100 protein-coding genes, 1 tRNA gene and 1 pseudogene (2 of these 102 running past the window's edge) are annotated in these 115,343 nt (G+C 44.5%); 52 read left to right on the top strand and 50 right to left on the bottom strand.

The features are described from left to right. A protein-coding gene (locus FK220_RS14400; RefSeq protein WP_152575040.1) for a pentapeptide repeat-containing protein crosses the window boundary here: on the top strand, positions 1 to 343 show its 3' portion. 230 nt of this gene lie to the left of the window's left edge; only the last 343 of its 573 coding nucleotides appear in the window; its start codon lies beyond the left edge, outside the window; it ends in the stop codon at positions 341 to 343. 62 nt (positions 344 to 405) lie between these two features. On the opposite strand, the gene FK220_RS14395 is transcribed toward FK220_RS14400, so the two are convergent. The 6 genes from FK220_RS14395 to FK220_RS14370 form a co-directional block, all read right to left on the bottom strand. After that, positions 406 to 2,079, bottom strand: a complete 1,674-nt coding sequence (locus tag FK220_RS14395) for a hypothetical protein (protein WP_152575039.1) — start codon at positions 2,077 to 2,079, stop codon at positions 406 to 408. A gap of 83 nt (positions 2,080 to 2,162) precedes the next feature. Continuing rightward, the gene (locus tag FK220_RS14390) at positions 2,163 to 2,696 is read right to left on the bottom strand and encodes a hypothetical protein (RefSeq protein ID WP_152575038.1); all 534 of its coding nucleotides are present in this window, start codon (positions 2,694 to 2,696) and stop codon (positions 2,163 to 2,165) included. Next, positions 2,693 to 3,943, bottom strand: a complete 1,251-nt coding sequence (locus FK220_RS14385; protein WP_152575037.1) for a DUF6638 family protein — start codon at positions 3,941 to 3,943, stop codon at positions 2,693 to 2,695. The genes FK220_RS14390 and FK220_RS14385 overlap by 4 nt, the downstream gene beginning before the upstream one ends. Before the next feature lie 3 nt (positions 3,944 to 3,946). Next, positions 3,947 to 5,911 carry an AAA family ATPase gene (locus FK220_RS14380; protein ID WP_152575036.1) on the bottom strand — a complete coding sequence of 655 codons (1,965 nt, stop codon included), beginning with the start codon at positions 5,909 to 5,911 and terminating at the stop codon, positions 3,947 to 3,949. Further along, positions 5,901 to 6,965, bottom strand: a complete 1,065-nt coding sequence (locus tag FK220_RS14375) for a hypothetical protein (RefSeq protein ID WP_152575035.1) — start codon at positions 6,963 to 6,965, stop codon at positions 5,901 to 5,903. Before FK220_RS14375 ends, FK220_RS14380 begins: the two co-directional genes overlap by 11 nt. A 184-nt stretch (positions 6,966 to 7,149) precedes the next feature. Further along, complete coding sequence (locus FK220_RS14370; protein WP_152575034.1) at positions 7,150 to 8,493, bottom strand: microtubule-binding protein; 1,344 nt, start codon at positions 8,491 to 8,493, stop codon at positions 7,150 to 7,152. Between the two features lie 343 nt (positions 8,494 to 8,836). On the opposite strand from FK220_RS14370, the gene FK220_RS14365 reads away from it, so the two are divergent. Next, on the top strand, positions 8,837 to 9,682 hold the full coding sequence (locus tag FK220_RS14365; protein ID WP_152575033.1) for an N-acetylmuramoyl-L-alanine amidase-like domain-containing protein: 846 nt from the start codon (positions 8,837 to 8,839) through the stop codon (positions 9,680 to 9,682). 34 nt (positions 9,683 to 9,716) lie between these two features. On the opposite strand, the gene FK220_RS14360 is transcribed toward FK220_RS14365, so the two are convergent. Beyond that, a complete protein-coding gene (locus FK220_RS14360) occupies positions 9,717 to 10,520 on the bottom strand; it encodes a ThuA domain-containing protein (protein ID WP_238719033.1) in 804 nt (267 codons plus the stop codon). Between the two features lie 86 nt (positions 10,521 to 10,606). After that, positions 10,607 to 11,497, bottom strand: coding sequence for an AraC family transcriptional regulator (locus FK220_RS14355; RefSeq protein ID WP_152575032.1), 891 nt, complete (start codon positions 11,495 to 11,497; stop codon positions 10,607 to 10,609). A 204-nt stretch (positions 11,498 to 11,701) separates the two neighbouring features. Here FK220_RS14355 and hemA point away from each other — a divergent pair, with 204 nt between their 5' ends. The 5 genes from hemA (at position 11,702) to FK220_RS14330 (ending at position 19,093) form a co-directional block, all read left to right on the top strand. Then, on the top strand, positions 11,702 to 12,961 hold the full coding sequence (gene hemA / locus FK220_RS14350; RefSeq protein WP_152575031.1) for a glutamyl-tRNA reductase: 1,260 nt from the start codon (positions 11,702 to 11,704) through the stop codon (positions 12,959 to 12,961). Continuing rightward, positions 12,958 to 14,541 (top strand): hydroxymethylbilane synthase, encoded by a 1,584-nt coding sequence (gene hemC, locus FK220_RS14345; RefSeq protein ID WP_152575030.1) that lies wholly within the window; start codon positions 12,958 to 12,960, stop codon positions 14,539 to 14,541. Before hemA ends, hemC begins: the two co-directional genes overlap by 4 nt. A 38-nt stretch (positions 14,542 to 14,579) precedes the next feature. Next, positions 14,580 to 15,614, top strand: a complete 1,035-nt coding sequence (hemE, locus tag FK220_RS14340; RefSeq protein ID WP_152575029.1) for a uroporphyrinogen decarboxylase — start codon at positions 14,580 to 14,582, stop codon at positions 15,612 to 15,614. A gap of 166 nt (positions 15,615 to 15,780) precedes the next feature. Further along, positions 15,781 to 18,507, top strand: coding sequence for a M16 family metallopeptidase (locus tag FK220_RS14335; RefSeq protein WP_166204929.1), 2,727 nt, complete (start codon positions 15,781 to 15,783; stop codon positions 18,505 to 18,507). A 4-nt stretch (positions 18,508 to 18,511) separates the two neighbouring features. Beyond that, on the top strand, positions 18,512 to 19,093 hold the full coding sequence (locus FK220_RS14330) for a RidA family protein (protein WP_152575027.1): 582 nt from the start codon (positions 18,512 to 18,514) through the stop codon (positions 19,091 to 19,093). Between the two features lie 10 nt (positions 19,094 to 19,103). Here FK220_RS14330 and FK220_RS14325 read toward each other — a convergent pair whose 3' ends face one another. Next, on the bottom strand, positions 19,104 to 20,087 hold the full coding sequence (locus FK220_RS14325) for a carbohydrate kinase family protein (protein ID WP_152575026.1): 984 nt from the start codon (positions 20,085 to 20,087) through the stop codon (positions 19,104 to 19,106). Between the two features lie 183 nt (positions 20,088 to 20,270). Between FK220_RS14325 and FK220_RS14320 the strand changes: the two genes are divergently transcribed. From FK220_RS14320 to FK220_RS14300, 5 genes are all read left to right on the top strand, one after another. Further along, a complete protein-coding gene (locus tag FK220_RS14320; protein WP_152575025.1) occupies positions 20,271 to 21,098 on the top strand; it encodes an alpha/beta hydrolase in 828 nt (275 codons plus the stop codon). Continuing rightward, positions 21,095 to 22,066: a sugar phosphate isomerase/epimerase family protein gene (locus FK220_RS14315; protein WP_152575024.1), complete on the top strand. Its 972-nt coding sequence runs from the start codon at positions 21,095 to 21,097 to the stop codon at positions 22,064 to 22,066. Before FK220_RS14320 ends, FK220_RS14315 begins: the two co-directional genes overlap by 4 nt. Before the next feature lie 61 nt (positions 22,067 to 22,127). Then, a tRNA-Arg gene (locus tag FK220_RS14310) sits at positions 22,128 to 22,199 on the top strand. Positions 22,200 to 22,574: 375 nt separating this feature from the next. Further along, positions 22,575 to 24,020, top strand: coding sequence for an amidase (locus tag FK220_RS14305; protein WP_152575023.1), 1,446 nt, complete (start codon positions 22,575 to 22,577; stop codon positions 24,018 to 24,020). 630 nt (positions 24,021 to 24,650) lie between these two features. After that, positions 24,651 to 24,794 carry a hypothetical protein gene (locus FK220_RS14300; RefSeq protein WP_166204927.1) on the top strand — a complete coding sequence of 48 codons (144 nt, stop codon included), beginning with the start codon at positions 24,651 to 24,653 and terminating at the stop codon, positions 24,792 to 24,794. Positions 24,795 to 24,945: 151 nt separating this feature from the next. On the opposite strand, the gene FK220_RS14295 is transcribed toward FK220_RS14300, so the two are convergent. From FK220_RS14295 to FK220_RS14285, 3 genes are read right to left on the bottom strand one after another with little or no spacing between them, the layout of a single operon-like run. Next, entirely contained in the window at positions 24,946 to 27,456 is a 2,511-nt protein-coding gene (locus FK220_RS14295) for a TonB-dependent receptor (protein ID WP_152575022.1), read from the bottom strand. Beyond that, a complete protein-coding gene (locus FK220_RS14290; RefSeq protein WP_152575021.1) occupies positions 27,446 to 28,357 on the bottom strand; it encodes a FecR family protein in 912 nt (303 codons plus the stop codon). The genes FK220_RS14295 and FK220_RS14290 overlap by 11 nt, the downstream gene beginning before the upstream one ends. 48 nt (positions 28,358 to 28,405) lie before the next feature. Next, positions 28,406 to 28,930: an RNA polymerase sigma factor gene (locus tag FK220_RS14285; protein WP_152575020.1), complete on the bottom strand. Its 525-nt coding sequence runs from the start codon at positions 28,928 to 28,930 to the stop codon at positions 28,406 to 28,408. Positions 28,931 to 29,054: 124 nt separating this feature from the next. Here FK220_RS14285 and FK220_RS14280 point away from each other — a divergent pair, with 124 nt between their 5' ends. The 4 genes from FK220_RS14280 (at position 29,055) to FK220_RS14265 (ending at position 32,943) form a co-directional block, all read left to right on the top strand. Further along, positions 29,055 to 30,836: a hypothetical protein gene (locus FK220_RS14280; protein WP_152575019.1), complete on the top strand. Its 1,782-nt coding sequence runs from the start codon at positions 29,055 to 29,057 to the stop codon at positions 30,834 to 30,836. A gap of 28 nt (positions 30,837 to 30,864) precedes the next feature. Further along, a complete protein-coding gene (locus tag FK220_RS14275; RefSeq protein WP_152575018.1) occupies positions 30,865 to 31,755 on the top strand; it encodes a hypothetical protein in 891 nt (296 codons plus the stop codon). Between the two features lie 186 nt (positions 31,756 to 31,941). Then, the gene (locus FK220_RS14270; protein WP_152575017.1) at positions 31,942 to 32,556 is read left to right on the top strand and encodes a Crp/Fnr family transcriptional regulator; all 615 of its coding nucleotides are present in this window, start codon (positions 31,942 to 31,944) and stop codon (positions 32,554 to 32,556) included. Positions 32,557 to 32,721: 165 nt separating this feature from the next. After that, entirely contained in the window at positions 32,722 to 32,943 is a 222-nt protein-coding gene (locus tag FK220_RS14265) for a YgaP family membrane protein (protein WP_152575016.1), read from the top strand. A gap of 305 nt (positions 32,944 to 33,248) precedes the next feature. On the opposite strand, the gene FK220_RS20250 is transcribed toward FK220_RS14265, so the two are convergent. From FK220_RS20250 to FK220_RS14230, 7 genes are all read right to left on the bottom strand, one after another. Beyond that, positions 33,249 to 34,316, bottom strand: a complete 1,068-nt coding sequence (locus tag FK220_RS20250) for an adenylate/guanylate cyclase domain-containing protein (RefSeq protein ID WP_166204925.1) — start codon at positions 34,314 to 34,316, stop codon at positions 33,249 to 33,251. An 86-nt stretch (positions 34,317 to 34,402) separates the two neighbouring features. After that, a complete protein-coding gene (locus FK220_RS14255) occupies positions 34,403 to 35,296 on the bottom strand; it encodes a DUF6268 family outer membrane beta-barrel protein (protein ID WP_152575014.1) in 894 nt (297 codons plus the stop codon). After that, a complete protein-coding gene (locus FK220_RS14250; protein ID WP_152575013.1) occupies positions 35,293 to 35,841 on the bottom strand; it encodes a DUF4136 domain-containing protein in 549 nt (182 codons plus the stop codon). Before FK220_RS14250 ends, FK220_RS14255 begins: the two co-directional genes overlap by 4 nt. A gap of 23 nt (positions 35,842 to 35,864) precedes the next feature. Beyond that, positions 35,865 to 36,857 carry a transporter gene (locus FK220_RS14245; RefSeq protein WP_152575012.1) on the bottom strand — a complete coding sequence of 331 codons (993 nt, stop codon included), beginning with the start codon at positions 36,855 to 36,857 and terminating at the stop codon, positions 35,865 to 35,867. Positions 36,858 to 36,871: 14 nt separating this feature from the next. Continuing rightward, a complete protein-coding gene (locus FK220_RS14240; RefSeq protein ID WP_152575011.1) occupies positions 36,872 to 38,626 on the bottom strand; it encodes an arylsulfatase in 1,755 nt (584 codons plus the stop codon). A gap of 41 nt (positions 38,627 to 38,667) precedes the next feature. Next, on the bottom strand, positions 38,668 to 39,456 hold the full coding sequence (locus FK220_RS14235) for a transporter (protein ID WP_238719032.1): 789 nt from the start codon (positions 39,454 to 39,456) through the stop codon (positions 38,668 to 38,670). Positions 39,457 to 39,602: 146 nt separating this feature from the next. After that, a complete protein-coding gene (locus FK220_RS14230) occupies positions 39,603 to 40,292 on the bottom strand; it encodes an ion channel (RefSeq protein WP_166204924.1) in 690 nt (229 codons plus the stop codon). A 151-nt stretch (positions 40,293 to 40,443) separates the two neighbouring features. On the opposite strand from FK220_RS14230, the gene FK220_RS14225 reads away from it, so the two are divergent. Further along, positions 40,444 to 42,483, top strand: a complete 2,040-nt coding sequence (locus FK220_RS14225; RefSeq protein WP_152575009.1) for an ATP-binding protein — start codon at positions 40,444 to 40,446, stop codon at positions 42,481 to 42,483. A 2-nt stretch (positions 42,484 to 42,485) separates the two neighbouring features. Then, positions 42,486 to 43,523 (top strand): response regulator, encoded by a 1,038-nt coding sequence (locus tag FK220_RS14220; RefSeq protein ID WP_152575008.1) that lies wholly within the window; start codon positions 42,486 to 42,488, stop codon positions 43,521 to 43,523. On the opposite strand, the gene FK220_RS14215 is transcribed toward FK220_RS14220, so the two are convergent. Together FK220_RS14215 and FK220_RS14210 are read right to left on the bottom strand one after the other, a co-directional pair. Beyond that, entirely contained in the window at positions 43,515 to 44,273 is a 759-nt protein-coding gene (locus tag FK220_RS14215) for a LytR/AlgR family response regulator transcription factor (protein WP_152575007.1), read from the bottom strand. The genes FK220_RS14220 and FK220_RS14215 overlap by 9 nt on opposite strands. Positions 44,274 to 44,968: 695 nt before the next feature. After that, positions 44,969 to 45,697 carry a hypothetical protein gene (locus tag FK220_RS14210; protein WP_152575006.1) on the bottom strand — a complete coding sequence of 243 codons (729 nt, stop codon included), beginning with the start codon at positions 45,695 to 45,697 and terminating at the stop codon, positions 44,969 to 44,971. A 456-nt stretch (positions 45,698 to 46,153) separates the two neighbouring features. Between FK220_RS14210 and FK220_RS14205 the strand changes: the two genes are divergently transcribed. The 7 genes from FK220_RS14205 (at position 46,154) to rimK (ending at position 52,316) form a co-directional block, all read left to right on the top strand. Next, complete coding sequence (locus FK220_RS14205) at positions 46,154 to 47,605, top strand: type III PLP-dependent enzyme domain-containing protein (protein ID WP_152575005.1); 1,452 nt, start codon at positions 46,154 to 46,156, stop codon at positions 47,603 to 47,605. A gap of 28 nt (positions 47,606 to 47,633) precedes the next feature. After that, entirely contained in the window at positions 47,634 to 48,575 is a 942-nt protein-coding gene (speB, locus tag FK220_RS14200) for an agmatinase (RefSeq protein WP_152575004.1), read from the top strand. Further along, the gene (locus tag FK220_RS14195; protein ID WP_152575215.1) at positions 48,565 to 49,539 is read left to right on the top strand and encodes a deoxyhypusine synthase family protein; all 975 of its coding nucleotides are present in this window, start codon (positions 48,565 to 48,567) and stop codon (positions 49,537 to 49,539) included. The genes speB and FK220_RS14195 overlap by 11 nt, the downstream gene beginning before the upstream one ends. 2 nt (positions 49,540 to 49,541) lie before the next feature. Continuing rightward, positions 49,542 to 49,865: a hypothetical protein gene (locus tag FK220_RS14190; protein WP_152575003.1), complete on the top strand. Its 324-nt coding sequence runs from the start codon at positions 49,542 to 49,544 to the stop codon at positions 49,863 to 49,865. Between the two features lie 135 nt (positions 49,866 to 50,000). Continuing rightward, complete coding sequence (locus tag FK220_RS14185; RefSeq protein ID WP_152575002.1) at positions 50,001 to 50,411, top strand: hypothetical protein; 411 nt, start codon at positions 50,001 to 50,003, stop codon at positions 50,409 to 50,411. A gap of 40 nt (positions 50,412 to 50,451) precedes the next feature. After that, on the top strand, positions 50,452 to 50,868 hold the full coding sequence (locus FK220_RS14180) for a VOC family protein (RefSeq protein WP_152575001.1): 417 nt from the start codon (positions 50,452 to 50,454) through the stop codon (positions 50,866 to 50,868). Positions 50,869 to 50,990: 122 nt separating this feature from the next. Next, positions 50,991 to 52,316, top strand: coding sequence for a 30S ribosomal protein S6--L-glutamate ligase (gene rimK, locus FK220_RS14175; protein ID WP_394352432.1), 1,326 nt, complete (start codon positions 50,991 to 50,993; stop codon positions 52,314 to 52,316). Here rimK and FK220_RS14170 read toward each other — a convergent pair. Further along, positions 52,308 to 53,246, bottom strand: coding sequence for an NAD-dependent epimerase/dehydratase family protein (locus FK220_RS14170; RefSeq protein WP_152574999.1), 939 nt, complete (start codon positions 53,244 to 53,246; stop codon positions 52,308 to 52,310). The genes rimK and FK220_RS14170 overlap by 9 nt on opposite strands. Before the next feature lie 63 nt (positions 53,247 to 53,309). Between FK220_RS14170 and FK220_RS14165 the strand changes: the two genes are divergently transcribed. Together FK220_RS14165 and FK220_RS14160 are read left to right on the top strand one after the other, a co-directional pair. Next, complete coding sequence (locus tag FK220_RS14165) at positions 53,310 to 53,804, top strand: hypothetical protein (protein ID WP_152574998.1); 495 nt, start codon at positions 53,310 to 53,312, stop codon at positions 53,802 to 53,804. A gap of 76 nt (positions 53,805 to 53,880) precedes the next feature. Then, positions 53,881 to 54,975 (top strand): DUF2652 domain-containing protein, encoded by a 1,095-nt coding sequence (locus FK220_RS14160; RefSeq protein WP_152574997.1) that lies wholly within the window; start codon positions 53,881 to 53,883, stop codon positions 54,973 to 54,975. Positions 54,976 to 55,024: 49 nt separating this feature from the next. On the opposite strand, the gene FK220_RS14155 is transcribed toward FK220_RS14160, so the two are convergent. The 4 genes from FK220_RS14155 to FK220_RS14140 all read right to left on the bottom strand — a co-directional run bounded on the left by FK220_RS14155 (position 55,025) and on the right by FK220_RS14140 (position 59,636). Next, the gene (locus tag FK220_RS14155) at positions 55,025 to 55,729 is read right to left on the bottom strand and encodes a hypothetical protein (RefSeq protein WP_152574996.1); all 705 of its coding nucleotides are present in this window, start codon (positions 55,727 to 55,729) and stop codon (positions 55,025 to 55,027) included. A 338-nt stretch (positions 55,730 to 56,067) separates the two neighbouring features. Further along, a complete protein-coding gene (locus FK220_RS14150) occupies positions 56,068 to 56,439 on the bottom strand; it encodes a hypothetical protein (RefSeq protein ID WP_152574995.1) in 372 nt (123 codons plus the stop codon). A 112-nt stretch (positions 56,440 to 56,551) separates the two neighbouring features. After that, a complete protein-coding gene (locus FK220_RS14145; protein WP_238719031.1) occupies positions 56,552 to 57,358 on the bottom strand; it encodes an SDR family oxidoreductase in 807 nt (268 codons plus the stop codon). Further along, complete coding sequence (locus FK220_RS14140) at positions 57,351 to 59,636, bottom strand: M28 family peptidase (RefSeq protein WP_152574993.1); 2,286 nt, start codon at positions 59,634 to 59,636, stop codon at positions 57,351 to 57,353. Before FK220_RS14140 ends, FK220_RS14145 begins: the two co-directional genes overlap by 8 nt. A gap of 121 nt (positions 59,637 to 59,757) precedes the next feature. Here FK220_RS14140 and FK220_RS14135 point away from each other — a divergent pair, with 121 nt between their 5' ends. Continuing rightward, entirely contained in the window at positions 59,758 to 60,225 is a 468-nt protein-coding gene (locus FK220_RS14135; RefSeq protein WP_152574992.1) for a CBS domain-containing protein, read from the top strand. An 85-nt stretch (positions 60,226 to 60,310) separates the two neighbouring features. On the opposite strand, the gene FK220_RS14130 is transcribed toward FK220_RS14135, so the two are convergent. The 3 genes from FK220_RS14130 to FK220_RS14120 all read right to left on the bottom strand — a co-directional run bounded on the left by FK220_RS14130 (position 60,311) and on the right by FK220_RS14120 (position 64,884). Continuing rightward, on the bottom strand, positions 60,311 to 60,661 hold the full coding sequence (locus FK220_RS14130) for a hypothetical protein (RefSeq protein WP_152574991.1): 351 nt from the start codon (positions 60,659 to 60,661) through the stop codon (positions 60,311 to 60,313). Continuing rightward, the gene (locus tag FK220_RS14125) at positions 60,658 to 61,155 is read right to left on the bottom strand and encodes a DUF6265 family protein (RefSeq protein WP_152574990.1); all 498 of its coding nucleotides are present in this window, start codon (positions 61,153 to 61,155) and stop codon (positions 60,658 to 60,660) included. The genes FK220_RS14130 and FK220_RS14125 overlap by 4 nt, the downstream gene beginning before the upstream one ends. Before the next feature lie 207 nt (positions 61,156 to 61,362). Next, entirely contained in the window at positions 61,363 to 64,884 is a 3,522-nt protein-coding gene (locus tag FK220_RS14120; protein ID WP_152574989.1) for a TraB/GumN family protein, read from the bottom strand. Between the two features lie 361 nt (positions 64,885 to 65,245). Between FK220_RS14120 and hemH the strand changes: the two genes are divergently transcribed. Both hemH and FK220_RS14110 read left to right on the top strand, forming a co-directional pair. Next, positions 65,246 to 66,277: a ferrochelatase gene (gene hemH / locus FK220_RS14115; RefSeq protein ID WP_152574988.1), complete on the top strand. Its 1,032-nt coding sequence runs from the start codon at positions 65,246 to 65,248 to the stop codon at positions 66,275 to 66,277. Positions 66,278 to 66,449: 172 nt separating this feature from the next. Next, the gene (locus FK220_RS14110) at positions 66,450 to 67,838 is read left to right on the top strand and encodes an MATE family efflux transporter (RefSeq protein ID WP_152574987.1); all 1,389 of its coding nucleotides are present in this window, start codon (positions 66,450 to 66,452) and stop codon (positions 67,836 to 67,838) included. A gap of 51 nt (positions 67,839 to 67,889) precedes the next feature. Here the strand turns inward: FK220_RS14110 and FK220_RS14105 are convergent, their stop codons facing one another. The 3 genes from FK220_RS14105 to FK220_RS14095 all read right to left on the bottom strand — a co-directional run bounded on the left by FK220_RS14105 (position 67,890) and on the right by FK220_RS14095 (position 70,735). Beyond that, positions 67,890 to 68,321, bottom strand: a complete 432-nt coding sequence (locus tag FK220_RS14105; RefSeq protein ID WP_152574986.1) for a nuclear transport factor 2 family protein — start codon at positions 68,319 to 68,321, stop codon at positions 67,890 to 67,892. A 23-nt stretch (positions 68,322 to 68,344) separates the two neighbouring features. Beyond that, on the bottom strand, positions 68,345 to 69,568 hold the full coding sequence (locus tag FK220_RS14100; protein ID WP_152574985.1) for a PQQ-dependent sugar dehydrogenase: 1,224 nt from the start codon (positions 69,566 to 69,568) through the stop codon (positions 68,345 to 68,347). A gap of 153 nt (positions 69,569 to 69,721) precedes the next feature. After that, positions 69,722 to 70,735: a helix-turn-helix domain-containing protein gene (locus FK220_RS14095; protein WP_152574984.1), complete on the bottom strand. Its 1,014-nt coding sequence runs from the start codon at positions 70,733 to 70,735 to the stop codon at positions 69,722 to 69,724. Positions 70,736 to 70,765: 30 nt separating this feature from the next. Here FK220_RS14095 and FK220_RS14085 point away from each other — a divergent pair. Continuing rightward, positions 70,766 to 72,636 (top strand): annotated as a pseudogene (locus FK220_RS14085) (serine hydrolase domain-containing protein). Between the two features lie 157 nt (positions 72,637 to 72,793). Here FK220_RS14085 and FK220_RS14080 read toward each other — a convergent pair. Then, a complete protein-coding gene (locus FK220_RS14080; protein WP_152574981.1) occupies positions 72,794 to 73,582 on the bottom strand; it encodes an EcsC family protein in 789 nt (262 codons plus the stop codon). Positions 73,583 to 73,694: 112 nt separating this feature from the next. Further along, positions 73,695 to 74,072, bottom strand: a complete 378-nt coding sequence (locus tag FK220_RS14075; protein ID WP_152574980.1) for a DoxX family protein — start codon at positions 74,070 to 74,072, stop codon at positions 73,695 to 73,697. Positions 74,073 to 74,117: 45 nt separating this feature from the next. On the opposite strand from FK220_RS14075, the gene FK220_RS14070 reads away from it, so the two are divergent. From FK220_RS14070 to FK220_RS14060, 3 genes are all read left to right on the top strand, one after another. Beyond that, positions 74,118 to 74,492: a DoxX family protein gene (locus FK220_RS14070; RefSeq protein ID WP_238719030.1), complete on the top strand. Its 375-nt coding sequence runs from the start codon at positions 74,118 to 74,120 to the stop codon at positions 74,490 to 74,492. Positions 74,493 to 74,561: 69 nt separating this feature from the next. Continuing rightward, a complete protein-coding gene (locus tag FK220_RS14065) occupies positions 74,562 to 74,702 on the top strand; it encodes a hypothetical protein (protein WP_166204920.1) in 141 nt (46 codons plus the stop codon). Continuing rightward, positions 74,695 to 75,060, top strand: coding sequence for a DUF2237 family protein (locus tag FK220_RS14060; protein WP_152574979.1), 366 nt, complete (start codon positions 74,695 to 74,697; stop codon positions 75,058 to 75,060). The genes FK220_RS14065 and FK220_RS14060 overlap by 8 nt, the downstream gene beginning before the upstream one ends. 212 nt (positions 75,061 to 75,272) lie before the next feature. Here FK220_RS14060 and FK220_RS14055 read toward each other — a convergent pair whose 3' ends face one another. The 5 genes from FK220_RS14055 to FK220_RS14035 form a co-directional block, all read right to left on the bottom strand. Beyond that, positions 75,273 to 75,461, bottom strand: a complete 189-nt coding sequence (locus FK220_RS14055) for a hypothetical protein (protein ID WP_152574978.1) — start codon at positions 75,459 to 75,461, stop codon at positions 75,273 to 75,275. 223 nt (positions 75,462 to 75,684) lie between these two features. After that, a complete protein-coding gene (locus FK220_RS14050) occupies positions 75,685 to 75,969 on the bottom strand; it encodes a hypothetical protein (protein ID WP_152574977.1) in 285 nt (94 codons plus the stop codon). Between the two features lie 115 nt (positions 75,970 to 76,084). Then, on the bottom strand, positions 76,085 to 77,782 hold the full coding sequence (ggt, locus tag FK220_RS14045; RefSeq protein WP_152574976.1) for a gamma-glutamyltransferase: 1,698 nt from the start codon (positions 77,780 to 77,782) through the stop codon (positions 76,085 to 76,087). 150 nt (positions 77,783 to 77,932) lie between these two features. Beyond that, the gene (locus FK220_RS14040) at positions 77,933 to 78,355 is read right to left on the bottom strand and encodes a VOC family protein (protein WP_152574975.1); all 423 of its coding nucleotides are present in this window, start codon (positions 78,353 to 78,355) and stop codon (positions 77,933 to 77,935) included. A 56-nt stretch (positions 78,356 to 78,411) separates the two neighbouring features. Then, positions 78,412 to 79,143 carry a CPBP family intramembrane glutamic endopeptidase gene (locus FK220_RS14035; RefSeq protein ID WP_152574974.1) on the bottom strand — a complete coding sequence of 244 codons (732 nt, stop codon included), beginning with the start codon at positions 79,141 to 79,143 and terminating at the stop codon, positions 78,412 to 78,414. A gap of 244 nt (positions 79,144 to 79,387) precedes the next feature. On the opposite strand from FK220_RS14035, the gene FK220_RS14030 reads away from it, so the two are divergent. The 4 genes from FK220_RS14030 (at position 79,388) to FK220_RS14015 (ending at position 88,018) form a co-directional block, all read left to right on the top strand. Continuing rightward, on the top strand, positions 79,388 to 81,037 hold the full coding sequence (locus FK220_RS14030) for a S8 family serine peptidase (RefSeq protein WP_152574973.1): 1,650 nt from the start codon (positions 79,388 to 79,390) through the stop codon (positions 81,035 to 81,037). A 16-nt stretch (positions 81,038 to 81,053) separates the two neighbouring features. Then, positions 81,054 to 84,200 (top strand): WD40/YVTN/BNR-like repeat-containing protein, encoded by a 3,147-nt coding sequence (locus tag FK220_RS14025; protein ID WP_152575213.1) that lies wholly within the window; start codon positions 81,054 to 81,056, stop codon positions 84,198 to 84,200. An 83-nt stretch (positions 84,201 to 84,283) separates the two neighbouring features. After that, positions 84,284 to 87,406 carry a WD40/YVTN/BNR-like repeat-containing protein gene (locus tag FK220_RS14020; protein WP_152574972.1) on the top strand — a complete coding sequence of 1,041 codons (3,123 nt, stop codon included), beginning with the start codon at positions 84,284 to 84,286 and terminating at the stop codon, positions 87,404 to 87,406. Positions 87,407 to 87,475: 69 nt separating this feature from the next. Then, a complete protein-coding gene (locus tag FK220_RS14015; RefSeq protein WP_152574971.1) occupies positions 87,476 to 88,018 on the top strand; it encodes a CopD family protein in 543 nt (180 codons plus the stop codon). Between the two features lie 220 nt (positions 88,019 to 88,238). Here the strand turns inward: FK220_RS14015 and FK220_RS14010 are convergent, their stop codons facing one another. Then, positions 88,239 to 88,973 (bottom strand): tellurite resistance TerB family protein, encoded by a 735-nt coding sequence (locus tag FK220_RS14010; RefSeq protein ID WP_152574970.1) that lies wholly within the window; start codon positions 88,971 to 88,973, stop codon positions 88,239 to 88,241. A 204-nt stretch (positions 88,974 to 89,177) separates the two neighbouring features. Between FK220_RS14010 and FK220_RS14005 the strand changes: the two genes are divergently transcribed. The 5 genes from FK220_RS14005 to FK220_RS13985 all read left to right on the top strand — a co-directional run bounded on the left by FK220_RS14005 (position 89,178) and on the right by FK220_RS13985 (position 94,178). Beyond that, on the top strand, positions 89,178 to 89,588 hold the full coding sequence (locus tag FK220_RS14005; RefSeq protein ID WP_152574969.1) for a BrxA/BrxB family bacilliredoxin: 411 nt from the start codon (positions 89,178 to 89,180) through the stop codon (positions 89,586 to 89,588). Between the two features lie 190 nt (positions 89,589 to 89,778). Next, positions 89,779 to 90,516, top strand: coding sequence for a lysophospholipid acyltransferase family protein (locus FK220_RS14000; protein ID WP_152574968.1), 738 nt, complete (start codon positions 89,779 to 89,781; stop codon positions 90,514 to 90,516). Then, a complete protein-coding gene (locus tag FK220_RS13995) occupies positions 90,513 to 91,172 on the top strand; it encodes an HD domain-containing protein (RefSeq protein WP_152574967.1) in 660 nt (219 codons plus the stop codon). Before FK220_RS14000 ends, FK220_RS13995 begins: the two co-directional genes overlap by 4 nt. Positions 91,173 to 91,321: 149 nt before the next feature. After that, the gene (locus FK220_RS13990; RefSeq protein WP_152574966.1) at positions 91,322 to 92,746 is read left to right on the top strand and encodes a Gfo/Idh/MocA family protein; all 1,425 of its coding nucleotides are present in this window, start codon (positions 91,322 to 91,324) and stop codon (positions 92,744 to 92,746) included. A 4-nt stretch (positions 92,747 to 92,750) separates the two neighbouring features. Next, positions 92,751 to 94,178, top strand: coding sequence for a sulfatase family protein (locus tag FK220_RS13985; protein WP_152574965.1), 1,428 nt, complete (start codon positions 92,751 to 92,753; stop codon positions 94,176 to 94,178). Positions 94,179 to 94,204: 26 nt separating this feature from the next. Here the strand turns inward: FK220_RS13985 and FK220_RS13980 are convergent, their stop codons facing one another. The 6 genes from FK220_RS13980 to FK220_RS13955 all read right to left on the bottom strand — a co-directional run bounded on the left by FK220_RS13980 (position 94,205) and on the right by FK220_RS13955 (position 100,496). After that, a complete protein-coding gene (locus FK220_RS13980; RefSeq protein WP_152574964.1) occupies positions 94,205 to 95,278 on the bottom strand; it encodes a PA0069 family radical SAM protein in 1,074 nt (357 codons plus the stop codon). Between the two features lie 140 nt (positions 95,279 to 95,418). Continuing rightward, positions 95,419 to 96,996, bottom strand: coding sequence for a hypothetical protein (locus tag FK220_RS13975; protein ID WP_238719028.1), 1,578 nt, complete (start codon positions 96,994 to 96,996; stop codon positions 95,419 to 95,421). A gap of 21 nt (positions 96,997 to 97,017) precedes the next feature. After that, positions 97,018 to 97,800, bottom strand: a complete 783-nt coding sequence (locus FK220_RS13970) for an enoyl-CoA hydratase/isomerase family protein (RefSeq protein WP_152574963.1) — start codon at positions 97,798 to 97,800, stop codon at positions 97,018 to 97,020. Positions 97,801 to 97,918: 118 nt separating this feature from the next. Further along, the gene (locus tag FK220_RS13965) at positions 97,919 to 98,140 is read right to left on the bottom strand and encodes an ArsR/SmtB family transcription factor (RefSeq protein ID WP_152574962.1); all 222 of its coding nucleotides are present in this window, start codon (positions 98,138 to 98,140) and stop codon (positions 97,919 to 97,921) included. Further along, positions 98,141 to 99,070, bottom strand: a complete 930-nt coding sequence (locus FK220_RS13960) for a PhzF family phenazine biosynthesis protein (RefSeq protein ID WP_152574961.1) — start codon at positions 99,068 to 99,070, stop codon at positions 98,141 to 98,143. It lies immediately after the preceding gene. Between the two features lies 1 nt (position 99,071). Beyond that, positions 99,072 to 100,496: a sensor histidine kinase gene (locus FK220_RS13955; protein ID WP_152574960.1), complete on the bottom strand. Its 1,425-nt coding sequence runs from the start codon at positions 100,494 to 100,496 to the stop codon at positions 99,072 to 99,074. A gap of 289 nt (positions 100,497 to 100,785) precedes the next feature. Here FK220_RS13955 and FK220_RS13950 point away from each other — a divergent pair, with 289 nt between their 5' ends. The 3 genes from FK220_RS13950 (at position 100,786) to FK220_RS13940 (ending at position 103,545) form a co-directional block, all read left to right on the top strand. Next, positions 100,786 to 101,370, top strand: a complete 585-nt coding sequence (locus FK220_RS13950) for a HupE/UreJ family protein (protein ID WP_152574959.1) — start codon at positions 100,786 to 100,788, stop codon at positions 101,368 to 101,370. Between the two features lie 99 nt (positions 101,371 to 101,469). After that, positions 101,470 to 101,910: a deoxycytidylate deaminase gene (locus FK220_RS13945; protein ID WP_152574958.1), complete on the top strand. Its 441-nt coding sequence runs from the start codon at positions 101,470 to 101,472 to the stop codon at positions 101,908 to 101,910. Positions 101,911 to 101,919: 9 nt separating this feature from the next. Then, entirely contained in the window at positions 101,920 to 103,545 is a 1,626-nt protein-coding gene (locus tag FK220_RS13940; protein WP_152574957.1) for a S41 family peptidase, read from the top strand. Here the strand turns inward: FK220_RS13940 and FK220_RS13935 are convergent. Continuing rightward, on the bottom strand, positions 103,542 to 103,745 hold the full coding sequence (locus FK220_RS13935) for a hypothetical protein (RefSeq protein ID WP_152574956.1): 204 nt from the start codon (positions 103,743 to 103,745) through the stop codon (positions 103,542 to 103,544). The genes FK220_RS13940 and FK220_RS13935 overlap by 4 nt on opposite strands. A 34-nt stretch (positions 103,746 to 103,779) precedes the next feature. Beyond that, on the bottom strand, positions 103,780 to 104,364 hold the full coding sequence (locus FK220_RS13930; RefSeq protein WP_152574955.1) for a MarC family protein: 585 nt from the start codon (positions 104,362 to 104,364) through the stop codon (positions 103,780 to 103,782). A 116-nt stretch (positions 104,365 to 104,480) separates the two neighbouring features. On the opposite strand from FK220_RS13930, the gene FK220_RS13925 reads away from it, so the two are divergent. Then, complete coding sequence (locus FK220_RS13925) at positions 104,481 to 105,053, top strand: DUF3109 family protein (RefSeq protein WP_152574954.1); 573 nt, start codon at positions 104,481 to 104,483, stop codon at positions 105,051 to 105,053. On the opposite strand, the gene FK220_RS13920 is transcribed toward FK220_RS13925, so the two are convergent. Together FK220_RS13920 and FK220_RS13915 are read right to left on the bottom strand one after the other, a co-directional pair. Further along, entirely contained in the window at positions 105,043 to 107,010 is a 1,968-nt protein-coding gene (locus FK220_RS13920; protein ID WP_152574953.1) for a tetratricopeptide repeat-containing sensor histidine kinase, read from the bottom strand. The two genes, FK220_RS13925 and FK220_RS13920, sit on opposite strands and share 11 nt — an antisense overlap. 8 nt (positions 107,011 to 107,018) lie before the next feature. Further along, positions 107,019 to 107,753 carry a LytR/AlgR family response regulator transcription factor gene (locus FK220_RS13915; RefSeq protein ID WP_152574952.1) on the bottom strand — a complete coding sequence of 245 codons (735 nt, stop codon included), beginning with the start codon at positions 107,751 to 107,753 and terminating at the stop codon, positions 107,019 to 107,021. A 335-nt stretch (positions 107,754 to 108,088) separates the two neighbouring features. On the opposite strand from FK220_RS13915, the gene FK220_RS13910 reads away from it, so the two are divergent. The 5 genes from FK220_RS13910 to FK220_RS13890 form a co-directional block, all read left to right on the top strand. Continuing rightward, positions 108,089 to 108,238: a hypothetical protein gene (locus FK220_RS13910; protein ID WP_166204918.1), complete on the top strand. Its 150-nt coding sequence runs from the start codon at positions 108,089 to 108,091 to the stop codon at positions 108,236 to 108,238. A gap of 916 nt (positions 108,239 to 109,154) precedes the next feature. Then, positions 109,155 to 109,634, top strand: a complete 480-nt coding sequence (locus FK220_RS13905) for a T9SS type A sorting domain-containing protein (protein ID WP_152574951.1) — start codon at positions 109,155 to 109,157, stop codon at positions 109,632 to 109,634. Positions 109,635 to 109,656: 22 nt separating this feature from the next. Further along, a complete protein-coding gene (locus tag FK220_RS13900) occupies positions 109,657 to 112,329 on the top strand; it encodes a hypothetical protein (RefSeq protein ID WP_152574950.1) in 2,673 nt (890 codons plus the stop codon). Positions 112,330 to 112,697: 368 nt separating this feature from the next. Next, on the top strand, positions 112,698 to 113,684 hold the full coding sequence (locus FK220_RS13895; RefSeq protein ID WP_152574949.1) for a ribonucleotide-diphosphate reductase subunit beta: 987 nt from the start codon (positions 112,698 to 112,700) through the stop codon (positions 113,682 to 113,684). Positions 113,685 to 113,843: 159 nt separating this feature from the next. Beyond that, positions 113,844 to 115,343, top strand: partial view of a ribonucleoside-diphosphate reductase subunit alpha gene (locus FK220_RS13890; protein WP_152574948.1) — the 5' portion only. Its footprint extends 993 nt past the window's final position; only the first 1,500 of its 2,493 coding nucleotides appear in the window; the start codon lies at positions 113,844 to 113,846; its stop codon lies beyond the right edge, outside the window.

Genomic DNA, 115,343 nt, shown 5'->3' with positions numbered 1-115,343 from the left:
GGGGCTACAGTTCGAGGAATGCAATACTATTTTTATGGACTTCACTTTTCACGATTGCATCTTGAACCATTCTTCTTTTCACAGACTGGCACTCAAAAATCAAAAATTCAGTGATTGTAGATTGATACAGACTGATTTTACCGGGGCGGATCTCGAGTCGGCCACCTTTGATACCTGCAATTTGGAGGGGGCCGTTTTTTTACAAACCAATCTGGAGCAAGCCGATTTTAGGACCGCCATACATTTTACGATCGATCCCGAACAAAACCGGTTAAAAAAAGCCCAATTTTCCAAAAACGGTGTGTTGGGCCTCTTAAAAAAATACGATATTATTCTAGAATAAATGGCCCTTTACAACGATGACACAAGCTATTCCAAATACGCTTTCTTCCTTTGATGAAATACTTAGTTGGCTCCCAAACTATCAAGAACCACTTCCGACTGGGTCGTGTTAATGGTATCGCCTTGAACACTGTCCAGCTCTTGCAACGGGTTCATATCGCTATCGGATTTGTCGGGATAAAGATCCGCATCCGTCAGGCGTTCCGATGCCTTCCAAGTTTCACCCAACTGATGTAAAATGGTACTGGTCCACTGCGAGGGGTGCTTGGCATCGATCCAGATAACATCGCGATATTCGGCATCCACTAGTGCCAAATCCGGGGTAGCGGCCCCATCGAACTGTTTACTACTATCGCGAACCGCAGCAACCGTACCGAGCACGAACAATCTTTTTCTACCGGCAATCTTTTTTATGAAGGGGCGAAACTCCACGGGTTTGTTGGCAGACCAATCGTATTCTTTCCGTGATTCGATTACCTTTAGCGGCATGGCCGACACCCCTGCAAAGCCCTCCTTTTTTGCGGAATGATTGTAATAATAGAGTTTGTCGGTGCCATCGGCTGGTATCAGTACGCTAAAGGCAAGACTTGTTCGCTCGTCCCCAATAGGTTCCAGACCGAACCAGTGGTAGAGTCCGTCGAAAGCATCCACTTTCATTCCCTCGAAGTTGAAGTCGGTGACATAGGGTTGCTGATTTTGGTCTTCGGGTAGTTCGGGTATTTTAACCGCTGTTTTCATGTTCCAGGGAAGGGGGTCGGTAAACCCTCCCAAAAACTGCAATGATTGGGCCTGGATTCTGGAAATTTTTTCCGCCAACGTATTTTGCCCCTTCAAGTACGGATAATTTTTGATTTCGGATTGTTGAATATAGGTACCCTTACCAATGGTGACCCTTTCCAGATAATCGTTAAAATCGTGCTCGCCAGCCTCGATGACCATTACGCCCCCATAGGTCGGATACGGGAAGAAAAATCCCTTCCATTTAATGAGATTCACGACCTGTACCCATTGGTCCTGATCGTTCTTCATATAGAATACATCGCTGGGCTCCAGCGTAAACAATTGAAAGAGATTGAAACGCTGTACCACGGCATTATAGGTATTGCGACTGAATGCCAATGACTCCCCGATCGAAAAAGTAACCGGAATGCGATTTTCGTTCGAAAATCGCGGGAACGGGGAGGTACTCTCCACGGTGAACACTTCCTCGGTATTGTCATTGATACGTTGCCAGGTATATTCCTTGGCAGGCTGTACGGCCATCGTCCATTGATTACTACCATCCAGTCGAACCAACTGAGGCAGCGATACTTCCTGAGTTTCCCCAATGGATTCATAGGCCATGGTCACGATGTTATTGAAAGGCTGTATCCGTTCATTTTGGGTGAGTGGTAATTCCTGAAGTTCTACCAAATCTAAATTTTTGTACACGTTATACGTCTGCATGTATTGGTACAAGCTCAGTTTCCATCCAAAAAACCAAAGGGTGGTGAAGAAAGCCACGATTCCGACTAAGATCAGTATCCGTTTACCAGCGCTTGCGGCACCTCGAAACTTGAAGAGTGTGAACCAAAGGAATCCTGCTGAAAGGAGGATAATGAAAATATATTTCCGAAGAAAAAGCAAGGCTGGTTGGTAATCATCCCTAAGGAAAAATAATAGTCCCAACACGATGATCCCTATTACTACGAGGATGCGTTTTTGCTTTTTTCCCTTTTGCCAGTATGTTTTGATCATGTTTCTTTTAGTATTTAGTAGTTAGTACAGCGTATAAAGTATCAGATACCAACTACCGATTACTTCGTATTCATTACTGTCTACTATTTTATCATTCCCTTGTCCCTTAAACGATCTCTTGCCGATTTGGGTTGTTCGGGTTCCGGATTTGATTCCAATTTTTCCGGTTCAGGGGTTTCCTCCAACTTTTGTTCTGCCGCTTCCGTTTCATTACCGTCCGTCAAATCCTCTAAAAGCTCTTTACCTTTGTCAAACACTTTCTCCAGATTTTCCTTACTCGTTCTGTCCTGGGCCAATATAAACCCGGACGCGATATACGTTCCGATCAATGTGCCAACGATAGCCGAAGCGAAGAGCTGTATAAAAAATAAATTAATTGGAATGAGAAAGGTGATGATGGCCGAAGCCATCACGAAAAGAAACGTTATCCATACCAAACGTAACAGGAAATTCTGTTGATGTACAAACCCTTTTTTATTGTCGGGCTTCATTTGCAACTCCTTGGAGTGGGTAATTTTATTGGCCAGTCGGTATAGCTTATTATTTTTTGACTCCCTCCAATACCATACAATCCCAAAAAGGATGGCTAGTACAAATACGATGATTTCTAATGTCATGATGGTTGATTGTTATTGTTCCTTAAAATATCCTCGATGACCCACTCCTGATAGGTAGGGTCCCAGGTTTCATAGGCTTTGTAAAAAGCCTCTTTGTCATACCAATATAAATGTAGGGGATCTTTGGGCATGATCTTTGCCAAAAGCTTCCATATCAGCTCTTTCTGCTCTTCCAACAAAGAGGAATGCGGTCGATGCAACGCTTTTCGATAGGCAGTATCGACAAACTCTTCAAGCTTCAACGACCGGTCTACGATGAGGCGTTGGAAATAGATCTCCGTACCCGATATCTTTTTCTTGACCTCCAAGGGCATTTGGTCCAAATATTTTTTGAACAATAACTTGTTCTCCAATATTTCTTTGATGGAATGCTCTTTTTTGGTCAGCTCTTCGGAAAACAAATGCTTTTTAATACGCTCATAGCGCGAGCTACGAACCGAACTTTTCAAGTTGCTTTCCAATACTAAATGACGCACTAAGGTCTCTATCAATTCATCATGGCTTACATGAAACAGCAGTACTTCGTGCGCGGTATCATTGGTGGCCTTTTTGAACCACTTCCCATCCTCAAATACCAAGATAGTCTCTATAAAATCCTTTAGCACAAAAACCCCTCCAAAGGCTCGGGTGTAAAAAGAGTTGACCGGCAAGGTAATGGGATCCAAGTCCAATTTTCGCTTTCGAAGGTCCCCATATTTTTTGGCGGATTCCAATAACTTCTTGTGCACCTCCCGATCGATAAAGTTGTTTTTACGATTGAACCATTGGATTAGGGCACGTTGTTCCTGTTGCTTCTCATGCAGTTTGTTCAGTAGCGTAAAGCGCACCGTAATAGTATCGTAGCGCAAGAGGTCAAAGGGATCGAAAAAGGTATCGATACTCTGATCTAAATGCACGATCAGCGCAGCGTCTTTGGTGATATCCTTGATTTCCCTACCATAGGCAGCGAATACAGCGGTCATCACGTCCCGGTCGAAACTGTGCGAAGGCATGTGCACCGGCTTTCCGTTTTGGTCTGGTGATAATACGATGGCGTTGACGTTCGCCTCGCCTGTATTCAAATACCAATTGTTTTTCTTCTCGACAGCGACCTCCTTGCTCCAACCCATGCCATCGATGGAAAACTGTTTTAGTTTTGTGGGTTTCACACCCAACAGGGCCAAACATTCATTGTAGCGTACCACCAAGGAGCCGGAAAGCGCCACCAAGGCCCCATCGATCAATCCTGCTTCCTTCAGTTTGTCCATAATTTATCTTCCCCCGTTTTCAAAAATGCGGTTAGCTTCCAGGTTTACGTTCATGTCGTGCACCCGACTCTCGACCTTCCGTTTAAAGTCGGTGTCCGCAATGGTGGCCACATTATCGAGATACCTTACTACTTCTTGCCTTCGGATATCCGAAAAATCGAGCCCTTTCATATTCTGCTTCATCAGTTCTTGCAACATGGCAAACTTGGTATCGTAGTCTTTCTTAAAGTACAACGAGGCATCGGTGAACCACGCTTCCGGCAAATCGAAATCGGTGAGCCGTAATGAAATGGCACTCTGAATGTTTCGAATGTCCCTTGAAGAAAAGAAAGGGAAGGCCTTTTGAATGTTTTTGTAGAGTTCTGCAAAAAATAAATGCGTGTCCGTTTTGTACTTCGCCTCGGTCTGTTCGTAAATCTCCAAGACCTTTTCTTCGGTCGGCTTATCGGATTGGTCGAGAATTTCCCCTAAGTTTTTGGCAAGACCCTGCTCACTCAGGAACTCGTATTTCTCCGGGTTTTTCATGTTAACGAAGTTTGGCATGCTGTCGTTCAGCTTACGCCACCAGAGGTAGTCCTGGTCGACAAAATCGGGAATGGTCCGGGCGCCATCGATTTTGAAACGTCCTTGCACACGGGATATGACCGCCTTGTCCAACATTTCGGGCAGGTTGGTAAAAAGTCCGATAGAGCTGTTGCCATAATTTATGGCATAGGCCCCTTCGGTATAACGCAAAAATACCCCGATTACTTCCTTAACCCCGGCGGATACTCCTTGTGCGGTACGTTCCTGTAAATTGTTCTCCGCATCGTCTATCGGCGCAAAAATGAGCCTACTCGGGTCTTGTAAGGGCTTCATCCATTGTACCATTTTCTCGGCCGAACCTCCTTGAAAGGTCGATATCAAGGTATCTGGCATGGGATGGAACAGAAATGGAATCTCCAATTCATCACAATGCTCCTTGAGTCGGGTCGCAATGGCCGCGATTAGCATACTTTTACCTGTTCCAGGAATGCCATAGCCCATAAATACAGGCATAAAACCACCTAATTCCTGAAAGGGATTCTTCTTGGCTACAAAATCGTAGCTCAGCATACGCTCCGTTAATCTGCGTGCGAAATGTTTGGCATCCCGATTGCCCACAATTTCCTCAAATTGAATTTTATTGAACTCAACACTTTTGGCGGTTCCTTCCAAAACATTCTCCCAGCCTGAAACGGCAAATTCACTTTTTTCAAGCTTGTAGGTACGATCGGTGATGGTTTCGGTATATTCCAGGCTGTTGATGCGCATCTGTATCTCAGCAATTAGCGCTTCGAAATACACCACCGTAAAATGCAGTACCTCTTCATCGGAGGTAATAATTTCGGGATGGCCCAAGTACTTATCGAAATAGAATAGCATACACGAAACACCCTTGAGTGGCGACATCAGGGAAACCTCGGGAATACCGGCAAATTTGTTCTTCATGACGCTTAGGTCGTCGGAGACCATGGGTTTCAAATCGTACAAAATGCGGTATGCGATGCCATAGAGCATAAAAGCAGTGGCAGTTTGTAGCTTGGAATCATATTCCCGACGTTGCGAGTTGTCCAAGGTGCTCTTTCGTTCGTTCAGGGAAGAAAGCCCTGAAGCGTCGTAATAACTGTCTTTTAGCCAAATACCCATCGTGAGACCCTCTTGCAGGGAATAAAGCGCTTGGTTTAAGTGTACCGGAATGGCAACGGAATCGGGTAACAGCCTTTTTTTTAGGGAAAGGATGGTCTTGGAGACCGAGATGACTTCATTGGCCGCAGTGCCATTCGCCTTGGAGAGATACAATAGAATAGAACTGTCTTTCTGGTCTTTGTCACGGCTTTTTGCCTTTCCTCCCTGTTCCCACTGCACCCCCTTCAGATAAGAGGTAGCCTCGTTGCGAAGGGCTTCCAATTCGTTTAGCTTTATTGGAAAAGTACTGTTATGCTCCATTTTGTAATTTTAAGGCCGAAATTTCAATCGGTTCCTGTGTTAATTCATGTAAGGCCTCGGGTATGTTATCATAGAAAACCTGAATGACCCGATGCGGGGCCAATAAATAGGTACTGACTTTGGTAGGTGCCCAGACTTGCAGGTATTGTTTGCTAAAAAAATTCCCCTCGGCAAAATCCCCTGTGGAAACTGTTTCATCCATACGCAACGAAACCGCGAAAGCGGAGAGGTCGAGTGTTTTCTTGATTATCGCCTCCAAAACGGTGTGGGTAACAATTAGCTCATCTTTGGCAAATACATTGTGCAACGGTCCCAAATCGATCTTGCGGATTTTTTTCGGCAAGAGTTTGGGTAATCTTTTGTCAATGGCATAAGCCATCATATCGAGGTCCATATTGCGGTCGGCGGTCTGTTCCAATACTTGATAAATCCGTTGGCGATAGGCCTCCAGCTTTTCTTTGTACAGATCAAAATACATGAAGCAGATGAAGGGCCGGTTATGGGTAACGTCGTAGAACGCCCAACTAATTAAATAAGGAGCTTCCGCGTTATTGCCCAGCTCCACGATCTTACCCTGTACAAAACGTTTGAAAATATACTGTCGCTCCACCGACGAATAATAGATAATCGATGCTGCCTGCTGTAACCGACGCTCCGGAATGGGTCGTTTGTTTTTGAGCAGGGTATCCAAGAACTCCTGCTTTAGTTCCTCTACCTTCGGCAACTTACCAATGTGCTGTTGCCTCAATTCCAAATCGTTGTACAAGTAGCGAAATTCCAGATAGTTCGGGAAACCAGATTCGGTCAAGTCGATCCGCATTTTTTCCTCGTCGTCATAGAGGTACTTGATGCGAAAAGCCTCCAAAGAATAGGTAATCAGTTCGCAGTATTGTTTTACGAAATTGGCCTCGATCTCGCTGCACAAGCGTTTGTCGGCGATACTTTTCACCAATTCCTCAAAAGCGTGCGTCACAATTTTAAAATACACCTTATACTGTTCTTTGGTCTCAAGAACAGCACTATCCAAAGGAGTGACTATTTGGTTAATCGACATTGGAATTGACTTTTAAGTCGTTTTTTGGTTTGTTCGTATCATTACACGAATAGAAATGGTGCCCAAAACCGATGGGGGTCATCACACACGGGTTTCCGTAGATACCCTTCCCACCCAACAATAGGTACATAGACAAGAGCGTACACATATCCCGGTGACCACCATCATAGAAAACGCTACTGCCCTAACTCAGTAAGTCGTCTTCGACCGAGGGTTTCGGGGGCATAGGGGTATCGTCACCGCCACCATCGGCCGGTGCATTGCCATCGGTCGCATAGTATTCCTCGAAGATTTCCTTCATATCGATACCGTAGCGATCGGCGAAGTTCTTTTGTATTTCGGCATCCTTGACCCGTATTTCCTGCAGCGATTCGGCATAGCTCGAGTACACCCCCTGCATTACTTTTTCGTGCACCGGAATATTGTCCATCATCTCCTGTCTCGCCTTGGCACTGGCCGTATGCATCGCGGCCAAGGTCTGGCCGATATGTTCATCGGTCTTCACACCCAAGTGCTCCAGGATAGCGGCAAATTCCTGATCGGTCCTTGCCTTCAAGGCCACAACATAACCATCATAATATTTCAACCGCTCATCGGTATCACTTTTTAGTTTCGCCCGGTGCGATTGCAGATTGCTTCGCAAGGAGGTCAGTACCTTAATGGTAAGGTTGTGTTTATGTACAAAACTGTCCTTACTGGCCGCCAAGGTGGTATAGGCGTTTTTGAGGCCCTCCAACTCCTCGACCTTCTGTTCGATTTGGGTTACTTTACCGATTGCCTCGGAATACTCGGAGGACTGCTTATCGGAAATTTCCTCCAGTGTTTGCCTCGCCTGTTTGAGAAGCGCATATTGCTCTTCCAGCTTCTCTTCGGTTTCCTTTTTTCGTTCGAGTGCTTTTGTATGATTTTTACTGGCCTCTACGATAGCGACCTGCAGTTTGTCCTCGACCTCTTTAATTTCGACTTCCCGATTTTTTAGGCGGCCCACTGCTGCCTGACTTTTATAGGAAAGTTCGTTCAACAAGGTCTGTATATCGGCCGACTCAATTCGTTCCTGAAACATCGCCTTGGCTTTCAAATCGGCCCCGTCCCGTACCTTTTGGGCGGCATCCAGTTCCGCTTGTCGTTTCTTTATCTTTGATTTACGTCCCCAAAGGTTGTTCCACCAGTTATCCTTGACCTTTTCGGCTTCTTCCAATTCCTGTTTGGCCCGGTCCAATGCGTTCTGTGCATCATCTATCACCTTTTGCTCTGCAGCGTTCAAGGTGGAAAACTTTTCAAAGATAATCCCGACCTCATCCTGATAGTCCGTTAGGTCTTTTATGGCATCCAATAGGGTAGCACGGTCTTTTTCGGCCATCCCTACCACATCGTCTAGGGTCGCGTTCAATATTTTCTGTCGTATCTCGGGGTCGTCTTCCTGGGCAAGTTTAGACTTCATTTGGTCGACCGTCTTTCCCCAATTGACATCAACTTGTTCTTGCTTGGAGTTGGAATCGGTTTCTAATAAATCAAAATCATCGGCCATAGTATGGTTTTTCGTTTTTATGGATTAATAAATAACCTCTAGGCATGCACAGAAAACATTAAAAGAAAATTTAACACGTTATTCCGGCGCACATGCTGAAGCAAATAATTCTCGATTATCGAGTGAAATAGAACCCGGGGGTTCGTAAATAGTGTTCCAATTTCGGCAAAAAAACCGAGGTGTAAAAGCAGGATCGCCGAACTGTTCGTTTTATGAGTAGAAGAAACTTCGGATTTGTTACGCCATCATCCCCATTTTTCACTCGTTATACCCGGATAAGTGCTTTTTATGGGATGCTAGGAACGATTGAAATCGCTATTTTTGAGCTTAAATAAAAAGTATTATGAGGCACTATCAGACACTGATCTTATTAGTAACCTGCTTTCAGATAGGATTTGCCCAAGACATCGTCTGCTCATTAAAGGATAGGCAAGCTTTTGAGGACAAGACCATCGAAATCGACGGACTGCTGGAAGATAATTTTGGAAAAACGATTGTGGCCGTCGGGAAGACCTTCTTGGAAACCCCCTATGTTGCCAAAACATTGGAAGTGGGCGAAACGGAATCCTTGGTCATTAACCTTCATGGGTTGGATTGTACCACCTATGTTGAAAACGTACTTGCCTTTAGTTTGTTGTTGAGGGAGGGGAAGTCCGACTTTGATACCTTTACCGAGACCTTGGAACGTATTCGCTACAAGGATGGCAACCTGGATGGCTATGCTTCACGTCTGCACTATTTTTCGGAATGGATCGCCAACAACGAGGCCAAAGGCGTACTGAAGGATGTTACCTCGGAAATTGGGGGTACCGAAATCACCAAAGAAATCAACTTTATGAGTACCCATCGGGAGTTGTACCCCTTTTTAAAAGAGGACGAGGAGAACTTCAAAAAAATACAAGTCTCCGAAGAGTATCTAAATAACCAGGCCCTTTGTATACTACCCCAAGACCAAATCGAAGCCAACGAGCATTTGATCCGATCAGGGGATATTATTGCTTTGACGACCGCTGTCGACGGACTCGACATCACCCACACCGGCATCGCTACCCGCGAAAAGGATGGGCGTATCCATTTGTTGCATGCTTCTACCGGGTCGATGCAGGTCGAGGTATCCAAACGTCCGTTGGCCGACTATTTGAAAGGTATTAAAAAGAATACCGGAATTATGGTTGCGAGACCCTTATGACCTTAAGGCCCTTAGTATTGTAAAATCGGTATTGTTACCTACCCAAACAATAGTTGATGCCTCCCAGCAAGTGCAGTTGAAAGTCCGGTTCATCGTAGGAGGCCTCTGTATGACCACCGGCCGTGTAGAAAGAGCGTCCTCCATCGAACTCATGATACCAGGCGATGGGGTGGTTATCTCCGTTCGTGCCCCCGTCATAACTGTCTTCATCCAAGTTCAAAAGTACGTTAAGACTCGGATCGATATCCCTGAAATTGTACCACTCGTCCCTCCTATCCCACGTGTCTTTTAAATGTGCCGTAGCAGGATGATTGTCTGTCAATACCTCGATACGCGCGTCTTGAATACTGGGATGACCATTGAAATAGGCCCCGACCAGTTGGCCATACCAGGGCCAATCGTATTCCGTATCGGTGGCCGAATGAATGCCCATAAAGTTTCCGCCGTTCCGTATGTAGTTTTCAAAGGTAGTTTGCTGTTCTTCGTTGAGCACATTGCCGGTAGTACTCAAAAACACTATCACGGCGTACTTTTTAAGGTTTTCGTCATTAAAATCTGCGGCGTTTTCTGTTCGTTCCAACATAAAATCATGGTCTTTTCCCAAATTTTCCAGGGTGCTATAGGCCTTGTCGATAGACCCGTGTCGAAATCCTTCGGTCTTGGAGAATATCAAAATACTATCGGTTTCCGTACCGTCTCCCATATCATCCTCCCCATCTTCCTCTTCGATTTCATCTTGGGAAGGGGCTTCTTCCAAAAACTCCCCGGTGTCTTCGGAACACGCCAAGACAAAAAGGGTAAACAAAACTACAGGAACGGTTTTTTTTGGGAATAGCATTGGACTTGTTTTACGGTAGTTCTCGTCTACTAGGTTATATAGATAACCGTAAAACCTTTGATTTTCGTATGACCCGCCGCTAAAAACTAGCCGTTGGAGCGTGTCATCAAATACTTTTTCGGAGTGGTCCCATACTTTTTCTTAAAGGCGGCGATAAAATGGCTGGCAGTACTATACCCCACCTTGAGGCCTACTTCGTTCACATTGTGTTGGCCCGCCTCCAACATACGGCGTGCATACTCCATTTTGTAGTCAAAGAGAAAACTAAAAACGGGTTCGCCATAAATGTGTTTAAAGCCTTCCTTTAGTTTTTTGAGGGATAGCCCAATCTCTTCCGATAGTTCGACCAAGGTAGGAGGTTCGGCCATTCTGGCGACGATGATTTCCTTTGCCTTTCGGATGCGATGTACATTGTCCTCATCGACCAAAAACGGGCACTGCTCCACGTCGAGGTCATCGGTTTTATTGAAATATAGGGCGATCAATTCATATACCTTTCCCTTAATGTAGAGCGACTTGATGGAGGGATGCAAGTTGTAGTTCATTATCTGGCTCAGGATAACGGCAATGGCCGGATTAAATGCTTCTTGGGTATAGTATTTTTTATCCTTGTTGCCGGCACTTAAAAACGGTATGTAATCGGCCTCTCTGGAAAAGAGCGAGTGAAACTTACGAATGGTCATCACCACGGAAACCAGCCAAGAGTTAGGCTGTAACTCCAGGTTCAAAGGAAGGTCCATTTGGGTATTGTAAAGCAACAGCGAATTTTCCTCCTTCACCTCCAGCGCATAACGACCTTCATTGAAAACGAATTTGGCGTCACCCTTCAAACAGAAATGAAACTGGATGAAGGTACTGTCGATGGCACGGCTAACTTTCTGTGTTTGCGGGGAGTCGTTTTGAATTTTGAATACAAAAAAACCATCCTCTATCAAGACTTCCTGAAAAGAACCGATAGCGACATTTTTTTCTTCCATAGTACTTCCATTTACCATCTTATCTATTTAGAAACATTCTAAATAAAATCAAGGATTAAGCTTCAGAACGCCTTAAAAATAGCAGATTTTTAGCGTTTCTCATCAAAAATGGGCTTAAAAAACCCGAAACGGCATTAAAAGTTCCGCTAGCGTTATTTTTTTGCGAACGGCAAACGTATTTTTGCCAACGTTTGTCAGGTACACATGAAGGATTACCATATTTCAAGACATCACTCGTTCTACACCATCGGGCTGAGTTATAAAAAGGCCGATGCCGAAGTTCGTGGAAAGTTCAGCCTTGGAGCTGACAAGATGGATGTGTTGTTACGGCAGGCGAAGGAACAGGGTATCGACGGACTCTTGGTCACCTCTACCTGCAACCGTACCGAGTTGCACGGGTTTGCGCAACATCCCTTTCAATTGATCAAACTGCTATGCGACAACACCCGGGGTAGCGTCGAAGAATTTCAGGAGGTCGCCTACGTTTACAAGAACAACGATGCAATCAGCCATCTCTTTCGAGTGGGTACAGGACTAGACAGTCAGATTTTGGGCGATTTTGAAATCATCAGCCAGCTGAAACAGAGTTTTATCCGCTCCAAAAAGCACCAAATAGCCAACCCTTTCATCGAACGCCTGACCAATTCGGTAATCCAAGCCAGCAAACGCATCAAAAATGAAACAGAGCTTTCGTCCGGTGCCACATCGGTCGCCTTTGCTTCGGTTCAATACATCCTTAAAAACGTACCGGAGGTTTCCGAAAAAAATATTCTCCTTTTTGGAACCGGAAAAATAGGAAGAAATACCTGTGAAAATCTTATAAAACATACCAAGAACAATCACATCACCCTTATCAACCGCACCAAGGACAAGGCGGAGAAAATTGCTGGAAAATTCAACTTGGTAGTCAAGAATTATGGGGACCTGCAGACCGAAATCCGCACGACCGATATTTTGATCGTTGCCACGGGAGCCCAGGCCCCTACGATTTCGAAAGAACTCATTTATTCCAAAAAACCTTTGTTGGTCTTAGATCTTTCAATACCGAAAAATGTCGCCGACGATGTGGCAGAATTGGAAAATGTTACCCTTATTCATCTTGACCATCTTTCCCAAATGACCGATGAGACCTTGGAACGCAGAAAGCAATTCATCCCAAAGGCCGAAATCATCATCGAAGCGGTAAAATCGGATTTTATCCAATGGCTCGAAACCCGGAAATTTGCACCGGTAATCAAAGCGCTCAAAAAGAAATTAAAGACCATGAAGGACGAAGAATTGGACTACCAGTCCAAAAAGTTGTCCGATTTTGATGCGGAACAGGCAGAGGTGGTATCGAACCGCATCATCCAAAAGATCACCAAACAGTTCGCCAACCATCTCAAAGACGGGGATATCGACGCGGATACCAGTTTGGAACTCATCCAAAAAGTTTTTCAACTCGAAATCGATTCCCACGTATGACCAAGGTAATCCGAATCGGTACCCGCGATAGTGAATTGGCATTATGGCAGGCAAATACCGTAAAAACCCGGTTGGAAACCCTGGGACATCGAACAGAATTGGTACCCGTAAAATCTACTGGCGATCTGGTTCTTGACAAACCCCTTTACGAACTGGGTATTACCGGAATTTTTACCAAGACTTTGGATGTTGCCATGCTCAATGGCAATATCGATATCGCCGTTCATAGTATGAAGGATGTACCTACGGCCCTTCCTAAAGGTATTGTGCAAGCGGCGGTTCTTGAGCGTGCCAACTATCTGGATATCCTGGCCTTCAAGCATAACCAAGAGTTTTTGGCACAACGGGAGGCGGTAATAGCCACAGGCAGCCTGCGTCGAAAAGCACAGTGGCTCAACCGCTATCCGACCCATACGGTGGTCGACCTTCGGGGCAATGTGAACAGCCGGTACCAAAAGTTGGGAAATAACGACTGGAACGGAGCCATTTTTGCGGCAGCAGGACTCGAACGCATTGGTCTGGAACCGGAAAATACGATAGGCCTCACTTGGATGCTTCCCGCACCGGCCCAAGGTGCGATCATGGTCGTAGCCATGGAAAACGATGAATTTGTACAAGAAGCCTGTGCCCAACTGAACCATGAACCGACCGAAATCTGTGTAGGCCTGGAACGGGAGTTCTTGCGGATATTGGAAGGCGGCTGTACCGCACCTATTGGGGCCTTGGCCAAAATCAACGAGGAGGAACAGGTGACATTAAAGGGCATATTGCTCAGCATCGACGGATCTAAAAAACTGGAGGTCGAGTTCAAGGCACCCTTGGGCCAACACGAAGATTTAGGACGGCTTTGTGCAGAATACATCCTTAACCGTGGTGGAAAACGGTTGATGAACGAAATGCATGGTACCGATACCTCCGCCCAGCTTTTTTCGACTAAAAAATTGACCGAGGGGCAGTTACAACGTTTTAAAGACGGACTTCGAGTGAAATCGGAAGATTTCATCAAAGTGAGTCCATCCCGTATTGCTCCCTCGGTTGTGAAGTCGCCAATTCGCAATGTGGTTATTACCAGTCAAAATGCGGTAGAATCGCTACTAACAAATTTTGCTCCCGAGGAATTGCGGTTCAACAATATCTACTGTGTCGGCCGTAAAACCAAGCGGTTGATTGAAAACCGTATCGGTACCGTAACGCATGTAGCCAAGAATGCCAAAAAATTAGCGGAATATTTGGTCGAATATATGGAAGGATTGGAAGTTACCTATTTTTGCGGAAATCTTCGAAGAGACGAGCTGCCCACCATTTTGGCGAACAACAATATTACGGTACACGAGGTAGAAGCCTATAAAACCAAGTATAATCCCGTTCAAATGGAGGATACCGTGCAAGGGGTCCTATTTTTCAGTCCATCAGCCGTTGAAAGCTATCTCTTGGAAAACGGGACAAACAGGATGGTTTATTGTATTGGGGAAACCACTGCAAAGGAAGCCCGAAAACATTTTTCTGAAGTATTGGTGGCTAGGATACCTACCGTGGAAAGTGTCATCGACTTGGTGAATGAATCATTTGATAGTCCTTAAAAAATTGATTCCGTGTTTACGGAAATGAACGAACAACTATGTTAAAAAACGACCTTTTTCTTCGAGCCTTGAAAGGAGAAACCGTAAATCGTCCACCTGTTTGGATGATGCGCCAAGCCGGCCGCTATCTCCCGGAATTTATGGAAATCAAGGAGAAGTACGATTTCTTTACCCGCTGTCAGACCCCGGAGCTGGCATCCGAAATCACCGTGCAACCCCTTCGCCGATTCGGGATGGATGCCGCAATACTCTTCTCCGATATTTTGGTGATTCCACAAGCCATGAATATCGAAGTACAGATGAAACCCAATTTTGGACCTTATTTACCCAACCCCATTCGTTCCAAAAAAGATCTGGACCATGTAATTGTTCCAGAAGTAGGCGACGCTCTGGATTATGTGATGCAAGCCATCAAGGAAACCAAGGAAAAGCTGAACGATGAAGTGCCCTTAATCGGTTTCGCCGGTTCGCCTTGGACGATTCTTTGTTATTGTGTTCAAGGACAAGGCAGCAAAACCTTTGATAAGGCCAAGGAACTTTGTTTTACCCAACCGATGGTGGCGCACGAATTATTACAAAAAATCACCGATACCACGATTGCCTATCTCAAGGCCAAGGTGAATGCCGGTGTAAATGCAGTTCAAGTTTTCGATTCATGGGGCGGTATGCTATCGCCTGTGGACTATCAGGAGTTTTCGTTTCAATATATCCAGCAAATTGTCGATGCGCTAAAGGAGGAAACCCCCGTCATCGTTTTCGGGAAAGGCTGTTGGTTCGCCTTGGGTGAAATGGCCCGATCGGGAGCCGCCGCCTTAGGGGTCGATTGGACCTGCTCGGCCAAAAACGCCCGTTATCTATCCGGAGGTAAGATTACCCTGCAAGGAAACTTTGATCCCGCGCGACTATTGTCGCCTCCGGCCAAAATCAAAGAAATGGTGACCCAAATGATCCATGAATTCGGAAAGGACCGATATGTGGTCAACCTGGGGCATGGCATATTACCGAATATCCCCGTAGAAAACGCAAAGGCGTTTATCGATGCCGTAAAGGAGTATAAAGTTTCGGATAGTTAGGACGATCTACTCCAGGAAGGCATCCGAAAAATTATCAGGCACGATTCACGGGTGAATACCTCGTATGATTGGTAAAGCTTGTATTTGCAGGACACTAGCCTCCAAATTTAACCTTCCTTTAACGAAGAATTTTCGTATCATTGAGGTACATCAAAAACACGGTACAATGAAAATAAAATTTTTGCTCAGCTGCTTGGCGGCCATTGTTTTTAGTAACCTGTTGATGGCCCAAATGACCAAGACGACTTCGGTGGAAGGGATAACGGAATACCAGATGGAAAATGGGTTGAAAGTATTGCTTTTTCCTGATAATTCGTCCCAGACCATTACCGTCAATATTACCTATCTCGTAGGCTCGAGACATGAGGGATATGGAGAAAAAGGGATGGCCCATCTTTTGGAGCATATGGTCTTCAAAGGCACTCCGAACCACCCAGACATCCCAAAAGAGCTGAGTTCCCATGGTGCACGCCCCAACGGTACCACCTGGTACGATCGCACCAATTATTTCGAGACCTTCAACGCGACCGATGAAAACCTGGAATGGGCCTTGGACCTGGAAGCCGACCGTATGGTCAATTCCTATATCGCCAAAGAAGATTTGGAGTCGGAATTCAGTGTGGTGCGCAATGAATTCGAGAGCGGTGAAAACAACCCGACCAGGGTATTGCTACAAAAAGTAACCGACGCAGCCTACCTATGGCACAACTATGGTAACTCGACCATCGGAAACCGCTCCGACATCGAACGGGTACCTATCGAAAACCTAAAGGCCTTTTATAAGAAATTCTACCGCCCTGATAATGCGGTGTTGATGGTGACCGGAAAGTTCGATGAGGAAAAAACCTTGAAACTTATCGAAGAGAAGTTCGGTAACATTGAAAAGCCCGATACTCATATTCGGGATTCGTATACCGAGGAACCCCCACAGGATGGGGAGAAATTCGTGAATGTGAGCAGGGTGGGCGATTTGCAGCTCGTTGCCGCGCTCTATCATACCCCTGCCGGGTCCGACATCGACTATGCGGCCATGGCCATCGTGGAAAATGTTTTGACCGATGAACCTTCGGGCCGTTTGTACAAGGCTTTGGTAGAGACCCAAAAAGCCTCTTCGTTGTGGTCTTTTTCCCCCTTTACCAAAGAGCCTGGCTTCCTTTACATAAATGTGGAAGTTCCTTCCGATAAGGATGCCGATGAGGTACAGAGGATACTACGAAACACTTTGGACAGTTTAAAAGACAACCCGATTACCCAGGAAGAATTAGAACGTGCCAAGGCCAATATCGCCAAGCAGATCGATGAAATCACCCGAAACTCCGGATTCCTAGGTACCTACATGAGCGAGTTTATCGGTGCCGGTGACTGGCGCCTGTCCTTTATTCAAAGAGACCGGGTCGAGGAAATGACCTTGGACCAAGTGAATGCCGCCATGAATAAATATTTGATACCCACAAACCGTACCGTTGGCAGATTCAACCCCACCAAAACCCCTGAACGGGTCGCTATTGCGCATGTCCAAAATTTGGATTCCTTGGTATCCAATTATGAGGGTAAGGAGGGCATGGGCACGGGCGAAGCCTTTGATGTAGCCTACAACGCTATTCAGGAACGTTTTCAGGGCGGCACCTTGGAAAACGGGGTACAATACGGTTTTATTGAAAAAAACAACCGAGGCAATACGGTCATCGTTAGCTTTAGTGGTCGCAACGCGACCGTTGACGACCTGATGAACAAGGGAATGATTCCGTCTTTTACAGCGAACATGCTGAACAAAGGCACCAAAACCAGAACGCGACAGCAGATCGAGGATGAGCTGAGCAAGTTAAAAAGCTCCATTAATTTGAGAGGTTCCAATGGGAACATTTATGCGACCATCAATTCAACCGAAGAAAATCTGATGCCTACCTTGGAGTTGATGGCCGACATGCTCAAGAACCCAGCTTTTGATCCCGCGGAGTTGGAAAAATTGAAAACCGAGCAATTGGCACAAATTGAAAGTTATAAGAACGAGCCCCAATTTTTGGCACGTCAACGGGCTTCGGAAATCAATAACGTGCATCCAAAGGGGCATCCATTTTACACGATGACCATCGAAGAACAGGAAGAAGCCATAAGAAAAGTGACTATCGAGGATGTGAAAAACTTTTACAACGACTACTATGGTTTGGGAAAATCGATTTTAATCGGTATCGGAAATGTAAAATCCGAGGAGGTCAAGGCATTTATCGAAAAGGAGTTTGGCGATTTCGAAAGTAACTACGAGTACGCCGTGATTCCCGACCCCTATACCCCGACCAAGGCCGCCAATGAGGATATCCTGACCCCGGATAAGAAAAATGCGATGACCTGGGGCACGCTGGGAATCGAAATGAGCCAATACGATGAGGATTATGCCGCCATGAATATTGCGGGTACCATCTTGGGCGGAGGTTTTTTGAATTCCCGTATCGCCGACCGTTTACGGCAAAAAGATGGGGTGAGCTACGGTGCCGGAGCCTGGTTCAATGGAGACGGTAGTAAGAACGATCGAAATTCCAGTTTAAATATCTATGCGATTTATGCCCCTGAAAACTACGGGAAGGTACAGTTGGGCCTTAAGGAAGAAATCGACCGCTTTATCAAAGACGGCATTACCGAAGAGGAACTCACCGATGCCGTAAACGGTTGGATCCAGGCGCAGAGCGTGTCCAGGGCCAAGGACAATGAGCTTTCCAGCGTATTGAATAACAATATTTTCTACGGAAGGGATATGGACTTCCACAAAAAACTGGAAGAAAAAGTTGCCGAACTGACCGTGGCCGATGTAAACGCGGCTATCAAAAAGTACATCTTACCCTATGAAAAATGGACGGTGGTCAACGCAGGTGATTTTCAGAAATCCGAATCCAAATAATGTTATGAAGACAGTAGCCTTTTTAAGCATGCTAACACTATGTCTCCTTGCCTGTAATTCGGTACGGGAAGATAAGGAAGCGATGCAAGACATAGTACCCACAACCGTCGAAATCGATGAAAGTTACAATCCGGAGGCACGCTTGAAAGCCCTGGGAATCGAGCTCCAGACCCCTTCGACCCCGGTCGCCAACTATGTGCACGCCGTTCGAACGGGGAACCTCTTGTTTTTAGCAGGAAAGGGTCCCAAAAAAGCCGACGGGGAAAATATCGTAGGCAAATTGGGTGCCGACCTAAGCCTGGAACAAGGGTACGAAGCGGCACGGACCGCCGGAATCAATCAATTGGCGGTATTAAAAGCAGAGTTGGGGAACCTCAACAAGGTAAAAAGAATCGTAAAAGTCAAGGGCATGGTGAACGCCCTACCCGAATTTACCGATCATTCCAAGGTCATCAATGGCTATTCCGATCTGATGGTCGAAGTCTTTGGCGAAAAGGGCAGGCATGCGCGGGCAGCCGTGGGAATGGGTTCACTTCCTGGAAATATGGCCGTCGAGGTCGAAATGGTAGTGGAAGTATATGACTAAGCCGCTGGAATCAGAGACTACCGTAGGTCTCGGTGATGATTCGGTCGGTTTCCTGCTTCGATTTAAAAACTTCGAACGTACGCCCTTGGGTGCGTAACGCCCCTAAGGCATTGGCATATTTGGTGGCCTTTATATAGTCGGTAGGGTCTTCCAGGAGGCCGTATCCCAGACCACCTGCAAAAGAATCACCGCATCCGGTGGTATCTACCACATGATCGACCTTCACCGATGGGACGATTTCTTCTTGGATCCGCCCTTCCTTTTTATAGAAAACCACTCCCCCACCGGCATCGAGCGTCACAATCAACGACTTGACGCCCCTATCGAGCACATGGGCCGCCAAAGCAGGGAGGTGTGAGGTATCTTCCTCATCAAAACGACCTAGATTTTCAGTCTCATATTCTTTCTCGAACCAGCAACATTTTGACTCCTCCAAATTCATTTTCAACACATCGATATAAGGCAACCATTGGTCGCGATCGATCCAAAATCGAGTAAGTCGATCACCCGATGTAGTACAGGTATTGGTGGGGCCGTGGGCGTCGAAAATAATGATGGCTTCGCTATTCTCCCGAATATACTTGAGGGTTTCCAAAGGAATTTCGAAATCGGTAATCGGGACGCAGATGAACACCTCACAATCGAGTAACCCTTCAATATCCTCGGGGAGTATGGGGTTCATAAAGCCCGTTTGTTTTTCAAGGCGGTTGTTCTGGTCAACAAATCGTAGACTGATGACATCCCCTTGATCGGCATCGGACGTAATGTGATCCAAATTGATATTTGGATAGACACCCAAGATTTCCTTGACCGCTTGCTCATCTTTCTGTCGTAGATGGGAAACAAGGTACACCGTACCATCGTCGTTCAACAATTTTGAAAGACCAATGGCCGTGTGTGTGGCACAGCCATATTTTTCAATGACTTCTCCCCGATGGGTGGTAATATGATCTCTTGGAATGGGGCCAAGGACCCCGACCTTGTGGTTTGCCATAAGAATTGCCTAGTATTTCTGGTTTGTTGGTGGTGTTTCTTGCAATGACCTTCGAAATCACCACCTCGATAACGCTATGGAAAATACAAAAAATTAAGGGATGGCCTATCGGAATTGTATAAATTAGCGAAAGAGATGCGCTAGGGCGCATGAATCGCAAAAAATCCTTTACTGTTCGTTCAGATGACTAAGAACCTCACATGTTTTGTTGTTTGCCTATTTGTTTCTTGGATGGTAGCCGCCCAGAAAAGGGCTTATGAACACATCAACGACCTGTCGTACCTCGAGCAGGCCGATGAAAGCGGGGATGCTTATCGGAGCGAACGATGTAAACTCGATGTGTATTACCCAAAGGATACCCTCAACACCTCGGCCATCGTGTGGTTTCATGGAGGCGGTCTGGAATTCGGGGAAAAGCACATTCCATACGGACTTCGAGAGAAAGGGGTCATCGTGGTTACGGTCAACTACCGGTTATACCCCAAGGTGCAACATCCAAGCTATATCGAGGATGCCGCCGCTGCTGTCGCATGGACCTTTCAAAACATTGAAAAGTATAACGGGAATCCTAAAAAAATCTTTGTCACCGGGCATTCGGCCGGTGGCTACCTCGCCAGTATGGTAGGACTGGATACCACCTATTTGGCCAAACACGATATCGATGCCGACGACATTGCCGGGCTCATCCCTTTTAGTGGGCATACCATTACCCACTTCACTGTCCGAAAAGAGATGGGCATTGCGGGCACCCGACCGCTTATTGACCGCTATGCCCCTTTGTACCACGTGCGACAAGATGCCCCTCCCATCTTGTTAATTACCGGAAATCGGGAATTGGAACTATTGGGGCGTTATGAAGAGAACGCCTATTTCTATCGGATGATGAAAGTGGTAGGGCATCCCGACATCGAGCTAATGGAATTGGACGGGTATGGACACGATATGGTGTACCCGGCCATTCCGTTGTTATTGGATTTTGTTGTACAAAGAAGTAAAGAACCACAACAATGAAAAGAAAGGATTTTTTGAAACAAGCAGGCTTGGCAGGTACCATGGGCCTATTCGGGGCAGATCACTTGCTGGCCCAACTATTCACGAAAAAAACGAACGCACCTATGAAAACTATTGGCATACAACTGTTCTCGCTGCCGAAGCTACTGGAAGCCGATTTTGAAGGAGGTATCGCCCTGCTAGCCAAAATGGGCTATACCGAACTGGAGCTCTTTGGTCCGTATTCCTTTAGTACCGAAAGTGCCAAGGCCAGTTGGCAGGCGATTACACCTATGTTGGGTTTTAGCGGGAGCGGTTTTTTTGGCCGCTCTGCAGATGAGGTAAAGGCTATTTTGAACGAAAACGGGATGACCATACCTTCGGTACATACCGATTTGGATACCTTGGAAACCAATATCGAAGCATTTTCCGAAGCCAGGGAAACGTTGGGATTTGAGTATGTAACCATTCCCGCCATCCCCGACGATCGAAGAACTACCCTGGACGCTTACAAAAAAATGGCCGACACCTTTAACACCATTGGTGAAAATGCCCAAAAAATGGGACTCAAATTCGCGTACCACAACCATGGGTATGGTCTACAGGAGGTCGATGGCCAGGTACCCTTCGAAACAATGATCGAAGCAACAGACCCTAATCTGGTATTCCTGGAAATGGATATTTTTTGGACGGTTGCCGGCCGGGCCAATCCGGTAGATTACTTAAAAAAATATGCAGGCCGTTACCATTTGATGCATTTGAAGGATATGAAACCCAAAGCCCACTTTGCAGGGGACGGCTCCGATGCCTCCCAATGGATGTCGCTTTTTCCCCATATGACCACGGCAGGCGATGGGGAGTTGGATTTGGAAATAATCGTAAAGACCGCCCGGGAAAACGGCGCCAAACACTTTTTTGTGGAGCAGGATCTGGTAAAAGAGCCCGAAGTAGCCCTAAAGCGGAGTCTTGATTACCTAAAAACGCTTTAATCTTGGGGAAAGCCGAAAAATTTACCAAAATATTTTATTTTTGCCCTCCATTATGTACAATGGCCTCGTAGTTCAATGGATAGAATAGAAGTTTCCTAAACTTTAGATGCAAGTTCGATTCTTGCCGAGGCTACTTTTTACCTTTTGGAGGTATTTCAATAGCGTTGAAATTAACCCGATTTCCAGCGCTTAGACCACTTCTGCTACCGACACGATTGTTTCTGCAACTTTCCCTTCTTCTCTACTGAATTGCAGTACTTGGAAGTTTTATTTGACCGGGAAGGTAGTGACCAAATAGAACGTAAATTACCGCCTTATTTATAAACGAACGGCCAATAATAAAAATGAAATGTAAAAGAACGACTATGTCCGGTAAAACGTTGGTTCTACAAAATTATCCCTGTGAACGGATTCATCGATCCAACTTCCTAAAGTTCAAACAGATGATATTTATCATTTGAATGCCACCGCACCTTTTCGATATTTGATACTTGTTTAATACCGGAAGATGTCGAGTCGTTTTATCTTTAAATCCGCCATAGTACTCGCCGGGCTTATTCGCAACGGAAAAGCTACCTCCACAGCGGTCGTACAAGAACACATCGCGCATATCAAAAAGCACAATCCCTCATTAAACGCGGTCGTCCTGTTATTGGAAGAAGAAGCATTAAAGGAAGCACTGACTTGTGACGAGGAAGCGAAGAAGGGGCAATTTAGAGGTCCACTGCATGGAGTGCCCATGACCATTAAGGAACAATTTTGGTTAAAAGGTTTCAAATCAACATTGAATAGTAATCGTTTGAAGGACTGGATAGCCCCGGAAGATGCTTTGGTCGTTACCCGCTTAAAGGAAGCGGGTGCCATACTATTGGGGAAAACCAATATCTCCAAGGAAATGTTGGACTACCAGGTTGATGGGGACATCTATCCCACATGTGTTAACCCATACAATGAAGCCTATTCTCCCGGTGGAAGTTCAGGGGGTTCCGCAGTCGCTTTGGCTACAGGGATGGTTCCTATTGAATTGGGCGGTGATATGGGAGGTTCAGTTCGTATACCTCCAAACTTTTGTGGTGTTTACGGCTTGAAGACCACAGAATCCACGATACCCACCCATGGACTGGTTCCCAAACCCAAAGAAGCCAAAGGTTTTCTGAACGAAATGGCAGTGGTGGGGCCTATGGCGCGAACACCGGAAGATCTGGAGTTGTCATGGCACATTCTGAAGGGCGCCGATAAAATCGATCGAAGAATTCCTCCGATCCATTGGAAGACACCCGATCAAAGGAGCATAAGTGATTATAAAGTGGCTTGGGTCCATGGTTGGAAAGGTTATGAAACCAGCGAACAGACCAAACACCTAATCGAAAGATTCATACAGTTGATCAAGGACCAAGGAGGAGATACCCGGCAATTGATTCCTAAACCAGATCTTCATCGCCAAACACTTGAGCTGCATCAAAGGTTGTCATTTATGAGCATTATGCAAGATCTTCCATGGTTTGTGAAACCTTTAATGGTAAAGGGATTAAAGAACGGATATTTAAAAGGCATGGGAACTATCCCTTGGAAATTCAAGGATACCTTTTCGGATTACTCACAGCTCATAGGGCTAAGAATGCAGCTTATCAAGGAATGGGAAACCTATTTCGAAGAATTCGATCTTTTGGTATGCCCGCCCGGCTTTGGTCCTGCATATAAGCGATGTAAAATTGGAACACCCATTACTTATGAGGGAAAAACCATGAAATACATTGATTATGTATATCCGTACAACGCTTGTTTCAATGCAAGTGGTCACCCGGCCATAAGTATCCCATTGGGTCTTGGTAAGGAAGGATTGCCTGTCGGGGTTCAAGTGCTTGGGCCCTATTGGAGTGAACCCGATCTACTACATTTCGCAAAATTGGTATCCAAACATACCGAAGGATTTGTAAATCCACCTAATTATTAAAATATCTTATTGCCCCAGTTCGTGCCACTTTCCGAGATATGGCTGTAACCGAACTAATACCACAGGGACTTCTACCGAACGGGTAATACAACGGTAAATATCATCACCAAACATTCTGGGCGTCCCGCAAGTAGAGCGGGCATTCCTGTTCGTATGGCAATAAATAGTACCCCAAACCATATAGCGGCCATTTAATGAATCATATAAAAGAAAATGTAGAAGTCTTGTCAAACGTTCGTTGGCCGGACTTCTTAAACAGTTATTTCCTACCACTTTTCCGGCCCTACAGTCTAATTTGCCTTGAATATTAAAAATAAATCCTCAGTACGGCATTGGGCGTTATACCCAATGAATTTTAATCAAGCTAACCGTTCCGGTAAAAATCAAAAAACGTATTCTAATTTGACTAAAGGTATCGTCCTATTTTAAACAAGATTCATTAGAACCATACTAAAATATGCGTCAATTCAGCGAAAAATGCCAATATTATTCAGAATTTTCTTGTTTGTATTACCTAGTGTAATGGCCCGTTTTACTTGGATTACAGATTTTTTCGAAAAAAATCAATTTTTTTTCAGGAGTTTTTGCCTTTGGATTGTTTTATATACAAACAGACCAAAAAATTACATAATGAAAAAGCTCGTATCAACCTTTGTATTAAAAAGAGAAGAAAAAGAAGAAATAGATAGAATATTTGAATGTCAGAGTATTTTTTTAAAAGGACTTATCGCCTTTACCGTTCTGCAATTCGGGGTACTATTTGTACTAATATAGCTTAAAACCCAACCCCCTTTTAAAGAACCTACTTTTATTTTAATATAAGATGAAAAACTGTGCCTGTTTCCCCAGGGCACAGTTTTTTTATGACCACATTTTAGTTTATGGATAGAAAAGAAACTTACTTTATAAATCCGGTAATTCGTGTTTATAAAAAGAAAAGTCTGAAAGTGGCATTGGGCGTTATACCAAGAGAACTTTGTTCAATTATCTGTAATTGGTTCAAAGAATTTGTTCTAAAAAAAGTATTGATTGTATTATCTCGGTTCAGTACATTCCAAACGGCCATTCCTATCTGTGCCTTTGTTTTACGTCCAAATTTAAATTCATATTTTGCCGAAATGTCCACCCTCAAGTAATCATCCTGCCTCGCTTCATTGGCATTGCCAAAATTAATATTTCCATCAGTTACTTCATTGTCGGCAATAGGTTGTGTGAAAGGTTTTCCAGTACGCCAATTTAATCCGGCCGCAAAAAGGAAATCATTTAAAGTGTAATTGGCACCTAAGGTAATTATATGGGTAATATCAAAATTACTTGGGAAACCTGTTTCCGGCAGTTCATTAAAAAAGTAGTTGCTCTTAAGGTAAGCATAGCTAAGCCAGGCGTTACTTTTATTTAGCTGTTTTCTAAGTAAGACATCAATGCCTGTAGCATCATAAGCCCCGGCTGTTCTTACAAATTCGTAACTATCCTGAAATCCTTGACTCTGTGTAGTGATCCCGTCTATTTTTTTATAAAATGAAACCAGATCCATCAACCAGCCTGTTTTATTATAGCTTAGACCCAAGGATGCTTGCTTGCTTGTAATAACCGGTATGGACTCGTCATTGGACAACTGCCATCTTCGCTTTTCCACACCTAAAAAATCATTTTGGAAATTGATGATCTGAGAAGTATTTTGATGTTTAAATTCTCCAAGCACTTCTACGTTAAATCCTTGGCCAAAGCTGTGATTGAGAACAAATCTGGGTTCCAATAGCTGCTTTTTAAATTTTTCCAAATACGTATAGCGAACCCCCAGATTAAGTTGGGTCTTTGAATTTTCCGAGGAAAAACCCATTTCTCCAAAAACTGCGTGTGCCCGTAACACTTCTCCTTCCAACCTTACAAATCTCGGATCGTCCACATCATCTAGATTTGTCACTTTTGTCTCTATGAAATTATACCCACTGTTCAAATGAATCTGCTGCGCTATCCTGTTCTTGGCTGTTAGCTTAATTCCTGTTTCCGAAACCTCGTTGGTTTGTAAAAATCGTTGATCTTCCAAAATATTCGCATTAACGGCATTTAACTTATAGTAGGTTTCGTAGAAGTTCGCTTCTGTTGAAAAGTTTTCCGTCCATTCCCTTTGATAGTTAAATGCACCGGCTATACTACTTTGAGTAAGGTTACTTTCACGGATTTCCGTGGTTCCCGATACATCTGCATTTTCATTAAAATTTAGACTGTTCGTAGTATATATGAAGTTGGTTCTAAAACGGTCTTTGTCCGTGGCATGGTACAACCATCTAAAGGAAGCATCGTAAAAGTCAAATGACAAGTCCGAATTAGTGACCGTGCCATTATTTCTTTCTATTTCGGTATCCTGGGCAATACGATTAAAATACTCCGAATAGGTCGGTGTTTCCACAAAACCGCTTATGGACTTACGCGCAGCTATTTGCAGGGACATGTTTTTGCCTAAAGGAGTATCCACAAAACCATTGGCATCCAAAAGATTTACTCCAATATTACCCTTCAATTTAGGATTTAAATAGGTTTCGGTCTGCATGGCTATGGTACCCGAAACACCGTCTGTATCAGAAGCACTCGTACCATTTTTACGTAGCTCTACCTTTTGGGTAATATTTGGATTGTACATGGATATCAATCCGAAAAAATGTCCGGACTGATACATTTTTATTCCATCCCAAGAGATAAGATTTTGATCGTTACTACCTCCTCTTATGTTAATATTGGAAACGGTTTCATCAACACTTTGAATCCCTGGAAATGCCTGAACGGATTGTAGAACATCCTCCTCTATTAGACCTGGAAGTATGCTAAACTTATTAAAGTCTATTTGAAAGGCAGCATTATCAAGTTTGTCAATTCCGCGTATTAAATAATCATAAAGCGTAACCTCCGCCAATTTTTCCTGATTGGGCACCAGATATATTGTTCCACATTCTCCTGCATTAAAAAATCTGGCTTCCCTACGAATAGGTTTATGGCCAATATGGCGTATTTGAACAATATCCTCAATAGTTTTTATCTCGAGTTCAAAAAAACCTTCCTCATTGGAAATTACTCCATTCGAGCCATTCTGGACAGTTACGTAAGGCAAAGCCTCACCACTGTCCTTGTCCTTTAGATAACCGCAAAGCAGTATCTTTTTTAACTTTATCGAAATAATTCGGTCGGACACAAAAACAAAGTCGAGCTTGCTTTTTTCGCTTATATAATTGAGGGATTCCTTTAAATTAAGTGATGCATCTGGAGGATATATGGATATTCCATCTACAAGTACTGATGCATAGTTAAATTGTACGTCAAAACGTTCCTGCAACTGGATTAGAACGCTATCAAGGTTTTTGGATGGCTCTGCCTCTTGAGCCGCGGTATATAAACAACCTAATATTGTAACGCAAAGTAGGACCAGTAGTCTATTTCTCACGTTTACTAAAACGTACTTTGTTTGGCTTTAGTATTTCATAATTAAGCCCAAGGGGCTCACTTATAGCTAATAGAGCGTTCTCAAGATTGCCATGGGCAAAACCTCCTGTGAAAAGTAAATCAGCATCAATATTTTCAACTGTTACTTTTATATTATACTGTCTTTCCAATTCCGCAATAACCTCTGATACAGGAATGCGCTGGAAATAACTGATGTTTTTGGTCCATTGAGGTGATTCAAAAGTATTTTTTCCGGAAACAACTTCACCGTTAATGGAGGTAAAATTATCGCCTACTTTTAGGATTTTAACATCCTTTCCTGCAACAACACGTACCGTACCCTCAAAACAGGCAACTTCAAAATAAGTGCCCCGTTGCTTTACATTAAACTCCGTTCCTAAAACGCTTACCGTACCTTGGGAGGTAACCACATCAAACTTAGCTCCCTTCGCAACATCAAAAAAGGCTTCACCTTCTAGTTGAATTTCCCTTTTCTTGTCCCATTCCTTTTTATTGTAACTGATTTGGGAAAGGGCATTTAGTTCCACCGTTGAAGCATCGGGTAATTCTATGGTTGTTTTTTCGGCTGCCAGTGTTTGTATTTCAATGGATTTATTTAAGGTTAAAAAGTAATACAGCCCAAAGGAAACTACAAGAATGCTTGCAATCCTAAGTGCTGGCTTTAACCAATGAAGTTTTCTTACTGGTGTATCCGGTTTAACTGCCCTATTCTTAAAGGTCTCAAAATCCGCTACAGTAGAAAAATTGGACGCCTTGAACATACCCGCGTTCTTTACGATATCTTCATAGAATGCAGCATCCTCCATGGCTTCAAATGCTTTTCTTTCTTCAACTGTCAATTCATCCGACAGCCATTTTTGTATTAAGTTGTCCTTATCCATCAATACGGCTCTTTGTATATATAACAACCGAACTATTAATTCTCCCGATTATTTTATCTTAAAATTTTCCAATTCCTTTTTCAATTGGTCAAAAGCTGAATAAATACGGTACTCCACGACTTTTCTGGTTACCCCTAAAATTTGCGCTATTTCCTCATGTTTTTTTCCTTCAACCTTGTTCAGCATAAATGCGGTCCGCTGTTCCTCGGATAGTCTGGCGAGTACTGCCTGATATCTTTTATAATATTGCTCCTTTTCAAAAATAAACTCCGGATTTTCGTTTGTATAACCTTTGGGTGCCTCGCTTTTGTATTTTAAAACTACTTTTTGATGTTTTGTTTCGTTCAACATCAAATTATTGGCTACAGTGTATAAAAACGATTTGGCTTTTTCAGGTGTTACCTTCTTACAGCTTTCCCATAATTTTGCAAAAGCATCTTGTGCTTTGTCACCGGGGTTCAAGTTTTCCCCGTATTTGTAATAAAGAAAATCATGAAGACTTTTGGCGTATTTGTTATAGATGCCAGCGAACACCTTTTCCTCACAAATATCCTTATGCAAATCTTTTTTCAAGAAACTTTTTAATTATTCGTTAAAAGTAAGGAAACTAGATTTTTAAAAAAAAACAAAAATTTTCAGGAGTTTTTATCGTTTGGTTGTTCTATAGGTAGTCACAAAATGATAAAATAGTTTATCAATGAAAAATGGTGTTCAGCTTATTGGTCTTTTATTACTAGTATTAAGTCTCATCAACCTCTCCTGTAAGAAGGAAGAGTTTGAGTTTATAGGAACCCCTCCGGAACAGGCTTTACCTCCAGATTCAAACGTTGCCAACCTTCTACAGAGGATTTCTTTAAAGGATGGGTCCGATGACAATATAATTGATGGTGCAAATTGTCTTACGCTGGTCTTGCCGGTTACCGTTACGGTAAATGGTACGGTGGTCGTTGTGGAAACCCCTAATGATTTTGATACCATCGAGGATATCTTTGAACTGATGGACGATGACAATGACACTTTGGAAATTACTTTTCCAATTGCTGTTACACTAAATGATTTTACAGAGTTGACCGTATCAGACCAGAATGAGCTGGACGCTCTTGCACAAGCTTGCGGTCCGGAGAATCAGGAAGATGATGATATAGAATGTGTAGATATTAAATATCCTTTTGGGGCTTCTCTCTTTAATCCTAATAGTGAGCTAACAAGCACCATTTCCATACAGAACGATCAAATGCTATATAATTTTATCCTGGATCTGGACCCAGAGGACATTGTTAGCATTGATTTCCCCATCATCGTAATATTGAACGATCGTACCGAGAAAGAAGTATTTGGTTTAGTCGAGCTGGAAAGTATCATAGAGAATGCCAAAGACAGTTGTGATGAAGATGATGACAATGATTTTGACGACGACGATTGCGATGATTGTACCACAAGCCAACTCACGGACGTATTGGTGGATTGTCCCGATTGGAGAGTGGATAAGTTGGAGCGAAATGACCAAGACCTGGAAGACAATTACACAGATTATCTGATCAGTTTTGAAAACGATGGTACCTTAACTGCTCTTTTCAACACAAATTCATTTGCAGGTACTTGGGAAACCAATGGTTCTGGAAACAACATTTCGGTTACAATCAACATACCTAGCCTTCCGGACTTTAATGCCACATGGAACCTCAACGAAATAGAACAGGACCAAAATGAAAGTAAGGTCGACCTAAGAATGGGAGATGACCGCCTTAGGTTTAAAAGTGACTGTGTTTCAAACAACGATGTTGACGACAGTGCTCTGGTACAGGTCTTGACCACAGGTGACTGGTATGTGACCAATTATTTTGATGATGGTGACGAGACTGCACTTTTTGATGGGTTGGTTTTCAACTTTGCCTTGGATGGGTCCGCCACCGCCAGTGAAACTGGTACAACTACCAATGGAAGCTGGACTACCAACATGGGTAACGAAACTAATGTGGAACTGAACCTGAACTTTGGAACAAACCCTCCATTTGATCAACTACTGGAAGATTGGGACGTTCTTGAAGCCAACGACAATATTATAAGATTAAAGGACATTAGTGGAGGGACGGATGACATTGATTTCTTGACCTTTAGGAGAAACCCAATAGACAATGGCAATACCAGTTCCGATTTAAGTACAGTTATCATTGACGGTATCTGGACAGTATCTTCTTATCGAGATAATGGAACTGATCAGACCACCGATTATGCCGGCTTTACCTTTGATTTTAATTCCAATGGTACCGTTATCGCCTCAAATGGCGGTACCACAAATGGCACCTGGGCAGCACAAAATGGCGATAACCAACTAACATTGGACTTTGGTAACACAATACCCTTGAATGAATTTAACGATGACTGGGACGTCATCTTGGCAACTGAAACAGTGATAAGACTTAGTGACGTAAGTGGTGGTAATGGAGATATTGACATGTTGGTTTTTACAAAACAGTAACCCAAATAATAATTAAAAATAGAACACTATGAAAAAGAACATTGTAAACCTAGGAATTTTAGTAACGGCATTGATTCTGAATGCTTGCTCATCGGATAGCGATGACAACGATAATGACAATCTTGCCAAGTTACAAGCAGACGTTGAGGAAATCACCGTTACCGCTACCTCCGGTGCATGGAGTATTACGAACTTTGTTGATTCCGGTAAAAATGAGACGGCTGATTTTATGGGCTATGGTTTTACCTTTAACCAAGATGGAAGCCTAGTGGCAGAAAATGGCAACACCACCGTTACGGGCACCTGGTCCATAACAATAGATGACGATGTCAGTGATGACTCCGATGACGACAGTTCAAGTGGTGATAATGTTGATGATTGCAATGCTTGTACGGTTGAGCAACTTACTAACGTTTTGACCGCATGTACCGACTGGTTTGTGGATAAATTAGAGCGTAACGATAATGATTTGGAAGATAATTATAGTAGTTATCGTTTTAACTTTTCCGCCGATGGCACCGTTACGGTAAGTACTGGCTCCAATAACTATACTGGGAGTTGGGAAGCCACCGGAAGTGGCAACAACATTCAAGTTGTACTGACCGTTGCCGATTTGGCGGATTTTCAGGATACTTGGACATTGCATGAAATTGAATTATACAATGGAGAATCCAAAGTTGATATGAGAATAAACGGAGAAGACCGATTACGTTTCAATAACGGTTGTACCTTGGGCAACTTTAACAGTGGAAACTCTACTGGGGAAATAGATTTCAACATATTTTTTGCAGCACCTGAGGATTTCAACGAACTTTCAGAGGATTGGAATATTGTATCCTACTCTGCCTCCAAAATCGAGCTCAAGCATGTGAGCGGGGGAAATGGTGGCACCGACCTATTGACCTTTGAAAAGGATTAGACCTGCTTATGGGTGAAAGCCGGCTAGTGTTCCCCGATTTTAGTTGTACCGCAAAAATCTTCTTTATTCCTTGATGAAGTTTCCCCGCTATGAAAAAGGAAGGTTTTTTGTTAAACTGCCCCAAGGCTCATTGGGGCAGTTTTAATTTCTATATTTATCGTGCCTTTACAAAAACCCCTTGCCATTATGGATATCTCAAAATCGCTTTCCTATCTAAACCCTGAACTTGTAGAACGGATACAAAAGGCATCGATTTTAAAGGAAATTCCAAAGAACACCCAAATACTACGTGAAGGCCAATTTATAAAAGTCATCCCCATAGTACTAAAAGGCTTGATAAAAGTGTACACTCGGTATCAGGATAGGGAACTTTTGTTGTACTACATACGTCCCGATGAAAGTTGTATCATGTCTTTTTCGGCCAGTATAAAAAACGAACCGAGTCAAGTGTTCGCCGAAACAGAGGAAAACACCACAGCCTTATTATTACCGGTCGCAAAAGTTTCGACATGGATAGCGCAATTTCCAGACATCAATACACTTTTCTTTCAACAATATAAACAACGCTACAGCGAACTTCTCGATACGATACACCACGTACTTTTCAACAAGATGGACCAAAGATTGTACGACCATCTGAAGACCAAAACGTTGGTCAGGGAAGAGAATCCGCTCAAATTATCACATCAACAGCTAGCCGATGAATTGGGAACCGTAAGAGAAGTCATAAGTCGAGTAATGAAGAAACTGGAGATTGAAGGATTGGTAAAACAGCATGTCAACGGTATTGAAATTTTGTAGCTGTGACTACAGTCACAGCACAGCTAAAATTACCTGAGTACTTTTGATAAAAAGAAACATGAGCAAGAAAGTATTCCAATTTTTATGGGTGTGCCTAATCTGCATAGTAGTAGTTTCGGGTATTGTTCTTGTCTTTCAAAAATTGTCTAACTAAAATATATCGACATGAAAAAAAACATGGGTAACTCAGATCGAATTATTCGATTCATCATCGCCGCAATAATCGCAGCGTTGTATTTTACAGGAACCATAACGGGAACTTTGGGCATAGTGTTGTTAGTCTTAGCGGGTGTATTCCTTTTAACTAGCTTTATCAGCTTTTGTCCGCTGTATGCGCCTTTCGGAATCAGTACCTGTTCGATAAAAGAGGTACGTGATAAAAATTAATCGAACCCTATGGTAATCCCCATGGCATTGTTTTGGATACTTTAAAAAAACCACTGCTTTTGATCGCAGCTAACAAGGTTTTCAAGACTCTTTGATTATACTGTTGGCTATGAAAAGGATAGTATTTAATGAACTGCCCCAAGGCAAAGGGGCAGTTTTAATGCTAGCTAAATTGCCAAACCCTACATTTGTAATGATAGTTATTCCAGTCCCGGCCAAAGTCGCTCTATAAATAGGCCGTTTAACAAAACTGGTTGGAAAGAATAGCAAAGTCTTAAAAAACGTTCCTATTATGGCACAATCCCTTAACTTAATAAGTCTTGAAAATCCAAACTATACAAGCTTATAAGTTCCGACTTTCCACGAAGGGCTAATTCGCCAATTTTTGAATAGGAAATGGAATCATCCATTTGCAATTCTTCCAACAACTGCCCAGAAATAAGTGCCTTGGCATTATATCTATTACACTGCGCCTGAAGACGTGCCGTTGTATTCAAAACATCACCTGTGTAGATAATATCCTTCTTGAGAATTCCTATTTCACCACTTGTAACCTCTCCGATATGATAGCCTGCTTTGAACTCTGGAATGACACCAAATTTTTCTAAATAGCTTTCTTTGTTTTCGGTGATTGCATTTAAAATCTTTACAAAGCATTGAAGGCAGTTATTTTTATATAAACCCTCATTTTTATTCCAAGAAATGACAATCTCATCCCCGACATATTGGTAGATTTGACCCGAGGTTTCCAAAATGGCATTGGTCATATCGGCATAATAGTCTTTAAGCAGGTCAAAGAACTTCTTGTGACCTATTTTTTCTGCTATGGTAGTTGATGATTTCATATCAAGAAACATAAATATTCGGGTTTCCAGTTTTGGACTATGATATTTCCCAATGAAAAAATTACGCAAAACGCCAAATCCCAGATATTCGCTTACCTCCGAATAGAACAGCGAGACTCCGAGAATAAGGGAGACGTAAATAATTATGCTCCAAAACGAGAATCTTCTTATAAATCTATATAGACTGTCTAGAACAGCAGGGTCAAAGGGGCCACTGTTTAAATGTTCCATGTTGGTAGCAATGGCAACAAATGTCAAAAAGAATATAATCAGGGTAACATAGAAGCTACCCTTTACAATAATCTTAAGCCAAAAAGGTTTATTCTCAAAACGTTTTCTGAGCCAGATGACCTCAATCCATCCTTGCAAGAGTCCCATAAGAAAGCTTCCAAACCCAGCATAAAGCAGCGTACTTTGGAAGTTATATTTGTTTCCGGTAGCAGGATATATAGTCTCCCGCCCCATAATACCATACTCCACAAAACTATAGGCCAATCCAAAGACCAACCAGATTAGTCCAAAACTCACGATTCTTGAAAAATACCGCCTATATTTTGGATGCACCTCCATCTTATAAAGATACCTTATGTAGCTACAAAAGATTTACACCCTTTTTATTTGACGAGTAAAAAGCTAGCTTTAAAAAATGCTCCATTTTCTAAGCCGTAGTCTTCAGTCGTTTGATCAGCATTGGTCGAAGTAAGCTTTCTTTTTAGGGAAAGTCCGCCTGATAACTGAAGCCTAATATCCTTCGATATATCCATGGCCAAAGTCGGGCCAACGTTATATCTCGAAAATTTGACGCTTTCCACCTGTTGCAAATTAGGAAGATTGCTATCTACATTCAAGGCATATTCGTTTCCTTGTAAATCTACTCGAAAACCTAGAATAAACTTGTTCAATCTATACCTAATAGTGGCTTGTACCGGCGCCAAAACCAACACGTCAAAATTATCTTTTTTATAGATGAATTCGGCCAATGGTACTACTCGGGGTTCTCCAAATCCGTTGGTATAGGCAACACCCAAACCATATTTAAATCCACGTTCGGTAATTCTTCGAATGACCCCGGATGCCTGTAATGTGAATGCGTCGGAACTTATATTTCCCGAAAAATCGGAAGCCAAGGTTGGTGAGAGCAATGCTCGAAATCCCCATTGTTCTCCAAGTTTTTGGTTAATCCCTACAGTTACGCGCAACGCGTGTAAATTGGCATCTACTTTCCTGTCATTTGGCAGATCTTCTAGAGGTCCCCCTAAAAATAGATAATCAACCCCGGCCAGCAAGATCGTCTTATCATTTTTCAGACGAAACGGTAGTAAAAGAAATGCCCTGAATTCTGATAAGTTTATTTCGACGTCATTCAGTTGTTGGTTTGACGGGTTTTTTAATCCTACCCCCGGATTTAGCGTATAACTCAATCCCGCTAGGTTAAAATCTTCCTCCTGTGCCCTTACCAAAGTCATGATGAACAGCAGTGTGACGAATAGTATAATTTCTTTTTTCATTTTGACTCATTTTTTTGGTCTTCTTTGTATTTTTCGAACAAAGCCATTACTGCCTCGTTTATTTTCTTTTCCAATTGAATGGAATTTGATGTAACCATACTTGTAGCACTACCGTGCCATACCACTTCATTTGTTTTGGCATCTATAAAATCAAGTAGCAGGGTGCCTTCCTTATATTCCTTTATATCCACATCTATTATTTGGTACTGCCATCGACGACGAGCGTAGTAATTGGTATAGGTATCAACATCTTGTTTGGTATCCACTATTACGAAATAACTGATTAGAATATCTGGCCCGGTTACACCAGAATTTCCATTTACAGTGGATAATTTTTCGATTTCAGCAGTTATGGCGCTCTCGATTTGCGCTTTTTGGGTAGGATTTACATCTGGCAAAAAGCCTGGCTCAATATCTGTTAGCGTATAGAAATTATACTTGTTTAAATCTGCAGTTTCACTTTGCTCGCTTATAACCCTTAAACCGCCACAGCTTACAAGAGTTAACAGAAATGCAACGCTCAAAGGGTAAAATTTTGTTCTCATGATATGTAGTTTTTAGTACTCATTTAATTACTATCCATATAGCTTTTGAATTTTTCTTGGAAATCGTGGAAGCTCCAGCTTAGTGTCAGCTTGGTTACCGTACCTTCTAGGGATACGCTATCATTGCCTGAGGAAAAAGTTTGGTTATGAGTCAAGAAAAGATTGAGACGGTCATTGATATTAAAGCCAACTGTTGCGCCAATCAAGTGTGCATTTTGGCCAGCTTGTTCCGCAATGATTGCGCCGGTTTCCTTTGATATAAAATCAGAACTTCCGCCGTTGATATAGGAATAGTCGAGCGAGAGAAATCCCTTTTTTGTGATGTCCCTGGTCAAATGTCCTTCGAGAACGAAAACTCCCTTTTGATCGATTTCTTGTCCTTGAAAATCATCGTTCTTCGAGATTAAATTATAGGATGGAAATAGCTCCAAAGTCGTTCTTTGACCTTCCACCCATGGGCCTATCCGTTGAACAATCGGTGAGCCCAACTTAAACTTGAATTGATTGCTTCCTATATTTATAGCATTACTGGGGTCGTACTTCCCCGTAGGGAAGGTCATAGCGGCTTGTAAGTAAACCAAGGTCGGGTTTTCGTGCCTTACAAAATCCTTGATCATAAGTCCTTTTGCACCGATTAAATTAATGGTATTGGACCAAATGATATCCCCAAAACCGTGTTGAAATATTGTAGTGGAAGTAGCAGCCGGACCCTGAAGGCCCACATTGACATCCGCGGTAATATTCCCGGCAGGAAGAATCAATGTCGAATAAAAAGTTCTTCCAAATAGGGGTTGACTTCGAGTATAGCTAAGCATATATAGATTATTATCGACGGTTACACTCGGATTAACGAAGCTCAAATTATTCACCGAGGCATTAACTTTTGCATTGATTACATGTGCACTCAGTATGTTCAAGTTTTTCGGAAGGGCCCAATAAGTTCTAGGACCATCCAGTTGAGCATGCATTTTGAATGTGGTAATAACTATTATTGATATGATTATCGCTTTCTTCATGATCTTCTTTTTGATTAGTTATCCTCTATTTTTTCACTACCTCGACCGAAGTCGGGATCGTATACAGGTGGTCTCGGAGGAAGTTTATCTGCCATTCCGTCATAAGTGGTCCGGTTAGGTAAAATGACATTGTTTTCCTCCATATAGGAATTCCAATCATTTATTAGCTCTTCCAGCTTTTCGGGGTTTTGTTCAGCTAAATCTGCGCGTTCACCGGGGTCATTTTCAATATCATAAAGTTGCCATTCCCCTGTCCCTATGGGAACGGGTACATTTACAATCTTCCATTTCCCTTTTCGAATTGATTTGGCATTCCAAAGTTCTGTGCCTAAATAATCGGTTTCCGTTCTTGGGGAGGTATTCTCTCCTCGGATCGTTTGTACCCAAGATTTCCCTTGCATCGGTAAAACCTTGACTCCTTTGTAGATTTTTGGTTGTTCGATTCCGGCAAGCTCCAAAAAGGTTGGTGCAATATCTTTCACATGCATAATGCCTTCCGTATTGATTTGGCCTGCTCCCTTTTTATCTGGTGTGACTACTATCAAAGGCGAGCGTATACCTCCTTCGTAGGTCGTGTATTTGAATCCATAAAAGGGTGCAGTGGATACTTGCGCCCAAGAAGGGCCGTAGGCAGTAAAAGATTCGGCTCTACCCCAATTTTCAAAACCATGCCTGTAGGTCTTGGCCATCCAATTGGCGGCAGCTGTGGCCGGATATTTTCGATAGGTCGAAGATTTATCATTGACATCTGGACCATTATCTGAGAAAAAGACGATATAGGTATTCTTTCTCAAATCATTGTCTTTAAGGTATTTCATCAACCGCCCGATTTCCATATCCATATAATCCAAAACGGCGGCGTAGACTTCCATTTTACGGGCGGTTACAACCTGAGTGAGTGGCTTGAGCTTGTCAAATCCCGGAACATACCAAAGGCGTTCACCCATCTCGGTTTTTTCGGATAGAATGCCCAGTTCGACCATTTTTTTGAGTCGGTCATCCCTAAGCACATCCCAACCCTTATCGAATACACCTTTATACTTTCGCAAGTACTTTTCCGGGGCCATCAAAGGGTCATGCGGGGCCTGATGTGCTAAATAGGCAAAGAATGGTTTACCATCATTTTTGTTTTCGTCGATATAGGATATGATCTTATTGGTAAAAGTGGAAGTCGCGTAATAGTTTTTCGGAAGTTTATTAAGATAGATTCCGTCTTCGTTAAAATGATTTGGAGTGGCATCTTCATCCGGTCCGTTAAAAGAAAAATAGCTTCCCGAACCTGATAACATTGAAAAAGAGCGTTCAAAACCTTGCGCTGCCGGAATGTGTTCCGAATCCTTGCCAAGATGCCATTTACCTGCCATATACGTATGGTAGCCGTTGTTCTTTAGTATTTCTGAAATAGTGGGGACATCCTTGGTAAGATAGCCTTCATACCCCTTTTCATTGAGCTGATTTGGCGCGGGATATTCATACATATTTCCCAAGCCGACCAAATGATTGTCTATTCCAGTCAAAAGCATGGAACGTGTCGGTGAACAGGTTGGGGCCACATAAAAGTTGGTGTAACGTACGCCTTCCAATGCGAGTTTGTCCAAATTAGGGGTGTTGATTTCCCCTCCAAAGGCGCCCATATCGGAAAAACCCATATCATCCGCAACGATGACGATGAAGTTCGGCCTTTCCTTGGTTGCATCCTGTGCCAACAAGCTATTGATGCACAACCCAAAAAAGGCAAACAAAATTTGATAATATCTTACTGTTTTCATTTTTGCACGTTTTAAGTTTTATAAATTGGTTTGGGGTTTTTCTAAAATATTGCTTTGGGTATTAGTGCAGTGATGGCAACTCGCAGTTGCCACTCTGCTCCGGTAAACTCGGGTTTCTCTAAATTGTAATATGCCCCACCTTGTATATTGAAGGGTAAAAACCCTTTGGGTTTGATAAGTTTTCCGAATGCAAGACCTATAGGAATGGTCCATTTGTTTCCAGAGTCGGCTTGCCAGTTTGCGGTAACTTTTGGGGAGGTGCTTAAGTAGTAACCGTTTGGCAGGTTAAAGTTGATGAAAGGTTGAAACGTAAATGCCGATAGGTCACTTTCCAAGGACCAAACATTATTTATCAAAACACCTATTACCCAACTCCCAGGTTTTATTACCCCGACAATGGATGGACCAACACCCCATTCCTTAATACCAAGATTTTCTCCTGCCGTAGGAAGGTTGATTATTGGACCTGCGCCCCAATTAATTTTTCCTTTATTGTTTGTGTAGAATGCCGATAGCGAAATATCGCCTATCCCATTATAATTTCCTGTCTCGGATAGGATATTGGGTTGATTTATAATGGGAAGAATAGCTCGAATAATGAATTTACCCTCTGCCAAGGGAATAACCGGTTGAATGTTCAGGGTATTCTGTGTTCTGTCAAAAGGACCTATTCCAAAATTGGTGTTGTTCTGAAACGGAACACTTATGATATTTGCTAAGGGGTTCTGGGCGATTTTAGCCAACTCCTCCTCGGTCAACTGAGACATGACCTGTGTAAAGGCCATTAGCAACAAGATTGCGAGGTACTTTATTTTCTTTGCTTGTTTCATTTTCAAAAAAATCTTGGATTCAATCAATTATGAGGTAAAACTAGATGGGGGACAATCGATTTACTTGCACGAGTTTCCTAAAGTGCTCTTTTGATTTCCGAACGTTTATGAAGTATGACATTGAAACCTTAGATGGCGCTGAGTTTTCAATCTTGAATAAGATATTTGCCAACCAAAATAGCTACTAGTATAGTAAGATAGAGCTGGCCCGCAATGGCGATCAATAATGAAACGGATTGTGCTGGTGGGCTCACAGGTAGAATATCCCCAAAACCAAGTGAAGTCAATGTGGTAAAGGAATAGTAAGTAAGGCCGTACAGATAGTAGCCGTTGTCAATTATAGTAAAAGACTTGGGGAAAATCAGATTCAATAGCTGACACAATTGACCCCCGAAGAGTCCGATTAAAAAATACCCTGAAACTGCCGCAGCAATTATATTCAGCGTTATCTTTTTGCTCCTTCCGATAATAGTAGAGAGCCGGTATCCCAAGAAGAGAAGAAATAAGCTTGCAGATAGGGTCCTAGCCAGTTTTATAAAAAAACCAGTTGAATTTTCCGCTCCCAACCAGATAAAAAATATTGCTATCACCCCAATTGTTATACCCGCAACGAAATGTTTTAAGGTATTCGAGATGAGTTGGATTCCTGTAAACACAAACAAAGACAATGCAATTTGGAAAAGGATAACTCGATAATCTGGATAAAGCTGTATTAGAATCGGCAACAGCAATAGTAGAACAATACTGGCCAACAACCATTTAGAATTGTTCTTTCGCCTGAATAATTGATTTTGTATTTTAGCACTCAGCCGATATAGACTATTGAATTTCTTCATTTTTAGCATTGTTAATCGGATGAAATTATTGCGCGTTTTTCAGTTTAACTCCCCCTCAATTTCCTAACGTCCTCTTTGGGTTTCCCATCGGGGTTCTTTTGGAATCAATACTTAGTAATTTGCAGTAGATCAAATCCATAAATAAAATGTGATGAGCACGATCGGTACAACCCAAAAAAAAACAAAGAATATCGCCATGTTCATACGCAGCAGCTTGTTCATAATCGGCTTGTGGATGTTGGCTGTTCTATTCTATAAAATAATACGGTTGTACGGTGCAGGGGAAGTGGTCAAAAACGGCCTTCATTTGGGGCAAACGGAATTGCACCTTGTCCATATTTTGGTCGGGGGAACCGTTGTTGGTATTTTGTTCGGTGCTTTGGAAGTTGCGCTCCACAAATCGGGCCTTTCAAGAAAAAGCTATTTTCAGATTCTGTTCGTTAAGTTATCCGCTTTTTTTGGAGCACTGCTCATCGCAGTTGTTGCCGGCAGAACTGCTGGGCAAGTATTGGTCGAAGGACAAAGTTTTTCAAGCGTAATGAGCGAAATGCCTGCATTTCTGATCTCGCCTTTGGTCATACCACTTTATTTGTATGCCATTGCGGCAAGCTTTGCGGTAACTTTTCTAAGACAAGTCGATAAAAAATTTGGCTCCCAGGTGCTGTTCAATTTACTCATTGGTAAATATTTTAAGGCCAAGGAAGCCGAACTGGCCGAATCAAAGGAATACTTGGAATATCAGGTGCAAGAGCGAACTAAAGATTTGGCCTCAGAGGTCGCGGCACGCAAAAAAACTGAAAGTGCACTACGAGACGCTAAAGAGCAGGCGGAAGCTGCCAATATTGCCAAGTCCCAATTTTTGGCCAATATGAGCCATGAGATTAGAACGCCATTAAATGCTATCGTCGGGTTCTCCCAGATTTTACAGAATCAGAGCAAGAAATTTGACTTGGATACGCAATTCGAAAACTATTTGGACAATATCAGGATCAGCGGTCAGAACCTATCCGAACTTATCAATGATATTTTGGATCTTTCGAAAATCGAGGCGGGCAAAATTGCACTTTCAGAAGAGGACATGAATTTGAAGCAAATGTTGCAATCGATATATCACGTGAATAAGGCCGCCGCAAACGAAAAGAATATAGTTTTAGAATATAACTTCCGACCCAATACCCCAAATTTCATTCGGTCAGATCGCAGCAAGCTGAAACAAATTCTTATGAACCTTTTGAGTAATGCGATTAAATTCACTCCCGAAGGAAAAAAAATCTTCCTCAATGCAAGCTTGGAGGAAAAACATCTTCTTTTTGAGGTCAGGGATGAAGGAATAGGAATCGAACCCGATAAGCAATCCACCATTTTCGATCCATTTGTTCAAGCCGATGCGAGTGTAACGCGTGAATATGGGGGAACAGGATTGGGACTATCCATAACCAAGAATATGGTTGATTTGATGGGAGGGACTATTTCCCTTGAGAGTTCACTTGGCACAGGATCTATTTTTCGAATAACCGTCCCTTATCATGCACCAGAGAGAAATGATTTGGATCAAGGTCAGATAAAGTTAAATGCACTTTCCATTCCCAAAACATCACGCATTCTGGTGGTTGAAGACAATCCTATGAATCAAGATATGATCAAGGCTTTTTTCAATGAAATCAATCATGATATTTTGGTCGCAAATGACGGGGTAGAAGGAGTAAAAATGGCATTCAAATACAAGCCTGACCTCATTTTTATGGATATACACATGCCCGGGATCGATGGGTATGAAGCTATGCATCGTATACGAGAGAAAGACACATCAACACCCATTGTCGCTTTTTCAGCTGACGCCTTTAAGGAGCAACAAGAAAGAGCAATGGCCGCAGGTTTCTCGTCCTATATCACAAAGCCTATTCAATTGGATATTTTGATACAATGTTTGAATCAATTTCTGGGCACAAAAGATTCCAATATTCGAGAAGAACAAAAAGTCCTTACCAAAAGCGAAAGTAAAAAGTTAAAAACTGTTTTGGAATCACTGAAAAGCACCCCTATTTATGAAACCGAAAAGTTGGTAGACTACGCTGAGACGTTATCGGATCTAATTTCAAGTGCATTAAAGGAAGCACTCTTGGAAATTATCTACTCAGGTGATGGCCGGGGTTTTGAAAACTTGATTGCCCAAATTAAAAACCAGTATTGATAATGGATTCCATATTAATAGTCGATGATAATCGTCAAGTTCTAGAACAGCTTAAAGAACTTCTAAGTGGTGAGGGGTATCAGGTCGCATTCATTCCACGGTCCGATTTTCTTAGGGAGCGATTGGAAAAGGGAAATTTTGATTTACTATTATTGGATATCAATCTACCCGGGAAAAATGGATTGGATTGGCTCAAGGAAATAAAATCAGATTCCAAGCACAAGAATTTACCTGTAATAATGATTACTGCGGAAGATGAACGGGATACGCTTGCCAAATGCTTTGAACTTGGAGCAAACGATTATATCCACAAGCCCATAAATGAAGTCGCCCTGAAATCACGTGTTCGTTCGGCAATTACTACGAAACGATTCCTTGAACAACAACTACGGTTAGAAAAGCAGAAGGCGATGCAATCGAGAATGATGATGCTTTCTTCGCAAATGAATCCACATTTTGTATTTAATGCCCTAGCCTCCGTGCAATCACTTGTTATGACACAAGAAACGGAAGATGCGGTTAATTACCTTTCAGAATTTGCTGGTTTAATGCGCTTGAATCTTGAAAATTCACTTACCCCGTATATTTCATTATCCGATGAAATAAAGTTTATAAAGCAATACTTGGAGTTGGAAAGAATTCGTTTTCAAAAATCTTTTTCATATAATATTTCCGTTCAAGTAGAAAACCCGGAAGACATCATGATTCCTCCCATGTTGTTACAGCCTTATCTTGAAAATGCAATCATTCATGGACTTGGTAAGCTGGATAGACACGGTGAACTATATTTGCTCATACAGGAAGAAAACGACATTGTCAAATGTACTATTACAGATAATGGCATCGGACGTGAAGCGGGTATAAAATATAAGCCAAAAAAACATCATTCAGTTGCTATGGCCAACATAGAAGCACGACTAGAAATGCTTAATGCGGTTATGGAGAAAGAGGAATTTAGTGTAAGTATAGTAGATTTAGAAACCAAGGGCAGGCCAACGGGAACAAGGGTAGTACTCGTCTTTCCAAATGACTTACATTAACTTTCGAAGAAGCGCATCTTTCTTTCTAACCGACACATCCACATGGGAACCATCTTTCATAATAACATAACCCCCTTTGCCCTTTATGTACTTATCCAAATGATTTAGATTTACCATGTGTGACTTGTGTATCCTAAAAAAATTACAAGCTTCAAGTAGTGCTTCATATTCTTTTAGTGGTTTAGAAACCATAATTCGCTTCCCACCATCAAGATAAAAATTGGAGTAAGACCTTTCTGCCTCAACATGGATTATAGTGTTGGCTTCAATGAAGTCGATACCGTCAGCTGATGGCAAAGCAATTTTAGTAAATCTTGTGTCCTTAAGTTGCAGATTTGATTTAAGAGCATCGATTTTGGCGCTGCTTTGCGACTGTTTTTTAGCCCTTACTTTTTCCGCTCTCGCTACAGCTCCTTTCAATTCCTGAATATTGATTGGTTTCATCAAATAGTCGAGAGCCGCATATTTTATGGCATTGATAGCATAAAGATCATATGCCGTGGTAAAAATTACCTCAAAAGGTGGGTCCTCAAAAGAATCGAATAATGTGAACCCGTTGCCCGATGGCATTTCAATATCTAAAAATATAAGGTTTGGATCTAAGGTTTTAATCAGGGGTAACGCTTCCTGAACGGAATAGGCATATCCAACTACATGCACCATTGGGCAAAAATTTTGAAGCATTTTTCCCAAGGTTTCATGATGTTTTTGTTCGTCATCAACGATTATTGCGTTTATGGTCCCCCGCATAATAACGCACTTTGATAGGTTGTTACTTTAAAGATACGTTTTATATATTTTTTCTAAATTTTTAATTGTTCTTTTATGTGCTTCACAAAACGGCTATTCTGAAGCGCTAAACTTTTAGCATCGTCTCCTATTCGCGGTCTTATAGAGGTCTTGTTAATTGGCCGTTTTAAAGGACAGCTTTGGAACATACAAAACTTCTTCTATCGTCTCCCAAACCCGGTCTCTTTTAGTAGTCCCTATAATTCGCCTTTCACGGGATACTTGGTAAGATGGTTGATGTTGCCGATCATTCCAGTTTTATGGTTTCTGATAACGCTGTTCTTGGAATTGGAAGGATCGACAAAAGTCTCAATAGAAGCGAGAGGTTATCATCGCTCTAGCGCGTTATCCTCTCACCAATACCCGCTTTTCCAATGTGACATACGTTCAAGCAAAAATGGGGAATACGCCCTATTTTGGTTTTATTTAACGCTTACCTATCAATCCATCGAACACTATAAAATCGAAACTAGATCCCTACCTAAAGGGGAGAGGCAACGTTTTAAGAAAAACAGGCCTTGATACACAGGAGTTGTTGGGGCCACTGAAAAACGTTGAAACGCAAGTCTCAAGTGATGGGCAGCGAAGCAGGTATCCGACCATAAGATGGGTTTCCTGTCAACAGCGGCTCCCAGCCCTGTGAAACTGATGTCTGCCTACATTGGACCCCGTTTTCCCCAGATCTCGTACATAGGTTCGCCCTGGCTGTTCTTTCCTTTATGATGCCAATCGTCGCCTTTTACTTCATAATCGAATTGCAAGGTGGCTCCAACACGGGAATTGTCTCTTGAGAAGTATGCTATACTTTCGGCGTACGTTCCATTATTGGCCGTATAGCTGCCGCCCCCGGTACCTTTAAACTGAAAACCTTCGGTATCGAAGGCAATCCATTGGAAGCGTCCGTCAAGCAGGAATTTCAACGTTTTACGGGAATCGGCTTCCCCCCTTCGTTTCTGCCCCTCGTCCGGACCACGGGTGGCAAATAGCCAGGGGCCATCCAACTCCTGTTCGTTGCTTTCAGCACGTACAAAGATCATCTTATTGTTCGTGTTGAGAATCAAATTTCCATCGAAAATGACATAGGGAATAGCCAATTCCGTTATACTATCCTTTTCGTAATCCGAATTGAATTCCAGGTCGACCTTTAGTTCATTATTCTCGACGGCATAAAATCCGCCCAAGGTTTTGATGAACTTAGCCGGCGATTTTTCGTATACGGAATGAATAAAATAGGAGTCACTTATTTTGAGTTCGTGGTGTACGGTCGAACCCTCTTTTTCCTGATCAAAATGATACACTCCTTTGGCAATTTGTGCAGCAACTTCCCCGGAAGCAGTAAGGATTAACAACAGAATAATACACAATACACTTTTTGTTGTTTTCATAGAAATTGATTTAATCCTTAAAAGTAAAAATTAATATCCTTAAAATAAGAATATTATAAGATTTACACTATTCAAATACTACCGTAAAGAACAAAATGGTATCCTCGGCGTAATTTTTTTAAAAACCCTTGTTTTTTCGTTTTTTTTGTTTTCATTTGCTTTCTCTAATCGTGGTTCGCCTCGATTCACCTTTATGCTTTTAGCTGAACATCATGAAACGTGTTTCTACGTTCGGGTTGGGGGGAATTAGGAAGTCAAACCCCTCAATGACTTATCAGATAGGTGGCCGAATTTTAAAGCTAACTTCCGAGACACCTTCGATCGTGTGCAGTCAACACGAATACTTTTTTATTGCCACTACCCAAAGCCAAATACAGATTTGATCGTTGTTGCTACTTATTGATTGGAAATTACGAGAATTTCATCCTTTTTAATAACAACACTTTCGTATTTTAAATGAATACCAAATACATTGATCTGATCGATCAAACATACTACTTTCCCCAGGAAGAGTTTACCTTGGAGGGCGAATATCTTCGCTTTCACGACATTCCCCTGAACGAACTCGTTGAACGCTATGGAAGTCCTTTGAAATTCACCTATTTGCCCAAGATTTCAGAAAACATCCAGCACGCTAAAAACTGGTTTGCAATGGCCATGGCCAAAAGAGACTATCAGGGAAAATACTACTATTGTTATTGTACCAAAAGTTCGCATTTTCATCATGTGTTGAATGAAGCCTTAAAGAACGACATCCATATCGAGACTTCGTCTGCCTTTGATATCAATATTGTAGAGCAGCTTAAAAGGACCGGGGGAATCAAAAACGACACCTACGTCATCTGTAATGGTTTCAAAAGGGACCACTATATCGAAAACATCGCCCGTTTGATCAACGAAGGCCATGAAAACTGTATCCCGATCATCGATAATTATGAGGAAATCGATTTACTGACCGAGGCCATCGATGGTTCTTTCAAGGTAGGTATCCGAATCGCCTCGGAAGAAGAGCCCAAGTTCGAATTCTATACCTCCCGCTTGGGAATCGGTTATAAGAACATTGTTCCGTTCTACGAAAATCAAATTAAGAACCATGACAAGGTCGAGCTCAAAATGCTCCACTTCTTTATCAATACCGGCATCCGCGACAATGCGTATTACTGGAACGAATTGGCAAAATGTCTAAAGGTGTATGTACGGTTGAAAAAAATCTGTCCATCGTTGGATAGCCTAAATATCGGAGGAGGCTTCCCCATCAAAAGCTCCTTGGCCTTCGAGTACGATTACCAGTATATGGTCGATGAGATTTTGAACCAAATCAGCATTGCCTGTGCCGAAGCAGATGTAGCGGTACCGCATATCTTCACGGAGTTCGGAAGCTTTACGGTAGGCGAAAGCGGCGGGGCCATTTACGAAATTCTGTACCAGAAACAGCAGAACGATCGTGAGAAATGGAACATGATCGATTCGTCGTTCATCACCACCTTACCCGATACCTGGGCGATCAACAAGCGTTTTATCATGTTGCCCATTAATCGGTGGTACGACGAGTACGAGCGGGTCTTATTGGGTGGGCTTACTTGTGACAGTGATGATTATTACAACAGTGAGCAGCATATGAACGCAATTTATTTGCCCAAATACAAGCGAGACAAACCGCTGTATATCGGTTTCTTCAATACCGGAGCCTATCAGGAAACGATAGGAGGGTACGGAGGCCTGCAACATTGCCTGATACCACAACCCAAGCATATCCTGATCAACAGGGATGCAAACGGAACATTAATGTATGAACTGTTCAGCCCCCAACAAAAAGCCGAAGACTTTTTGAACATTTTGGGATACGGGCAGGAAAAAGCCAAGAAAGCGTCAAAAGCGGAAACACTGCAGACTAGTGGCCTGAAGTAACGAATCATAAAATAAAAGGAAATAAAAAATGAACGCAATTAAGAATTACGCTGGAATTCCTGACGAGTTCGCGCAATTGGAAAAAGCTAAAATAATATTAATACCCGTCCCTTACGATGGCACCAGTACCTGGGGTAAAGGTGCCGATAAAGGGCCTTCAGCCTTTTTGGAAGCTTCGGCGAACATGGAACTCTATGATATCGAGACCGATACCGAAGTCTATGAGCAAGGCATTTATTTAGCCGAAGCCATTACCGCATTTAGTAGCCCGGAGGAAATGGTCAATGCAGTACATACAAAAACCAAGGAGTATATTAAAAGAAACAAGTTCGTAACCCTGTTCGGTGGGGAACATTCTATTTCCATCGGGACTATTCGGGCCTTTAACGAATGTTTCGATAACCTCTCGGTATTGCATATCGATGCGCATGCCGACCTCCGAAAATACTACGAGGGCACACCTTACAACCATGCCTGTGCCGTACATGAGGCTAGCCAAACGACCAATTTGGTGCAGGTAGGCATCCGAAGCATGGATGCCATCGAAAAGACTTACATGGATGAAGAAAAGACCTTTTTTGCCCACGAAATGGCCAATGACGAATATTGGATGGATAAAGCCATCGATACCTTAACCGAAAATGTGTTCATCACGTTTGACCTCGATGCCTTGGATCCTTCCATCATGCCGTCGACCGGCACACCCGAACCGGGAGGATTATTCTGGTACGAGACCCTCGATTTTCTTAAACAGGTGTTCGAGGAGAAAAATGTGGTCGGTTTTGACCTGGTAGAACTTTGCCCGAACGAGGTAGATAAGCATAGCGATTTTCTTGCTGCCAAACTCTATTATAAAATGTTGAGCTATAAATTCATGGGGCAGGCCGCCGAGGATGAGTACGACAATACGTATGACACCGCCCGGAAACCGGTAGCGCCGAACAAAAAATTTAACCATGATGAGGACTAAAGGGCCTATTTCAAATTTTATCGAGAATTATTATCTGCATTTCAACGCGGCCGCCCTCGTCGATGCGGCAAAAGGTTACGAAGCGCAGCTCAACAAAGGAGCCAAGATGTTGGTGTCGTTGGCCGGTGCGATGTCGACCGCCGAACTGGGGAAGATTTTGGCAGAGATTATTCGACAGGAAAAAGTACATATTATCTCCTGTACGGGTGCAAACCTGGAGGAAGATATTATGAACCTAGTGGCCCATTCGCACTACAAGCGGGTGCCCGAATATCGTGATCTGACACCAAAAGATGAATGGGCCTTATTGGAAAAGGGACTCAATCGGGTCACCGATACTTGCATTCCCGAAGAGGAAGCCTTTCGACGCCTACAACAACATATCTTTAAAATCTGGAAAGACGCGGAAGAAGCAGGAGAACGCTATTTCCCCCATGAGTTTATGTACAAAATGCTCTTATCAGGGGTCTTGGAACAATATTATGAAATCGACATCAAGGATTCCTGGATGTTTGCAGCCGCTGAAAAAAATTTACCGCTTGTATGCCCCGGCTGGGAAGATAGTACCATGGGCAACATCTTTGCCTCCTACGTGCTCAAAGGCGAACTAAAGGCAAGCACCATGAAATCGGGAATCGAATATATGACCTTTCTGGCCGACTGGTATACCGACAATGCCGACAATGGTATCGGATTTTTTCAGATAGGTGGGGGTATTGCCGGCGACTTTCCCATATGTGTGGTGCCGATGTTGTATCAAGATATGGAACGGACCGATACGCCTTTTTGGAGTTACTTTTGTCAGATCAGTGACAGTACCACCAGTTACGGGTCGTATTCCGGAGCGGTACCCAATGAGAAGATTACCTGGGGCAAACTGGACATCGATACTCCAAAATTTATCATTGAAAGTGATGCCACTATTGTGGCTCCCCTAATTTTTGCTTACCTTTTGGATATGTAATTATGGACAGGCACCCAAACTTAAAAAGAGTCATCGTTGATTTCAAGAAGCTGACCCCGGAGGTTCTCAAACTTCTGGTGGAGCGCTACCCTGATGGATACGATGATCGTAACATCATCACGTTTCGAAATTCCCACGGGGAGCGCATCGAGGCGGTCGAGGTACTTACCGAGGATACCAAGTATCTGGTGAAGATCAGTGCCAAACTCGAGTATACCATGGAAAACTACGATGAGGACGACTATGCCGATTTTGAAGATGACGATCCCACAGCGGTAGTTGAGCCCGATCCGGAGGATCTATCCGACGAAAACGATGACATCTGAACATACCGTTGGGCAAATCTTATTACTTTCCGAATACTCACAGTATTAGTTCTTTTTGACCGGCAATGTATCCATTTTCATGAAAATTTTAGTGTCTAGCCAAGCAGTACCCAAAACTGGCGAAAGACCACCATTATGAAAATGGATGAAATCGAAAATATTGGACTTGAATTTTTGGACGTAGGGGATTCTAAGGAGCCCAGGAAAGCCATGATACCGTCTTACCAAAATACGCAGGACCCTTATTGGGAAGAAGGCCATAATGAAACACTGTTGGATAACTCTCAAGGGTGCAAGGTAGTATTCATGCTCGATGGCCCGGGCCTGGGCACAATTACGCCCTGTCACTTTTCATTTCCGACCAATGGCATCAACGCGGTGGCCACCACCCTCTATACGGGGATAGTCTTGATTGCCGAAGTAGTTATTGCTGTAACGAAGGGAATTGAACCAGTTTGGCGCCGTTCGTACGCTTCGCAATCGACAAAAGACTTATTTGGACAAGGGGGTTGTGCTATTGATAAGCTAGTCTGTAAACAAAAATAGTTCGGAACATTTAAAATTTCATCTTTTAAAATAGCGTCCTATGAAAACCGCATCGTTTCATTTATCACTGCCGTGTTTGAGCATTGGCAGGACGAAGGAATTCTACACAGGGGTTGTTGGTGCCGACCTGGGTAGGAACACATCACAATGGCTCGACATCGACCTGTTTGGAAATCAAATTACCTTTACCAAATCGGGAGGTTTTAATTTTTCGTACCAAACCTACAAATTTGAAGATTCCGTATTACCTTCATTTCATTTTGGGGTCATCGTCGATCAGGATACCTGGCAGCGGCTTCATGATCGGTTGCAATCCTTTGAATACGAAGTGACTACCCAAGCTACCTTTTTAAGGGGTCAATCGGGGGAGCATATATCCTTTTTCGTAAAGGATCCCAACGGTTATATGGTAGAGTTCAAACACTTCAGAGATCAAAACGAAATGTTCAGTCAATAGTCTGTTTTTGACGGTGTCATCCCCCTGCAAATACGTCTTTATTCAAGAAACTACATTTATACCCAACCAGATTGAAAAAATTAAAAATTATAGGTAGTGAGGAATGGTGCATTTTTCCCGATATGGGGATTCCGGCCATTAAGGCCAGGGTCGATTCCGGTGCCAAAACCTCGTCGATCCAGGCGACCAATATAAAGGTATACAACAAGGGAGCCCAGGAGTGGGTAAAATTTGAGGTGAACCCCCTACAGGAGAATCGAAGCATTGCCATTGAATGCGATGCCCGTCTGATTGATAGACGCATGGTAAAAAGCTCCTCGGGAATCTCCGAAGAGCGCTTAGTAGTCAAAACACCGGTTGCCCTCGGCCATGATACATTCGGAATAGAGCTTACTTTGGCCAATCGGGATACTATGGAGTTTCGAATGCTCCTAGGGCGGGAGGCCCTCACCAATAGGTATATGGTTAATCCTGCCGATAGCTATGCGATCCAGGACTTCAAGGAAGAAGAATTGAATTCGATCTATGCTCCTTACTTTAAGGAAAAAACTGGATTAAAAATTGCCCTATTGGCGAGCAACCCTGAATTATACAGCAATAAAAGGCTGGTCGAGGCAGCGGAGGCCAGAGGACATGAAATCGTGTTTCTCAACGTAGAATTGGCGTACATGAAATTGGATGCCCGTTCGCCCGAGATTCGGTACCGTGGGGGGAATATCCTCAACGAATTTGATGCGGTCATTCCCCGAATAAAACCTTCGGTCACCTTTTATGGCTGTGCATTGATACGACAGTTCGATAATTTGGGCGTATATTGTCAGAACTCTGCAGAGGCGATTGCCCAGTCCCGCGATAAATTGTTCGCTTCGCAATTGTTTTCCAAAAACGACATCCATATTCCCATAACCGGTTTTGCCAAATCACCAATGGATACCAAGGATCTTATTCGAATGGTCAACGGAGCGCCGTTGATTATTAAACTTCTCGAAAGTACACAAGGAAAAGGGGTGGTGCTTGCAGAGACCAATAAAGCGGCCGAAAGCGTTATCAACGCGTTCAAAAGTGTCAACACCAATATCCTGGTCCAAGAATTCATTAAAGAGGCTAACGGCCAGGACATTCGTTGTTTCGTGGTCAATGGGAAAGTGGTGGCTTCGATGCAGCGACAGGCCGAAAAGGGTGAATTCAGAGCCAATATTCACCAAGGTGGCAAAGCGTCCATCATCAAAATAACCCAGGAAGAACGGAAATTGGCCCTAAAGGCAGCAAAAGTATTGAACTTGGCGGTCGCTGGGGTGGACATTATCCGTTCGAATAAAGGCCCGTTATTATTGGAAGTCAATTCATCACCAGGTTTGGAAGGAATCGAAAATGCAACGGGACAGGATATTGCCAATTCGATGATTATGGCCATCGAGAAAAAATTGAAATTCAGTTCCCTAGCTTAGATGGGCCAACATCTCACCGGTTGTCTTTTCCAAGTCAAATTCCGGTGTCCAGCCCCAATCTTTTCGGGCAAGGGAATCATCTATACTGTTGGGCCAGGAATCGGCGATGGCTTGCCGGTAATCGGGCTCGTACACAACCTTGAAATCAGGAAATCGTTGCTGAATGCTTTGGGCAATTTCTTTTGGGGTAAAACTCATCGCAGCGAGGTTATAAGAGGAGCGTATTCTGATTTTTTCGGCATCGGCCTCCATAAGTTCCAAGGTCGCACGAATGGCATCCTCCATGTACATCATCGGCAGTTTGGTATCGCCCTTTAAAAAACAGTTGAACGTATTACCCGCCACGGCCTCGTGATAAATCTCCACGGCATAATCGGTAGTGCCCCCACCCGGCATGGTTTTCCAACTGATTAAGCCGGGATAGCGAACACTTCTTACATCGACTCCAAACTTTTTAAAATAATATTCACACCAACGTTCACCGGACAGTTTGCTGATACCATAGACCGTGCTGGGCTCCATCATAGTATGCTGTGGTGTTTGGTCCTTAGGGGTGTTTGGTCCGAATACGGCAATGCTCGATGGCCAAAATATTCTTTCAACCTTCTTTTCCTTCCCTAGGTTCAACACATTGAACAGCGAATTCATATTGAGGTTCCAGGCACGTTCAGGAAACTTTTCAGCCGTAGCACTCAGCATGGCCGCCATCAAATATACTTCTCCCACCTCATAGTAGGCAACTACCTCTTCCAAAGCATCATAATCGGTGGCGTCCAATATTTCGAAAGGCCCGGAATGCATCAAGTCTTCACTGCCTTCGCGTATGTCGCTTGCAATCACTTTGTCAGAACCGTATTTCTGTCGGAGATTGAACGTGAGTTCCGTGCCGATCTGGCCACATGCACCGATAATCAATATAGTATGTTTCATTAAAGTCGCGTTAAATGAATGGGCCGTAAAGATAGCTTTTATTAAAATTTGTACATTCGTCCCATGCGAAGATTCTTCTTTTTTTGGGCATCTCTCTTACTGATTTCCTCCTGTAAACAAGAGCAGTCCGAAACCGTAGCTTCAGACACCGTATCCTTTGAAATAACTACTGAAAAATGGCCCAAAAAAACCGCCCTCAATGCCAAGGCACAATCTATTCTAAACGACTGGGTCGAATACAAGGCGTTGGAAACCAGCTTTGATGTACTTTACACCGTCGAGAATCGAGAAGACCTTAGTTTGGTCATCGAGGGCCTTATCGAGAAACAGAAAGAATTGGAGAGTTCCGAATACCCTACACCATTCGACAAACCCCAGATTAAAGGAAGACAAAAAATGTTCAAAACCTTTGTGCTAAAGGTGAAAGGGGACTTGATCTATAGATTGGATACCGAAAATTCCGTATTGGAAATGATTGCGGCCTATAACGCTTTTCGTGACCAGTTCAATATCATCGTCAACAACACATTGGATACCAAACTTATTTTAGACAAGTAAGGCCGGATCGGGAAAGCATCCATTAGGCGATGGTATGTACGCCAAGGATCGAGGTAGAAACTATACTAATTACGCGATGGCAAAATCTTTACTCTTTATTCCGGATATCTCTGGTTTCACCAAGTTTGTGCAGACTACAGAGGTAGCGCATAGCCAACATGTAATCGCCGAATTGCTGGAAGTGCTCATCGACGCCAATACGGAAGAGTTAAAACTGGCCGAAATAGAGGGCGATGCCCTATTTTTCTATAAAGAAGGAGAAGTACTTTCCCAAGAACGCCTGTTGGCACAGATCGAAACAATGTTTATAGCTTTCTATAGCCATCTGAAACTGTTGGAAAAAAATCGGATTTGCCCCTGTAACGCCTGTGCTTCAGCACCTAATCTGCAGTTGAAGCTGGTTGCACACTGCGGCGAATTGCAATACTTAGAGGTACAGGGGAATCGAAAACCTTTTGGACAAGAGGTGATTGAAGCGCATCGTTTGCTCAAAAATTCGATCGATAGTGAGAATTATGCATTGGTCAGCCGGGAATTGGCGAGCGCTATCGAACTACCTATCTACTACTATAGTAGGGTATTTCGGTTCAAAGAGGGGCAAGACACCTACGACGGTAAGGAAGTGGCCTATATCTACTCGCTGATCGACCAAAGTAAGTTAAACCTCACCACCTTTTCCCAAGGAAAAAAAGTGAGCTTCGGCACGCCTCCTAATTTATGTGAAAAAAAGGAATTTCCGATATCGGCTTCCTCTTTGTTGGAATATATCACCAACTACGGATACCGCCATCATTGGGTCAAAGGTGCCGACAAGTTCGAGTATAATGAACATGAGGTAACCCGTTTGGGCTCCGAACATATCTGTGTCGTCAATGGTAAGCATTTGAATTTTGTGACCGTCACAAAGGAAGTACAGCCTGGGCAGCTGGTATATGGTGAAATGACGACAACTCCACCACCAGTCGATGCGCTGTATCAGTTTTACGTACTGACCCCCACTTCGAAGGACTCATGCGCTTTGGAATTACAGACCTATTGGACGGCAAAATCACCCTTTAAAAAAGCCCTGATCGCATTAGTATTAAAAAGGGTATTTAAAAAGAATACCCGGACCGCCTTGAACGACTTGGCTACTTTCGTGTCCCAAAATTTGAACAAAAAAGGGCATTAACTATTAAAAAAAGTGGAATTGGATTTCCATCTGACGCAAGTCAGGATAATCAGTCTTTCTTTTCCGCAGCGGCGGGCGGATTTTTTCGTGACTCCAGGGCCTGTTTGCTCAAACTAGCCAAATTAAAATTCGGGTCGATTTTCAAGGCCTCGTCAATATAGGTAATGGCCGCATCGATGTTGTTCTTATCCTTGTTGTACTGCATCAATCCCTTTAAGTGTAGGAACGCTGCTTTTAAGGGAACTTCATAGGGTTGTTGCCTTTCATAAAAAGCGTATTTCATCTCGTCTTTTGCATTCGCGATCCCGTATTCGATATGGGTTCCGGCCCCATCGGTATCCCCGACTTGGATTTTTAAATCGGCCAGTTCATAGGCGAGGTAGGGATTCGGCTTTCTGTTATAAAGGATTTCAAACTGTTCCAAAGCACGTTTGGGTTGGCTCAGGGCCTTCAACGAGATGGCCTTTACCTGCACGGCTAAATCCGAATCCGATTCGTTCTTTTCAATACCAATCGTATTCAAGGCCTGTAAATGCTGGTTGTCATTGGCATAGATATAGGCCAAGGTATCTTTTCGTTCCTTGGAAGGTGCGATTACGTTTAAATGCGTCATGGCATTAATCACACCGGTAACATCGCCTTGTAACCGCATTTCATTGTAAAACGCCTCGTAATGTTTTTGAAGTTCACTTTTGGTCTGGGCGCTTGCCGCAAAACCCATAAGCAGCAATAAAGTAATCGCAATCCGTTTCATGTGTCTATATTTACTGATTTTTAAGAGTCACCTTATAACAAAATCCATTCAAAATACTACCACCAGAGTATCATCGATTATTTTGAACGGTTATGTCCTACCTTTAGGATTGGTGTTTATTTTTGGTGGGCAAAACTATTAAAAATATTGATAACAAGCTGTTAACGAAAAGCGTAAAATACGGCTGCCTAGTAAGATACTCGTTTAAACGCAACGCTTTCCCGCCAAGAGTACTATGAAATGGTGTATCGAAAAAGATGCACCCTGAAAATTAATGCATAAAAAAAAGGACCCTTCAATAGGATCCTCTAATTATATTGGTTTGGTCGTTGGTCTTATTAGGCCACCACTATCATATCGTTATTCCGATATGATTTTAGTAGACTGGCATAAAACGCGAGACTTCTGTTGTCTTTATCTAGGCATGATTTCAAGAAATCGCTTAGATTCCGGAACCAGAGGTTCGCGTGCAAGGTTGGCAGATCGGTGTTGACCTTTGTAGGATCGTACGCCCGATCATCCATAACGATATCCATCTCGACCCTTCTTCTGTGATAATCGATAGAGACATCGGCCGCATTGTAGTGCTTTTTAACAAGTGCCACGTGCAGCTTTTCAACATTTTGGGGAACCTTTTGCTTCGGAAAGCTTTGGGCGACGAGGCTTTCGATCTCGGATAAAATTCGCCCTCTCAAACTAAGATTTTCCATGGCAAAATGTTTTTAAATGATATAATAAAGTTACGGTTTAGTCGATGAAATGCGCTTTTCGTTAACACAAATAGCCTGACTTTGTTGTGAAAGTGCAATTTTCTGTTGTGTACTATAGGTGGATTGAAGTATCGAGGGTCATCATTTTAACATTGTAAAGCCTATTTGGGACCACTTTTTTGCTCTTCTTTCCACTTTTGGACACATATTCGGGGGACGGAAGTCCCCTTTTTATGGCTTCTGAGCGATAGTATATTGCCTTGGTAGGGTAATCAGGATAAACCCCGTTGAAGATTTCGTTCCACCATCGGTGATGTATGATACCCTCCAAAATTCGTATACAATCATCTAAATGGATAAGATTAACGTACTCGTTTCCGTTGGTCAACTCTTTTTTACCCGAAAGCCGATACACAGGATGCCTATCGGGACCGATGAGCCCTCCAAAACGTATCACGGTTACCTGCAGATCGTTATCTTTTATGAATAGTGTCTCGGCTTCTAGCAGCTGCTTCCCCGATTCGGTAGCAGGGTTCGGCTTCGTATTTTCGGTAACGACCCCCTCTACATCACCGTAGACCGAGGTACTACTGACCAGGATTACTTTTCGGGTTTTCGATACTTTGATAGCCTTGTGCAAGTGCCGTAGTTTTTGAACGTAGCTTCCCTTTTTCTGCCCGCGTAGTTTAGGCGGAATATTGATGATCAAGATTTCTACCTCCTCTAAAAAATCGATTATGTCACCTTTGATTCCATCCTCCCTAAGGGTAATCAAAAAACCCTTGATACCCTTTTCATCCAATAAGCTTCGTTTTTCTTCGGAGGTAGTGCTTCCGTTTATTTGGTAACCGTGATTCAACAAAGATGCTGCCAGAGGTAAACCCAACCATCCACAACCCATGACAGCTATCTTACTCAAATCGGATGGTTTTGGTAACCAGAACGGCATCGTTCAAGACAAATGGCATTGGAATGCTAAACTCCGGTCGTTTGGGAACGGTGAACTGAGGATTCTCCAACAAATCGTTCGACGCCTCATAAATCGTAAGCTCCAGCTGGGCTTTTTTGGGGATAGCAAGCCGTAGCTCGGTATAATCGTTGTTACTGATATAATGACTGATCAATTTACCCCTTTTTCGATTTTTCAGATAGTAGTCCGAAAGCGCGATACCATTGACCAAGGCAGCTTTGAAGTTGATATCGTTTGTAAACACTTCCAATCGGTTTACCTTACGTTGTGGCGTAATACAAAGTTCGATGTGCCGTAAATCGCCGATGATAGTATCCCTTTCGATATCGATCTTGGGCGTAGCGATTTGCTTGAGGGGTGCATCTGAAACAAAACTAAAACCTGAGCTGTATTTACTACTGATGGTCCGTTTGGCCAAGACCTCGGGCGTCCGTTTGTCTTTCCCTAAAAATTGGGCGTTCCAAGCAATGAGTTTATGGTCATAGGTGGCCCATTTAGCGGTCTTGGTATCGGCATCCAACACGTATAAAAGGCTGCTAGGCTTCGCCTTATCTGGATTAAAATCGGACTGAAAGTGGGCCACTATCATACAGCCAACAAAAAGAAACATCCCTAAAAAAGCCAAACCGTTTTTTCGTTTGTAATATCCAAAAACGGGTAGCATCAAAAAAAAGGTCAGTGTAGTAAGTAGCGTGGAGGCTACCATCATTTTAAGTCCTAAACCCACTGGGAACATTTTGATAAATGGCGCATAGATCCAAAGTGCCGGCAAGATTAGGAAAACCAACAAAAAGGCGTTGGGACGCTTTTGGTTGTTCGTAATAAAAAAGGCTGCCAGCAATGCATATACCGGAACTACAAAAAAGCTCGCCCCTGGGAGATAAACTGCCACAGCGGCACAAACCACAAGCCATAGTACCAGAGGCGCCACCAATAAATTTGGAGTGGTAACCGACTTAAACCGATGGTAGGTATAAAAACAGACCGATACCGCAAAAAGAACGAAAGCGGCGATATAGGTATACCCATTATACGTAAAGCCATGGAGCATATCCGTATAATCGGGATAAAGCCATTTCAGGACCGTGAAACTGTAGAAGCCGACCACGCCGTTTATTAGCAAGGAAGCCAAAAGGGGAACAAATCCTATACCTATTTCCCGTATCGTGAGCGTCTTCTTCCGGAATCCTTTCATCATAATGAGCGCAAAGAAAAACACGGCAAGGGCGAACATAGGCCAGATCCATTCAAAGGGATAGGAAACCAATCGAAAAAAAGGGATATTGAAATACACAAAATCGTTCAAGCTTTTAAGATTGTTCAAATCGGCATTGCTAAAATGTTTTAACAACGCCATCAGGTAGGTTCCTTGATGGGCCAAAGTCTTACGGTCCAAGCGTTCATAGTTATCCCGAACGGTATGGTAATCATAGTGGTCGTCGATGAAAGCAAAGTTGAGGCCCTCAATATCCAGATCTTCGCGAAAAACGGTCAAATCGGTATCGTTGGGCAACATCTTATAAATACTGTATACCAAGGAGTTGGCTACCGGATACTCGGGATCGGCCTTGGAAAATTCCTCTATCAATCGGCCATTACCCCGATTCGTTTCGATCAACATATAACTAGGACCACCGCTTCCCCGAGCCTCGAAATTGAGTACAAGCCCTACTTCTTTGGCCCACGGATGTTGATTTACAAAAAGATCCGCACCGTTGAGTCCCAATTCCTCGGCATCGGAAATCAACACAATAATATCGTTCTTAAACGTCTTGTTTTCAGACAAAAAAGCACGAATCCCTTCCAGAATGGTCGCCACCCCACTCCCCGCATCACTAGCTCCCAAAGAGGAATTCGGATTGCTGTCATAGTGTGATAACAACATTAATGCTTTGCCAGAACCGCTCCCTTTTAAACGGGCCAAAATGTTGGTCGCCTTGCTCAAATTACCCCAGTCACCAGCCGTGTAGCCTTCCTGGACGGAAGTTTCCAGACCCATTTTCCGCAACGCGCCAATCACATAATTCCGTACCTCGGTATGCGCTGGAAAACCTACTGCATGGGGCTTTTGGGACATTGCCTTTACATGTACCAACGACCGGTCGGTCGAAAAATCGGTTGCAGGGGCATCCCTATCCGGGGAATACGTTGGCATCGAGGCTCGAAATACCCAGTAAATGGCCAATAAAATCAAAAGAAGGGTAAGGGTAGAAGGAAATTTTTTCATCAATATTTCTTGCTCCCTAAAAATATGAAAATCTAATTTCACAGGGCATTACATCGACTTTTTTTACATCTTATTCGAAAATTACCTATATTGTAGGAAACAACCTAAAAAGTAAATTATCATGGGCATCAAGAGTTTTCAAGGTCGTAGGGCCAAACCGGATTCAAAGAAGGAATACAATGCCCCGATCATGGTCACCGACTACATGACCAAAAAGCTTGTGACCTTTACACCCGAACAGTCTATATTAGAGGTGATGGAACTCTTTACGAAATACAATATCTCCGGGGGACCGGTGTTGGATAGCAACGGCTTTTTGGTTGGGATTATCTCCGAAGCCGATTGTATGAAACAGATTTCCGAAAGCCGTTATTTCAATCAACCGATACTGGATAAGAGTGTCGAGAATTTTATGACCAAGGAGGTGGATACCATTCCACATGACATGTCAATTTTTGATGCTGCGGGTGTTTTTCACAAAGGCAACCGCAGACGGCTGCCCGTCATGAAAGATGGGTTGCTTATCGGGCAGATAAGCCGGAAGGATATCGTAGTCGCAGCGCTGAGGTTAAGTGGACAGAATTGGTAGCCCCCTAGCCCCAAAGTGGGTACCCCTATTATTACGCATAAAGAAAGCTTTCCAATGGAAAGCTTTCTTTTTTTTCTTGTTGGGACTATTCCCGTTTCACGATCATATAGTAATCATTGTCCAATGGCAGATATCCCAAATCATAGACAAAATAATAGGTAGTCCCCTTTTTGGTAGTATAGAGATTGGTGATGAAGTCGAAATCAAAACCTTTATCCAACAGGCGGGTTCGTGTCGTTCTGGTCTTACCGTCCTTGAGCTCAAAACCATCCAAAATCCGATAGTTTTTGCGCAGGCGGTTGTTAATGTTTCGAATCAGGTTTTTACTGTCTTTATTAACCTTGTTATGGTAGGCATTGCGACAATAGTCCGAACAGAACTTCTTGTCTATTCGACCTATAATTTCGGCGCCACACTCCAAGCATTTTTTCTTCACTCCGTGGGTCGCTTATAATTAAAGGTTACTTCTTCCTGGGTACCATCCTCCTGCTGGATCGATGCATAAATATTGATTTCATCCCCACTGACCTTCTCAAAGGTAAACCCCTCAAAATACAAACGGTTCCCCTCGGTTTTTACTAGCTTAAAACGCTGTACCTCCTCTTTCTCCTCCCAGCCTTTCAAATCACCATGAAAATGTTTTAACTCGAACACCAAGGTGTCATCCAACTGTCGTATATGGCCCAGTTCATAAAAGGAAACCGCACCCTCGACCACGAGCTTAAAGGAGAACATCATGGAACCTCCCATGGGCGGACTCCATATTTCCTCGGTGATACCGCCAAAAGCCTCGCCCCTCCAGTGCCCTTCCATCCACGAAATTTGTGATAAGTCTGCCCTGGGCGAAGCGCTACCTTCTTCTAAGGAAAGCGTATTCTGAGTATATACCGAAATAGAAAAAAACAGGAACAAAGCTGGAAATAATCGCATTATACTGGCTTAAGATGATAACAATATACAAATTATCCGTTTACAAACGATTTATGGGACGAGGAGGTTTTTCCCTTATTCCGAGGTCCTTCCAATCCTTTAAAATACCAACCGTAAAAGCCGCTCTAGTTTGCCGTAATACGAAAAATCCGCATCTAAGCGATGTCAGTTCCCTGGCATTTAATTTACACCAGGGTATCTCCTTGGTCAATACCCATAAAACCCATATCCATTATAGCTATTCGGCCGATATACTTCGGCGCGTTGGCGGTCTTGTAGCAAGAACTCCTCGGTGATGTACGCGATGGCCTCCAAATCGGTATCGGTATCCTCGATACGCATGCCCTGTTTTTTGTAAAAGGGTTGGGCGGTGAGTGCATCCCCCTTCTCGAATACCACCAAATTCATACTAAAATTGGAGTCGTACCCATCATTGCTTCTGGTCTTGAAGTAATAGCCTGTCAATTGTTTTCCCTTGTACCCAATGTCTCTTTGGTCAATGAACTCAATCGAATCCTGTTCGGCATCGAAATGACCCGACTCGTAGAGCAGTGACTCCGCCAAATATCTTTCACTACGGAACTCTAGCGGAAACAAATCAGCCCTACCGATCCGTCGTAGCTTGCTGAACAACAATGCCCTGCTATTGATATCGGAAGCTAACGATTCCAGTATTCCCTCCGGCATCGGGTTTCCTTCCCTAGCCATCAACATAGCATGGGTAGTACGTATTTTACGGTCTTTTACCTGCAGCAAACGGTCGAAGAACAGTTTTACATCCTTTTCATTCCTGAAAGGATATAGTAGCATCGCATAATCCTCGAGCTCATTGTCACCCTTCTTTTGTAACTGGGCGTAGTATCGATTTTCATTCTGGTTGTAATGATTTCCCAACTCCCGTTTCAACTGTATTTTGGCATCGTTTAATAGCTGTTTTCGGTACTTCTTGTAGTTTTTGGGTTTTATCAATCCCTTGTTCCGTAAACGCGCCAACATCGAAAAAACGGATGATTTGTATTCTGGAATAGTGCTGTAATCCATGAGATCTGGATACAGTTGCTTCGCCAAGGGCAGGCTGTCTTTGTAAGGTCTAAAAATATGGTGAATGTCCAAACCGTTTGACACCAATGGCAAGTCCTCCGCTAACAGCTCTTTCAAAAGAGCTACCGACTTTTCGTCGGATTTGCAACTCACCGCCTGCAAAATTTTCGCCTGGGCCTCCGAGTTATTGTACGAACGACCGTAGAACGATCTTAAAAAAGGCAGCACGTCAGGATGCTGCAGTCTACCCAGTTGTTGGATCAAATGGGCCTGTATGTGCTTTTTATCATCGGGGTACTCAAATTCGGCAATATAGTGCTTTAACGAATCAAGGTGCTTTTCACTAAAATGAATAAAAGGATATCCGTCGAGCACGATACTATCGTTTTTACGAAGGGCATCGAAAAACTCCGGGGTTTTATCCACCAATAGATCCCTGCCGATTACGGTATCCATCACCTTGAAATTCCCGAAAAATTCCGAGACAAAATCGCTGGGGATTTCGACGGTATCTACTTGGGCCTTTAGTTCGTAAAGAAGCCCGCCTTTAAGGACATTTTTTATCAAAATTCCCCGGGTACTGGCCGTATCGGCGAGGATCAGTTCCAATTGATACTGGCCATCGGCACCACTACTTCTTTCTTCCTTCAGAATGGTAAAACGTTTGTCGGCATACTGTTCCTTGCGAAGCGTCCAAACCGAATCTACATCCGGAAACATCATAAAGTCGTGGCCTTTGTTCAAAGCAACGGTAATTGCCTCGTTATTTCGGTTCTGATAAATCGTTTTCTTGGTATACGGACTATACGATTTAGGTCGATTGCGTCCATTGAGGTACTGATTGCTGTTCTCGACAAATTTGGGAGGTCTCACCGGACTGATCGTGGTGAAGAACATGGCGGTATCAATAACCTTTTCAAAGTCTTTGGCATAGCGGGTAGGTTTTATTTTGAAGGACTCGAAGTATGAATCCGCTAACCCCTTCTTGTCGGTCACCGCAGCCAGCAGATAATATTCGCCTCCTTTGAAGGTAGTTTTTAAGTGCAACCGCTTTTCACCTATAGAATCAATAATTGCATGCGAAGTGAGCGATTTTCCATTAAAATCATCATACTCCGGGCTTAGCTCAAGATCTTGGTAAAAGCGTTTTTGAATGTGCTTAAGTTCAAAGGTGTCTTGCTCGATAAAATTAAAATCGTTCAAGGTAGATTTCCGTAAGAAATAATAACTGTCTGAAATGGAATCATAGCCCTGTATGGTTCGGTCTCCATTTCGAGAACGATTGGGAAAACTGTAAAGACCGGGCACCCGTACCTCAAAATCGTCGAACTCCGGCGAAACCGTTACCGATTTCTTTTGGTTCGATAGAAATGAGATACTATTGAATATCGAATCGGAATGTTGTGTCACATAGTCGCCATCGCCACCCATCTTGAAGATAACTATTTCTAGAGGGGTCACATAAATATGATAGCGCTGATGGTCCCCATTCTTCAAACGGTTTTTGACATCAAGACCGGGGAAACCGTTTCTCTCAATGCGCTTCTTTTCCATAATGGTACCGGGAATGTTCTCAAAAAGCATTTGATCTAAATCTTCCAAGCCGAAAACCGTCTCTTGTTTGAGATGCGCAAAAGTCGGAATTCGATTGACCATCATATAACTGCCGTTCGCCAAATCGGGGGAAATATATGTAGTGGTTGGCTTTTCTGATACCGGATAGAGCTTGTTGTGCAGCGAGATACTGAAAAAGTCGTCATCGGGTCGCTGTGTTTGGTATTCGTTCTCGCGTATCGACTTTTCCAAACGCTCCTTGATCCGCTTTCCTTTTTGGGTCGATTTGGATATCAGCGGTTTAACGGTATAGCCCATGTCTCGAAGCATTTCGATAACACCTTCCTTACCCGGCAAATGGGCCGCTCCGATTCCGGTAAAGGTCTTGGTGGTACGAATGACGGAGTCCAGACGTTTTGCCATGTTGCGATTACGCTTGAAAAGCATGTTTTCGAGGTAGTGCTCGGTGTACATACCTTTATCGATAGAATCGAGTAAATTGATGTTTCGGTCACGATAGGCATCTTGCAAGAGCGTCATAAAATCTTGCTGTTGCATCTTTTTTTGTAACCACTCATCCGGCTTTTTCTTCATCGGGTTCATACTGGCACGGCCTACCAAAGTGGCGGACTCTTCCAAATCTTCCAACGCCACGACCGGTTTTCCGAATTTGATGCCCGCTTGATAGATGAACATATCCAAATAGGTCTCCTCTTCAAAATCCTGGGAATTGCCATTGCTGCGATACAAAATCCCGTTCACGCGGCTATCGTCGAATGCAAGATAGGACGCCATTGCTTCCTTTCTAGGATTATCTACCCTAAACGGACGGATGTAAAAACCTTTGGCACGGAAACCATTTTGCATCCCATATCCCCGAAGACCCATCAAATCGCTATTCTCCAGCCAGGTACCGGGGTCAGACTCCAAGGCGATTACTTCGCTTTGGTCCAAGGCCTCATAGAAAACGTCGTCTAAGCGGAAGGCGATACGCTTGCTAACGTGCATGGTTCCATAGAGATAGGAACTCTGTTGTAGTCCGTTTCCAGAAATTTCCCAAAGTAGGCTATTGGCCTCCTGTGCGCTCATGCCAAAGCTTAGGGCCAATACGAAGAGAGTAAGTAGTTTACGCATTGATAGGTTCGGTTAGATTTGAGTACGTTTTAGCGGTTCTTCAACAAAGAAAACGACAAAATAGGGGCTGGAACTCCCTATTTTCCGCTAAAAAGACATTAGGGTTTTTGGTATAACGGAATTTAGGCCAGCATATTTTTTAACAGCCCCCTTTTAACATGCCGAAATACCTAAAAAATGAATCTTACCCAGCTGTCTTCGAGAAACCGGGACAAGGTATGTCCGACATTTTGACATGGAACATGAGACTTTGAGCCCTAAGGCATCGACCCGCTCTATACCCCTATTGAGAAACTATTTCGGCAAACCGATTGAAAGAAGTCTTTCAAACCTTATTTTTGCAGCTTAAATTGCTAATGGAATGAAAGGAGTACTACTCGTAAATCTGGGTTCGCCCGATAGCCCTACCCCCAAGGATGTAAAGCCCTACTTGGACGAATTTTTGATGGATGAACGGGTCATCGACGTGCCCAAGTTGCTGAGAAACCTTTTGGTACGGGGTATCATCTTGCAGACACGTCCGAAAAAATCGGCCAAGGCCTATGCCAAGATCTGGTGGGATGAAGGCTCTCCCTTAGTCGTGATTTCGGAACGATTCACCGCTAAGCTGCGCCAGCATACCAACATACCTGTCGCACTAGGGATGCGCTACGGTAGTATGAGCATTCAAAAAGCCTTACAGGAATTGACCGGCCAAGGAGTAGATGAGGTATTGTTGGTACCGCTCTATCCGCACTATGCCATGTCAAGTTATGAGACAGTAGTGGTAAAGGCCATGGAAGTGCAGAAGAAGCATTTTCCGAACATCGAACTAACTACCCTACCCGCCTTTTATAAGAGTCCCGATTACATAAGGGTATTATCGGAAAGTATTGCGGAGGGATTGAAGGATTTCGAATACGATCATATCCTCTTTTCCTATCATGGAATACCAGAGCGGCATATCCGCAAGAGCGATCCCACAAGTTACCATTGTAAAATCGATGGAAGCTGTTGTAGCGTCAACTCGGTGGCCCACCACACCTGTTACCGTCATCAGGTCTATGAGACTACCGAACTGGTAAAGGCCCATTTAGGACTGCCGGAGGGAAAGGTGAGCACCTCTTTCCAGTCGCGATTGGCGGGCGACCCATGGCTCAAGCCCTATACCGATTATGAATTCGAGCGATTGGCAAAGGAAGGCAAAAAACGCCTCGCGGTGGTTACAGCGGCATTCGTCAGTGACTGTTTGGAAACCCTGGAAGAAATCGCCATGGAAGGCAAGGAGCAGTTCGAGGAAGCCGGGGGTGAACAGTACAAACACATCCCCTGTCTGAATGATAGCGATGCCTGGGTACAGGTGATGGCGAATTGGGTAAACGAATGGCAGCAGAACGAAGTGTTGCCTGTATAGGGTCTTGAACGTGGTCAATAGTGAACCGCTGATTTTCGGTTACCCTCACTTGGTTCGCAGTGCTTCTCGAAACGCTATACGCCTATCGGAAGAGTAGTTGGAAACAGCATGCAAAAGTACATCCCGACTCCGCTCGATGTGACGGTTTTTTAACTTTTTAGTGCAAAATCAGATGGCCAAAGTCTCCGCAGAACAACTCGGTTCCGAACCTATCGGGCAACTCTTGGTGAAACAGGCGGTGCCTGCTTCCATCGGAATTTTGGTGATGTCACTTAACATTCTGGTCGACTCCATTTTTGTAGGCAACTGGATCGGGAGCGTCGCCATTGCCGCTATCAACGTAGTGCTGCCCGTCTCCTTTTTTATCGGGGCCTTGGGAATGGCCATCGGCATTGGGGGCTCTAGCATTATTTCCCGGGCACTTGGGGCCGATAACCATGCCAAAGCTGTCAAGACCTTTGGGAATCAGATTACCTTGACCTTATTGCTCACCATTTCGATGGTGGCCTTGGGACTGTACTTCGTGGATTCGCTGATTCCCGCTTTTGGCGGCAAGGGGGCAATCTTCGGACCCGCCAAAATCTACTACGTAATCGTATTGTACGGTATTCCTTTTTTGGCGCTCTGTATGATGGGGAATACGGTTATCCGTGCCGAAGGAAAACCGAAGTTCGCCATGATCGCCATGATTATTCCCTCGGTGGGGAATTTACTGATGGACTATATCTTCATCTATCTTTTCGATTGGGGCATGCATGGGGCCGCTTGGGCAACTACGATTGGTTACATCCTTTGCTTTAGTTATATTCTCTACTTTTTCAGGTCGAAAAATTCGGAACTAAAACTTACCCCGCGGTGTTTTGTCCTGGACTTCCCTATCATTAAGGAAATCGGTTCGCTGGGATTTGTGACACTCTCCCGACAGGCGACGACCAGTGTAGTGTATCTGTTGATGAACAACATCTTGTTTGGTCTCGGCGGTGAGGCTATGGTCGCCGTTTATGCCATTATCGGCCGCATGCTCATGTTCGCTCTTTTCCCGGTATTCGGGGTTACCCAAGGATTCTTGCCCATTGCGGGATATAACTACGGGGCCCAGAAGTACCAAAGGGTACGGGAAAGTATCAACAAGGCGATCCTCTATGCCTCTGTGCTAGCCACGGCCGTATTTATTGGGCTCTTTCTATTTCCCTCGGAAATTGCCTCGCTCTTCCTGAGCAGTAAGGAAGGGCTACCCGAAAGTGAGCTGGCTATCAACGCGTTTGTCTTGGAACATACACCGACCGCCATGCGTTGGGTCTTTGCGGCAACCCCCATCATTGCGCTACAATTGATAGGGGCCGCCTATTTCCAGGCCATCGGGAAGGCCGTCCCTGCCCTCTTGCTCACCCTCACACGCCAAGGCTTCTTCTTCATTCCCCTTATCTTGATACTACCCAATTTTTTAGGCGAACTGGGTGTTTGGATTTCTTTCGCCATCGCCGATGTCTTGGCAACCGTGGTAACTGGATTTTATTTAAGAAGGGAAATCAGAACGACGCTTAGCCCGGCAACTTCTTAAAAGAGGTTAATTCCTTTTAAGAAACAACTCCTTTGCAAGGGTTGAACCTTGTTAATCTTTATCAGGCATCAAGGTAGCGGCTTTGCTTATGATTTTCCATTCTCCTTGCATTTTTTTAAGAAGGAACAAGTCTATGAATCGAAGTTTTTCTTTCGCCATCAAAATTTCCACTTTAGCGGTAGCAATGTCATGCTGCTGATCGATTCCCAAAATAGTTCCAACACGACCATTAAAGACTCCCTTCTCACGTTTTTCAAACAATGCTGCATATGCTGCGGGGGATAGTATATAAATAGGCTGGTCTTTTTTGGACAAGAACATGCGGGCATCTTCATAAAACGGGGCCACTATCTTTTCGGGATCGTTATACGAACTACCATCGATATATCCCTGAAGCGATGCCCGAATCGCTTTTTCTTCCAATTGGGCATTCAACAAACAACCGATCAGTGCTAAAAAGATGGTAAAAAAATGAATTTTCATGATAGGCTAATTTTTTTAGGTTTTCATTCTGGCTTAATACGAACGATTTTTCCGTTTGTCCTATTTTCAAGGTCTTCGGTAAGGATGTAAAGCTTTCCTTTAGGACTCATAACCGCCTTTCGCGAGCGCTCGCGATCATCTACAAAAAGTTCCTCCATGCTCTTCACCGTCTCTCCTTCCACCCGAACACGCCATAAACTACCACGGGAAAGTCCAGGTACGATCAGGTTGTTCTTCCAAGAGGGAAATTCATTCCCAGTATAAAAACAAAGTCCCGTCGGAGCAACCGTCTGCAACCAGTACCAAACAGGATTGGCAAATTCAACTCCCTCTATCGTAGGAGGCTGGTATTCCGAGCTTCTATAGCCTCCCGAAGTGACTACCGGCCAGCCGTAATTGTTGCCAGGTCGTAGTATATTGATCTCATCCCCTTGGCGCGTACCGTGTTCGCTGAACCAAATCTTACCGGTATTCGGTTGCAATGTAATCCCCTGAGCCGCACGAATCCCGAGTGCATAGATACCCGGAACGGCATCAGGTCCAAAATCAGGATTGTCATCTGGAATACTCCCATCGGGATTGAGTCGATAGATCTTCCCGCGACGATCGGTCACATCTTGGGCGACTGGCAGAGCCGGTTCATCAAGCTCGTTAAAAACTCGTTCACCTACAGTGATGTAAAGTTTGCCATCCGGGCCAAAGGTTATGCCGCCACCGTAGTGGAACAAACCTTCTGAAAAGGGGGTAGCCACGAATAACGGTCGTATCTGCGTTAGGGAATCGTTCCGTAACTCGGCTCGTATCACTTTGGTGGTAGTTCCGCCTTCACCTCTTGCAACATAGGACATGTACACCTGGCGATTGTTCTTGAAATCGGGATCTAGAACCACTTCCAAGATACCCGCATTGAAGGTGACCTTGGTACTGTCGGGCAGGCTAGCTGGAAATGTCAATGGTTTAAAGTTCTCTTTTACATACAGCAACGTATCAAAACGGTCTTGAGGAAATCCCTTGATGGGTCTCTTTTCCTTCGTATGTATATTGATAAACAACAAATCCCCATCCTTTTCAGAGAGTAATACTTCCTCTTCGGATAAAAAAGCCATACTCCATGGACGGGAGAGTCCGTCTACGATGATTTCCTTGGCGGGATTGTGCATTTTGGAAATATCCTGATCCTGCGACCGAAGGGTGCCGTGAATACCGAGATAGAGTAGCAAAAAGAGCATTGTGATGAGTTTACCCATATCGTAATCTTTGTTTGGACAAATATGCTAGGTAACCGATATAAAAGCTTTAAAAATCATGATTCTTAAAACAAAAAAAGCGAAGAGGGGAAGTTTTGAGCGGTCAACCGGGGAACGGCTTTCCCGTACTTTTGCACACCGTCTACAAAACCGTTACGTCATAGCATACCGATTCCGATATTGGGAAGGCGTGTGGTCGGTAGCCGACTTAAAAGCAAGATTAAAAGAAGTAACATTTCCAAAGCCACAGTCGTAGGCAATGGTTGCAATTTTTTCCTGGGCATAACCGGCATCGACTAACAGTTGCTTTGCTTTTTGAATACGATAGCTGTTGACAAACTCGGAAAAATTCCGTTGTTCGTTTTCATTAATGGCCTGGGAGAGTTCCCTAGGAGCAATGCCCAACCTCTCGGCGGTCTGCTTTAGGCTCAAACGACTGTCAAGATAGATTTCTTCCATTTCGAGTAAGGTCTTCAATTGGGTAAGGTGTCGTTGGGAAGTCGCTTTGTCCATCGAAGAATTGGCATATTTTTCTGTTGGAAAGGAGGCGTGTTTTAGCAGCAAAAAGGAAAAAACGTAAATCAAGAGCGAAAAGAAAATGGCCCCACCGATATAGTAGGGAATGATTCCCGTCAAATTGCCCATATAAAACGCCCAAATAAGGACTACTCCCAACGTCAGGTTCCGAAACCAGCTAAATACGGAAGCATTCGCGGTTTCGCGACAAAGGATCAGCTGGCGAACGGCTGCAACCACGTATACCGCCAAATGGACGAACACGCCTACGTAAAAAGCGAAGGACCAAAAACCAAAACTATTGGGTATCACTGTACATAACAGCACAAACAAGGCAAAGGGAACCAGGTGGAGATAGTCCCTTAAACCAAAGTCTTTCTTCTTGTCGAACAACGCTTGGCCATACATCCAAAGAAACGGACCTACCATTAGAATACCGGATAACCCCAGATTGCGTTGCCATGGGCCTAAATCTAGATATACATTTAAAACAGACTTCCCGATACGAATCGTTAGACCCAACAGTAGGAAGGCCAGAAAGCGGTTGGCCCGTCGATTACCTTTTTGAAGTGTAAGCAAATATAGTGTAAGGAACAAAGACTGCGCCAAGCCTAGACAACTCAACACCAATATGACAGCTTCTTTGGTCATAGGATTAAAAGTAGAAAGAATGTTCGAGAAATGATAGTTTGTCCTGCGTTGACAGGTAGAATATCAAAATGGGAGATAGCAAAGCCGAACACTGACCACCATTTGCCATTTGCTTTTGCTGGCTACGATATACTTTCCGGCAAGAACCCCAAACTTTTCTCAACATCCTGTGATTATGAGACTGAATTTCGATATCTTGAGCGGTATTCATCCATCAACAAAACACAGAGCGTCATGAACCAACTTCAAAAACATTTTCGATTCCTCCTATTCTTATTTTTAACGGCCAACACTGCAATCATTTCTGGCCAGTCTGCACAACCCAAGATGGAGGTCGCGTACGTGGAAGCGGGTATAGATCAAATTTTTGTGGACTTTGACGATATTCAAAAACCAGGAGCAGCTGTGGCGGTCGTCAGAGATGGGGAAATCATCTTCAAAAAAGGCTATGGAAGCGCCAACTTGGAATATGACATTCCCGTTAGCCCGACCACTGTGTTTCACGTGGCCTCGGTCTCTAAACAATTCACCGTTTTTGCCATTTTATTGCTGGAGGAAAAGGCCATGCTTTCTCTTGATGACGATATTCGTAAATACCTTCCCGAAGTACCGGATTTCGGAGAGCTGATTACACTTCGACACTTGGCAACCCATACCAGTGGCATGCGCGATCAGTGGGATTTGTTGGCCATGGCCGGTTGGCGCTTCGACGATGTGATTACCAAGGAACATATCCTTAAATTGGTGGGGAAACAAAAAGAGCTCAATTTTAAACCTGGCGAGCAATACCTCTACTGTAATACGGGTTTTACCCTTCTGGCCGAAGTAGTGGCCAGGAAGAAATCTTTACACCCTTGAACATGCGGCATTCCCTCTTCTACGATGACCATGAAAAAATTGTAAAGAATAGGGCCTATTCCTATAATCCGACCGATAATGGATTTCAAAAGGCCGTGCTAAGTTTTGCCAACGTGGGTGCGACCAGTCTTTTCACCACGGTCGAAGACCTGAGTAAGTGGGCGATGAACTTTCAAGATCCTAAAGTAGGCAGCCGGGCAATTATCGAACAAATGAATACGTTGGCCGTCCTGAACAACGGGGAAACTTTTGGAGGAGCCTACGGGCAGTTTGTAGACCCATACAAGGGTCTGTTACAGATTCAACACAGCGGGGGCGACGCCGGCTATCGTTCCTATCTGAGTCGATTTCCGGAACAGGACTTTGCCGTCTCGGTAGTTACGAATAGAGGGAACTCGAATCCAGCGGCCTTGGCCCTACAGGTGGTGGACCTCTTTCTTGCCAACGATTTTAAGGAGGAAACATCACAGACCGAATCCAAACCCGAAACCTTTATTAGTTTAGGACCCGAGCAATTGAAATCCTTTGAAAACAACTATTGGTGGGAAGAACAGCGAATCCCTAGAAAAGTAGTGTTCAAGAATGATACCCTACGATATGTCCGTGGCATAGGAAACGAATCGCCACTCGCTCCCATATCCAAAACTAAATTCAGGATGCTTCGGGTGCCGGCTAAGGTTTACGTAGAATTTTTAAAGGAAGCTGGTGAACAACGCATGAACGTATATCAGGAAAATACGCCTACCATTACCTTATCCCCGTATGAACCAGTGGACCCTAAAAAGGTTGATTTAACACCTTATATCGGTACTTTTTACAGTCCTGAGCTCGACACTTCCTATCGGTACACGATTGTGGACGGAAAGTTGACCGCCACCCACAGACGGAATAGTAATCTTGATATGGAAATCATCAAGCAGGACCTTTTTAGGCACGACAATATCGTCACTGAATTTGTAAGGGATAATTCCAACGCCATTTCGGGTATCAAGGTCTCTACGGGTCGCGTGCGGAATCTCTGGTTCGAGAAAACAGAAGACTAATGCTGTGCCAACCCACTGACAGCCCATTGCTATGCCTTTCTCCGATTGCACTCATTGGATGCGGGAAAGAAGATACTCATGACCTCCTTCTTTCAAATGTATTTTATTAAACGTTTACTTAAGACCCATTGTGTGCCCATTAAAATTTAACAGGGCTTCAAGCGGCCTCGTAGGCCGTCTTTACGGTCTCCGCCCCGTAGGTTCTTTCCAGGCGCCGGATGGCAAAGTGTGCCTGGGCCATGTTTTGAAAATGATGGATAAACGCCAGGTTGATCGAGGCCCCACCGGCCGCCCCCAATACCGGAATCGCCTGTGCAACGAATTTTTCCGATACCTGCACGCTAAAACGGGCGGCCACCGTGGCAATAAACTGTAACAGGGGGTTGGTACTGCCGCGGAGGAGTCCTTCCAAGGCTTTCGTCCCACCCTTCACAGCGGAGCCAATGGCGATTCGAGAGGCGTAATAGCCGGTTTCCAAACTATTGTCATGTTTTGTTTTCCCGCCTAGGGCAAAGACCTGCAGACAGGCCAGTTGGGTATCGAATTCCGTGAGGTCTTCTCCCTCGCTCCGCGCAATGTCCATGATAGAGCGCATCATCAGCTTGGTCGCCAAGGTCAAATCTACCGCGAAGGCCGAAGCCCCCAAGGCCCCCCCGACCAAACCCGAGGAGGTGACCAGCGCCTTGTAGGTTTTGTTCCAGGGGTCGGACTTCACCTTGCCCTTTTTCATGGAGGCCAAGTTGGCCTTCACAACACTATGCAAAACCTTATAACTGAGCTGGTGCAACCACTGCTGTTGTTTTTTTGGTAAAAGGCTGATACGGCTTTCGATGACGTTCCCTACCTTGTTAAGGCCTTGCATCGCCCAATGCACGTTCTCCATCTTACGCTTGGCAGCCTTTAGGGTCGCATAATCGGTTGGGGTTATGGATTTGGTTTGAGGCATAATGGCATACGGAATAGTAGTATCTTTAGTTGATTAGTAGTCAAAAAGGAGAGTTTGTTACTTCAAACCGCATTGGGCCAAAAAAAGCAAAACAAGACAACCAATATAAATGCTACAGATACCCGTAATGCCCGGCGAGAATGAGCAGGGAGAGCACTAAAAAGATAAAAGCGGGCAATGAGCGTTTGATGGGATCACTTATTTTGAGGTGCATGCCTATGGCCCCCAGCATCAATACTGCCATCGTCGCAGCACCATAAAGGGCTAAGGAAGGCATCCAGATAGAGACCAACAACAAAACGGCGCTCAGCACCTTCAACCCCCCAACGAGGTACATCATGGTTTCGGAAAGCCCATACGTCTTGAATTCCTCTTTCATACTGTTAGCACTGCCTCCACGCCACTCGGTGGGTTTGTTAAAACGAAAGAACCATACGTTGATGATGCTGATAAAAATGATGACTTTCGCGGCGATAATGATGTATTCCATAGGGTATATACTACTTTTGTTTGGAATCAAAAGATACATATTTTTATGATGGATGGCAACCCCAATCCTTTATTTTCCGTTTTGACAGGCTTGGTGCTTTTTTCGGGAATCTCCTTTATTTTCTTCGGTGTCAGCTGTCTATTTGCTCCCTATATGGTGATGGAATTTGAACGATACGGACTAAAAAAATTTAGGATACCGAACGGATTCCTTCAAATCTTCGGAGGTATCGGGTTATTGGTCGGACTCTACCACACTCCGTTGCTGTTGGCTGCCAGTTCAGGACTCGCCTTGTTAATGGCGGCAGGGTTTGGGGTGCGGCTGCGAATCAAGGATGGATTCATCAAATCGTTCCCCGCCTTCTTCTATTTTCTGCTCAACCTGGTCATATTTGTATGGGCTCTTTCCAGCAATCAATGAATGTTTAAGATTTTTTTATAATTGTTAGACAAAAAATTGGGTAACTTGGGAACAAATCAAATTAATATCATGAAAGACAACAAAGAACAAGCTACATTGGCCGACATGCATGCCGACGGTGTACGTTTTAATGAGCGCGTTTTAGAGGCCAAACGTTCTCAAAGAAAGAAAGTGAAAAATACCGAGGGATCAAAAAAACAGCATGGCTAAAAACATTTTGGGCGGCGAATTACAGTCCTGTTGTTTTCAGCCCATGACCGGCTTTTATCGGGACGGCTATTGCCGAACGGGACCCGAGGATGTGGGTACCCATGTGGTTTGTGCCATCATGACCGACGAATTTCTACGTTATACAAAAGCGCAGGGCAACGACCTCAGCACCCCAATCCCCCATTTTAAATTTCCAGGCCTAAAACCTGGAGACCAATGGTGCCTCTGCGCCTCCCGCTGGAAACAAGCTTATCTGGTAGGAAAAGCACCTGAGGTGGTGCTGGAGGCAACCCATGAAAAAGCGTTGGAATATGTGGAATTTGACTGGTTGTTGGAATACAAGCACACAAAGGTGTAAATTCCAAGTTCCACAAAGGTTTTACAGAAGACCCAATCAAAGGGATGCCCCCGAAGCAAGAAGTTTTGCGCAACTCTTTACGACGATTTTTCGATGCGGAAAAGTTTGCTGGAACTTTGTTATTTTGTTTACTACCCGGCAAATAACCATACGTACAGCACATACAAAATTACCAAGGTCACCAGCATCGCTATCACCCACGTTCTAAGTTCCTATCGCTTGTATTCGGCGATTTTCTTTTGGATGTTCAGCATGTCCTGTTCCGTAGACTCCTTCAAATGGAGTTTTCTGATGCCTGCTTGTCCATAGACCTCCCCTTTCTCTTTTAGCTTGCCTCTTTTTTGTAAGTCGCGGTTGTTCTTAAGACTTGTAATCGCTCCCGCAATACCTCCTCCTGCCATAATGGTATCATGTTGGTTTAATGAAGGGTAGAAAAAACGGGAGATTTGTTACATCCAGCCTAGTTGGAAGGTTGGTCTTCTTGGGGGCAGGGTAATAAAGCATTATAGGTGCAACGCCCTTGTTCATCATAGATTCCTGTTGTTGTGTACAAGCAGCGGGGGATTTAGTACAGTGTTCAAAACATCCTGCATCGGGTAACCGGTATATAGTATTCGACGCCTCTTACAAATAAAAAAACCACACCAAAAAATAGACAAGTCCGATTGCCAGCAACAGACATAGTCCATACAGCTGTAACTCAAAACGAACCTGTAATCGATGTTGCTCTCGAATAATCTCTTTGATGCGTTGCAGCTCTTCGCTGCCAATATGTTTGAATTCGACCTGGGTCTTCCCGGCGGTTTCATAAACCAATTCCTTAATGTCCTTGTACTTGCGTCTTTTGAGCAAGACCCGGTTGCCTTTTAGTACGTTGGAAGCATGGGATGCAAAACCTGCGCCGGACATGGAAGTAATTTTGGAATAAGATACTGTAAAGTAAAGAAATTTTCACCCTAATCAGGAAGAAAACCCATTGCCCCACTTCATAAAGCCCCGTAGAAAATCGCCTATCCTATACAGTTCAATACCCCGCCGCCTGCCCATCCTTACGACTTTCGGAGGCTCCTTGGTAGACCTGATTTTCGGCATCCCATAAAATAGCCTGATAGCCCCCATAGGCACCCCGGGTAAAACCGACCCGGTGGCCCTTGTCCATCATACCCCGAACGGTGGTATATGGAATACCCGATTCTACCCGGACCAGCCCAGTGTCTTCGGTAGTGCGACCTGTTGGGCTCGCCCCGCCCGTATGGTCCCACCTTGGTGCATCACCCGCTTCCTGCAGGTTCATGCCAAAATCGACCAGGTTCATCACGATCTGTGAATGACCCTGTGGTTGAAAGTCGCCACCCATCACCCCGAAACTCACCCAGGGTTTTCCATCCTTGGTAATAAAGGCAGGAATGATGGTATGAAAGGGCCGTTTGTTAGGTTCATAGGTGTTTGCCTGCCCGCGTTTAAGACTAAAAAGCTCGCTCCTGTCCTGTAGCATGAACCCTAATTTAGGGGGTGCCATGCCCGAGCCCATGCCGCGGTAATTGCTTTGTATCAACGAAATCATAGTACCTTCCTTGTCGGCCACCGTCATATAAATGGTTTCCCCGTCACTGATCTCCCCGGCGCCGTAGGTGTTGGCGCGGTCTCCAATCTGTTGGCGTCTTTCTTCCGCATACGTGTCGGAAAGCAATCGTTCAACAGGTGTTTCGAAAAAGTCCATATCGGCATAGTATTTGGCGCGGTCCTCAAAGGCCAATTTTTTGGCCTCTGTAAAGAGATGCAGATGTTCGGCACTGCCAAATTCAATGTTCGCAAAGTCGTAGCCCTCCAAAATTTGTAGCATTTGCAAAGCCGCGATACCTTGCCCGTTCGGAGGCAGTTCCCATACGTCGTACCCACGGTAATTGACCGAGACCGGCTCTACCCATTCCGAACGGTGGGTGGCCAAGTCCTTCGCAGAGAGAAAACCGCCTTGCTCCTTGATAAATTTACCGATGGTTTTAGCGATATCGCCCTTGTAGAAGGCATCGCGGCCACCTTCGGCAATCGCACGATAGGTATTGGCCAAATACGGGTTTTTATAGATTTCGCCCTCATCAGGGAGGGTTCCACCGTTCTGTTGCCTATAGGTATCATCGATATTGGGGAACCCTTTTGATTCAAAGAAAGGTACGGTTCGCTGTATGTACCAGGCGATCAACTCGGTTAAGGGAAAGCCTTTTTCGGCATATTCAATGGCAGGGGCGAGGAGGTCTGTCATTGGTTTGGAGCCAAATTTGCCGTGTAGCTCAAACCAGCCGTCCACGGCACCGGGAACGCTGACAGGTAGCGGTCCGTGCGAAGGAATCTTTTCCATCCCCTGTTCTTCAAAATACTCCAGGGTAAGGCTTTGGGGTGAACGGCCACTGGCGTTGAGCCCGTATAACTTTTGCGTTTTACCGTCCCAGACGATGGCAAAGAGGTCTCCCCCAATACCGCAACCGGTAGGCTCCATGAGTCCGAGTGCCGCATTTGCCGCAATGGCGGCATCGATGGCATTACCCCCACTTTTGAGAATATCAAGGCCTATTTGGGTGGCCAAGGGGTGGCTGGTCGCTACCATACCATTTTGGGCCAATACCACGGAACGGGTAGCGAAGGTTTCGCCCGTAACACGATCTTGAGCAACCACAATATGCAGGGATAGCAATAGACAGCAAGTGGTAAGGAACGATGTTTTCATAAGATGTTTTTATAAATATGCTCTAAAATACAAAATGTAAAGAAGGTGTTCTAGGACTATCCCACTACACCTCGCTCTTCCGATTCCTAATCGGAGAAAAGGTGCCTGCAGTTTAGGAGGGATGGCAGCGATAAGCGGAGGGGTTAAAATTCAGTAAAAATCCTCAACGCTGACTACCAAGGTCGTCAACTCCACCGTATGGCCGTCGGGATCCTCGGTATAGATTGAATGAAAATAGTGATGATCTCGAAATTCGAAGTCCAATCCCAAGCTTTCGTAATGGGCTCGTGCCTTTCGAAAATCCTCGTTGCTCACATGAAAGGCAAAATGCTCCATACAAACATAGCGCGAACTTGCTTCGAAAGGTTTCGCATCTGCACTGGCCGGGAAGAGGGCCAGCCCAGTTTTTCCGGCCAACATAAAGATAGGGAAGCTACCCCATTCGGCAGGTTGATAGCGCTGTAAGCCAAGGACTGTTTTATACCAATTTGCGGAGGCCTCCATATCCCTTACGTAAAAAGCGACATGGTCCAGGCGGTCTATTTGAAAAGGTAGGGTATTGTTGTATGCCATTAGCGTGGGATTTCCAGTTCTAAAGTACAATTTTTTGGACAGTACGGGAAGTTGTCCTAGGGCGGCGTATTACTGGCCATATAGAGCTGTGCCATCAAAATAGTATCCATATACATATGGGCCAAAACGAGTATCCACAGACGCTTTTTCAGAAAAATATAGCATACGCCCAAAACCAACCCCATACAAGCCGTCTGTACGATACCCATAGGCCCCCAACCAAAATGGGCGAGACCAAAAATAATTGCGGCAATGACGATTGCAAGGTAGGTCCCCCATTTGCCGTTCAGTCCCAGTTGTTGGAGCCGGTTGATTAAAAAAGCCCGATACACCAACTCTTCCCCAAAAGAGGAAACCAGATACACTCCGAAAAGTGTAAGTATGAGCATCCCGAAATTATCCTTTAAGTAGTCGTATCCGCCCAGGTTAGTATTTTGCGGAATACCCGTTATATTGGCCATGATGATACTTCCGACTACGAAACCGATCATCGCAAGAACAAAGACCAACAGCGACCAAAGAAACGTACGCAACACCTGCCTCCTACTAGGTTTTTTGAAGTGTAGGCCAAAATCGGCCAAACGCTCGCCACGAAGGCGAATGCCTGCCCATACATAAGCCAACATCAACAAATTGGCTACCCACAACACTATTTGATTATAAATAAGGTACTCATCGCCCTCACGAAGAAATACTTTAATAAAGAGGACGGCCAGCGCGAACAAGATGGCCAGCTCGGCAATCTTCACCCATCGATTGTCCTTTAGAAGGGTTCCCAGTGGTTTCATATGTACGTTCAGGTTGCGGTCACCGGGGGCATGGCCAAATTTTCTCCTATTAAAGATAGCATTAATTTGTTAGTCCAACGCTCTCCTTCAAATGGTATAGTGGTGAAATCATTCATCATCTTTTACCTTCCTGGCGTTATCCATTGTATTTAAAATAATATGCCAAAAAAGCCGGGATTGAACCGTTTCCGATTCAATGCTTTTTCCTTACATTTAAGCTTGACTAATTTGAACTTGAAACTTAATGGATTTTTTCTTCTCAAAAATGGTCCTTTTTGGGGTGATTCTTGTTTTTATGCCGATGATTTGCAACGGACAAAAGAAACAAGCATTGACCGAAGAACAGCTTAAGACCTGGCATTTAAAGGATATAGGGAGAGACACCATTCCTGGTATTGGTTTGGAAAGGGTTTATAAAGAATTATTGGCCAACAGAAAGGGGGAAGAAGTAGTGGTAGCCGTACTCGACACTAAAATCGATGTCAACCATGAGGATATCAAAGACCAGCTTTGGGTGAATACCGATGAAATTCCCGGTAACGGAATCGATGATGACCGTAATGGCTATACCGATGACATCAATGGATGGAATTTTCTCGGCAACGCCAAGGGTGCTGATGTGGTTAAACAATCGGCGGAATCGACCCGAATCGTAAAAAAGTACGCACCGCTTTATGAATCCAGAGACAGGGAAGACATACCTGAAAGCGAAAAGGAAGCCTACCGTTTGTATCAAAAAGCCAAACAAATATATGAGACCGATGTTGCCGAAACCAAGCAAACTTTGAAATATTTGGATTCGGCTGTAGTCGTCTTCACCCGTGCCAAGGACACGGTAGCGAACTTGCTATCTGCCAACTCCTATACAACGACCGAAGTAGATAGTCTAGCCAAGGCCTATCCGACACTCGAAAGCGATCTGGGTTTTTTGTCGCAGATGATGGGTTATGATATCTCCGAATCGGACTATGATGAAAGTATAGCCCTCTTTACTGATTGGATGAGCACGCTATATTCCCTGGAATACGATGAGCGGTCGGTGTTGGGTGACAATCCAGACGTATTAACGGATGTGCCTTACGGAAATAATATTCTAATCAACAACGACCTTTACTTTCAGCATTCCACACCGGTCTCCGGACTAATGGCCGCCACCCGTAACAATGGCATTGGAGTCGATGGAATCTCAAATAGCATAAAGATAATGCCAGTGGTTATGGTGGCCGAAGGGGATGAAAACGATAAGGAGGTCGCGTTGGCCATTCGCTATGCGGTCGATAACGGTGCGGATATCATCAACATGAGTTGGGGCAAATATCTATCATTGCATGCCGATTGGGTACGGGATGCCTTCAAATATGCGGAAGACAACGACGTATTGCTCGTTTCCGGCTCGGGCAACGATGGTAAGAATACCGATATCGAGATCAATTATCCCAACGACAACCTGAACGGAGTCGAGTTCGTCGACAATTTTATCATGGCGGGGGGACACGGATATGCCCTTGATTCCACCTTGATCGCCTCCTTTTCCAATTACGGAAAAAACTCGGTCGATATCTTTGCGCCGGCAGTAAAGGTGTATGCGCCGGATATTGATAACACCTACAAATTTACTAGGGGAACCTCGTTTGCGAGTCCATTGACCGCTGGTGTCGCGGCACTTGTAAAATCTTATTATCCGAATTTATCGGCCGCGCAGCTAAAGCAAATTATCATGGAATCAGGGACTCCGATTAACATCGATGTCCGAATTTTCAAAGAGGACGATACCGTTGAAATGCTGCCCTTTTCAGAGCTATCCAAAACAGGAAAAATACTAAACGCCCATAGTGCAATGCTTTTGGCCGAAAAAGTATCACAAGAATCGCTCAAATTAAAACTAAAGGATTAATCTACTTTCGATGAAAATGAAAACTCACTACACGCGACTAGGCCTGCTTATACTGGTCTTTTTCTTATTGCCAATTGCTAACGAAGCGCAACGAAGAAAAAAAACAACCGCCGTTAAAACAGCGTATCCCGAAGCGCTCTACTCCAGTTTGGAATACCGTTCCATTGGTCCGCACCGCGGTGGGCGTTCCGCCGCTGTGACCGGCGTACCTGGCGAACCGAACCTTTTTTATTTTGGGGCAACCGGAGGCGGGGTCTGGAAGACTACCGATGGCGGACGTTCCTGGGAAAATATCTCCGACGGCTATTTTGGCGGAAGTATCGGCGCGGTCGAGGTTGCAAAAAGTGACCCGAACGTCATCTATGTAGGTGGCGGTGAAAAAACCCTGCGCGGCAATGTCTCCTCAGGCTATGGTATTTGGAAAACCGAGGATGCCGGAAAGACCTGGACCTCTGCCGGACTAAAGAACAGTCGCCATGTGCCGCGGATTCGCATTCACCCGACCGACCATAATACGGTCTATGCGGCGGTACTCGGGAATATTTACAAACCCACTCAAGACCGGGGCATTTATAAAAGTACCGATGGAGGACAAAACTGGCGAAAGGTGCTTTTTGTCAACGACCAGGCCGGGGCGGTCGATCTCGTTTTTGATCCCAACAATCCACGTATTCTTTACGCCTCCACGTGGCGCGCCAAACGAACGCCCTACAGCCTTAGCAGTGGTGGCGTAGGTTCCGCACTGTGGAAGAGTACCGATAGTGGGGAGAACTGGACGCAGATTTCCAAGAACGAGGGATTTCCTAAGGATACCTTGGGTATCATCGGGGTAACCGTTTCCCCTAAAAACTCCGATCGCGTCTGGGCAATAGTGGAACACAAGGAAAAAGGGGGGCTCTACCGCAGTGACGACGGCGGCAAAAAATGGACGCGTGTGAACGAGGAACGCAAATTACGGCAACGCGCCTGGTACTACACCCGCGTGTATGCCGATACCGAGGATGAGGATGTCGTCTATGTGCTCAACGTTCGTTATCATAAAAGTACCGATGGTGGTAAAACCTTTAACACATTCAATGCGCCACATGGTGACCATCACGACCTGTGGATAGCTCCGGAAAACAGTCAGCGGATGATTATTGGGGATGATGGTGGCGCCCAAATCTCGTACGATGGAGGGGAAACCTGGAGTACCTATTACAACCAGCCTACTGCCCAGTACTACCGCGTAACGACCGATAACTCGTTCCCCTATCGTATTTATGTGGCACAACAGGATAATTCCACTATTCGTGTGAAGCACCGCAGCGACGGTTTCGGAATATCGGAGGATGACTGGGAACCTACGGCCGGGGGCGAATCGGCCCATATCGCCATCGACCCCACCGATAACGACATTGTCTACGGTGGAAGCTATGGCGGATTCCTTACCCGGGTGAACCACAAGACCAATACGGTACGGGGAATCAATGTATGGCCGGATAATCCCATGGGCTACGGGGCCGAAGGAATGAAGTACCGTTTTCAATGGAACTTCCCCATTATCTTCAGTAGACATGATCCGAAGAAACTATATACTTTCTCGAACCATGTACACCTTAGCACCAACGAGGGTCAAAGTTGGGAACTCCTCAGCGATGACCTCACCCGCAACGACCCCGACAAATTGGTCAGCAGTGGCGGACCAATCACCCAGGACAATACCGGTGTAGAATATTACTGCACCATCTTTGCGGCGAATGAAAGTCCGTTAAAAGAGGGGCTGTTGTGGGTCGGAAGCGACGACGGACTCATCCACGTAACAAAGGACGGCGGGCAGACCTGGGAAAACGTAACCCCATCGAACATGCCAGAATGGAGTATGGTGAACAGCATTGAGCCCTCCGCCTTTGACGAGGGTACCTGCTACGTAGCGGCCACAAGGTACAAGCTGGGCGACTTCACCCCCTATCTCTATAAAACAACCGACTACGGTAAAACATGGACAGGGATTACGAACGGTATCCCAAGCGAACACTTCACGCGGGTAGTCCGGGAAGACCCCAAACGAAAAGGCCTGCTCTATTCGGGTACGGAGACGGGCATGTACATTTCTTTTGACGATGGGGCGAATTGGAGTCCGTTTCAATTAAACCTACCCATAGTACCCATCACCGATCTGGCCATTAAGGACAACAATTTGATCGTAGCCACCCAAGGCCGTAGCCTATGGATTATTGATGACCTGACCGTGCTCCACCAGTTAGACGACGGTAAAAAGGGGCAAAACGCCATATTGTACAAACCCAAGGACAGCTATCGCACCAAGGGAGGTGCCCGAAAAGAACCGAGCAAGACCGAGGGGCAGAACCATCCGAACGGGGTCATTACCCATTATTATTTGAATGATATGGCAGAGAAAGACAGTGTATTCATCACCTACACGACCATAGCGGGTGATACACTGGCTTCCTTCAGCAATACTTCCAAGGAAAAGGATAAAAAGCTGGAGGTCAAAAAAGGGGGCAATACCCATGTCTGGGATACCCGTGGTAAGGGAGCCGAGAAGCTTGATGGTATGATTCTTTGGTGGGCAAATCTCGATGGGGCCAAAGCGGTACCCGGCGCCTATAAGGTACATTTGAATGTGAACGGCACTTCCTTCTCGGAAACCTTTAATATCATCCCCGACCCAAGGGCCGAGGTGTCAGTTGCCGATATGCAGAAGCAATACGATTTTGTCAGCGATGTGAATGCCACCGTGGACAAAGCACATCAATCCATCAAAAAAATACGGAAGATCAATGCCCAATTGGATGCCTTTACGAAGCAGTACAAAGACAACCAAGCGACCAAGGAACTCGTTGAAAAGGCAAAGGCAATGAAAGAAAGGTTCGGGGAAGTCGAAAAAGCCCTCTACCAGACCAAAAACCGCAGTAATCAGGATCCCCTGAATTTTCCGATTCGATTGACCAATAAGCTTGGACATTTGAACAGTTTGGTCGCCTTGGACGATTTTCCTCCGACGGACCAGGACATCGCTGTGAAAAACGAATTGACCGGCAAAATCAACGAACAACTAACGACCTTCGATCGCTTGATTTCCGAAGAAATTGGGGAGTTTAACGAAGAGTTCAACCAGTTGAAATTGGAGTATTTGTTCGTGGAGGATGGGGAGGAATAGCGCGTTGTTGATACTTTACAAAAAAGTTAAAAAACAGTCCTCCGTATTAAGGGGTTAAATTTCTTCTAAAAATCTTGATACCCATGAAAAAAAAGTTACTCCTACTGCTCTTATTGACGACCACCCTCACCTTTGCCCAGACCGCAGAGGAGTATTTCAAACCCCTAAAATTCAGGAATATCGGACCGTTTCGTGGAGGCCGCTCCGTCTGTGCCACAGGGGTAATTGGCGATCCCTTGACCTACTACATGGGAACCACCGGGGGCGGACTCTGGAAAACGACCGATGCGGGACAGCATTGGAACAATATTTCGGATGGCTTTTTTGAAATGGGTTCCGTCGGCGCGGTAGCCGTATCGGCTTCCGACCCGAACGTAGTCTACTGTGGGATGGGGGAACATGCACCACGAGGTGTGATGGCTTCCTATGGCGACGGCGTCTACAAATCGACCAACGCAGGAAAGACCTGGACAAGAATCGGTTTGGAGAAGACCCAGCATATCTCACGTATCGTCATCCATCCAAAAAATCCGGACATCGTGTACGTTGCCGCCCAAGGGGCTTTATACGGTCCGACACCCGATCGGGGCATCTACAAATCCGAGGATGGGGGAGCGACTTGGAAAAAGGTGCTCTACAAAAATGAACTGAGCGGTGGTGTGGAACTTTCCATGGATGCCACCGACCCGAATATACTCTATGCGGCATTATGGCACCATGAACGCGACCCCAATGTAATGATCAGCGGCGGTGAAGGCAGTGGTCTCTACAAATCGACGGATGCGGGGGAAACTTGGACCGAGTTAACCCAAGGGCTACCCGAAGAAAAAGGGAAAATGGCTATTGCGGTGAGTCCGGCCAACTCCGACAAGGTATTCGCCCTAATCGAGAGCGATAGTAACGCCGATAAAGGCGGACTCTTCGTTTCCAACGATGCCGGAAAAAGTTGGAGTATGGTCAGCGGTGACAATCGATTAGTGCAACGGGCTTGGTACTATATTGAAGTATTTCCGGACCCCAATAACGAAAACGTGGTCTATGTAATGAGCGCACCCTTTTTGCGTTCCATCGATGGCGGCAAGACTTGGGAAGACCTCAATGTAGCCCATGGCGATTACCACGACCTTTGGATCAATCCCGATAATTCGGATAATATGGTACTAGCCGATGATGGGGGTGCTTCCATCAGTTTTAATTTTGGAAAACATTGGTCGACCCAGGATATTATGCCTACGGCCCAATTTTATAGAATTAGTGTTGATAATCTATTTCCCTACAATATTTATGGCGGTCAACAGGACAACTCCTCCGTAAAAATTGCAAGTCTATCTGTGGGAAGTAGCGGCATTAGCGAACGGGATTGGAGCGACTCTGCAGGAGGTGAAAGTGCCTTTTTGGCCTTCGACCCCGACAATCCGAGGTACGTCATGGGCGGCAGTTATCTGGGCACCATTGAACTTTTGGATTCCGAATCCAAAGTCGGGACCCAAGTCATGGCAGCGCCAATACAATATCTGGGAAGGGAAGCCCGGGACATGAAATATCTATATAATTGGAACGCCCCCATCATCAAATCACAGCACGAACCCAATACCTTTTACCACTGCGCCCAACTAGTGATGCGCACAAGGGACATGGGTATTACCTGGGAGGAAATCTCACCCGACCTTACAAGGAACATCGACGAAAAACAAGGGAAGGGCGGCGGCCCGTATACCAATGAAGCCGTCGGAGCGGAGAATTATGGCACTATTGCCTATATGATCGAATCGACCCATGAAGCTGGGGTATTCTATACCGGTAGTGACGACGGGCTAGTGCATATCAGTAAAGACAACGGGGAAACCTGGCAGAATATCACACCCAAGAATTTGGGTGAGACCTTGGTGAATGCCATCGAGATATCGCCCCATGATCCGGCCACGGTTTACATAGCCACCACCAAATACAAGTTTAACGATTATACGCCGGCCCTATACAAATCGACCGACTACGGGAAAACATGGACGAATATCACTACGGGCATTCCATACGGCTCCTACACGCGAGTAGTACGGGAAGACCAAGACCGCAGGGATTTGTTGTACGCCGGGACGGAAAAAGGCCTTTACCTTTCTTGGAACGGCGGGAAATCGTGGACCTCCTTTCAACTAAATCTTCCTACCGCCCCCATTACCGATTTAAAGGTGCATCGCGGCAATTTGATCGTGGCCACTTCGGGCCGCTCATTCTGGATTTTGGATGATCTATCCGTGTTGACACAATACGACCCTGAGAAACAGGGAGCCAAACTTTACGCGCCCGCCGAAGCCTTGAATGGTTCCTGGCGAAGCCCTTTAAACGGGGATTCGTCAAAATTTGATGGGTCGATGGACTTTCATGGGGTGAACCCTGCCAACGGCATGGTGCTCTATTACGAATTACCCAAATTACAAGATTCCGTAATCATTACCATGGAAATAAAGGATGCTCAGGGAGGTCTTGTTCGAAGCTTTTCCTCAGAAAAAGACAAGCACTACCGACCCCATAACGGTGGCGGTCCACCGCCTGCTCCGGTGCTCCCTACAAATCCCGGACTTAACCGATTTGTTTGGGACATGCGCACTCCCTTGTTACCTGGGATTCCAGGAGTGTACATTGAATCAGGGTTTCGAGGCCATGTGGTTCCCCCGGGGGACTACACCATTGATCTAAAGGTTGATGGGAAAACCATCAGCGCAGTCGGCGCTATTGCCCCAATGCCCACCTATCAAACCAGCGAGGGGCAGTACGAGGCGTACCACGAATTTATGACGGGGTTGGAACAAACGCTCACCGCAATGCACCACAAGGTGAATTCGTTGTACGAAGCCCAACAACAATTGAATACCATCTTGGAAGACCTCGTGGATGTCTCACTAAAGGCCGAAGGCCAAAAACTGCTTGCACAGTTGGATGCTTGGGATCAAGAGATGGTACAACGAAAATCGCAGGCCTATGACGATGTAGAGAACTTCCCCAACAAATTCACCGCGGAATACCTGTTCTTGATAGATGCCACAAACAGTGCCATTCCACGAGTCAACCAACCTTCACGTGACCGAAAAGCCGAATTGGACGCCCAATGGAAAACGTTGGAAAGCCAGGCGAATACTTTTATGAAAACCGCCATTCCCGATTTCAATAAAAAACTTTGGGAGGCGGGAATCGGAGCGATTCGTTTATAAGGACAAAGGATTAAATTGAAGGGTCCTTTTTCCGTAACTTTGAACTTTCAACCGAAACCTGGAAAGTACGTGTATAATTACGTCAAAGCCTTTCATCTGATTTTCGTCGTAACCTGGTTCGCAGGGCTCTTTTATATTCCTCGACTGTTTATTTATCATATTGAAGCATCTCAAAAGGCATCTCCTGAAAAGGAAATTTTGACCAAACAGTTGCGACTGATGACCAAACGCCTGTGGTACATCATAACCTGGCCCTCTGCCATATTATGCACCCTTACGGCGATATGGTTGCTTTTACTGATACCGGCTTGGTTGCAGCAACCCTGGATGCATGTGAAACTGGCTTTCGTGGCCTTGTTGTTCGCATACCATATCAAAAACCACCTTATCTTCAAACAACTACAGCGCAATGAAGTCAACTATACCAGCAACTACATGCGTATCTGGAACGAAGGGGCCACCATCATCCTCTTCGCCGTGGTTTTTCTGGTAGTTCTTAAAAGCGCTATCAATTGGGTTTTCGGACTGGTCGGGATCATAGGCTTGGGGGTATTGCTGATGTTGGGAATAAAACTTTATAAGAAAGTGCGGGAGAAGAATCCCGAAGCCTAAAAAACTGGTTCAAATAGCAAGTTCAAACAGAAGTCCAGTATTGTCTTTAACAAAAGGCTATCTGCAAAAAGGGCTTTTAGAATTTAAGAACATAGCTTTGAGCCCTTAGGATTGTACCTTGAACAGTGCACTTAGGATCGCTTGGGAAAGCTACTTTTTCCTTGTGCTGGAATCTATCTAGGCTATTTTCGAATTGATACTCTAGCTTGCGTTTGAGCTTTTATAGTCCCCGCTCCGATTGAATGGTCTCGTACGCCTTTTGGACTTCCTTGAATTTTTCCTCGGCTCCTTTTTTGATGGCCTCGTCTTGGGTATTTACTCGATCTGGATGGTATTTTTTTACCATGGTCCGGTACGCTTTTTTGACTTCATTGTCGGTGGCCGTCTTATCGATTTCAAGGATTTTATAGGCAGTATCGGCCTCTTTGACAAACATCGCCTTAATGCTCTCGAAGTCCCGTAAAGACACCTTCAAGTAACCTGCGATTTCTTGGATTTTCGAGATTTCCGCCTTGCTTACGGTGCCATCGGCCTGAGCGATTCCAAACAAAAAGTGTAATAGTTGTAGTCGTACTGCGTAGCGGGTACGTTGGTTGAGGTAGTTACAGATCCGTGATGCCGAAATCTCCCGCTTTTTGTTGATATCGTTAAAAGTCCGGAAGATGGCATTCGCCTTATCCTTCCCATAGGTGCTAATGAAGTATTGGCGCACATAGTCCATCTCGGTCTTACTTACATTCCCATCGGCTTTGATGACCAAGGAGCAGAGCGATAACAGATTCAACTCAAAATCGGCCGGAGAAACACTTTGACGAGTGATATCACGCAACACGCTTCGAGGTTGACCACCACTATCCTTCATGTTGTCTATAAAGCTTCCCAAAAAGAAACCTACGATAGCTCCAGGAAAACGAAAAAGGTAGTAGCCCAGCAGGGCTGCGATCCATTTAATCATAAAACGTCCGGTTTTTGCCAAAGATAGGATTTTAGGTAGAATAAAATTCAAGGGCTATTTACCGCCTTAACGATTCACATGAACCTGGGTCCACAAATTATTCCAGTTTTATCTTCCTATCTTTTATTTCAGAATGAAACGTTAACTGGCATCGAAAAAACATCATAAAATTGGTATATTTGAACCCTAACAAAAAAATAGACTATGTATCCCGCAGAATTAGTAAAACCTATGAGAGACGACTTGGCGATGGCCGGGTTCGAAGAATTATATACGGCCGAAGCAGTTGAAAAAGCGATCAATCAGGACGGTACTACCCTTGTCGTAGTCAATTCTGTTTGTGGTTGTGCTGCCGCCAATGCCCGACCCGCAGCTAAAATAAGTCTACAGCATGCCAAAAAACCGGATCATCTTGTGACAGTTTTTGCCGGTGTGGACACGGAGGCAGTGGATGCCGCCCGAAATCTGATGGTGCCTTTTCCACCTTCATCACCCAGCATGGCCCTGTTCAAAAACGGGGAATTGGTGCATATGATCGAGCGTCACCACATCGAAGGAAGACCTGCAGAAATGATTGCCGACAATCTTAAGGGCGCCTACGACGAGTATTGTTAATGGGAAACCATCTTGCATAGGCTTGTCGCTATGCGAAATAGCAGGTTGGATCAATCCCGACCACAAGGTCAAGTTTTAAGGGATTTGACGATATGTCTGGAAAAAAAATGTAAAACTGTGAGACCGTTTCTTTATTGAAACGGTCTTTATTTTTATTCCAAAAAATCAGACAGAATCTTACTTTTGTCCCATGCGAAAGTTACTGGCCTATCCACTGAGTATCCTGTACCTGATTTTCTTTGGGCTGTGCCTATTGGTCTTTCATCCGGTACAATGGATCTGCTTCAATCTATTTGGATACGAGGCGCATAAAAGAAGTGTGTCGATTTTGAACCTCTGTCTTCTGCGTTGCACCCATATTCTCGGTACTACCTATTCCTTTAACAATCCGCATGACATTCCAGCCGATCGGCCGAGCATCATGGTACTCAATCACCAGAGTATGCATGACATACCCCCCGTGATCTGGCACATGCGCAAGCACCACCCAAAGTTTGTTAGCAAAAAAGAATTGGGTAAGGGCATTCCCAGTGTTTCGTACAACCTTCGGCATGGCGGTTCGGTACTTATCGACCGAAAGGATAGTAAACAGGCCCTTGGCGAGATTTCGAAATTGGGAAAGTATATCGAAAAACATCGACGGGGCGCAGTGATTTTTCCAGAGGGGACCCGAAGCCGCGATGGGCATCCGAAACCATTCAAAACGACCGGGCTCAAACTCTTGATGAAAAATGCTCCTTCGGCCTTGGTCATCCCGATCAGCATCAATAATTCCTGGAAAATGCTTCGTTATGGTAAATTCCCTAACGGTATTGGCAACCACATTACATTCGATGTACATCCTCCGTTGGAAATCAAGGGAAATCTGGATGAGCTTTTGGTCGAAGTTGAAAAGGTAGTAGTTTCGGGTATAAACTCATTCAAATGAACAATCAACTGCTCATTGATAAAACCATCGCCTTCGTAAAGAAAGAACTGGAAGGAGCCGAAGGAGGCCACGACTGGTTTCATATTCAAAGGGTATATACAAATGCCCGTACAATTGCAAAGGGAGAAAAAGTAGATAGCCTAACCGTGGCCTTGGGCGCGCTGTTACACGACATCGCGGATGCCAAATTCCATGATGGCGATGAAACGGTCGGACCAAGGATTGCGAGGGATTTTATGAAATCAATAGATGTCGACAAGGCTGTCATTTCACATGTCATCCGGATTATGGAAAATAGCTCCTTCAAAAATAGTTTAGAAAAAAAGGGGGATACAACGTTCACATCTCCCGAACTTCAAGTTGTGCAAGATGCGGACCGTTTGGATGCCATTGGCGCCATCGGAATTGCCCGGGCGTTCAACTACGGCGGATTCAAGAATCGGGAACTTTATAATCCAGCGATTGTACCAAACCTCAATATGACCAAGGAGGAGTACAAAAAAACGACGGCCCCTACCATTAACCATTTTTACGAAAAACTTTTGTTGCTCAAAGACAGGATGAATACCGAAACAGGTAAAGAGATGGCCGAAAAACGACATCGGTTTATGCTAGACTTCCTCGAACAATTTTATAAAGAATGGGAGGGTCGCTAGTGGGTAATCCTTGCTTTCCCAGACCAATGTAGGCGCCCTTCAATCAAAGCCCTTGCCCATGATCGCCCCCTTGTCTCACGGTTTCCTTCCTTATAACGGGAGTACTTTTTTTTGTATCTTCCAAATTCAAATAGAGAATCTCCTTAACAATGCAAAGAAGAAAATTTATCAAAAAAACGGCGGCAGCTTCAACCGTTTTTTCAATAGTTCCCAGTTTCGTCATGGGAAAGACCCATGTAGCACCCAGTGACACGCTTTATATAGGGGCGTTCGGTGTTGGTGGACGGGGCGCCGGAGTGATGCGCGGCTTGGCCGAAACCAATAAAGTCAAATTTGTGACCCTATGCGATGTCGATGACCGACGGGCTGCGGAGACTTACAAAAACTATCCCAAAGCCTCTCGTTATAAGGATTTTAGAAAAGTCTATGATAAACATCTGAACGACATCGACGCCATAATGGTGGCGACCCCCGATCATACACATGCCCCTATCGCATTACCGTTCATGAAGGCCAAAAAGCACGCCTACGTCGAGAAGCCCTTGACCCATAACATCAATGAGGCTCGAATGATGACCCAGGTAGCGAAAGAAAATAACATCGTGACACAAATGGGGAACCAAGGCGCCTCGAGCGATGGTAGTCGAGAGGCCAAGGAATGGATTCAATCGGGTGTTATCGGAAAAGTGTATAAGGTAGACTGTTGGACTAACCGACCCGTTTGGCCTCAAGGAGTACCGGTTCCCAAAGGAAAAGACCCTGTCCCAAAAGAACTGGATTGGGATCTTTGGTTGGGTCCTGCCGAAATGCGCGATTATAACGACGCCTACCTCCCATTTAAATGGAGAGGCTTTTGGGATTTTGGTACCGGTGCGCTCGGTGATATGGGATGTCACATTATGGAAACTCCCTTTGGGGTGCTCGATCTGGGCTATCCTTCCGAGGCGGAAGCCAGTTGCACGACCAATTGGGTCGGGGATTTCGTCGAGGCCAATTATAGCGCGTCCTGTCCGGCCTCCTCTATTGTACGTTTAAAATTCAATACCGAAGAACACGGCGCTATCGCCTTGAATTGGTATGATGGCGGACTACTTCCCGATCTTCCTGACGAACTGAAGGATGGGGAGACCATCGGTGACGGAGGTGGTGGATCGATTTTTTACGGATCCCGGGGCATTTTGGTATGCGACACTTATTCCCGTAACGCGCGATTGCTACCCTCTGAAACCATGAAACTGTTGAATCCTCCAACTCCGTATCTCACGCGAATCGAAGGCGATACCGGCGGTCACCAACGAAACTTTGTCGAAGGCTGTTTGAATGGTACCGAAACCTCATCGGACTTTAGACGTTCCGGACCCCTGACCGAAGCGGTGCTTATGGGTAACCTCGCGATTAAGGCATTTCAGTTCAAGAAATTGAAAAATGGGAAGAAATTGGGTGATTGGGATCCGTTCGAGTATCCAGGAAGACGTAAAATTCTATGGGACGGCGACGGAATGAAAGTCACCAACTGGGACCTGGCCAATGAGTGGGTCAAAGGAAGTTATCGTAAAGGTTGGGAAATCTCATAAAACCATGGTGCTTTCAGTTAATCGTAACTCATCCCTATTTCATAGCTTGGTGTCGCTGTGCTTTCTCGTACTAACGACGGTGTCTGCCATAGGCCAGTCTAGTGAGGAAAGACCACCCAATTTTATCATCATTTTCGCAGATGACCTAGGATATGGGGATTTAGGCGTTTTTGGGCATCCCACGATTCGAACGCCACACCTGGATAGAATGGCGCAAGAAGGACAGAAATGGACGAACTTTTACGTAGCTGCCAGTGTTTGCACTCCCAGTAGGGCCGCTTTGTTGACAGGTCGATTACCGGTTCGAAGCGGAATGGCCAGCGACGTGCACCGGGTACTTTTTCCCAACTCGGTCAACGGTCTTCCTTCCGGGGAAATCACCCTGGCGGAGCAGCTGAAGCAAGCAGGCTATACTACCGCCTGTATCGGGAAGTGGCACTTGGGCCATAAGTCCGAATACTTGCCTACCCAAAACGGATTCGACTATTATTTTGGGATTCCGTATTCCAACGACATGGATTTTAAGGGCACCAAACGTTATCGCGACCTAATAGCAGACAATGAAGAGGTACCTACCGGGCTATTTGACGTTCCCTTGATGCGAAATACGGAAATTATCGAGCGGCCCGCTAATCAGAACACCATCACCAAACGCTACGGGGAAGAGGCCCTGGCCTTTCTAGAAGCTCATAAAACAAAACCTTTTTTTCTTTATTTGGCGCATAATCTGCCGCACATTCCCCTGTACGCCTCGAAAGAGTACGTAGGAAAGAGCGCGCGAGGACTCTACGGGGACGTCGTTTCCGAAATCGATGCCGGGGTCGGTAAAATACTGTCGTTTTTAGAGGAGCAGGATCTGGCCGAAAACACCATCGTCGTCTTCACCTCGGACAACGGTCCGTGGCTATCCTTTGGCACCCATGGCGGAAGTGCAGGACTCCTAAGAGCGGGAAAAGGAAGTACTTGGGAAGGGGGTATGCGGGTACCGACTATTTTTTGGAATCCGGGACGCATACAAGGCGGAGTCACCATTGGTTTGGGCAGTACCCTAGATCTTTTTACCACCTTCAGCAACTTGGCGGGAGTTCCACTTCCCAAAGACCGCGTGTTAGACGGATTCGACCTGAGTCCGGCCCTTTTCAAGAATGCCACTAGTCCTAGGAAACAAATATTTTACTATCGGGGTACCGAATTGTACGCCGTGCGTCACGAAGCATACAAACTTCATTACATCACGGAAGGCGCCTATGGCATGTTCGGAAAAAAGCAACGGCACGACCCGCCCTTGTTGTACCACCTTGGGGAGGATCCTTCCGAACAGTTCGACATTGCCGGACAGCATCCCGAGTTCATTGATAGTATAAGAACCTTGGTTCAAGCGCACCAGGCAACTATGGTATTGGGAAAGGATCAGCTGGCCGAAAGGGAATGACTCTGGAACTATTGATCAATTCAAAATTAAAAAAGTCGAAATTGCCCGTCTTTATACTGCCCATACAAATCCTTGTTGAGAGTTGGAAATTTACGGTTGGCAAAGTAACGCCGTTGTGCCAACCTCATTAAGTCGTGTATTTGTTTGGCAATTTTTCCCTCGCCCCTGCTTCGAATACCAAACCGACTGTCATTGAGGGTGCCACCATGGCACTCCTTGATTTGGTTTAGTACCTTTTCGGCTTTGCCGGGCAAGGTTTTCTTGATCCAGTCGGTGAAAATCTGCCCAATGGCTCCATTGAGGCGTACCACGGTAAAGGCAAAAGAACGCGCCCCATGATCGGCTACGGCCTCGGCAAGACCCATGATTTCATGGCTATTGATACCCGGAATAATAGGGGCCAACATCGCATTGACGGGAATATTGTTTTCCGAAAGGATTTTTATCGTTTCAAGGCGCTTTTTTATGGAAGCTGTTCGCGGTTCAAGAATGCGTCTGGTTTCCTCCGACAACGAGGTCACCGATACATTGACCCCAATCAGATTGTCTTTGGCCAGTTCCTTCAAAATATCCAAATCGCGACGTATTAGGGCATTTTTAGTGATGATGCCTACCGGATGTTTGTATTTTGCAAACACTTCCAAACAGGCCCTGGTAATCCCGAACTGCTGCTCCGCTGGTTGGTAGCAATCGGTATTGCCGGATAGTACAATCGTTTCGGCCTTCCAACTTTTGCTTTTTAGTTTGGCTTCAAGGAGTTTGGCCGCATCTTTCTTAATCAATATCCGTCGTTCAAAATCGAGGCCGGCACCATAGCCCCAAAATTCATGCGTGTTCCGTGCGTAGCAATACACACAACCATGTTCACAACCTTGATAGGGGTTCATGGAATATTGCATCCCTACATCGGGACTCGTAACCTTGTTAATGATTGTCTTGGGAAAAATGGGAAGGTACTGGGTCTTGTTAGAATCGAATTCCTCCCCTTCTATGTGACAGAATTCCAGGAAGTCATCCCTGGTTTCGTAGATATGCCGCAAAAACCTGTTGGGTACCTTTTTCTGTGCCCCACGACCTTTGATGTAGTCCTCCGATTTCAAATAATTGGATTTATTCCAAATTTATGGAATAAATCCAATTACTAATACTACATTTATGTTAATTATGACCAGGAATATGTGATGTAGAGCATCCAATTCGGATTTTGTCAATCGCATACAACCTGCAGTCATCAAATGCGCTATTTACCTTCAGAAATCTTGGTAGCGCCACCAAACCGAACCTTGATGAGTTGCTTTTTGCTTCCCCTTTTTGCATAGAACAACAATTGATTGGCTGTTTTATCGATCAAAGGACGGGACACCATAATGGGAAGGCGAACCTCCTTATCATCGATCAGTTTCCGATAGTCCATTTCACCTTGGCCGTTCAAACGAATTACGAACATGTTCGGATTTTTGCTGTAGCCTTGTTTAAAAACTATTCGGTTCTTGCCCAAGGTTTGAGGGTGCTCCCCGGAATTGATAAAGAAGTACATCTCGCCATCTTTCCCAAAAGCCGAATAGGACGCGTAGGACTCATCGCCCCTGGTCACTTCATTTTTATTGATGTTCCGTGCCCAGACCATGTTTCCGTTAGCGTCCAGTTTGGCACAAACGATATCATTGTAGTGATAGTTTTGCACCTTTCTGGTGTGCCCTTCACTGATATCGGTTCCGGTGGTCACGAAATACTCCTCCGCGCTGAAAAGAATATCCTTATTCGGGGTGATGTGCACATCCTTAAAAATGAGGTTTTTTATTTCCGCATCTACCTCGCGACCGAATTTATCCAGCATGAACTGATTTGAAAAGAGATTGTACTTTTTTGATTGGATGTCGAGATTTTGCGCATCGAGTTTGTAGTACACCAAGCCGTTGTAGCGCCGATCCTTCCGATCTGCATAAAAACCTACCGCGGTCAATTGCCCATCAACCAAAAGGGGTTTCAAGGCTTCGGGAAAACGTCCTGTATCGGCGAACTCCTGTATCCGATGTCCGTTGTTGTCCAAACGAACCAACTCGTACTGAAAACGGCGCTCCTTGGCATCGAACCTTCTTTTCTTGAAGTAAGCCTTCCCCATGAGGTAAATGGTTTTCAAATCTTTGCTGATTTCAATATTCTCAAAGGCATAGTTCTTTTCAGCGATTTGCCCGGAGAAATCGTAGCTGAGGTGTTTTTTCAAATCGGTTCCGAACAAATAGATCGTATATTTCTCTTCCTTTCCTTGCCTGTGGTGTACCGTGATCGCAAATGCGGTACGCTCATCATTAAAAAAAGTAGATGTGGAAAAACCATTCTTGAAATTCCTATGGTATTTGTTCGCCGCCAAAGGATTTAAGACTTCCTTGGAAGGAACGGATAGCAAGGTTCTTTCGGTAAAGTTGAACTCGTGCAACGGACTTTGATGCACGATATAATCGTAGGCCTCTTTATTCCAATCATATTTTAATTCTAAGAGGTACAGTTGTCCGTTTCGTACGAAGCCATCGACCATGTGCTCCCCGGCGTATTTATAGTTATAGTCGCGCTCAAGATTCATGTCCGCATCGTACAACTCGATAAAATGACCTTTGGGTCGCAATGGCATGCCGCCGTAGTAGGTGCGAATCAATACCGTTTTTTCTGCGGAACCCGCACTGATGGAAAGTACCGTAGAGAACTTATACCTATCGGAATAATTCTCTCCCAAAGTATATTGAATAGGCATTTCCTGCGCCTCACAGATGGCAAAGGCCGCAAGAAAAAGCATTAGGGACAAGCCTTTTCTAAGATTCATAAGTAGGTTATTTGGGATACGCTACATACCGGGAAAATCAGCTTTTCGCTTTTCTAAAAAGGCGGTAGTGCCTTCCTTGAAATCGGCGGTTCCAAAACAGGCCCCAAAGGATTCAATCTCGGAAGCATATCCGTTACTAGTATTCTTAAAACCTGCATTTACGGCTTTTATTGCATGTGAAATGGCTACGGATGAATTATTCGCTATTTTACCCGCTAATTTTTTGCAGAAATCCATTAATTCCTCCTGCGAGACCACATGGTTCACCAGCCCGTAATTTAAGGCCCGATCTACATCGATCATCCCAGCAGTCATGATGAGTTCCATAGCCCGTCCTTTCCCGATTAGCTGCGGTAATCGCTGGGTACCCCCATAACCGGGAATCACACCCAAGGAAACTTCGGGAAGCCCCATCCTCGCGTTGTGGCTGGCCACCCTAAAATGGCAGGCCATGGCCAATTCAAGCCCTCCCCCGAGCGCAAAACCATTGACAGCGGCAATGACCGGGGTAGACAGGTTTTCGACGAAGTCGAACAACAGCTCCTGGCCCTTGGCGGCCAATTGACCCCCTTCTTCCACTGAAAAATGGGCAAATTCAGAAATATCGGCACCGGCAACAAACGCTTTTTCACCACTACCGATTAGTATAATTACTTTAACCTGCCTATCCGAATCCAACATCTTGAACGCTTCGTGCAGCTCTTGAATGGTCTCCCTGTTCAATGCATTTAGTTTGTTGGGACGATTAATGGTAAGGACTGCGATATTTCCATGGGTATCGACTAAAATGTTGTTGAATTGCATGTGCGGAATTTTGCCGGACCGCTTACTTTTTTAAATAATCACCTAAACGCTCCGAATTATCGTTCCAAAAATACTCATACTTTTTCAACCAGAATTGTACTTTCTGGAATGCTTTTAATTACAAATACAGATAACGGTCGCGACCCTGTTTCCCAATGCCTACCAAACCGGCTTCGAGCAATACCTTGATATGCTTGGATACAGCGGGCCTGCTCATCCCGAAATTTTCAGCGATGGCATGGATATGTATCGATTCCTTGGCAACCAAATCAGTAATTCCACAACGTGTGGAGTCCGCTATTGCTATAAAGGCATACAGGTATTGGTCACGAAAACACATTTAAAAACCTTCGTGACCCCAGGAGCCACTGCTGATGGGAGCTACCTGGCCACCTACTCTTAAGCTATAGGTCTTATGTTTCAGTTCCCCATCCAAATAGATAATTGATCTCCGCCCCATTTCAATACCCTGTTCCACTACCACTGATTGCGATTTTTTGGAATGCTTGAGGAGATACGCCAATAGACAACCATTGGCACTACCGGTTGCGGCATCTTCCCACAGCTTTTCATTTTCAACCGCGAACATACGAACGCGATAGTCGATATGGGTCGCCGAGGTTTCGGTACTCACGAAAAAAAATGAAGTGGTCAAGCCGGAAAAGCTGTTGCTCTTGTGCAGACCGTTCGCCTTCAGAAATTCAATCACCCGTTCGTCGTTTAGGTGCAGTTCCTTCATGGCCTTTATTCCGCTGAGAAAAACGATCAGGTAGGGCAGACCGGTGCTGATCACTTCAAAAGGCATTGTATCATCCAAGGCCGACAATGGCAAGTTGATGACCTCGCCAATTGTTTCGGCAGAAAATACGGGACCAAACTTAGGGGATGCCTGGTGCATCGTAAAACGACTTTCATCCAAACGCTCCGGATTTTGGATATCGATCGGGATATCGCCTTTCTTCAATCGCAGTATCAACCGATTCCGAGGATATGTTTCCAAATGTTTTGCAATGACATAGGCACTTCCCAGGGAAGGGTGCCCTGCAAAGGGAACTTCGTACTCTGGAGTAAAAATCCGAACCCCGAAAGTCCCATCAGCTTCCCTGCTGCGTATAAATGCGCTTTCGGCAAAATTGATTTCCCTGGTTATCGTTAGCATCCCGGCATCTGAAAGCCGTTGTTCAAGGTCCAAGAAAACGGCCAATTGATTTCCGGTATACTTTTCCTCGGCAAAGACGTCCAAAATGAAGTATTGGATATTTCTTTGCATGTTAGACGGCCTTCATCATGTTTTCCTTTGGAAACCTTACCGTAAACACAGTTCCCTTTCCCTCTTGTGAGGTGAAATCAATCGTGCCGTGATAGGTCTCCACGATATTTTTCACCATTCCCAGCCCAAGGCCCATTCCGCTTGATTTGGTCGTGAACTTGGGTTCAAAAATCTTTTCGGTGTAGTCATCGGCGATACCGACGCCGTTATCGGCGACTGCTATTTTCACGTAATTGCCCTCAGAGGCCACCGATACCAAAATTCGCGGTGACGCAACCTCGGGTACCGCCTGAATGGCATTCTTGACCAGATTGGTCACCACACGGATTAGCTGGGTGCGGTCTAGTTTGGCGATTATCTCTTCCTCATCGGAGATAAAGTGAATGTAATCTTCGTTAAAAATGTCCAATGCCAAACGTACAATCTTCACCACATTCAAGGTTTCGTTCTGCTGGGCAGGCATTTTGGCAAAATTGGAAAAGGCCGATGCAATGCTGCTCATGGTATCGATCTGCTGGATCAGTGTATCCGAGTATTCCGCAACTTTCTTCTCGATATCCGGATCATTGGGATCGAACTTACGCACGAAGCTCTGCACGCTCAGACGCATCGGTGTCAAGGGATTCTTAATTTCGTGGGCGACCTGCTTTGCCATTTCACGCCAAGCCTGCTCACGTTCACTTCGGGCCAACTTTACGGCGCTTTGCTGTAATTCATCGATCATACTGTTATACGAAGCAACCAATTTTTCTATCTCCTCGACCGGTTCGGAAATAAAAATTTTCTCGTTACGCCCTGTAAGGTCAGTTTTACTTAGCATATCCGAAATAGTCTGTAGGGATCGCGTAATATATTTTGATATGACATACGCCAAGCCAATGGCAAGCAATAACATAACAAAATAGACCCCACCGAGACGCATAAGGAACTCCCTTAATTCCATATCGTTAAAGGTGTTGTCCTCAAAATAAGGAAGATTAAGGATGCCTATGGGTTTGAACTTGCTATCGGTGATATAAGTATACGAAGCCTGGTAACGGTCCCCCGCGGCAGAATTCTCCTCAACATATCTGTTCTTAGGACTTTCCGCCAGATTGTTGAGCACTTCGGCGTCCAAACAATTAGAGATGGAATCGCTCTCGAACTTGGGCCTGGAACTTTTAATAAGTTCCCCCTCTAAGTCATAGATATTGAAATTTACGTTCTGCACATCCGCTATCTCATAGATTTCATCTTTAAATATCAATCCCAAGTTCTCGGTGGTAGGCGGATAGGTCGTCTTCTTTAAAGTGTAGTTGATACTTTGTTTTATCTGATCTTCCTTTCGTTCCAGACGTTCATCATGGTAATCCCGATTCTGTTCGTGATATTGATATACGGTGATACCCGCGATCAAAACAGATGCGATAAGCACCAGAAGGATCATCGAAATAAATATCCTGGATCGTAAGGATAATTTTCTAAACAAACGAGTCTCGATTTAAAGGTTAAAGATAGTAATAATGGGGTACGATGTACATTCGAATCAACAGTTTTGGCTACGCTATCAGCACATAAACGGTGTCCCAGGCCACTATATTCTTCAGACTATCCAGCAAATACCACGCCACTTTAAGGCCTTCTCGACGGTCGATATTCAGGGTACGGTACCGCTATCGTGTATGAAAATACAATTTCGACGTATCTTTGGTATCGAATTGGAACCAATATAAACTATGCCGGATTTCTTGTTCTATGTAAAACTCGGGCTTGACCACGTGCTCGATTTCAATGCGTACGATCACATACTTTTCCTTACCGCCCTCGCGCTGCCTTTCACATTCGAGCAATGGAAACCTGTTGTAGTGCTTGCCACCGTATTTACGGTTGCGCATTGTTTGTCGTTGGCCTTATCGGTCTATAACGTAGTCGTAATGGATGTCGGCTGGATCGAGTTTTTGATTCCGGTTACCATTTTGTTAACCGCGGTTTTTAACCTATTCTATTTGAAAGCCAAAAAAGAACACAAAAGCTTGCTTTTACACGGTATCGCGACCGCCTTTTTCGGCTTGATCCACGGTTTTGGATTTAGCAATTACTTTAAGATGCTCATGGCCGAGGAAACCGACAAGCTTACGCCACTGATCGGCTTTGCCACGGGCATCGAGGTTTCCCAAGTGTTGATTGTATTAACAGTATTGGTACTCGCCTACGTAATCCAATCGATTATTAAGGTAAAACAACCCGTTTTTGTGGTGGCGGCATCAATTTTCATTATTTTTCTCACGATACCGATGTTGATAGAAACCTATCCGTTGTAGAATTTCACGTAATATTAACCTATTTCGGTTGTAGGACAATCGCAAAGCAGGTATCTTAGTGGTTGGTCATGTTTTATATATACTTGAAGCCACTCTAAAATGAAGGAAAGCAAACAGGAAAAATACGATAAGGCATATTTGAGAATGGCCCAAGAGTGGGGCAAGCTTTCTTACTGCGAACGGAAGCAGGTAGGTGCCATCATCGTGAAGGATAGAATGATTATTTCCGATGGGTACAACGGCACTCCGACCGGTTTTGAGAATTTTTGCGAAGATGAGGAAGGGTATACCAAATGGTACGTGCTACATGCCGAGGCGAATGCCATCAGCAAGGTCGCGGCTTCAACCCAGTCCTGTGAGGGTGCCACTCTGTACATTACCTTATCACCCTGTAGGGAGTGCAGCAAACTCATTCACCAGTGTGGCATAAAACGTGTGGTATACCAAACCGCATATAAAGATGACTCCGGATTAAAATTTTTGAGCAAGGCGGGCGTTGAATTGGTACATTTACCCATCATCGAAAGCTTGGTATCTTAGCTTCTAGGTATGAAAAGAACATTTCACTACATATGGCCCACCGTTATCGCGTCCGCTTTGGGCATCGGTATTTTTTTAGGTGGAAAGCTGAATTTTAATGACTCTCCCGAGAAACTATTTACCACGAATTCCAAAAAGGACAAGTTGAACCGGTTGATCGATTATATCGATTACGAGTACGTTGATGAAATCGATACCGATAGCATCGTCGACGTTACGGTAAACAACATATTGGAGAAATTGGATCCCCATTCGGTCTACATCCCCGAAAGGGAAATGGATAGGGTAGCGGAAAACATGAAGGGTGATTTTGTAGGTATCGGAATTAACTTTTACCCGTATCGAGACACGATTTCGGTCATACGAACTATAGAAAAAGGCCCCAGTTTTCTCAAGGGTATCTTACCGGGAGATCGCATATTGATGGCCGATAACGACACCCTATACGGTAAAAGACTGGGTAGCGAATCGATTGTCAACAAACTAAAGGGCAAAAAAGGAAGCTCTGTAAAATTACAGGTGTACCGAAAAGAGGAGGACAAGCTTTTTACCGTAAATGTAAAGAGAGACGTGGTCCCGATCAAAAGCGTATCGGCCTATTACATGCTCACCGATGACATGGGCTATATTCAAGTGAACCGCTTTGCGGAATCGACGTTCCGGGAATTCAAGACCGCGCTTCGGGAACTGGAAAAAAGAGGGGCCAGAAAGCTGACCTTGGACCTTAGGGACAATCCGGGAGGTTATCTGGGAATTGCGGAGCAAATGGCCGATGAGTTTCTTAAAGACGGGAAAATGATTCTTTTCACCAAGAACAAAAAGGGGAAGATTGACAGGGTGTACGCCACTAAAAAAGGCAGTTTCGAAGATAAACCTGTATATGTTCTTATCAACGAGCGATCCGCTTCAGCCAGTGAAATCATCGCCGGTGCCTTACAAGACAATGATATTGGAACCATCGTGGGCCGCCGATCTTTTGGTAAGGGCCTCGTTCAACGGGAAATGGAACTTGGCGACGGTTCGGCAGTTCGGTTGACGGTTTCGAGGTATTATACCCCCACAGGACGGTCGATTCAACGATCGTATCGAAAAGGTAGCAAGGATTACTACAAGAAATTCACCGACCGGTATCACAGCGGCGAATTAATTTCCGTCGACAGCATCAAGGTGGCCGATTCACTAAAGTTCACCACCCCAAAAGGAAAAGTGGTTTATGGTGGGGGTGGAATCATTCCAGATGCTTTCGTGCCCATTGGCAACAATGAGGTGGAAACGATTGAGGTGATGGATAGCTCGGGCATCTTTTCCTATTTTATTTTTGGCCATCTTGATTCCGATCGTACAAGATACAACACCTACACTCGTGAAACATTCATGGGCGAATTTATCACCGATGATATTCTTTTCGAACAGTTTATCGATTTCTGTTTAAGAAATAGTTATAAATTGGATTATTACGCTCACGAGGAAAAAATAAAAACATACTTGAAAGCGGCTTTGGCAGAACAGCTCTTCGATTCAAATTTATATGCCAAAATAAAAAGTGAGGAGGACGCCATGCTTCAGAAAGTGTTGGATTTGGACAATCCACTCGTCTCGCAGGAAGAAGTTGATGCTATTGAGGGTAAGAATTAGTCCTCATCCAGTTTCTTCTGGATTTTCTTCGAAGTCATAAAAATCAATAACAGTACGATAGCGCATAGCGACGCCGCGATTCCTATCAAGGCAATGGTGCTATTGCCCTGGAACGGATTCTCAAAATCCAACAAGGTTACATTATAGGCAATCAACGCGATAGCCACTAGGATGAGTATGATGGTGAGGGTCTTATTCATTTGCCTTAAACCTTAAAATTGAAGTCTATAACTGTTAAGTTGCCAACAGCCCGTGAATATTCGTTGTGAAAAGCTTAACGGCTATGGCCATAAGTATTACCCCGAAAACCTTCCGAATAACGCTTACCCCATTTTTGCCTAAAACCCGCTCGATCTTGGCAGAGGATTTCAATACAAGATACACAAAAATTATGTTCAGGATGATGGCGATGATGATATTCTCTACATAGTATTCGGCCCTTAGCGACAATAAGGAGGTCAGGGTGCCCGCTCCGGCAATCAAGGGAAACGCGATAGGAACAATAGAAGCACTTTCGGGCTCATCGTCTTTGTAGAGGGTTATCCCTAAAATCATTTCAATGGCCAAAAAGAAGATAATCAAGGCCCCGGCAACGGCGAAAGAGTTTACATCGATGCCTATCAGCTTTAGAATCTCCTCTCCAACGAATAAGAAAGCCACCATTAAAAAAGCCGCTACGATCGATGCTTTCTCCGATTGAATATGCCCCACCTTTTTCCGCAATCCTATGATGATGGGAATGCTTCCCAAAATATCGATCACCGCAAAAAGGACCATGGTCGCCGTAACAATTTCCCGAAGATTGAAATGAAATGTCATTCCTATAATTTTTTTGCAAAGCTACACTTTCAAAAAGGGTTTTCATTTCATTTCAAAAAATAATTTGGTCGGCAAAAGCATCAAAAAAGTATCTTTGTCCCTTAGAAATAGAAGCGATGTTCCAACTGGGGAAAACCATTATATCGGAAGAAATCATTGAGAACGATTTTGTTTGCAATCTTACCGCTTGCAAAGGGGCATGTTGCGTAGACGGAAACGCGGGCGCTCCCCTCGAAGATGGGGAGACCGAACTTTTGGTAGACCTCTATCCAAAGGTAAAGCCATTCCTTCGGGCCGAGGGTATCACCGCCATCGAAACACAGGGAGCTTTCATTAAAGGGGAAGATGGTGAATGGGAAACTCCGTTAGTAAACGATAGCGAATGCGCTTACGTTATATTTTCCGAAAACGGTACGGCCAAATGTGGCCTGGAAGAGGCTTACGACCAAGGAGCTACCAAGTGGAAAAAACCGGTCTCCTGCCACTTGTATCCGGTCCGGGTACGTGAGTATACCGAATTGACCGCTGTAAATTACCACAAGTGGGAGATATGCGACCCGGCTTGCAGCTTGGGAGCCGAATTGAAGGTGCCCGTTTATAAATTTGTGAGGGAAGCGCTTGTTCGAAAATTTGGGCAAGCTTGGTACGAAGATCTGGAACAAGTGGCCAAAGAACACCTTAAATTGTAGGGATACGCAATATTACCTTGGTCCCGGAGGGCTTTCCCCCATCATCATAAAGGTCAACAATATCGACTTCGAAAGAGTTCTGGAAGTCTTTCGAGAAATTGGCCAAGCGTTCTTTGGTGATATCGATGCCAACAGATTTTCTTTTGAGTACCCGACCTTCCTTTATTTTTTCCGCAGCCTCTCGCCCTACCCCATTATCGGTGATTTCAATAGCAATAAACCCGTCCCCATCCCGACGCACCCTTAAATCGATTTTTTTAGGACCCTCTTTTGAGGACAAGCCGTGCCAAAGGGCGTTTTCTAGAAAAGGCTGCAAAATAAGCGAAGGTATTTTAACCTGCTGTGGATCGATGCCATCCTCAACGGCGATGCTAAAATCAATTTCGTTCGAAAAGCGAATGTCCTCGATATTCATATAAAGCTCTACGGTCTCCAACTCCTCTTCCAATGGGATTTCCTTTAAAGAGGAGGCTTCCAAAATCTTTCGTACAAGTTTGGAGAATTTATTAAGATAATGCACCGCATTCTTCTGTTCGTTGTTGATAATGTATAGCTTGATGGAGTTAAGGGAGTTGAACAGAAAATGAGGATTCATCTGGCTTCGGAGCATGCTCTGCTCCAAGGTCAATACTTTTTTCTCGTTCTTGAGCTGATATTGGCGGTACAGAATATAGAAAATACCCGCCAGCAATGCCAAGGCAATGCCACTGATAAGAATCAGGGTCTCGTTCTTGCGCAACTTTAGCTTCACGTTTTCGTTTTCCATGGCCAACAACTCCAATCGATTGGTATTCTTTTCGGCCTCGTACCGCACGATCATATCGTTGACGTAGCGAAGGTTGCGATCATTTGAAATCTCATTTTGGTAATGCTTCCATAATCTGTAATACTCGAAGGCCTTTTTAAAGTCGCCCCGTTCTTCCCAGAGGTCGGAAAGAAATTTATAGGCCTCCGATATGCCACTGGGAAGGTTGAATTTTTTCGCGACTTCCAATCCTTTTTGCAGGTAGAAGTCCGAATCATCGTACCGGTCAACGTGCATGAGTGTCCATCCCAGGTTGGTATAGACCGAGGAGATGATCGACTGATCTCCCAAACGCTCTGCCATCGGCAAAATCGTTTCCAGCAAATTGAGAGCTTTGGGAGCCTTTCCCTGATGTACATATACATGTGCAATACTGTACTTACAGATGACCCTGCCACGATCCGAATCGATTTCATCATTATACCGCAACGACCGGTCAAAACTTTTCAATGCCTCTTCTAGCTTTCCTTGGGCTTCATAGCATTCTCCGATATTTTGATAATTGATTGCCAGGCCTAGCCTGTTCTCGAGCCCAAGGTCGATTACGACCGACTTTTTAAACTGATCAATAGCTAAATCGTACTGCCCCAATATCTGATAAATGTTCCCAATACTGTTCGAAGATACGTTCATACTCCGCTTAAGGCCGACCGAAGGGTTCTCTACCGACTCGGCAAGTACCAAGGCTTTTTGACTATAGTCCAAGGCAGATTTTATGGCATCGGTTTTACGGAATATCACGCTGATCATGTTAAGACTGTAGACCTCGAACTCCAGGTTCTTAGCCTCTTGGGCAACCTCTAAGGCCCTTTGGTGCAGTGCCAGGCTTCTTGAAAATTCCGAGATGTCACGGTAACTTCTACCAAGTTGGTTCAAGGCATAGGCTTGGCCGTCCAAATACTTTTTTCCACGCGACCTTTTGGCGAAATAATCCATCAACACAGTATCTTTTCTCGCTGGCCTCAGTACCGCATCAATTTCTTGGTAGGTCCTCGGTGCCGCCGTAATGAGACTGTCGATAGTTTTCTTAAAAGCAGTATTGAACTCTTGGGAAAAGGATTGATGAATGGTCCAAGGCGATAGATATAACAGAAAAAACGGTATGAAAACCCTTGGGGGAACTAGGCATATGTATTGTATGAACCACTGCATAGAAGTGTCTAGAGCAAGTCTAGAAAATCGGATTTTTTCTGTCTCGATACCGGTATTTTATGGTTAGATTTTAAAATAACATACCCGTCGGTTTTTAAAAACTCCTTGATTTTATGAAGATTGATAATATACGAATTGTGGATTCTAAAGAACGAATCCGCAGGAAGTAATTCATTGACCTCTTTTAGCTTTTTGGTCAATACTATTTTTTGGCCGTCCGAAAGATAAAGCGTACTATAGTTGCCGTCCGATTCGGCATAAAGGATTTCGTCAGCTTCCAAAAAAAGTAATTTACCATCGGTATTGATGGTGATTTTCTTGTGGATAGCATTTGCATTAAAATTGAGCAATATCTTCTCAAGCCTTTCCGCAGAAAAATTCTTGGCGTTGTATTTCTTAATTTTAACGATGGTATCCTTTAAATCATCGGTATCTATGGGCTTTAATAAATAATCGATCGCTTCATTTTTCAAAGCCTTTATCGCATATTGATTGTAGGCCGTAGTTATAACTACCGGGAAGTTCTTATTTGTGAGCTTTTGAATGAATTGAAAACCGTCCATTTTTGGCATTTCGATGTCCAGGAAAAGACAGTCCGGAGTGTTGTTCTCCAAATAACCCAAGGCTTCCATAGGGTCGGTAAAAGATGCTCCTATATTAATCTCATCGCTGAAATTGGTCAACTCCCATGATAGGCTCTGAAGTGCCTTTATCTCATCATCTACTAAAACCGCTTCTATCATTTCCTTTTGAATCTACCTTCTTAAATTAATCAAAAATAGTACTAAGTGTGCTTTTTTTTAAAAAAGATGTATCAATGGAAGTATTTGCAGTATGATCGGTAAAAAATCGGTTAGCGATCGATTTTCGGCATCCAGACATGATGTTCTCCTCTACTAAATGTATGTTGTTGCACCGGAATGCCCCTAAATCATAGACTTACCATTCATACATAAAACCGTACCATTTATACATAACTCAATTTGATCGCAATTATGTTAAACTACTTTAGGGGTCTGTTAACCGAAACATCGTGAGTTCCCCCCTCTTAATAATGAACTCTAAATGGGAACCTAAAATGAAGAAATGTGTGATAATGTTCGTTGTCTTTATAATCACCCTCTTGGTTGCGGTATTGGTGGAAAAATATCAAGGCAATTTGGCTGTTGACAATTTGGCTACCAATGAAAACGGGCATTCGATGAATGCGGGCATGGTGTTGGAATAATTAAAAAGTGAAAAAAATAAGGGCTTTGCAGAAAGATTAATGAAATTTTCAAAACCTTTTGACAAATTTTAAAAATTAACGTTGACTTAACATAAAGTTTTGATTTATAGGGGGTTTTGATGTTAAAATGTTTATTTTTACTGATACATTCCCCCAACAGTGCCGACACATATCGCGATTACTATTACTGCTTGATGTTAGTCAGGCGGAATACTGTAGTCTTTTAAGGAATTTGGGACTTCAACCAGCCCAAGGCAAATTTATGAAACTGCCAACCACTAGGTACGACTCTACGGTCATGTTTTAAAAAAGAACGTGAAATGTCGCAAGACAACCATCCGATGAGTTTGCCACCACTGGGCACCGGACCAACTTGTTGGTTCTGGTGATTTGCTCGATGATAGGTTTCGGGGGAACTACCTTAATCAGCACCAGTTGAGGTATTATCGATTTAGATACTTCGGGGGGGTCGTACAGGTTTGGCGGTATCATAATAATTATATTTCGCTACAAAGACACCGGAACTATCGTTCTGGTTTTTTATTTCCTTCACTTTTACCATTAATAGTATCATCGAATGAGTGGGCATGTTACGCCTAGCTACAATGTGCGTAAAGAACTCCTCTTCCTAGTTACCTTTCCCTGCCACTTGGACTGTTAGGAGTATAGCCCGCTTGTCTTTTAGAACCACACCATTCCACTCTTGTAGGTTTAAAATAATCTTTCCCTATCCCTTAAAAGGCGGCACTTTAAAAGTTTCGGGGATTTTTGGTTTTTCCCTCCTATCCGGTTTTCCATTATTCACATTCGTAAAGGTCGATGCCAGGAAGTACATCTTTCCTATGACTTTAAGAAAATATAAAATCGTGTTAACCTAAAGCCGACCCAAACATGAAAGGGAAATAAACAAAATGAAATGATGAGAAGACTAATCCCTTACATCCTTTTTTTCCTCGTTTTTAAGGCAATATCACAATCCGCTGAAAAAACGGTGGTTTCTAATGGTGGCACCTCTACTACAAACGCACAGACAATCCTAAACTTTACAATTGGGGAGCCGATTGTTGGTTTGGTCAACAGTAGTATCTCGGTCGATCAGGGCTTTTGGGCAGGGGGGCTTTTTGTGGAGTCATTGCAACCAGGAATAGAACTGGGCGGAATCGTCGTGTATCCCAATCCTGTAGGTGACGAGTTGAACATATATACCAACAACAATGAAGTTATAGGCATTACACTCTTCGCCGTAAACGGGCAAAGGGTATTGAAGAAAAAGGTGGAGGCTTCGCGCTTGGAACACCGTCTCGGTGTACATCACCTTTCCAAAGGAGTCTATGTGCTACGCCTTGTTATTAAAGGAGGTAGCGAGGAAAAACTTTTCAAGGTTATCAAAAATTAGAAAGTTTTAAAATCTAGAAATTATGAAAAGAAATTACATTTATTTACTCATGGCTATCCTGTTTTCCGGGTTGGCGACGTCCCAGGAACTACAAAAAAACTTTATTAACTATCAGGGGGTAGCACGCAATGCCGAAAACCAATTAATGGCGAATGAACCAATGACGGTTGGGGTCGCCTTAAAATTTGGCAGCCCCTCCTCCACAACTGTTTATGAGGAAAACCATAGCCTGACCACGGATGCCAACGGGGTCTTTAGTCTAAAAATAGGTTCCGGAGATGTCCTTCTCGGTAATTATGGAACCCTGCCGTGGGGCGATTCGGCGAGTTTCATTTCCGTCTCTATCAACGGTTCGGTCATCGGCACTACCGAAATAATGGCTGTACCCTATGCGATTAGCTCAGGGGATGGCCGACAGTCGGCAGATGAGGTGCCTTATGACAACACCTTATCGGGACTTTCGGCCAATACAACACAGGAGGCCATCGACGAATTGGCCGATGGCGGTACCATCGATACCGATAATCAGGATCTAATCTTAACCGAAGACGTACTCACCATCGAAGACGGTGGGGGCTCCGTTGACTTGAGCACCTATATCGAGGATGACGATGCAGATCCCACCAATGAACTACAGACGATCAGTTTTGATGCTACCACTAACGAACTGAGCCTTAGTAATGGCGGTTCGGTAACTATTCCCAGTGGCGGCACCGATGCGGATGCCGATCCGACCAATGAAATAGATGTAACCCGTCGCCGTGGTCTTTTGGTAGGGGACGATGGGATTATAGACGGTCTCGTGGGTACTGCCGACGGTCAGGTCGCCAAATGGGACGCTGCCCTGGGAAATTGGGTCGCCGGCATCGATGAGACGAGCAGCTCGGGCGGAAGCTCGCTCTGGTCCCAAAACGGGGATGCAATATACTACGCATTGGGCAATGTGGGCGTTGGTTTGAGCGACCCTACCGCAATGCATCAAATTCACGGAAGCTCGTTTCAAGCCCATTCCCTCTATACTACGAACGATACGGGGACATCGCCAACCGATGGAATGTATGTCGGAATGATCAATGATTTTGGTTTCGGTTTCACGGGAACCATTACCAATCAGGAAGATGGTCCGCTACGACTGGGCACGAACGGGGTAAGTCATTTGCATATTACGAATGACGGAAACGTTGGTCTTGGGGTCGTAAACCCTTCCACTAAACTTGAAGTAGACGGTGATATCAAGGCCACCGGGCTATCCGGAACGGGAGAACGCAATGTCGTCGCCGATGCAGATGGGAATTTAATCATCGGTTCCAGCAGTACCGGAACATCCATTTGGGAACAAAATGGCACCACGGCTTTCTATGACGGGGGAGACATTGGAATCGGTACCGACGAAACTGGGATTGAGCCGGGGGCGGCACAGTATCTGACCGTTTCACCCGGAAGCTTTCCCGACGATGGCGCTTTTGGATCTCTGGAAATTCAAGGCCGTCAACAAACCGTGGGACAACCGATTGGAAGAATCGATTTTTTATCGGAAGGCCTGGCCGGTAGCTCCGGGGCCATCGCCCGTATCGAGTCAAGGGTAACGAATGGCGCACAATTTCGAGGTGATATCGGCTTTTTTACTAAAAATGGAACCGATATGGCGAGCGCCGTTCTCGAAGAACGGATGACCATCAAGAACGACGGCGACGTGGGCATCGGAGTAACTGCACCGGCTGCCAGTTTGCATGTAGACGGAAATATTCGCTCCAACGACCTTGCAGGGACCGGTACGCGCAACGTGGTGGCCGATGCCGATGGAAACCTTACCATCGGAAGCAGTGGCGGAGGTAGTTCGCTATGGAACGAAAATGGCAGCGGTATTCATTATACCTCGGGCTATGTCGGTATCGGAACAAGCACTCCAGGAACTGCCCTCGACGTACTGTCCGACTTCAATTTCTCCTTCAATTTGACCACTACCGTTGAACAAAATTACATGGCATTTTCCAACAATGCCGGCTACCAAGGATACGCCGGCATCTGGACGGCCGCAAACGACATGGACTTTGGTACCGGGGTCGGCAATACCACCGGAAAAGTACATTTAACGACGGGGGCAACCCCAAAACTGACCGTAGATGCCGACGGGGATGTGGGTATTGGCACGACAACGCCTGCTGCCAATCTGCATGTGAACGGGAACATCCGTTCGAACGATCTCGCAGGTACCGGCACGCGCAATGTGGTGGCCGATAGCGATGGTAACTTGACCATTGGGAGCGGTAGTAGCGCGAGCAGTGTGCCTATAGTTTTCAAGGTAGAAGGAAACGGTTTTGCCGTTAAGGACCTCAATGGCGGTACGATCATTGAAGCAGATATTTGGGAAAATGTGGTTTACGACACCAATACCGCTTTTAATGTTGCTACCAAACGGTTCGTCGTGCCTGAAACGGGTTACTACTTTCTTCATGCCACCGTTAATCAATCCAACGCGGTTAGTGATGCTTTCTTCGGAATCAAATTCAATGTTATCGGATCGTGGCTCGATGGAACCAATGTGGATGGGGATGATGTAAAAACCGAGATAAGTGGTATTTTCCGATTGAACGCAGGTCAGGAGGTATTCGTGCAACTCCGAAATTACAGTGCCGGCTTGGATACTCGGGTAGATGGCAACGGCAGTATCTTTGAAGGCTATAAGATAAATTGACATTGGCAACCAAAGGAGCCATCGGACCCAAGCGAATTTCGGTTTTCTGGCCTACCGAACCGCTGATTGGCGCCGACCTTGTGTTGATACCATGCTTCTGGAATTAGACCAAAAAGTATATTCCAAAACATACTTTTTGGTTTAATTTTTTCTGTTCAACCGTTATGTAAATTTTACGTTAAATCCAATTCGCTGTCAAGGGCAGTGTACATCACCTCCGAGCCTAGATTTCAACATGCTATGTTAAAAACTTTGTCATTTAAAAACTCCAACAGCCTTCAAAAAACGCCTCTTTTTTTCAATCTTTGTCAGTCCCGACACCGGGGTAATTTTCACCCATCACACTAACATTTTAAAAACGTAAGAATATGTCCACAGCCTTAGAGCCTATTTTGGAAGCCAATGACGACCGATTTGTTATTTTCCCAATTCAACACCACGATTTATGGGAATGGTACAAGAAATGTGAGGCGTGTTTTTGGACGGCCGAAGAAATCGATCTACACCAAGACCTGGCTGATTGGAACAACAAATTAAGCGATGACGAACAGTATTTCGTTAAACATATTCTTGCATTCTTTGCCGCTTCCGACGGAATCGTAAACGAAAACCTGGCCGAGAATTTCGTGAGTGAGGTACAATACACCGAGGCAAAATTTTTCTATGGGTTTCAGATCATGATGGAGAACATCCACTCGGAAACCTATTCACTCCTGATAGACACGTATGTAAAGGACGAAAAAGAAAAGAATATTCTCTTTAAGGCCATCGAAAACTTTCCTGCTATTAAGAAGAAAGCAGACTGGGCCCTTAAATGGATTGATTCCCCGAGCTTTGCCGAACGATTAATTGCCTTTGCAGCGGTGGAAGGTATCTTCTTCTCTGGTGCTTTTTGCTCTATTTTCTGGTTGAAGAAAAGAGGTTTGATGCCCGGACTTACTTTCTCGAACGAATTGATATCAAGAGACGAGGGTATGCATTGTGACTATGCCGTGCACTTGCATAACAAGCACCTCATAAACAAAGTACCTAAAGAGCGCATCACCGAAATATTGACGAATGCCTTGGATATCGAGCGTGAATTCATCACCGAATCGTTACCGGTAAGCCTTATCGGAATGAACTCCAAATTAATGACACAATACCTAGAATTCGTCACCGACCGATTGTTGGTTGAATTGGAATGCGATAAGGTCTATAATGCCACCAACCCTTTCGATTTCATGGACATGATTTCACTACAGGGCAAAACCAATTTCTTTGAGAAGAGAGTGTCCGAATACCAGAAAGCAGGAGTGCTCAACAAAGAAAAAGACGAAGACGCACAGAAAATCAGTTTCGACGCCGACTTTTAGTAGCCAGCTGGTTTCCAACGATACAATATTGTCTCCTTAGGGGGCTTTGGGGATGTAGTTCCATCCTTCCAACGATTGACGAATATCAAATAAAAAATCACTCGGGTTTCAAAAAATCCTGGGGCCAACCAACGTATCACCTAAAATAAAAGTAGCCACATGTATGTAGTAAAAAGAGACGGGAGAAAAGAGCAGGTAATGTTCGACAAGATTACTGCCCGAGTAAGAAAGTTATGTTACGGCCTTAACGGGCTGGTAGATCCTCTAAAAGTCGCTATGCGCGTCATAGAAGGCTTGTATGACGGGGTAACCACCTCGGAATTAGACAATTTAGCGGCCGAGATCGCGGCAACGATGACTACGACGCATCCGGACTACGCAAAACTGGCGGCCCGTATTTCGGTTTCGAACCTACACAAAAACACCAAAAAGTCGTTCTCCGAAACGATGAAAGACCTATACGAGTATGTAAATCCGAGAACTGGGAAGAAAGCTCCCTTAGTATCCGATGACGTATACAAGGTAATCTCGGATAACGCGGAACGATTGGATTCCACCATTATTTACAACCGGGATTTTGGCTACGATTATTTCGGTTTTAAAACCTTGGAACGTTCCTATCTCCTTAAAATAAATGGAAAAATTGCAGAGCGTCCGCAACACATGCTAATGCGTGTTTCTGTGGGTATTCACTTGGAAGACCTCGATGCGGCCATAGAGACCTATGAGTTGATGTCAAAAAAATACTTCACGCATGCCACCCCCACTTTGTTCAACGCAGGTACCCCAAAACCCCAGATGTCTTCCTGCTTTCTATTGGCAATGAAAGAGGATAGCATCGATGGTATTTATGACACCTTAAAAAATACCGCCAAAATTTCGCAGTCAGCGGGCGGTATCGGCTTATCCATCCATAATATTAGGGCAACGGGATCCTATATAGGAGGCACCAATGGCACCTCGAACGGAGTAGTGCCCATGCTCCGTGTTTTCAATGACACGGCCCGATACGTAGATCAGGGTGGTGGAAAACGAAAAGGGAGTTTTGCTATCTATATGGAACCATGGCATGCCGATATCTTCGAATTTCTCGAGTTGAAAAAGAACCACGGAAAGGAAGAAATGCGCGCCCGGGACTTATTCTACGCCATGTGGATTCCCGATTTGTTTATGAAAAGGGTAGAAGCCAATGAGAGCTGGACCCTAATGTGCCCTAACGAATGTCCTGGTTTATTTAGTTCGCACAGTGAGGAATTCGAGACGCTCTATGCAAAATACGAAGCGGAGGGCAAAGGCCGTAAAACGGTAAAGGCCCGGGAACTATGGGAAAAAATATTGGAATCACAAATTGAGACCGGTACGCCCTACATGCTTTACAAAGATGCTGCCAATCGCAAAAGCAATCAGAAAAATTTGGGGACGATCCGTTCATCGAATCTCTGTACGGAAATCATGGAATATACCTCCCCCGATGAGATCGCCGTTTGTAACCTGGCATCGATTGCCCTGCCCATGTTCGTTAAGAACGGAGCGTTCGATCATAAAGAACTATTCAAGGTCACCAAACGCGTCACCAAGAACCTCAACAAGGTGATCGACCGAAATTACTATCCGGTAAAGGAGGCCGAAAACTCCAACATGCGCCACCGACCTATTGGT

This window comes from Pelagihabitans pacificus (assembly GCF_009371985.2).
Lineage (GTDB): Bacteria > Bacteroidota > Bacteroidia > Flavobacteriales > Flavobacteriaceae > Pelagihabitans > Pelagihabitans pacificus.
The sequence above is the reverse complement of the archived record's forward strand: the minus strand, read 5'-3'. Positions and strand labels throughout refer to the sequence as shown.

What these genes read in the sequence shown, in the direction of transcription:
- FK220_RS13915 (WP_152574952.1), bottom strand. Translation starts at nt 107,753, where the DNA reads ATGATAGAAGCGGTTTTAGTAGATGATGAGATAAAGGCACTTCAGAGC.
- FK220_RS14315 (WP_152575024.1), top strand. Translation starts at nt 21,095, where the DNA reads ATGAAAAGAAAGGATTTTTTGAAACAAGCAGGCTTGGCAGGTACCATG.
- FK220_RS13990 (WP_152574966.1), top strand. Translation starts at nt 91,322, where the DNA reads ATGCAAAGAAGAAAATTTATCAAAAAAACGGCGGCAGCTTCAACCGTT.
- FK220_RS13930 (WP_152574955.1), bottom strand. Translation starts at nt 104,364, where the DNA reads ATGACATTTCATTTCAATCTTCGGGAAATTGTTACGGCGACCATGGTC.
- FK220_RS14280 (WP_152575019.1), top strand. Translation starts at nt 29,055, where the DNA reads ATGAAAAATGGTGTTCAGCTTATTGGTCTTTTATTACTAGTATTAAGT.
- FK220_RS13925 (WP_152574954.1), top strand. Translation starts at nt 104,481, where the DNA reads ATGTTCCAACTGGGGAAAACCATTATATCGGAAGAAATCATTGAGAAC.
- FK220_RS14120 (WP_152574989.1), bottom strand. Translation starts at nt 64,884, where the DNA reads ATGCGTAAACTACTTACTCTCTTCGTATTGGCCCTAAGCTTTGGCATG.
- FK220_RS14030 (WP_152574973.1), top strand. Translation starts at nt 79,388, where the DNA reads ATGGATTTTTTCTTCTCAAAAATGGTCCTTTTTGGGGTGATTCTTGTT.
- FK220_RS14220 (WP_152575008.1), top strand. Translation starts at nt 42,486, where the DNA reads ATGGATTCCATATTAATAGTCGATGATAATCGTCAAGTTCTAGAACAG.
- FK220_RS14105 (WP_152574986.1), bottom strand. Translation starts at nt 68,321, where the DNA reads ATGAAAATTCATTTTTTTACCATCTTTTTAGCACTGATCGGTTGTTTG.
- FK220_RS14155 (WP_152574996.1), bottom strand. Translation starts at nt 55,729, where the DNA reads ATGAAACGGATTGCGATTACTTTATTGCTGCTTATGGGTTTTGCGGCA.
- FK220_RS14110 (WP_152574987.1), top strand. Translation starts at nt 66,450, where the DNA reads ATGGCCAAAGTCTCCGCAGAACAACTCGGTTCCGAACCTATCGGGCAA.
- FK220_RS14320 (WP_152575025.1), top strand. Translation starts at nt 20,271, where the DNA reads ATGACTAAGAACCTCACATGTTTTGTTGTTTGCCTATTTGTTTCTTGG.
- FK220_RS14210 (WP_152575006.1), bottom strand. Translation starts at nt 45,697, where the DNA reads ATGAAAACAACAAAAAGTGTATTGTGTATTATTCTGTTGTTAATCCTT.
- FK220_RS13935 (WP_152574956.1), bottom strand. Translation starts at nt 103,745, where the DNA reads ATGAATAAGACCCTCACCATCATACTCATCCTAGTGGCTATCGCGTTG.
- FK220_RS13995 (WP_152574967.1), top strand. Translation starts at nt 90,513, where the DNA reads ATGAACAATCAACTGCTCATTGATAAAACCATCGCCTTCGTAAAGAAA.
- hemE (WP_152575029.1), top strand. Translation starts at nt 14,580, where the DNA reads ATGTTAAAAAACGACCTTTTTCTTCGAGCCTTGAAAGGAGAAACCGTA.
- FK220_RS13945 (WP_152574958.1), top strand. Translation starts at nt 101,470, where the DNA reads ATGAAGGAAAGCAAACAGGAAAAATACGATAAGGCATATTTGAGAATG.
- FK220_RS14325 (WP_152575026.1), bottom strand. Translation starts at nt 20,087, where the DNA reads ATGGCAAACCACAAGGTCGGGGTCCTTGGCCCCATTCCAAGAGATCAT.
- FK220_RS14025 (WP_152575213.1), top strand. Translation starts at nt 81,054, where the DNA reads ATGAAAACTCACTACACGCGACTAGGCCTGCTTATACTGGTCTTTTTC.
- hemC (WP_152575030.1), top strand. Translation starts at nt 12,958, where the DNA reads ATGACCAAGGTAATCCGAATCGGTACCCGCGATAGTGAATTGGCATTA.
- FK220_RS14080 (WP_152574981.1), bottom strand. Translation starts at nt 73,582, where the DNA reads ATGCCTCAAACCAAATCCATAACCCCAACCGATTATGCGACCCTAAAG.
- hemH (WP_152574988.1), top strand. Translation starts at nt 65,246, where the DNA reads ATGAAAGGAGTACTACTCGTAAATCTGGGTTCGCCCGATAGCCCTACC.
- FK220_RS14160 (WP_152574997.1), top strand. Translation starts at nt 53,881, where the DNA reads ATGGCAAAATCTTTACTCTTTATTCCGGATATCTCTGGTTTCACCAAG.
- FK220_RS14240 (WP_152575011.1), bottom strand. Translation starts at nt 38,626, where the DNA reads ATGAAAACAGTAAGATATTATCAAATTTTGTTTGCCTTTTTTGGGTTG.
- FK220_RS13970 (WP_152574963.1), bottom strand. Translation starts at nt 97,800, where the DNA reads ATGCAATTCAACAACATTTTAGTCGATACCCATGGAAATATCGCAGTC.
- FK220_RS14075 (WP_152574980.1), bottom strand. Translation starts at nt 74,072, where the DNA reads ATGGAATACATCATTATCGCCGCGAAAGTCATCATTTTTATCAGCATC.
- hemA (WP_152575031.1), top strand. Translation starts at nt 11,702, where the DNA reads ATGAAGGATTACCATATTTCAAGACATCACTCGTTCTACACCATCGGG.
- FK220_RS13950 (WP_152574959.1), top strand. Translation starts at nt 100,786, where the DNA reads ATGCCGGATTTCTTGTTCTATGTAAAACTCGGGCTTGACCACGTGCTC.
- FK220_RS14385 (WP_152575037.1), bottom strand. Translation starts at nt 3,943, where the DNA reads ATGGACAAACTGAAGGAAGCAGGATTGATCGATGGGGCCTTGGTGGCG.
- FK220_RS14360 (WP_238719033.1), bottom strand. Translation starts at nt 10,520, where the DNA reads ATGCTATTCCCAAAAAAAACCGTTCCTGTAGTTTTGTTTACCCTTTTT.
- FK220_RS14135 (WP_152574992.1), top strand. Translation starts at nt 59,758, where the DNA reads ATGGGCATCAAGAGTTTTCAAGGTCGTAGGGCCAAACCGGATTCAAAG.
- FK220_RS14185 (WP_152575002.1), top strand. Translation starts at nt 50,001, where the DNA reads ATGAAAATGGATGAAATCGAAAATATTGGACTTGAATTTTTGGACGTA.
- FK220_RS14060 (WP_152574979.1), top strand. Translation starts at nt 74,695, where the DNA reads ATGGCTAAAAACATTTTGGGCGGCGAATTACAGTCCTGTTGTTTTCAG.
- FK220_RS14070 (WP_238719030.1), top strand. Translation starts at nt 74,118, where the DNA reads ATGATGGATGGCAACCCCAATCCTTTATTTTCCGTTTTGACAGGCTTG.
- FK220_RS14390 (WP_152575038.1), bottom strand. Translation starts at nt 2,696, where the DNA reads ATGACATTAGAAATCATCGTATTTGTACTAGCCATCCTTTTTGGGATT.
- FK220_RS14165 (WP_152574998.1), top strand. Translation starts at nt 53,310, where the DNA reads ATGCGAAGATTCTTCTTTTTTTGGGCATCTCTCTTACTGATTTCCTCC.
- FK220_RS14020 (WP_152574972.1), top strand. Translation starts at nt 84,284, where the DNA reads ATGAAAAAAAAGTTACTCCTACTGCTCTTATTGACGACCACCCTCACC.
- FK220_RS13920 (WP_152574953.1), bottom strand. Translation starts at nt 107,010, where the DNA reads ATGCAGTGGTTCATACAATACATATGCCTAGTTCCCCCAAGGGTTTTC.
- FK220_RS13910 (WP_166204918.1), top strand. Translation starts at nt 108,089, where the DNA reads ATGAAGAAATGTGTGATAATGTTCGTTGTCTTTATAATCACCCTCTTG.
- ggt (WP_152574976.1), bottom strand. Translation starts at nt 77,782, where the DNA reads ATGAAAACATCGTTCCTTACCACTTGCTGTCTATTGCTATCCCTGCAT.
- FK220_RS14005 (WP_152574969.1), top strand. Translation starts at nt 89,178, where the DNA reads ATGTATCCCGCAGAATTAGTAAAACCTATGAGAGACGACTTGGCGATG.
- FK220_RS14205 (WP_152575005.1), top strand. Translation starts at nt 46,154, where the DNA reads ATGAATACCAAATACATTGATCTGATCGATCAAACATACTACTTTCCC.
- FK220_RS14180 (WP_152575001.1), top strand. Translation starts at nt 50,452, where the DNA reads ATGAAAACCGCATCGTTTCATTTATCACTGCCGTGTTTGAGCATTGGC.
- FK220_RS14235 (WP_238719032.1), bottom strand. Translation starts at nt 39,456, where the DNA reads ATGAAACAAGCAAAGAAAATAAAGTACCTCGCAATCTTGTTGCTAATG.
- FK220_RS14290 (WP_152575021.1), bottom strand. Translation starts at nt 28,357, where the DNA reads ATGGATAAGGACAACTTAATACAAAAATGGCTGTCGGATGAATTGACA.
- FK220_RS14170 (WP_152574999.1), bottom strand. Translation starts at nt 53,246, where the DNA reads ATGAAACATACTATATTGATTATCGGTGCATGTGGCCAGATCGGCACG.
- FK220_RS14065 (WP_166204920.1), top strand. Translation starts at nt 74,562, where the DNA reads ATGAAAGACAACAAAGAACAAGCTACATTGGCCGACATGCATGCCGAC.
- FK220_RS14230 (WP_166204924.1), bottom strand. Translation starts at nt 40,292, where the DNA reads ATGAAGAAATTCAATAGTCTATATCGGCTGAGTGCTAAAATACAAAAT.
- FK220_RS14150 (WP_152574995.1), bottom strand. Translation starts at nt 56,439, where the DNA reads ATGGAAAATCTTAGTTTGAGAGGGCGAATTTTATCCGAGATCGAAAGC.
- FK220_RS14010 (WP_152574970.1), bottom strand. Translation starts at nt 88,973, where the DNA reads ATGATTAAATGGATCGCAGCCCTGCTGGGCTACTACCTTTTTCGTTTT.
- FK220_RS14140 (WP_152574993.1), bottom strand. Translation starts at nt 59,636, where the DNA reads ATGAAAAAATTTCCTTCTACCCTTACCCTTCTTTTGATTTTATTGGCC.
- FK220_RS14100 (WP_152574985.1), bottom strand. Translation starts at nt 69,568, where the DNA reads ATGGGTAAACTCATCACAATGCTCTTTTTGCTACTCTATCTCGGTATT.
- FK220_RS14355 (WP_152575032.1), bottom strand. Translation starts at nt 11,497, where the DNA reads ATGGAAGAAAAAAATGTCGCTATCGGTTCTTTTCAGGAAGTCTTGATA.
- FK220_RS14095 (WP_152574984.1), bottom strand. Translation starts at nt 70,735, where the DNA reads ATGACCAAAGAAGCTGTCATATTGGTGTTGAGTTGTCTAGGCTTGGCG.
- FK220_RS14050 (WP_152574977.1), bottom strand. Translation starts at nt 75,969, where the DNA reads ATGTCCGGCGCAGGTTTTGCATCCCATGCTTCCAACGTACTAAAAGGC.
- FK220_RS13905 (WP_152574951.1), top strand. Translation starts at nt 109,155, where the DNA reads ATGATGAGAAGACTAATCCCTTACATCCTTTTTTTCCTCGTTTTTAAG.
- FK220_RS14215 (WP_152575007.1), bottom strand. Translation starts at nt 44,273, where the DNA reads ATGCGGGGGACCATAAACGCAATAATCGTTGATGACGAACAAAAACAT.
- FK220_RS13900 (WP_152574950.1), top strand. Translation starts at nt 109,657, where the DNA reads ATGAAAAGAAATTACATTTATTTACTCATGGCTATCCTGTTTTCCGGG.
- FK220_RS13960 (WP_152574961.1), bottom strand. Translation starts at nt 99,070, where the DNA reads ATGCAAAGAAATATCCAATACTTCATTTTGGACGTCTTTGCCGAGGAA.
- FK220_RS14300 (WP_166204927.1), top strand. Translation starts at nt 24,651, where the DNA reads ATGAAAAAGCTCGTATCAACCTTTGTATTAAAAAGAGAAGAAAAAGAA.
- FK220_RS14375 (WP_152575035.1), bottom strand. Translation starts at nt 6,965, where the DNA reads ATGTCGATTAACCAAATAGTCACTCCTTTGGATAGTGCTGTTCTTGAG.
- FK220_RS14265 (WP_152575016.1), top strand. Translation starts at nt 32,722, where the DNA reads ATGAAAAAAAACATGGGTAACTCAGATCGAATTATTCGATTCATCATC.
- FK220_RS13940 (WP_152574957.1), top strand. Translation starts at nt 101,920, where the DNA reads ATGAAAAGAACATTTCACTACATATGGCCCACCGTTATCGCGTCCGCT.
- FK220_RS14305 (WP_152575023.1), top strand. Translation starts at nt 22,575, where the DNA reads ATGTCGAGTCGTTTTATCTTTAAATCCGCCATAGTACTCGCCGGGCTT.
- FK220_RS14275 (WP_152575018.1), top strand. Translation starts at nt 30,865, where the DNA reads ATGAAAAAGAACATTGTAAACCTAGGAATTTTAGTAACGGCATTGATT.
- FK220_RS14190 (WP_152575003.1), top strand. Translation starts at nt 49,542, where the DNA reads ATGGACAGGCACCCAAACTTAAAAAGAGTCATCGTTGATTTCAAGAAG.
- FK220_RS14225 (WP_152575009.1), top strand. Translation starts at nt 40,444, where the DNA reads ATGAGCACGATCGGTACAACCCAAAAAAAAACAAAGAATATCGCCATG.
- FK220_RS14250 (WP_152575013.1), bottom strand. Translation starts at nt 35,841, where the DNA reads ATGAGAACAAAATTTTACCCTTTGAGCGTTGCATTTCTGTTAACTCTT.
- FK220_RS14330 (WP_152575027.1), top strand. Translation starts at nt 18,512, where the DNA reads ATGAAGACAGTAGCCTTTTTAAGCATGCTAACACTATGTCTCCTTGCC.
- FK220_RS13955 (WP_152574960.1), bottom strand. Translation starts at nt 100,496, where the DNA reads ATGATCCTTCTGGTGCTTATCGCATCTGTTTTGATCGCGGGTATCACC.
- FK220_RS14195 (WP_152575215.1), top strand. Translation starts at nt 48,565, where the DNA reads ATGAGGACTAAAGGGCCTATTTCAAATTTTATCGAGAATTATTATCTG.
- FK220_RS14370 (WP_152575034.1), bottom strand. Translation starts at nt 8,493, where the DNA reads ATGGCCGATGATTTTGATTTATTAGAAACCGATTCCAACTCCAAGCAA.
- FK220_RS14395 (WP_152575039.1), bottom strand. Translation starts at nt 2,079, where the DNA reads ATGATCAAAACATACTGGCAAAAGGGAAAAAAGCAAAAACGCATCCTC.
- FK220_RS14365 (WP_152575033.1), top strand. Translation starts at nt 8,837, where the DNA reads ATGAGGCACTATCAGACACTGATCTTATTAGTAACCTGCTTTCAGATA.
- FK220_RS14335 (WP_166204929.1), top strand. Translation starts at nt 15,781, where the DNA reads ATGAAAATAAAATTTTTGCTCAGCTGCTTGGCGGCCATTGTTTTTAGT.
- rimK (WP_394352432.1), top strand. Translation starts at nt 50,991, where the DNA reads ATGGGGATTCCGGCCATTAAGGCCAGGGTCGATTCCGGTGCCAAAACC.
- FK220_RS14055 (WP_152574978.1), bottom strand. Translation starts at nt 75,461, where the DNA reads ATGGCAGGAGGAGGTATTGCGGGAGCGATTACAAGTCTTAAGAACAAC.
- FK220_RS13965 (WP_152574962.1), bottom strand. Translation starts at nt 98,140, where the DNA reads ATGTGTTTTCGTGACCAATACCTGTATGCCTTTATAGCAATAGCGGAC.
- FK220_RS14255 (WP_152575014.1), bottom strand. Translation starts at nt 35,296, where the DNA reads ATGAAAAAAGAAATTATACTATTCGTCACACTGCTGTTCATCATGACT.
- FK220_RS14035 (WP_152574974.1), bottom strand. Translation starts at nt 79,143, where the DNA reads ATGAAACCACTGGGAACCCTTCTAAAGGACAATCGATGGGTGAAGATT.
- FK220_RS14245 (WP_152575012.1), bottom strand. Translation starts at nt 36,857, where the DNA reads ATGAAGAAAGCGATAATCATATCAATAATAGTTATTACCACATTCAAA.
- speB (WP_152575004.1), top strand. Translation starts at nt 47,634, where the DNA reads ATGAACGCAATTAAGAATTACGCTGGAATTCCTGACGAGTTCGCGCAA.
- FK220_RS14000 (WP_152574968.1), top strand. Translation starts at nt 89,779, where the DNA reads ATGCGAAAGTTACTGGCCTATCCACTGAGTATCCTGTACCTGATTTTC.
- FK220_RS14040 (WP_152574975.1), bottom strand. Translation starts at nt 78,355, where the DNA reads ATGGCATACAACAATACCCTACCTTTTCAAATAGACCGCCTGGACCAT.
- FK220_RS14270 (WP_152575017.1), top strand. Translation starts at nt 31,942, where the DNA reads ATGGATATCTCAAAATCGCTTTCCTATCTAAACCCTGAACTTGTAGAA.
- FK220_RS13975 (WP_238719028.1), bottom strand. Translation starts at nt 96,996, where the DNA reads ATGAATCTTAGAAAAGGCTTGTCCCTAATGCTTTTTCTTGCGGCCTTT.
- FK220_RS13985 (WP_152574965.1), top strand. Translation starts at nt 92,751, where the DNA reads ATGGTGCTTTCAGTTAATCGTAACTCATCCCTATTTCATAGCTTGGTG.
- FK220_RS14125 (WP_152574990.1), bottom strand. Translation starts at nt 61,155, where the DNA reads ATGCGATTATTTCCAGCTTTGTTCCTGTTTTTTTCTATTTCGGTATAT.
- FK220_RS14380 (WP_152575036.1), bottom strand. Translation starts at nt 5,911, where the DNA reads ATGGAGCATAACAGTACTTTTCCAATAAAGCTAAACGAATTGGAAGCC.
- FK220_RS13895 (WP_152574949.1), top strand. Translation starts at nt 112,698, where the DNA reads ATGTCCACAGCCTTAGAGCCTATTTTGGAAGCCAATGACGACCGATTT.